This window comes from Saccharomonospora sp. NPDC046836, from assembly GCF_040645195.1.
Lineage (GTDB): Bacteria > Actinomycetota > Actinomycetes > Mycobacteriales > Pseudonocardiaceae > Prauserella_A.
Genome location: NZ_JBEYXW010000017.1, coordinates 1 through 113729 on the forward strand (window position 1 = coordinate 1; position 113729 = coordinate 113729).

The 113729-nt window shown below is 70.1% G+C and carries 113 protein-coding genes (1 of these 113 running past the window's edge); 32 read left to right on the forward strand and 81 right to left on the reverse strand.

The annotated features are described in order from the left end of the window. Nucleotides 1-79 precede the first annotated feature (79 nt). Nucleotides 80-1204, reverse strand: a complete 1125-nt coding sequence (locus tag ABZ863_RS19710) for a substrate-binding domain-containing protein (RefSeq protein ID WP_358537536.1) — start codon at nt 1202-1204, stop codon at nt 80-82. Nucleotides 1205-1906: 702 nt separating this feature from the next. After that, entirely contained in the window at nt 1907-3661 is a 1755-nt protein-coding gene (locus ABZ863_RS19715; RefSeq protein WP_358537539.1) for a DEAD/DEAH box helicase, read from the reverse strand. Nucleotides 3662-3906: 245 nt separating this feature from the next. On the opposite strand from ABZ863_RS19715, the gene ABZ863_RS19720 reads away from it, so the two are divergent. Beyond that, nucleotides 3907-5064: a YihY/virulence factor BrkB family protein gene (locus tag ABZ863_RS19720; RefSeq protein WP_358537542.1), complete on the forward strand. Its 1158-nt coding sequence runs from the start codon at nt 3907-3909 to the stop codon at nt 5062-5064. On the opposite strand, the gene ABZ863_RS19725 is transcribed toward ABZ863_RS19720, so the two are convergent. Beyond that, the gene (locus tag ABZ863_RS19725) at nt 5031-5279 is read right to left on the reverse strand and encodes a DUF3039 domain-containing protein (protein ID WP_358537544.1); all 249 of its coding nucleotides are present in this window, start codon (nt 5277-5279) and stop codon (nt 5031-5033) included. The genes ABZ863_RS19720 and ABZ863_RS19725 overlap by 34 nt on opposite strands. Before the next feature lie 108 nt (nt 5280-5387). Here ABZ863_RS19725 and ABZ863_RS19730 point away from each other — a divergent pair, with 108 nt between their 5' ends. Both ABZ863_RS19730 and ABZ863_RS19735 read left to right on the forward strand, forming a co-directional pair. Next, nucleotides 5388-6287 carry a pseudouridine-5'-phosphate glycosidase gene (locus tag ABZ863_RS19730; RefSeq protein WP_358537869.1) on the forward strand — a complete coding sequence of 300 codons (900 nt, stop codon included), beginning with the start codon at nt 5388-5390 and terminating at the stop codon, nt 6285-6287. Further along, a complete protein-coding gene (locus ABZ863_RS19735) occupies nt 6284-7156 on the forward strand; it encodes a sugar kinase (RefSeq protein ID WP_358537546.1) in 873 nt (290 codons plus the stop codon). The genes ABZ863_RS19730 and ABZ863_RS19735 overlap by 4 nt, the downstream gene beginning before the upstream one ends. Nucleotides 7157-7158: 2 nt before the next feature. Here ABZ863_RS19735 and ABZ863_RS19740 read toward each other — a convergent pair whose 3' ends face one another. Both ABZ863_RS19740 and ABZ863_RS19745 read right to left on the reverse strand, forming a co-directional pair. Continuing rightward, on the reverse strand, nt 7159-7473 hold the full coding sequence (locus ABZ863_RS19740) for a DUF3099 domain-containing protein (RefSeq protein WP_358537548.1): 315 nt from the start codon (nt 7471-7473) through the stop codon (nt 7159-7161). Between the two features lie 39 nt (nt 7474-7512). Beyond that, nucleotides 7513-8787 (reverse strand): amidohydrolase, encoded by a 1275-nt coding sequence (locus ABZ863_RS19745; protein ID WP_358537551.1) that lies wholly within the window; start codon nt 8785-8787, stop codon nt 7513-7515. An 80-nt stretch (nt 8788-8867) separates the two neighbouring features. Here ABZ863_RS19745 and ABZ863_RS19750 point away from each other — a divergent pair, with 80 nt between their 5' ends. From ABZ863_RS19750 to ABZ863_RS19765, 4 genes are all read left to right on the forward strand, one after another. Further along, nucleotides 8868-10367 carry a methyltransferase gene (locus ABZ863_RS19750; RefSeq protein WP_358537553.1) on the forward strand — a complete coding sequence of 500 codons (1500 nt, stop codon included), beginning with the start codon at nt 8868-8870 and terminating at the stop codon, nt 10365-10367. Further along, on the forward strand, nt 10364-10789 hold the full coding sequence (dtd, locus tag ABZ863_RS19755) for a D-aminoacyl-tRNA deacylase (RefSeq protein ID WP_358537555.1): 426 nt from the start codon (nt 10364-10366) through the stop codon (nt 10787-10789). Before ABZ863_RS19750 ends, dtd begins: the two co-directional genes overlap by 4 nt. A 248-nt stretch (nt 10790-11037) precedes the next feature. Continuing rightward, nucleotides 11038-12069 carry a sigma-70 family RNA polymerase sigma factor gene (locus ABZ863_RS19760; RefSeq protein WP_358537558.1) on the forward strand — a complete coding sequence of 344 codons (1032 nt, stop codon included), beginning with the start codon at nt 11038-11040 and terminating at the stop codon, nt 12067-12069. A gap of 213 nt (nt 12070-12282) precedes the next feature. Continuing rightward, nucleotides 12283-13950, forward strand: a complete 1668-nt coding sequence (locus ABZ863_RS19765) for a fumarate hydratase (protein ID WP_358537560.1) — start codon at nt 12283-12285, stop codon at nt 13948-13950. 4 nt (nt 13951-13954) lie between these two features. Here the strand turns inward: ABZ863_RS19765 and ABZ863_RS19770 are convergent, their stop codons facing one another. Beyond that, nucleotides 13955-14398: an SRPBCC family protein gene (locus ABZ863_RS19770; RefSeq protein WP_358537563.1), complete on the reverse strand. Its 444-nt coding sequence runs from the start codon at nt 14396-14398 to the stop codon at nt 13955-13957. 23 nt (nt 14399-14421) lie between these two features. Then, nucleotides 14422-14862, reverse strand: coding sequence for a hypothetical protein (locus ABZ863_RS19775; RefSeq protein ID WP_358537565.1), 441 nt, complete (start codon nt 14860-14862; stop codon nt 14422-14424). Nucleotides 14863-14902: 40 nt separating this feature from the next. Between ABZ863_RS19775 and ABZ863_RS19780 the strand changes: the two genes are divergently transcribed. Beyond that, entirely contained in the window at nt 14903-16147 is a 1245-nt protein-coding gene (locus tag ABZ863_RS19780) for an APC family permease (RefSeq protein WP_358537568.1), read from the forward strand. 6 nt (nt 16148-16153) lie between these two features. Here ABZ863_RS19780 and ABZ863_RS19785 read toward each other — a convergent pair whose 3' ends face one another. Both ABZ863_RS19785 and ABZ863_RS19790 read right to left on the reverse strand, forming a co-directional pair. Next, the gene (locus ABZ863_RS19785) at nt 16154-16450 is read right to left on the reverse strand and encodes a hypothetical protein (protein ID WP_358537569.1); all 297 of its coding nucleotides are present in this window, start codon (nt 16448-16450) and stop codon (nt 16154-16156) included. An 83-nt stretch (nt 16451-16533) separates the two neighbouring features. Continuing rightward, a complete protein-coding gene (locus ABZ863_RS19790; protein ID WP_358537571.1) occupies nt 16534-17277 on the reverse strand; it encodes an SDR family oxidoreductase in 744 nt (247 codons plus the stop codon). A 126-nt stretch (nt 17278-17403) separates the two neighbouring features. On the opposite strand from ABZ863_RS19790, the gene ABZ863_RS19795 reads away from it, so the two are divergent. After that, nucleotides 17404-18675, forward strand: a complete 1272-nt coding sequence (locus ABZ863_RS19795; RefSeq protein ID WP_358537572.1) for a DUF222 domain-containing protein — start codon at nt 17404-17406, stop codon at nt 18673-18675. Between the two features lie 60 nt (nt 18676-18735). On the opposite strand, the gene ABZ863_RS19800 is transcribed toward ABZ863_RS19795, so the two are convergent. Continuing rightward, a complete protein-coding gene (locus ABZ863_RS19800; RefSeq protein ID WP_358537574.1) occupies nt 18736-19320 on the reverse strand; it encodes a DUF5134 domain-containing protein in 585 nt (194 codons plus the stop codon). A 146-nt stretch (nt 19321-19466) separates the two neighbouring features. Here ABZ863_RS19800 and ABZ863_RS19805 point away from each other — a divergent pair, with 146 nt between their 5' ends. Further along, entirely contained in the window at nt 19467-20693 is a 1227-nt protein-coding gene (locus ABZ863_RS19805; RefSeq protein WP_358537575.1) for an alpha/beta hydrolase, read from the forward strand. Nucleotides 20694-20696: 3 nt separating this feature from the next. On the opposite strand, the gene ABZ863_RS19810 is transcribed toward ABZ863_RS19805, so the two are convergent. The 16 genes from ABZ863_RS19810 to ABZ863_RS19885 all read right to left on the reverse strand — a co-directional run bounded on the left by ABZ863_RS19810 (nt 20697) and on the right by ABZ863_RS19885 (nt 39894). After that, nucleotides 20697-21686 carry a TIGR03557 family F420-dependent LLM class oxidoreductase gene (locus ABZ863_RS19810; protein WP_358537577.1) on the reverse strand — a complete coding sequence of 330 codons (990 nt, stop codon included), beginning with the start codon at nt 21684-21686 and terminating at the stop codon, nt 20697-20699. A 96-nt stretch (nt 21687-21782) separates the two neighbouring features. After that, entirely contained in the window at nt 21783-25019 is a 3237-nt protein-coding gene (icmF, locus tag ABZ863_RS19815; RefSeq protein WP_358537579.1) for a fused isobutyryl-CoA mutase/GTPase IcmF, read from the reverse strand. 78 nt (nt 25020-25097) lie between these two features. Next, complete coding sequence (locus ABZ863_RS19820) at nt 25098-25664, reverse strand: ATP/GTP-binding protein (RefSeq protein ID WP_358537872.1); 567 nt, start codon at nt 25662-25664, stop codon at nt 25098-25100. A 28-nt stretch (nt 25665-25692) separates the two neighbouring features. After that, complete coding sequence (locus tag ABZ863_RS19825) at nt 25693-26283, reverse strand: DUF742 domain-containing protein (RefSeq protein WP_358537582.1); 591 nt, start codon at nt 26281-26283, stop codon at nt 25693-25695. Between the two features lie 7 nt (nt 26284-26290). Continuing rightward, nucleotides 26291-26743 carry a roadblock/LC7 domain-containing protein gene (locus ABZ863_RS19830; RefSeq protein WP_358537585.1) on the reverse strand — a complete coding sequence of 151 codons (453 nt, stop codon included), beginning with the start codon at nt 26741-26743 and terminating at the stop codon, nt 26291-26293. After that, nucleotides 26740-30165, reverse strand: coding sequence for a nitrate- and nitrite sensing domain-containing protein (locus tag ABZ863_RS19835; protein WP_358537587.1), 3426 nt, complete (start codon nt 30163-30165; stop codon nt 26740-26742). The genes ABZ863_RS19830 and ABZ863_RS19835 overlap by 4 nt, the downstream gene beginning before the upstream one ends. A 962-nt stretch (nt 30166-31127) precedes the next feature. Next, nucleotides 31128-31478 carry a DUF3817 domain-containing protein gene (locus tag ABZ863_RS19840; protein ID WP_358537589.1) on the reverse strand — a complete coding sequence of 117 codons (351 nt, stop codon included), beginning with the start codon at nt 31476-31478 and terminating at the stop codon, nt 31128-31130. A 1-nt stretch (nt 31479) separates the two neighbouring features. Beyond that, on the reverse strand, nt 31480-31884 hold the full coding sequence (locus tag ABZ863_RS19845; RefSeq protein WP_358537591.1) for a hypothetical protein: 405 nt from the start codon (nt 31882-31884) through the stop codon (nt 31480-31482). Nucleotides 31885-31905: 21 nt separating this feature from the next. After that, nucleotides 31906-32742, reverse strand: coding sequence for a lytic murein transglycosylase (locus tag ABZ863_RS19850; protein ID WP_358537593.1), 837 nt, complete (start codon nt 32740-32742; stop codon nt 31906-31908). Between the two features lie 108 nt (nt 32743-32850). Next, the gene (locus ABZ863_RS19855) at nt 32851-33336 is read right to left on the reverse strand and encodes a helix-turn-helix transcriptional regulator (RefSeq protein ID WP_358537596.1); all 486 of its coding nucleotides are present in this window, start codon (nt 33334-33336) and stop codon (nt 32851-32853) included. 314 nt (nt 33337-33650) lie between these two features. Further along, nucleotides 33651-33818: a hypothetical protein gene (locus tag ABZ863_RS19860; protein ID WP_358537598.1), complete on the reverse strand. Its 168-nt coding sequence runs from the start codon at nt 33816-33818 to the stop codon at nt 33651-33653. A gap of 338 nt (nt 33819-34156) precedes the next feature. After that, entirely contained in the window at nt 34157-35308 is a 1152-nt protein-coding gene (locus ABZ863_RS19865; protein WP_358537600.1) for an acyl-CoA dehydrogenase family protein, read from the reverse strand. Between the two features lie 76 nt (nt 35309-35384). Beyond that, on the reverse strand, nt 35385-38387 hold the full coding sequence (locus tag ABZ863_RS19870; protein ID WP_358537875.1) for an AAA family ATPase: 3003 nt from the start codon (nt 38385-38387) through the stop codon (nt 35385-35387). Nucleotides 38388-38442: 55 nt separating this feature from the next. Beyond that, nucleotides 38443-38643, reverse strand: coding sequence for a hypothetical protein (locus tag ABZ863_RS19875; RefSeq protein WP_358537602.1), 201 nt, complete (start codon nt 38641-38643; stop codon nt 38443-38445). A 158-nt stretch (nt 38644-38801) separates the two neighbouring features. Then, nucleotides 38802-39011, reverse strand: a complete 210-nt coding sequence (locus ABZ863_RS19880; protein ID WP_358537605.1) for a DUF397 domain-containing protein — start codon at nt 39009-39011, stop codon at nt 38802-38804. A gap of 28 nt (nt 39012-39039) precedes the next feature. Continuing rightward, a complete protein-coding gene (locus ABZ863_RS19885) occupies nt 39040-39894 on the reverse strand; it encodes a helix-turn-helix transcriptional regulator (RefSeq protein ID WP_358537607.1) in 855 nt (284 codons plus the stop codon). A gap of 191 nt (nt 39895-40085) precedes the next feature. On the opposite strand from ABZ863_RS19885, the gene ABZ863_RS19890 reads away from it, so the two are divergent. Further along, nucleotides 40086-40451, forward strand: coding sequence for a hypothetical protein (locus ABZ863_RS19890; RefSeq protein ID WP_358537609.1), 366 nt, complete (start codon nt 40086-40088; stop codon nt 40449-40451). A 4-nt stretch (nt 40452-40455) separates the two neighbouring features. Here the strand turns inward: ABZ863_RS19890 and tesB are convergent, their stop codons facing one another. The 4 genes from tesB to ABZ863_RS19910 all read right to left on the reverse strand — a co-directional run bounded on the left by tesB (nt 40456) and on the right by ABZ863_RS19910 (nt 44669). Next, on the reverse strand, nt 40456-41361 hold the full coding sequence (gene tesB / locus ABZ863_RS19895; protein ID WP_358537612.1) for an acyl-CoA thioesterase II: 906 nt from the start codon (nt 41359-41361) through the stop codon (nt 40456-40458). A 37-nt stretch (nt 41362-41398) separates the two neighbouring features. Then, on the reverse strand, nt 41399-42823 hold the full coding sequence (gene pyk, locus ABZ863_RS19900; protein WP_358537615.1) for a pyruvate kinase: 1425 nt from the start codon (nt 42821-42823) through the stop codon (nt 41399-41401). Nucleotides 42824-42889: 66 nt separating this feature from the next. Then, a complete protein-coding gene (locus ABZ863_RS19905) occupies nt 42890-43555 on the reverse strand; it encodes a DUF2461 domain-containing protein (protein WP_358537618.1) in 666 nt (221 codons plus the stop codon). Between the two features lie 88 nt (nt 43556-43643). Next, nucleotides 43644-44669: a 6-phosphofructokinase gene (locus tag ABZ863_RS19910; protein WP_358537621.1), complete on the reverse strand. Its 1026-nt coding sequence runs from the start codon at nt 44667-44669 to the stop codon at nt 43644-43646. A gap of 249 nt (nt 44670-44918) precedes the next feature. Between ABZ863_RS19910 and ABZ863_RS19915 the strand changes: the two genes are divergently transcribed. Further along, nucleotides 44919-46010, forward strand: coding sequence for a 3-deoxy-7-phosphoheptulonate synthase (locus ABZ863_RS19915; RefSeq protein ID WP_358537623.1), 1092 nt, complete (start codon nt 44919-44921; stop codon nt 46008-46010). 98 nt (nt 46011-46108) lie between these two features. Here ABZ863_RS19915 and ABZ863_RS19920 read toward each other — a convergent pair whose 3' ends face one another. Next, nucleotides 46109-46612, reverse strand: a complete 504-nt coding sequence (locus ABZ863_RS19920; protein WP_358537626.1) for a polyadenylate-specific 3'-exoribonuclease AS — start codon at nt 46610-46612, stop codon at nt 46109-46111. Between the two features lie 21 nt (nt 46613-46633). Then, nucleotides 46634-47395, reverse strand: a complete 762-nt coding sequence (locus ABZ863_RS19925; protein WP_358537628.1) for a lysophospholipid acyltransferase family protein — start codon at nt 47393-47395, stop codon at nt 46634-46636. A 196-nt stretch (nt 47396-47591) separates the two neighbouring features. On the opposite strand from ABZ863_RS19925, the gene ABZ863_RS19930 reads away from it, so the two are divergent. Both ABZ863_RS19930 and ABZ863_RS19935 read left to right on the forward strand, forming a co-directional pair. Beyond that, entirely contained in the window at nt 47592-48350 is a 759-nt protein-coding gene (locus ABZ863_RS19930) for an alpha/beta fold hydrolase (RefSeq protein ID WP_358537630.1), read from the forward strand. Then, nucleotides 48347-48838 (forward strand): hypothetical protein, encoded by a 492-nt coding sequence (locus ABZ863_RS19935; protein ID WP_358537632.1) that lies wholly within the window; start codon nt 48347-48349, stop codon nt 48836-48838. Before ABZ863_RS19930 ends, ABZ863_RS19935 begins: the two co-directional genes overlap by 4 nt. 6 nt (nt 48839-48844) lie before the next feature. Here the strand turns inward: ABZ863_RS19935 and ABZ863_RS19940 are convergent, their stop codons facing one another. From ABZ863_RS19940 to ABZ863_RS19970, 7 genes are read right to left on the reverse strand one after another with little or no spacing between them, the layout of a single operon-like run. Then, nucleotides 48845-49723: an NYN domain-containing protein gene (locus tag ABZ863_RS19940; protein ID WP_358537634.1), complete on the reverse strand. Its 879-nt coding sequence runs from the start codon at nt 49721-49723 to the stop codon at nt 48845-48847. A gap of 9 nt (nt 49724-49732) precedes the next feature. Further along, nucleotides 49733-50689: an ROK family protein gene (locus ABZ863_RS19945; protein ID WP_358537637.1), complete on the reverse strand. Its 957-nt coding sequence runs from the start codon at nt 50687-50689 to the stop codon at nt 49733-49735. After that, nucleotides 50690-51106 (reverse strand): hypothetical protein, encoded by a 417-nt coding sequence (locus tag ABZ863_RS19950; protein ID WP_358537639.1) that lies wholly within the window; start codon nt 51104-51106, stop codon nt 50690-50692. Next, nucleotides 51107-52246: a TRC40/GET3/ArsA family transport-energizing ATPase gene (locus ABZ863_RS19955; RefSeq protein ID WP_358537641.1), complete on the reverse strand. Its 1140-nt coding sequence runs from the start codon at nt 52244-52246 to the stop codon at nt 51107-51109. It lies immediately after the preceding gene. 2 nt (nt 52247-52248) lie between these two features. Continuing rightward, nucleotides 52249-52689 carry an SRPBCC family protein gene (locus tag ABZ863_RS19960; RefSeq protein ID WP_358537644.1) on the reverse strand — a complete coding sequence of 147 codons (441 nt, stop codon included), beginning with the start codon at nt 52687-52689 and terminating at the stop codon, nt 52249-52251. A 26-nt stretch (nt 52690-52715) separates the two neighbouring features. After that, a complete protein-coding gene (locus ABZ863_RS19965) occupies nt 52716-53504 on the reverse strand; it encodes a metallophosphoesterase (RefSeq protein WP_358537646.1) in 789 nt (262 codons plus the stop codon). A gap of 16 nt (nt 53505-53520) precedes the next feature. Then, a complete protein-coding gene (locus ABZ863_RS19970; RefSeq protein ID WP_358537648.1) occupies nt 53521-53925 on the reverse strand; it encodes a polyketide cyclase / dehydrase and lipid transport in 405 nt (134 codons plus the stop codon). A gap of 107 nt (nt 53926-54032) precedes the next feature. On the opposite strand from ABZ863_RS19970, the gene ABZ863_RS19975 reads away from it, so the two are divergent. Next, nucleotides 54033-55829, forward strand: coding sequence for an AMP-dependent synthetase/ligase (locus ABZ863_RS19975; RefSeq protein ID WP_358537651.1), 1797 nt, complete (start codon nt 54033-54035; stop codon nt 55827-55829). On the opposite strand, the gene ABZ863_RS19980 is transcribed toward ABZ863_RS19975, so the two are convergent. Further along, a complete protein-coding gene (locus ABZ863_RS19980) occupies nt 55817-56560 on the reverse strand; it encodes a TetR/AcrR family transcriptional regulator (protein WP_358537653.1) in 744 nt (247 codons plus the stop codon). The genes ABZ863_RS19975 and ABZ863_RS19980 overlap by 13 nt on opposite strands. Before the next feature lie 95 nt (nt 56561-56655). On the opposite strand from ABZ863_RS19980, the gene ABZ863_RS19985 reads away from it, so the two are divergent. Next, complete coding sequence (locus ABZ863_RS19985; RefSeq protein WP_358537656.1) at nt 56656-57633, forward strand: ATP-binding cassette domain-containing protein; 978 nt, start codon at nt 56656-56658, stop codon at nt 57631-57633. After that, the gene (locus ABZ863_RS19990) at nt 57630-58439 is read left to right on the forward strand and encodes an ABC transporter permease (RefSeq protein WP_358537658.1); all 810 of its coding nucleotides are present in this window, start codon (nt 57630-57632) and stop codon (nt 58437-58439) included. Before ABZ863_RS19985 ends, ABZ863_RS19990 begins: the two co-directional genes overlap by 4 nt. A gap of 52 nt (nt 58440-58491) precedes the next feature. Here ABZ863_RS19990 and ABZ863_RS19995 read toward each other — a convergent pair whose 3' ends face one another. From ABZ863_RS19995 to ABZ863_RS20030, 8 genes are all read right to left on the reverse strand, one after another. Beyond that, on the reverse strand, nt 58492-60417 hold the full coding sequence (locus tag ABZ863_RS19995; protein ID WP_358537660.1) for a penicillin-binding protein 2: 1926 nt from the start codon (nt 60415-60417) through the stop codon (nt 58492-58494). Further along, nucleotides 60417-61145 (reverse strand): septum formation initiator, encoded by a 729-nt coding sequence (locus ABZ863_RS20000; RefSeq protein WP_358537662.1) that lies wholly within the window; start codon nt 61143-61145, stop codon nt 60417-60419. Before ABZ863_RS20000 ends, ABZ863_RS19995 begins: the two co-directional genes overlap by 1 nt. Further along, nucleotides 61145-62101, reverse strand: a complete 957-nt coding sequence (gene rsmH / locus ABZ863_RS20005) for a 16S rRNA (cytosine(1402)-N(4))-methyltransferase RsmH (protein WP_358537664.1) — start codon at nt 62099-62101, stop codon at nt 61145-61147. Before rsmH ends, ABZ863_RS20000 begins: the two co-directional genes overlap by 1 nt. A gap of 195 nt (nt 62102-62296) precedes the next feature. After that, a complete protein-coding gene (mraZ, locus tag ABZ863_RS20010; RefSeq protein ID WP_358537666.1) occupies nt 62297-62728 on the reverse strand; it encodes a division/cell wall cluster transcriptional repressor MraZ in 432 nt (143 codons plus the stop codon). A 321-nt stretch (nt 62729-63049) separates the two neighbouring features. Continuing rightward, nucleotides 63050-63802 carry an ESX secretion-associated protein EspG gene (locus tag ABZ863_RS20015; protein WP_358537668.1) on the reverse strand — a complete coding sequence of 251 codons (753 nt, stop codon included), beginning with the start codon at nt 63800-63802 and terminating at the stop codon, nt 63050-63052. After that, nucleotides 63799-64407 (reverse strand): PE-PGRS family protein, encoded by a 609-nt coding sequence (locus ABZ863_RS20020; RefSeq protein WP_358537670.1) that lies wholly within the window; start codon nt 64405-64407, stop codon nt 63799-63801. The genes ABZ863_RS20015 and ABZ863_RS20020 overlap by 4 nt, the downstream gene beginning before the upstream one ends. Continuing rightward, the gene (locus tag ABZ863_RS20025) at nt 64400-64948 is read right to left on the reverse strand and encodes a DUF3558 family protein (protein WP_358537672.1); all 549 of its coding nucleotides are present in this window, start codon (nt 64946-64948) and stop codon (nt 64400-64402) included. Before ABZ863_RS20025 ends, ABZ863_RS20020 begins: the two co-directional genes overlap by 8 nt. 3 nt (nt 64949-64951) lie before the next feature. Continuing rightward, a complete protein-coding gene (locus tag ABZ863_RS20030) occupies nt 64952-65308 on the reverse strand; it encodes a hypothetical protein (protein ID WP_358537674.1) in 357 nt (118 codons plus the stop codon). A gap of 269 nt (nt 65309-65577) precedes the next feature. Here ABZ863_RS20030 and ABZ863_RS20035 point away from each other — a divergent pair, with 269 nt between their 5' ends. The 3 genes from ABZ863_RS20035 to ABZ863_RS20045 all read left to right on the forward strand — a co-directional run bounded on the left by ABZ863_RS20035 (nt 65578) and on the right by ABZ863_RS20045 (nt 70591). Next, nucleotides 65578-66660 (forward strand): MoxR family ATPase, encoded by a 1083-nt coding sequence (locus ABZ863_RS20035; protein WP_358537676.1) that lies wholly within the window; start codon nt 65578-65580, stop codon nt 66658-66660. 90 nt (nt 66661-66750) lie between these two features. Next, nucleotides 66751-68007 carry a DUF58 domain-containing protein gene (locus ABZ863_RS20040; protein WP_358537877.1) on the forward strand — a complete coding sequence of 419 codons (1257 nt, stop codon included), beginning with the start codon at nt 66751-66753 and terminating at the stop codon, nt 68005-68007. Between the two features lie 109 nt (nt 68008-68116). Next, nucleotides 68117-70591: a DUF3488 and transglutaminase-like domain-containing protein gene (locus ABZ863_RS20045; protein ID WP_358537677.1), complete on the forward strand. Its 2475-nt coding sequence runs from the start codon at nt 68117-68119 to the stop codon at nt 70589-70591. A gap of 63 nt (nt 70592-70654) precedes the next feature. Here the strand turns inward: ABZ863_RS20045 and ABZ863_RS20050 are convergent, their stop codons facing one another. The 3 genes from ABZ863_RS20050 to ABZ863_RS20060 all read right to left on the reverse strand — a co-directional run bounded on the left by ABZ863_RS20050 (nt 70655) and on the right by ABZ863_RS20060 (nt 73311). Next, nucleotides 70655-71053, reverse strand: a complete 399-nt coding sequence (locus ABZ863_RS20050; protein WP_358537680.1) for a DUF3040 domain-containing protein — start codon at nt 71051-71053, stop codon at nt 70655-70657. A gap of 207 nt (nt 71054-71260) precedes the next feature. After that, a complete protein-coding gene (locus ABZ863_RS20055) occupies nt 71261-72502 on the reverse strand; it encodes a DNA polymerase IV (protein ID WP_358537682.1) in 1242 nt (413 codons plus the stop codon). Between the two features lie 47 nt (nt 72503-72549). Continuing rightward, nucleotides 72550-73311 (reverse strand): methyltransferase domain-containing protein, encoded by a 762-nt coding sequence (locus tag ABZ863_RS20060; RefSeq protein WP_358537684.1) that lies wholly within the window; start codon nt 73309-73311, stop codon nt 72550-72552. An 83-nt stretch (nt 73312-73394) separates the two neighbouring features. Here ABZ863_RS20060 and ABZ863_RS20065 point away from each other — a divergent pair, with 83 nt between their 5' ends. The 3 genes from ABZ863_RS20065 (at nt 73395) to ABZ863_RS20075 (ending at nt 76494) form a co-directional block, all read left to right on the forward strand. Then, entirely contained in the window at nt 73395-74291 is an 897-nt protein-coding gene (locus tag ABZ863_RS20065; protein WP_358537687.1) for a ParA family protein, read from the forward strand. A gap of 3 nt (nt 74292-74294) precedes the next feature. Continuing rightward, nucleotides 74295-75098: a DNA-formamidopyrimidine glycosylase family protein gene (locus ABZ863_RS20070; protein WP_358537689.1), complete on the forward strand. Its 804-nt coding sequence runs from the start codon at nt 74295-74297 to the stop codon at nt 75096-75098. A gap of 337 nt (nt 75099-75435) precedes the next feature. Continuing rightward, on the forward strand, nt 75436-76494 hold the full coding sequence (locus ABZ863_RS20075; RefSeq protein ID WP_358537880.1) for a quinone-dependent dihydroorotate dehydrogenase: 1059 nt from the start codon (nt 75436-75438) through the stop codon (nt 76492-76494). On the opposite strand, the gene ABZ863_RS20080 is transcribed toward ABZ863_RS20075, so the two are convergent. From ABZ863_RS20080 to rimO, 7 genes are all read right to left on the reverse strand, one after another. Continuing rightward, nucleotides 76460-77788, reverse strand: a complete 1329-nt coding sequence (locus tag ABZ863_RS20080) for an amidase (protein WP_358537691.1) — start codon at nt 77786-77788, stop codon at nt 76460-76462. The genes ABZ863_RS20075 and ABZ863_RS20080 overlap by 35 nt on opposite strands. Nucleotides 77789-77944: 156 nt before the next feature. After that, nucleotides 77945-78880 carry a hypothetical protein gene (locus tag ABZ863_RS20085; protein WP_358537694.1) on the reverse strand — a complete coding sequence of 312 codons (936 nt, stop codon included), beginning with the start codon at nt 78878-78880 and terminating at the stop codon, nt 77945-77947. A gap of 19 nt (nt 78881-78899) precedes the next feature. After that, the gene (locus ABZ863_RS20090) at nt 78900-79748 is read right to left on the reverse strand and encodes a PspA/IM30 family protein (RefSeq protein WP_358537696.1); all 849 of its coding nucleotides are present in this window, start codon (nt 79746-79748) and stop codon (nt 78900-78902) included. A gap of 238 nt (nt 79749-79986) precedes the next feature. Further along, nucleotides 79987-80439, reverse strand: coding sequence for a helix-turn-helix transcriptional regulator (locus ABZ863_RS20095; RefSeq protein WP_358537699.1), 453 nt, complete (start codon nt 80437-80439; stop codon nt 79987-79989). 95 nt (nt 80440-80534) lie between these two features. Beyond that, nucleotides 80535-81002: a nicotinamide-nucleotide amidohydrolase family protein gene (locus ABZ863_RS20100; RefSeq protein WP_358537701.1), complete on the reverse strand. Its 468-nt coding sequence runs from the start codon at nt 81000-81002 to the stop codon at nt 80535-80537. Next, nucleotides 80999-81610, reverse strand: a complete 612-nt coding sequence (pgsA, locus tag ABZ863_RS20105; RefSeq protein ID WP_358537703.1) for a CDP-diacylglycerol--glycerol-3-phosphate 3-phosphatidyltransferase — start codon at nt 81608-81610, stop codon at nt 80999-81001. The genes ABZ863_RS20100 and pgsA overlap by 4 nt, the downstream gene beginning before the upstream one ends. After that, nucleotides 81607-83040, reverse strand: a complete 1434-nt coding sequence (gene rimO / locus ABZ863_RS20110; protein WP_358537705.1) for a 30S ribosomal protein S12 methylthiotransferase RimO — start codon at nt 83038-83040, stop codon at nt 81607-81609. Before rimO ends, pgsA begins: the two co-directional genes overlap by 4 nt. 63 nt (nt 83041-83103) lie before the next feature. Here rimO and ABZ863_RS20115 point away from each other — a divergent pair, with 63 nt between their 5' ends. Together ABZ863_RS20115 and ABZ863_RS20120 are read left to right on the forward strand one after the other, a co-directional pair. Further along, nucleotides 83104-83601, forward strand: a complete 498-nt coding sequence (locus ABZ863_RS20115) for an amino-acid N-acetyltransferase (protein ID WP_358537707.1) — start codon at nt 83104-83106, stop codon at nt 83599-83601. Nucleotides 83602-83917: 316 nt separating this feature from the next. Further along, nucleotides 83918-84358 (forward strand): phospholipase, encoded by a 441-nt coding sequence (locus ABZ863_RS20120; protein ID WP_358537710.1) that lies wholly within the window; start codon nt 83918-83920, stop codon nt 84356-84358. A 90-nt stretch (nt 84359-84448) separates the two neighbouring features. Here ABZ863_RS20120 and ABZ863_RS20125 read toward each other — a convergent pair whose 3' ends face one another. Beyond that, on the reverse strand, nt 84449-86917 hold the full coding sequence (locus ABZ863_RS20125) for a DNA translocase FtsK (RefSeq protein ID WP_358537712.1): 2469 nt from the start codon (nt 86915-86917) through the stop codon (nt 84449-84451). Nucleotides 86918-87033: 116 nt separating this feature from the next. Here ABZ863_RS20125 and ABZ863_RS20130 point away from each other — a divergent pair, with 116 nt between their 5' ends. Together ABZ863_RS20130 and ABZ863_RS20135 are read left to right on the forward strand one after the other, a co-directional pair. Then, on the forward strand, nt 87034-87864 hold the full coding sequence (locus tag ABZ863_RS20130) for a lysophospholipid acyltransferase family protein (protein ID WP_358537714.1): 831 nt from the start codon (nt 87034-87036) through the stop codon (nt 87862-87864). A gap of 41 nt (nt 87865-87905) precedes the next feature. After that, nucleotides 87906-88886 carry an EamA family transporter gene (locus ABZ863_RS20135; protein WP_358537716.1) on the forward strand — a complete coding sequence of 327 codons (981 nt, stop codon included), beginning with the start codon at nt 87906-87908 and terminating at the stop codon, nt 88884-88886. Nucleotides 88887-89086: 200 nt separating this feature from the next. On the opposite strand, the gene ABZ863_RS20140 is transcribed toward ABZ863_RS20135, so the two are convergent. The 5 genes from ABZ863_RS20140 to thyX all read right to left on the reverse strand — a co-directional run bounded on the left by ABZ863_RS20140 (nt 89087) and on the right by thyX (nt 94690). Continuing rightward, a complete protein-coding gene (locus ABZ863_RS20140) occupies nt 89087-90784 on the reverse strand; it encodes a ribonuclease J (protein WP_358537719.1) in 1698 nt (565 codons plus the stop codon). Further along, nucleotides 90781-91806 carry a 4-hydroxy-tetrahydrodipicolinate synthase gene (dapA, locus tag ABZ863_RS20145; RefSeq protein WP_358537721.1) on the reverse strand — a complete coding sequence of 342 codons (1026 nt, stop codon included), beginning with the start codon at nt 91804-91806 and terminating at the stop codon, nt 90781-90783. Before dapA ends, ABZ863_RS20140 begins: the two co-directional genes overlap by 4 nt. A 148-nt stretch (nt 91807-91954) precedes the next feature. Beyond that, nucleotides 91955-93484, reverse strand: coding sequence for a serine/threonine-protein kinase (locus ABZ863_RS20150; protein ID WP_358537724.1), 1530 nt, complete (start codon nt 93482-93484; stop codon nt 91955-91957). Between the two features lie 55 nt (nt 93485-93539). Next, nucleotides 93540-93935: an ACT domain-containing protein gene (locus tag ABZ863_RS20155; RefSeq protein ID WP_358537726.1), complete on the reverse strand. Its 396-nt coding sequence runs from the start codon at nt 93933-93935 to the stop codon at nt 93540-93542. A 2-nt stretch (nt 93936-93937) separates the two neighbouring features. After that, a complete protein-coding gene (gene thyX / locus ABZ863_RS20160; RefSeq protein WP_358537729.1) occupies nt 93938-94690 on the reverse strand; it encodes an FAD-dependent thymidylate synthase in 753 nt (250 codons plus the stop codon). A 124-nt stretch (nt 94691-94814) separates the two neighbouring features. Between thyX and ABZ863_RS20165 the strand changes: the two genes are divergently transcribed. Together ABZ863_RS20165 and ABZ863_RS20170 are read left to right on the forward strand one after the other, a co-directional pair. Further along, nucleotides 94815-95351, forward strand: coding sequence for a toxin-antitoxin system HicB family antitoxin (locus ABZ863_RS20165; RefSeq protein ID WP_358537731.1), 537 nt, complete (start codon nt 94815-94817; stop codon nt 95349-95351). A gap of 2 nt (nt 95352-95353) precedes the next feature. After that, a complete protein-coding gene (locus tag ABZ863_RS20170) occupies nt 95354-96262 on the forward strand; it encodes a DUF4097 family beta strand repeat-containing protein (protein ID WP_358537733.1) in 909 nt (302 codons plus the stop codon). 53 nt (nt 96263-96315) lie between these two features. On the opposite strand, the gene ABZ863_RS20175 is transcribed toward ABZ863_RS20170, so the two are convergent. After that, the gene (locus ABZ863_RS20175) at nt 96316-97527 is read right to left on the reverse strand and encodes a crosslink repair DNA glycosylase YcaQ family protein (protein WP_358537735.1); all 1212 of its coding nucleotides are present in this window, start codon (nt 97525-97527) and stop codon (nt 96316-96318) included. A 50-nt stretch (nt 97528-97577) separates the two neighbouring features. Between ABZ863_RS20175 and ABZ863_RS20180 the strand changes: the two genes are divergently transcribed. Further along, on the forward strand, nt 97578-98138 hold the full coding sequence (locus ABZ863_RS20180; RefSeq protein ID WP_358537737.1) for a GNAT family N-acetyltransferase: 561 nt from the start codon (nt 97578-97580) through the stop codon (nt 98136-98138). A 123-nt stretch (nt 98139-98261) separates the two neighbouring features. Further along, nucleotides 98262-98780 carry a hypothetical protein gene (locus ABZ863_RS20185; protein ID WP_358537739.1) on the forward strand — a complete coding sequence of 173 codons (519 nt, stop codon included), beginning with the start codon at nt 98262-98264 and terminating at the stop codon, nt 98778-98780. 112 nt (nt 98781-98892) lie between these two features. On the opposite strand, the gene ABZ863_RS20190 is transcribed toward ABZ863_RS20185, so the two are convergent. From ABZ863_RS20190 to ABZ863_RS20240, 11 genes are all read right to left on the reverse strand, one after another. Next, nucleotides 98893-99339, reverse strand: a complete 447-nt coding sequence (locus tag ABZ863_RS20190; RefSeq protein WP_358537741.1) for a tetratricopeptide repeat protein — start codon at nt 99337-99339, stop codon at nt 98893-98895. Beyond that, complete coding sequence (gene dapB / locus ABZ863_RS20195; protein ID WP_358537744.1) at nt 99336-100097, reverse strand: 4-hydroxy-tetrahydrodipicolinate reductase; 762 nt, start codon at nt 100095-100097, stop codon at nt 99336-99338. Before dapB ends, ABZ863_RS20190 begins: the two co-directional genes overlap by 4 nt. Further along, on the reverse strand, nt 100094-101455 hold the full coding sequence (locus ABZ863_RS20200; protein WP_358537747.1) for a pitrilysin family protein: 1362 nt from the start codon (nt 101453-101455) through the stop codon (nt 100094-100096). The genes dapB and ABZ863_RS20200 overlap by 4 nt, the downstream gene beginning before the upstream one ends. 88 nt (nt 101456-101543) lie before the next feature. Continuing rightward, nucleotides 101544-103829: a polyribonucleotide nucleotidyltransferase gene (locus tag ABZ863_RS20205; RefSeq protein WP_358537750.1), complete on the reverse strand. Its 2286-nt coding sequence runs from the start codon at nt 103827-103829 to the stop codon at nt 101544-101546. A gap of 223 nt (nt 103830-104052) precedes the next feature. After that, nucleotides 104053-104322 (reverse strand): 30S ribosomal protein S15, encoded by a 270-nt coding sequence (gene rpsO / locus ABZ863_RS20210; RefSeq protein WP_358537752.1) that lies wholly within the window; start codon nt 104320-104322, stop codon nt 104053-104055. Between the two features lie 108 nt (nt 104323-104430). Next, nucleotides 104431-104952 (reverse strand): RNA 2',3'-cyclic phosphodiesterase, encoded by a 522-nt coding sequence (gene thpR, locus ABZ863_RS20215; RefSeq protein ID WP_358537755.1) that lies wholly within the window; start codon nt 104950-104952, stop codon nt 104431-104433. Next, entirely contained in the window at nt 104952-105431 is a 480-nt protein-coding gene (locus ABZ863_RS20220) for a helix-turn-helix transcriptional regulator (RefSeq protein WP_358537757.1), read from the reverse strand. Before ABZ863_RS20220 ends, thpR begins: the two co-directional genes overlap by 1 nt. A gap of 135 nt (nt 105432-105566) precedes the next feature. Further along, nucleotides 105567-106526 (reverse strand): bifunctional riboflavin kinase/FAD synthetase, encoded by a 960-nt coding sequence (locus ABZ863_RS20225; protein ID WP_358537760.1) that lies wholly within the window; start codon nt 106524-106526, stop codon nt 105567-105569. Nucleotides 106527-106564: 38 nt separating this feature from the next. Then, entirely contained in the window at nt 106565-107455 is an 891-nt protein-coding gene (gene truB / locus ABZ863_RS20230) for a tRNA pseudouridine(55) synthase TruB (RefSeq protein ID WP_358537762.1), read from the reverse strand. 26 nt (nt 107456-107481) lie between these two features. Further along, the gene (locus tag ABZ863_RS20235) at nt 107482-108819 is read right to left on the reverse strand and encodes an MFS transporter (RefSeq protein ID WP_358537764.1); all 1338 of its coding nucleotides are present in this window, start codon (nt 108817-108819) and stop codon (nt 107482-107484) included. Nucleotides 108820-108958: 139 nt separating this feature from the next. Next, nucleotides 108959-110275: an MATE family efflux transporter gene (locus ABZ863_RS20240; RefSeq protein WP_358537766.1), complete on the reverse strand. Its 1317-nt coding sequence runs from the start codon at nt 110273-110275 to the stop codon at nt 108959-108961. 50 nt (nt 110276-110325) lie between these two features. On the opposite strand from ABZ863_RS20240, the gene ABZ863_RS20245 reads away from it, so the two are divergent. Next, a complete protein-coding gene (locus ABZ863_RS20245; RefSeq protein ID WP_358537769.1) occupies nt 110326-111366 on the forward strand; it encodes an SAM-dependent methyltransferase in 1041 nt (346 codons plus the stop codon). A 7-nt stretch (nt 111367-111373) separates the two neighbouring features. Here the strand turns inward: ABZ863_RS20245 and ABZ863_RS20250 are convergent, their stop codons facing one another. The 5 genes from ABZ863_RS20250 to infB all read right to left on the reverse strand — a co-directional run. After that, a complete protein-coding gene (locus ABZ863_RS20250) occupies nt 111374-111775 on the reverse strand; it encodes a type II toxin-antitoxin system VapC family toxin (RefSeq protein WP_358537771.1) in 402 nt (133 codons plus the stop codon). After that, nucleotides 111772-112023 carry a hypothetical protein gene (locus tag ABZ863_RS20255; RefSeq protein ID WP_358537773.1) on the reverse strand — a complete coding sequence of 84 codons (252 nt, stop codon included), beginning with the start codon at nt 112021-112023 and terminating at the stop codon, nt 111772-111774. Before ABZ863_RS20255 ends, ABZ863_RS20250 begins: the two co-directional genes overlap by 4 nt. A gap of 45 nt (nt 112024-112068) precedes the next feature. Continuing rightward, nucleotides 112069-112515, reverse strand: a complete 447-nt coding sequence (gene rbfA, locus ABZ863_RS20260) for a 30S ribosome-binding factor RbfA (protein WP_358537775.1) — start codon at nt 112513-112515, stop codon at nt 112069-112071. A gap of 32 nt (nt 112516-112547) precedes the next feature. After that, nucleotides 112548-112841, reverse strand: a complete 294-nt coding sequence (locus tag ABZ863_RS20265) for a DUF503 domain-containing protein (protein ID WP_358537777.1) — start codon at nt 112839-112841, stop codon at nt 112548-112550. A gap of 65 nt (nt 112842-112906) precedes the next feature. After that, nucleotides 112907-113729: the final stretch of a translation initiation factor IF-2 gene (gene infB / locus ABZ863_RS20270; RefSeq protein WP_358537780.1), read on the reverse strand. It continues 2075 nt past the right edge of the window; 823 of the gene's 2898 nt are visible here — the last part of the coding sequence; the start codon falls outside the window, past its right edge — the gene reads right to left on this strand; the stop codon is at nt 112907-112909.

Genomic DNA, 113729 nt, shown 5'->3' on the forward strand with positions numbered 1-113729 from the left:
CCCCATTTTTTTGTTCCGCCCCCGCCCGCGGGGGCGGGGCGGTCCGCCCGCGCCCCCCGCCCCGGTGATCGGCTCCCGGTCAGGAAATCCCCAGTTCGGCGCAGGCCGCCTGCAGATCGCCGGTGCAGACCTCGCTCGACTTCACGTAACCCTCGTCGATAACGCGCTTCACGTCGTCCTTCGTGATCAAGTACGGCTCGAGCAGCACCGACTTGACGTTGCGGCTGCCCTTCGGGTCGTGCGTGGAGCCGGTGGCCAGCGCGTCGGCCGCCGCCCCGTCGTTGTTGGCAAGCGCGGCGGCAAGCTTCGCCGTGGCCTCCGCCTCCTCCTTGATCGGCTTGAAGACGGTCATGTACTGGTCGCCGCGCAGGATCGCCTTGAGCCCGTCCGGGGTCGCGTCCTGCCCGGTCACCGGCACCGTGCCGTTGAGCCCGTTCTTCTTCAGCACGGTGATGATCGCGCCCGCGAGCCCGTCGTTGGCCGCCACGACACCGTCGACCTGGCCGCCGTTGCCGGTGAGGATCTGCTCGAAGGTGGTGCCACCCCGCTGGTTGTTCCAGTCGTCGATGGGCTGGCTCTGCACCAGCCGGAGCTGGCCGGAGTCGTAGAGCGGCTGCAGCACGTTGCGCTGGCCCTCGTGGAACAGCGTCGCGTTGTTGTCGGTCGGGGCGCCCTCGATCTCGATGACCTGCGCGCCACGCTTGTCCTTGAGCGCGTCGGCGAGGCCCTGGCCCTGCAGCTCGCCGACCTTGACGTTGTCGAAGGACACGTAGTAGTCGGAGCCGCCGCCGAGGTTGAGCCGGTCGTAGTCGATGGTCGGGATGTTCGCGTTCTTGGCCTTGGCCGCGACGGCGCTGCCCACCTCGCTGTTGATCGAGGCGATGACCAGCACCTTCACGCCCTGCGAGATCATGCCGTCGGCCAGAGTGGTGAACTTCTGGACGTCGCCCTGAGCGTTCTGCACGTCGGCGTCGAAGCCCTCGGCGCGCAACGCGGCCTCCAGCATGGGCTTGTCGAAACCTTCCCAGCGCGCCGACGAGGCGGTCTCGGGCAGGATCACGCCGACCTTGCCGTTCGTTGCGGCCTGTTCCTGGCCGCTGGTCTGGTCACCGCTGTCGCCCGCGGTGTTGGCTCCGCACGCTGCCAGCGTCAGGGTGGTGCCGAGAACGGCGGCAGCGAAGGCAAGGGGTCTCTTGGTCCGCATCCGTGCACCTTTCCGGAGTCCCAGCCGACGAGCGGCGCCCCCGGAAGGGATCGGCGCTACGTCGCGCAAAATGTTGTGGGCGACAACATATGCCCGCCAAACCAGAGAGCGGAAGGTGATCTGTACCGATCAAGCGCCTCGAATACGGACACGGTTTGGTAACCCGCGAATCCCCCGCTCCGGCTCGCGAGTCCCCCGCCCAGGTCGGCGAGTTGCCCGCCCAGGTCGGCGAGTTGCCCGCCCAGGTCGGCGAGTTGCCCGCTTGCGCACGCGAGTTGCACCCTCGGACAGGCGAGTTGCCCGCTCGGCAGCGTGAAGCTCCCCGTCCGGCACCCAGCGGGCCGCACGAGGGCGCCGGTTCCGCTTTCGGTGTGCCACGTGCCACCGGCCTGGGCAGCTCAGTCGCCGGACCGGGCAACTCGCGCGCCGGACCGGGAGACTCGCGCGCCCGGGCCGGAGCGCGCAACTCGCGAGCCGGAGCGGGGGACTCGGGCGCCGCCGGGGGACTCACGGGCCCGAGCGGGCAACTCGCACGCTCGAGCGGGGGACTCACGGGCCCGAGCGGGCAACTCGCACGCCCGGCCGGGGGACTCGCCCACCCGAGCGGGGGACTCGCCCACCCGAGCGGGAGACTCGCGGGCCCGAGCGGGAGACTCGCGGGCCCGAGCGGGAGACTCGCGGGCCCGAGCGGGGGACTCGCGGTTACCAGGAGCGGAGGGTGGCGATCCGTTCCTCTAGCTGCTCGACGGTGGCCACCGCGGTGGGTGGGCCGCCGCAGATGCGGCGCAGCTCGCTGTGGATGGCGCCGTGCGGCTTGCGGGTGCGGTGGTGGTACACGCCCACCAGCGTGTTGAGCTCCTTGCGCAGCGACTGGAGCCGCTCGCCGACCGATCGCGGCCGCGGCGGCGGCTCGCCCTGCTGCTCCAGCTGCGGTTTGCGCCGTTTGGCGTCGGCGAGCTGCTCCTCCTGCCGCTTACGCAGCAGCGCCCGTACCTGGTCGGGCTCCAGCAACCCCGGTAGGCCGAGGTACTCCTGCTCCTCGTCGCTGCCGGAGAACGCGGCCGTACCGAAGGAGTTGCCGTCGTAGATCACCTGGTCCAGCTCGGCCGAGGCACCCAGCGACGTGAACGCCTTCTCCTCCTCGCCCGGCTCGTCCTGGGTGCGGTTGGCCGCGACGAGCAGCTCGTCGTCCCAGCCGTCCTTCTCCCGGTGCGGCTTGCCGAGCACGTGATCGCGCTCGGCCTCCAGCTCGCTCGCCAGCTCCAGCAGCACCGGCACGCTGGGCAGGAACACGCTGGCGGTCTCCCCCGGCTGCCGCGAACGCACGAACCGGCCGATGGCCTGCGCGAAGAACAGCGGGGTCGACGCACTGGTCGCGTACACGCCGACGGCCAGCCGCGGCACGTCGACGCCCTCCGAGACCATGCGCACCGCCACGAGCCAGCGGTCCGTCGACTCGGAGAACTCGCCAATGCGGCTGGTCGCCTTGGGGTCGTCGGACAGCACCACGACCGGCGCCTCGCCGGTGAGCCTCGTCAGGATTTTGGCGTAGGCACGTGCGGAGTCCTGATCGGTCGCGATCACCAGCCCGCCGGCATCCGCAACGCCACTGGACCGCAGCTGCGTGAGCCGGGTGTCGGCGGCCTGCAGCACGGAGGGCACCCACTCCCCGCTCGGGTCCAGTGCCGTCCGCCACGCCCGCGCCGTCTGCTCGGCCGTCAGCGGCTCACCGAGTCGTGCGGTGAACTCGTCGCCGGCGCTGGTGCGCCACGACGCCTCCCCCGAGTAGGCCAGGAACACCACCGGCCGGACGACACCATCAGCAAGCGCGTCGCTGTAGCCGTACGAGTGGTCGGCCTTGCTGCGCAGCGCACCATCGCCATCGGGTTCGTAGCTGATGAACGGGATCGGCGAGTCGTCGCTGCGGAACGGGGTCCCGGTGAGCGCGAGCCTGCGCACGGCCGGTGTGAACGCCTCGAGCGCCGCGTCACCCCACGACTTGGCGTCGCCTGCGTGGTGGATCTCGTCGAGGATCACCAGCGTCTTGCGGTTCTCCGTGCGCACCCGGTGCAGGTTGGGATGTGCGGCCACCTGCGCGTACGTCACCGCCACACCCTGGTAGTCCGATGACGTGACGCCGGTGGTGTTGCGGAAGTTCGAGTCGATGGCGATCCCGGCGGCAGCCGCCGCGGTGGCCCACTGGTGCTTGAGGTGCTCTGTCGGGGTCACGATCGTGACCGCCTCGATCGTGCGGTCGGACAACAGTTCGGCGGCGATCCGCAGCCCGAACACGGTCTTGCCGGCGCCGGGCGTCGCGACCGCGAGGAAGTCCTTGGGCTTCTGCGTCAGGTATTTGGTGAGCGCCCTGCGCTGCCAGGCACGCAGCGGGCGGGCCGTGGCGTCGTGCTGAGGTTCGGGTGCGGCGAAACCGTGCTGGGCCTGGGCCGTATCCGACACCGACGCTGCCACTCCCCTCCACCCGCGAACCGCTCACGACACATACGAAGGCCCCCACATGGACGGACCCGGCAGCCGTGCCGGGTACGCGGTGAGGGCGCCCGGAGAGCGTACCCGGCCGCACCGACAGGGGCCGTCCACGGCACGCCGAGCCTCCCGCCCACCACCGCCCAGACGGCCGGCCGGCTTCATTCAGCGGGACCCAACGCGCCGAATGCCAGCCCATGGACCATGCTTGAACCGCAATGGAGACGCGAGGACCCAGGACACAGGACGGCGAGGGCGGGCGCGCGCCTGAGCCACGGGCCAGGCGCAACGGTCCCCTGCGCCTGATCGGCCGCACCTTCAGCAAAGCGTGGGAAGGCAACATCTTCTCGGAGTCGGCCGAGGCCGCGTTCTGGCAGACACTGTCGCTGCCACCGCTGCTGCTCGGCCTGCTCGGCAGTCTCGGGTTCCTCGGCGACTGGTTCGGCGGCGCCGTCGTGCGCGCCGTGCACGACAAGATCATCGCCTTCTCCGCGACGATCTTCAGCGGCAGTGTGGTGAACCAGATCATCCAGCCGACGGTCAACGACATCCTGACCACCGGCAAGGGCGAGATCGTCTCGGTCGGCTTTCTGATCTCGCTGTGGGCGGGTTCCTCCGCGATGTCCTCGTTCGTCGACGCGATCACGGTCGCCCACGGCCAGTACGGTGTGCGCAACGAGGTGTGGCAGCGGATCTTCGCGCTGCTGCTCTACCTGGTGAGCCTGGTGCTGCTGGTCGTGGGTCTGCCGATCATCGCGATCGGGCCTGACCTGCTGCCCCAGTTCTTCCCGGTCGACTGGCGGCACACCATCTCAGGGTGGGTGGGCACGCTGTACTACCCGACCGTGGGCGCGCTGCTCGTGGTCGCGCTCGCGACGCTGTACAAGCTGGCGCTACCACGCAAGCTGCCCTGGCACCGCGGGCTGCCGGGAGCCGTACTCGCGATGGTGATCTTCCTGCTGTCCAGCATCGGGCTGCGGATCTACATCGCCTGGATCACCACGACCGGCTACACCTACGGCGCGCTCGCGACCCCGATCGCCTTCCTGCTGTTCACCTTCTTCATCGGGCTCGCGATCGTGGGCGGCGCCTACTTCAACAGCGCCATCCAGGAGCTGTGGCCTGCGAAGATGACCCGCAGGCAGCGCCGCAAGTGGCGGCGGCTGGAGATGGAACGCGCGAACGAACGGCTCCAGGAGCAAGAAGGCAGGAGCCTGTGGCAGCGCACCACGACTCCGCTGCGCAAGCCGCGCAAACCAGAACCGGAATCCGGGGACGGACCGCCCGCCGGGGGGAGTCCCCCGGCGGGCCCGCGCGGCCCTGCGGGGACCGAGAACGCGGACTACTCGCCGCCGCCGGGTGGCAGGTTCTCGTAGATTCGCTTGCACTCGGGGCACACCGGCGAGCCCGGCTTCGGCGACTTCGTCACCGGGAACACCTCGCCGCACAGCGCCACCACGTGCGTGCCCATGACCGCGCTTTCGGCGATCCTGTTCTTCCGCACGTAGTGGAACATCTTCGGCGAGTCGTCATCAGTGGCGTCGGTACCCTCTGGGCGGGTGTCGACATCAGGCAAGGTCTGCGTACTCACGCGTCCATGATGCCGCATCGCGCCTGCCCGGCCGACCCACCGGGAGCCGGCGACCGGCCGGTGGGTCAAGATGCTGAGGTGATCAGCACCTCCCCGCAGCGCCTCGCCATGTCGGCCGAGGTGGCCGACGCCCTTTCCGACGGCACTGCCGTCGTCGCGCTGGAAAGCACCCTGCTCTCCCACGGCCTGCCGCCCGGCCGCAACCTCGACGTGGCGCGCCGGCTCGAGCAGGTCGTGCGGGACGCCGGTGCGGTCCCGGCCACGATCGCGGTACTGGACGGCACGGCGCTGGTCGGCCTCTCCCCCGCCCAGCTGGAGCGGATCTGCGCCCCCGGTGCGGACTTGGCGAAGCTGTCCGTGCGCGACCTGGGGCCCACGATCGCGCGCGGCCGATCCGGCGCGACGACCGTGGCGAGTACGTCGGTGCTCGCGCACGCCGCCGGCATCGGCGTGTTCGCCACGGGCGGCCTCGGCGGGGTGCACCTTCCGGTGCCGGGATCGACGGTGACCTGGGACGTCTCCGCCGACCTCGGTGCACTCGAACGCACTCCCGTCCTGGTCGTGTGCTCGGGCATGAAGTCGATCCTCGACATCGCGGCGACGCTGGAGGTGCTGGAGACCAACTCGGTGCCGGTGCTCGGCTACGGCGTCGACGAGTTCCCCGCGTTCTACCTGCGCTCCTCCGGCCTGCCCGTGCCGCACCGGGTCGACGACCCCCGGCAGGTGGCGGCCGCGGTATCCGCGCACCGCCATTTCGCCGACTCCGGGGTGCTGCTGGCGAACCCGATCCCCGCCGAGGCCGAGATGGACGCCGGACTGCACGACCGGCTGCTGGCCGAGGGCCTCGACCTGGTCAAGGCCCGCAACGTGCACGGCTCGGACGTCACACCGGTGCTGCTGGAGCACTTCCACACCGCCAGCGGCGGGGTGAGTCTCGACGCCAACGAGGCGCTGGTGCTGGCGAACGCGGCGCTGGCCGCTCAGGTGGCGGTGGAGCTGGCGTCGTGAAGGTGGTCGTCGTCGGCGACGCCGGCCTCGACGTCGTCGCCCGGCACGACGGACCGGTCGCGCATGGCGGGGACACCCGCGCCAGCGTCCGCCTCACCGGCGGCGGAGCGGGCGCGAACACCGCGCTGTGGCTACGCGCGGCTGGCACTGCGCCGACGCTCGTGGCCAGGGTGGGCGACGATCCGGGAGGCAGGCTGGTTCGTACCGAACTGGAGGCCGCCGGCGTCGAATGCGCGTTCGCCATCGACCCGGACACCGCCACCTGCTGCGTGGTCGTCCTGGTCGACGGTGACGGTCAGCGCAGCATGCTGCCCGACCGCGGCGCCAACAAACGTTTCTCCCCTGCCGACGTCGGCCGCGCGGCACTGGCTGGCGCGCGGCACCTGCACCTGTCCGGCTACGTGCTGCTCGATCCGTCGTCGCGGCCCGCGGGGCTGGCGGCGCTCACCGCCGCGCGCGAGGCCGGGCTGAGCACCTCGGTGGACCCGCAGTCCGCGGCGCTGCTCACCGATCCGGCCGGCTTCCTCGATGACGTCCGTGGGGTGGATCTGCTGCTGCCCAACGCGGTCGAACTGCAGGCGCTCACCGGCCGCCCCGGCGTCGCGGCGGCACAGGACCTTCTCGGCACCGTCGGCGCGGTCGTGGTCACCACGGGCCTCGACGGCGCGGCCTGGGTCAACGGCGACGGCGTGCTGACGATGCCGGCCGAGCCCGCGCCGTGTATCGACAGCACCGGGGCCGGGGATGCGTTCAACGCCGGGCTGCTGGCCGCTTGGCTCCGCGGGGAACCCACGATCGACGCCCTACGTGCGGGCGTCACTCTCGGCACACTAGCTGTCCGCCAAGTGGGCGCGCAGCCCACCGGCTGAGCTCAGCCGTCGATCACCTTGTGCGAGCGGCCCTCGATCTGTGCCTTGTGGCGCTGGTAGCGGCTGACCTTCTCGGCCTTGCGGGGCGGCCGGTCGTTGGCGATCAGCACCGCGATCCACGGCAGCGGCACCGACAGCACCAGGAACGCGAGCGCGAGCCACCAGGTGTGGTAGAAGACACCGGCCAGCACGAGGCACGGGATGCGCATCCCCATGGTCAGCACGTACTTGCGTTTGCGTGCGGCCAGCTCGTCGTCGTAGGAAGGCGCTGCTTCGGTGATCAGCACCGGGTTGATCTGCCTGTCGTGCTCGCTCACCGGAACCACCTCCACCCTCAATGGTCCCACCGCCCCGACTCAGCCGACACCCCGGGCTGGCAGCCAGCTGAGTGCGCCCACGACAAGGGTTTCAACGCCGGTGCGCAGCGTCGGGTGACGCACCGGCGCGAACAGCGACGAGTGGTTCGAGGGGATGTCACGCTCGAAGCGGCCGGCGGCCAGCGCGTCGAGCACGGTCCGCTCGTCCGCCCCGCCGACCAGCCAGAACACCGAGGGCACACCGGCCGCGCTGCCGAACTCGCCGAAGTCCTCGCTGCCGGTCACCTGCGGCGCCTCCTGTACCCGGCCGTCCGGGAAGTACGCGCGAAACGCGTCGGTCAGCCGGCTGGTGGCGGCCTCGTCGTTGGCGGTGACCGGGAACGTCGCCAGCTCGACGATGTCCGGCGGGCGCGGCGCGTCCGCCGCCTGCGCCTCGGCGCGCACGATCCGGTCGATCGCGGCCAGCACCCGGCTGCGGACCTGCGAGTCGAAGGTGCGCACGTTCACCTCGAGCGTCGCCTCGTCGGCGATGACGTTGTGCGTCGTGCCGGCGTGCAGTGAACCGACCGTGACCACCGCGGACTCGGTGGCCGCGAGCTCCCGCGACACGATCGTCTGCAGCCGCAGCACCACCGAGGCCGCCAGCACCACCGGATCGACCGTGGTCTCAGGACGGGAGCCGTGACCGCCCCGCCCGTGCAGCGTGATGCGGATGGCGTCGGTGGCGGCCATCAGGACCCCGGGCCGGGTGAGCACCCAGCCCGCCGGAGCGGGGGCGACGTGCTGGCCGAGTACGACATCGGGCACGCCCGCGCGCTCGAAGAGCCCATCGGCGACCATCGCCCGCGCCCCACCACCGGACTCCTCCCCCGGCTGGAAGACGACCAGCACGGTGCCGGACCAGGCCTGCCGGGCCGCCGCGAGCCTACTGGCGGCTCCGGACAGCCAGGTGGCGTGCATGTCGTGCCCGCACGCGTGCATGACCGGCACGTCCCGGCCCTCCGCATCGGTCGCGCGGACTGTGCTGGCGTAGTCGAGCCCCGTCCGTTCCTGCACCGGCAGCGCGTCGATGTCGGCCCGCAGCAGCGCCACAGGGCCCGCGCCGTTGCGCAGCACCCCGACCACGCCGGTGCCGCCGATGCCCGTGTGCACCTGGTAACCGTCGGCGCGTAACCGGTCCGCGAGCACGGCGGCCGTGCGTGTCTCCTGGAACGACAGCTCCGGATGGCGGTGCAGGTCGACATAGAGCTCATCGAGCTCGGGCAGCTCGGCGGCAAGGCCGGACAGCACGGTGCTGGCAGCACGACTGCGCATCGCGCCATCTGACCACGCTGGGGTGGGCGATGCCAGCCGGTGCACGGGCGGACCCGTTCGCCGTGGGACGATGACACACCGTGAACGGTGATCTTCCCGAGCTGACCGAGGAGTTCTGCGCCCGGCTGCGCGAGTCCTTCCGCACGGCGGGCTACGACGCGGACGGGGTGGTCGGCGTGCTGGGTGCCGAGGCGCACGCCGCGCTCGGCCGAGGTGAGCCGGTGCCCGCGCTTCGGGCGAGCCTGGACGCCGGGACCCTCGGCACCTTCATCCGGCTTTTTCTGCTGGGCACGGCCGAGCCCGCCGCCGAGGTACGGCGTGCGCTCGCGCCGCTGCCGCTCGAGGACGCGCTGGCCGCCGGACTGCTGCGGGCCGACGGCGACCTGTTGCGCGCCGGGCTCGACGTGCGACCGCACGCCGATGACGAGGGCTCGTGGTGGGTGGTGGCCGACCTCGACTCCGAGCAGCTGGGCCGCCCGGTCACGGAGGACCATGTGCTTGGTGTCGGGCACGCCTCGCTGAGCCTGGTCCGCGCCACCAGCCGGCGCCCTGTCGGCTCGCTGCTGGACCTCGGCACCGGGAACGGGGTGCAGGCACTGCACGCGAGCAGGCATGCACAGCGGATCACCGCAACGGACGTCTCGGCCAGGGCCCTGCGCCTGGCACAGGGCACCTTCCGGCTCAACGAGCTGGACGTCGAGCTGGTGCGGGGCGGGTGGTTCACGCCCGTCGCCCGCAGGCGGTTCGACCAGATCGTGTGCAATCCGCCGTTCGTCGTCGGCCCTGCTCGCGTCGACTACGTCTACCGGGACTCGGGGCTGGCCGGTGACGATGCCAGCGCGCTCGTGGTGCGCCAGCTCCCCGGTTTCCTCACCGAGGGCGGGGTCGGTCACCTGCTCGCCTCGTGGTTACACATCGAGGGCGAGGACTGGGCTGACCGGGTGACGCGCTGGCTGCCGCACGGCACCGATGCGTGGTTCGTCCAGCGCGATGTCGCCGACCCGGCGCTCTACGTGGGCACGTGGCTGCGGGACGCGGGGATCGACCCGCGCTCACCCGAGGGCATGGCCAAAGCCGGTACGTGGCTGGACTGGTTCGCTGCAGCGGGCGTGGCCGGCGTCGGCTTCGGCTTCGTCACGCTGCGCCGAACGGACAGCCAGCCCACGATCGTGTGCGAGGACCTGCGGCAGGCGTTCGACGACCCGCTCGGCACCGAGGCCGCGGCCTGGCTCGACCGGGTGGAGTGGCTACGCCGGCACGATGCCGCGTTGCTGGACACCGTGTTCCTCGTGCCGGAAACGGTGGTGCTCGAACGAATCGCCGAGCCCGGGGACGACGGCTGGCAGACCGTGGTGCGCCGCCTGCACCGCACCGACGGACCGGGCTGGCAGCACGAACTCGACGAACTGGCGATGGCGTTGCTCGCGGGCTGCCGGGGTGTGCTGCCGCTGTCCGGTCTTCTCGAACTGCTGGCCGCCGCACACGGCCTCGACAGTGCGGCGCTGGCAACGGCGGCACTGCCGGTGGTCCGTGAGCTCGTCCGGCACGGGATGCTGACGGTGGCCGAGGGCGCGCGGTGAGGGCAGTCGCAGCGCGGGTGACCGAAGCGCGGGTCACCGTCGACGGCGAGGTCGTCGGCGCAATCGACGAACCAGGTCTGTTGGTATTACTGGGAATTCACACCGACGACACAGCCGAGCAGGCCGCGACGATGGCCCGCAAACTGCACGAGCTGCGCATTCTGCGCGACGAGGAATCATGCGCGAGTGCGCATGCGCCACTACTTGTGGTCAGCCAGTTCACCCTCTACGGCGACACCCGCAAAGGCCGCCGTCCATCGTGGACAGCCGCTGCCCGGCCGGAGACGGCGGAAGAGCTCGTCAACACGGTGGTGCAGCAACTGCGGGAGCGGGGCGCGACGGTCGAAACGGGGCGGTTCGGCGCGATGATGGCCGTGCACAGCGTAAACGACGGACCATTCACCGTACTGGTCGAGGTTTAGACCAGGTAAAGGAAAACGCCGCTGATCGCTTGCCCGGAGTCGTCTCAGGAAAAGCTCAGCTTTGCTCGAACGTGAGCCGCTCAACATGCCGCTCGAGTCCGGGAACGATTTCGCGCACACCGACGTTGACCCGAATGTCCAGCCAGCAAGCTGGGCTCGCGTAGGCGAGTTCCACAGGCTCGTAGCGCGATGCGCAACGCAGGCGTGAGCACCGCACAACACGTCAGCCCGTTGACCGGGGAGGCAGAATGTCCGTCCAGACTCTCGAACGTGAGGCCCGCGGGATCCGCGAGCGGGACATCCCGATGCCCGCTTTCGAGGACGACGCGGTCCCCACTCCTACCGAGGAACCCGACCTCGACGCACAGGGTCCCGCTGCGGACCTCGTGCGGGTGTACCTCAACGGCATCGGCAAGACCGCACTGCTGACGGCGGCACAGGAGGTCGACCTCGCCAAGCGGATCGAAGCCGGAGTGTTCGCCGAGCACATGCGGGAGAGCACCCCCGGGCTCTCCGCCGAGCGCAGGTTCGAGCTGTCGGCGCTCGTCCGTGACGGCCGGGTCGCCAAGAACCATCTGCTGCAGGCGAACCTGCGTCTCGTGGTGTCGCTGGCGAAGCGTTACACCGGCCGGGGCATGCCGTTGCTCGACCTGATCCAGGAAGGCAACCTCGGCCTCATCCGTGCCGTGGAGAAGTTCGACTACTCCAAGGGGTTCAAGTTCTCGACCTACGCCACCTGGTGGATCCGGCAGGCGATCACGCGCGGCATGGCCGACCAGGGGCGCACGATCCGGCTGCCGGTGCACCTGGTGGAGCAGGTGAACAAGCTCGCCAGGATCAAGCGCGACCTGCACCAGCAGCTCGGCCGCGAGGCCACCAACGAGGAGCTGGCCGCCGAGTCCGGTATCGCCGAGGACAAGGTGGCGAGCCTGCTCGACCACGCTCGTGACCCGGTGAGCCTCGACATGCCGGTCGGCGCCGAGGAGGACGCGCCGCTGGGTGACTTCATCGAGGACTCCGAGGCGACCGACGCGGAGAGCGCCGTCATCTCCGGCCTGCTGCAGGACGACCTGCGGCGGGTGCTGGGGACGCTGGACGACCGCGAGCAGCACGTCATCCGGCTGCGCTACGGCCTCGACGACGGGCAGCCCCGCACCCTCGACCAGATCGGCAAGTACTTCGGCCTGTCCCGCGAGCGGGTGCGCCAGATCGAGCGCGAGGTCATGTCCAAGCTACGCCAGGGCGAGCGTGCCGACCGGCTGCGCGCCTACGCGAGCTGATATCGGGCTTCGCGGCGGGTTCCACGCGTACTTGCCGCCGTCCAGGGAAGGTCGGGTCCTTCGGGGTTGGGCCCGGCCTTCCGCATATCCGTGTCCGCTCCCTCGGATCGCGGGTGATCTGCGTCGCGCCGCGGGCCGGGCTCACCACGCGCCGTCACGACGCGCGGTACGGTCGGAATCCCCTTTCGGCCGACGTGCGACGGAGCGCAAGCAGTGACTGTCTCTTCCACCACACAGTTCCAGCACACCGACGTCCTCCCGCTGGGTAAGGACACCCGCACCGAGTACCGGCTGGTCACGGCCGACGGTGTGCGCGTCGTCAAGGCCGGCGGCAGGCGCTTTCTCGAGATCGAACCGCAGGCGCTGACCACGCTGGCCCGCACGGCGATCACCGACATCCAGCACCTGCTGCGCTCCTCGCACCTGGAGCAGCTGCGCGCGATCGTCGACGACCCCGAGGCCAGCGGCAACGACCGCTTCGTCGCGATGGACCTGCTGCGCAACGCCGCGATCTCGGCGGGGGGTGTGCTGCCGATGTGCCAGGACACCGGCACGGCGATCGTCATCGGCAAGCGCAGCGAGGGCGTGCTGACCGGCGGCGGCGACGAGGAGGCCCTGTCGAAGGGTGTCTTCGAGGCCTACCAGGAGCTGAACCTGCGTTACTCGCAGCTGGCGCCGCTGAACTTCTGGGAGGAGCGCAACACCGGCACCAACCTCCCCGCGCAGGTCGAGCTGTACCACAGAGATGGTGCTGCCGAACCCGGCTACGAGTTCCTGTTCATGGCCAAGGGCGGCGGCAGCGCCAACAAGACGTTCCTCTACCAGGAGACCAAGGCGGTGCTGAACCCGAAACGGCTCGCCCGCTTCCTCGACGAGAAGCTACGCAGCCTCGGCACGGCCGCCTGCCCGCCGTACCACCTGGCCATTGTTGTCGGGGGGATGTCCGCCGAGTTCAACCTCAAGGTCGCCAAGCTGGCCTCCGCGCGGTACCTCGACGACCTGCCGCGGGAGGGCTCACCGCTCGGCCACGGCTTCCGTGACACCGACCTCGAACAGCAGGTGCTCGAGATGACCAGGCAGTTCGGCATCGGCGCACAGTTCGGCGGCAAGTACTTCTGCCACGACGTGCGGGTGATCCGGCTCCCCCGGCACGGTGCGTCCTGCCCGGTCGGCATCGCCGTGTCCTGCTCGGCCGACCGCCAGGCCAAGGCGAAGATCACCGCTGAGGGCGTGTTCATCGAGCAGCTGGAACGCGACCCGGCCCGCTTCCTGCCCGAGGTCACCGAGGACGACCTCTCCGAGGAGGTCGTGGCGGTCGACCTGAACCGTCCGATGGCCGAGCTCAGGGCGCAGCTGTCGCAGCTGCCGGTGAAGACCCGGCTGAGCCTCACCGGTCCGCTGGTGGTGGCGCGGGACATCGCGCACGCCAAGATCGCCGAGCGGCTGGAGGCGGGCGAGGAGATGCCGCAGTACCTGCGCGACCACCCTGTGTACTACGCGGGCCCGGCGAAGACGCCGGACGGCTACGCCTCCGGCTCGTTCGGGCCGACGACCGCGGGCCGGATGGACTCCTACGTCCAGCAGTTCCAGGCCGCGGGCGGATCACTGGTGATGCTGGCCAAGGGCAACCGGTCGAAGCAGGTCACCACGTCCTGCCAGCAGCACGGCGGCTTCTACCTCGGCTCCATCGGTGGCCCGGCAGCCCGGCTCGCCCAGGACTGCATCAAGAAGGTGGAGGTGCTGGAGTACCCGGAGCTCGGCATGGAAGCCGTCTGGAAGATCGAGGTCGAGGACTTCCCCGCCTTCATCGTCATCGACGACAAGGGCAACGACTTCTTCGCCGAGACCGCCGAGCCGGTGCTGCAGATCTCGTTCCGCTGACCGGTCAGCCCTGCTCCGGGAACATCCCCGCCAGGCGGTCGAGCGTCGCGACGATGCCGGCCTTGTTCCTGGCGGGGTACCCGGCGAGCTCGATCAGGAACGGCACGCGCGCGGTCGACCAGTCGAAGGTCTCGGTGACCGTGGTCCGGCCGTCCGCTGCCGGTTCGAGCCGCCAGCGCCAGCGGTGACCACCGAAGTGCCGCCAGGCGATGAGGTGGTTCTTCTCGTACTCCACAACCGTGTTGGTGATCCGGTAGCGCGCGCCCATCTTCATGTTCATCCCGAACGTCGAACCGAGTTCGAGCCGTTCCGGGTTGTCCTCACGAGCCGCGGTGACGGTCCCCGATCCGTCCAGCAGCGGATGCCGGGTGGGATCGGCCAGCAGCTCGAAGATCTGCTCGGGAGTGGCGGCGATCGTCCTGGTGACGGAGACCTGACGGCGTGTCATGGCGCCACACTAGACCGGTCTGGTCAGGTTTTCCGCTCCATGTAGCGGAGCACGACGAGCCGGCCGTCGAGCGGGGCGTCGAGCCGCACAGTGATGGGCGGGTAGCGCATGTCCATCGTGCAGGCGAGGTCCTTACTCACGGGTTTGGTCTCGATCATGGTGATCGTGACGCGGTCGGCACGCTGCTCGGCCACCTCGGCCCCGGCACTGCTGCAGCCACCCTCCTGCCCGACCACGGTCAGTGTGCGGCCATCGCCTGCCACCGAGACGTCGACCGGGTAGCCCTCGGGCAGCGCGGCGCCGTCGACCCGCGCGGGTTCACCGGCCGCTTCCCTGACCGGCTCGCTGGTTGTTGCGGCCGGCAGGCTCCCTGGCACGCTCCCGGGCGGGGCCTGCTCGGCACCGCAGCCGGTGAGCAGGAGCAGCCCGGCGCCGACTCCGATGATCGTCGCTGTACACCTCATAGACCGGGGACGGCAATGGGGCACCGGTAGGTTGCATCCCATGAGCGCGCAACCACACCAACTCGCTCGCAGGCTCGGCACCGCGGACGCGGTCGTCGTCGGGCTGGGTTCGATGATCGGTGCGGGCGTGTTCGTCGCGTTCGCGCCGGCGGCACGTGTGGCCGGCTCCGGGCTGCTGCTCGGTCTCGCCGTGGCGGCTGTGGTGGCGTACTGCAACGCGACGTCCTCGGCACGGCTGGCTGCGCGTTACCCGGCCTCCGGTGGTACCTACGTCTACGGCAGGGAGCGCCTCGGCCCCTTCTGGGGCTACCTCGCCGGCTGGGGTTTCGTCGTGGGGAAGACGGCGAGCTGCGCCGCGATGGCGCTGACGGTGGTGGTGTATGCGGCACCCGGGCTCGGCCAGCCCTGGCGGAGCCTGCTGGCGGTGCTGGTCGTCGCCGCGCTGACGGGCCTCAACTACCGCGGGGTGCAGCGGTCGGCACGCGCGACGGCGGTGCTGGTGACGGTCAGTCTGCTCGTGCTCGCGGCCGCCGTGACGGCGATGGTCGTGGCCGGTGACCTCAGCACGCAGCGCCTCGCTCCCTTCCCCAAGACGAGCCCGCTCGGCGTGCTGGAAGCGGCGGGTCTGCTGTTCTTCGCCTTCGCCGGCTACGCGCGCATCGCGACACTCGGGGAGGAGGTCCGCGATCCGGCACGGACGATCCCGCGCGCGATCCCCATCGCGCTCGGCATCGTGCTCGCCGTCTACGCCGTCCTGGCGGTGGTGTTGCTGCTGCAGCTGGGACCTGCCGCGCTCGCCACCACGGCCGATCCGGTCGCGCAGGCCGTGGCGGGCACGGGATGGTCGGGTCTCGTCCCTGCGGTGCGGGCCGGGGCGGCACTTGCCGCGCTCGGCGCGCTGCTGGCGCTGGTGCTCGGTGTGTCACGGACCGTCTTCGCGATGGCGAGGGACGGCCACCTGCCCCGGCCGCTCGCCGCCGTGCACCCGCGGTTCGCGGTGCCGCACCGGGCGGAGCTGGCGGTCGGCGTGGCCGTGGCGATCCTGGTGTCGTTCGCCGACCTGCGTGGCACGATCGGCTTCTCCGCGTTCGCCGTGCTCACCTACTACGCGATCGCCAATGCCAGCGCGTGGACACTGGGTGGCAACCGCATCGTGCCTGCGATCGGCCTGGCGGGCTGCACGCTGCTGGCGTTCAGCCTTCCACTGTCCTCTGTGGTCACAGGAGCTGGTGTACTCGTGGCCGGCGCGGCTGCCTACGCCCTGCGCCGGAGGACGCATTCGTAGGCCGCGCTACAACGACTCGTCGCGCATGACGTCGAGGTTGTGGAAGACCGGCGGCTCGTCGCACAGCTCGTTCATCCGTGCCGCGAACTTGCCGGTCTCGGGCAGGTTCGAGTTCGCCATGGCCGCATCGTAGGACGGGAACTCGACGATCTCCAGGTAGCTTCCGGGACGGTCACGGTCACTGGTCATAACCGCGTGGGTTGCGGTCCGCTTGCCCTCTGTCTCCCGCATCCAGCCGTTGACCAGCTCGTTCACGTCGTTGTAGCGCGAGGTCTTGAACTCGATGACTTGCATGAATGTCATGGCCCGGCCCTTCCACGCACGGTCCCCTGTGTCCCGCAGCGTGCGCGTGAACGCGGTGCAGGGTCAATGCACGGTTTTTCAGCTCAGCCGCGGCCGATGAACGGCATCGCGGTCGCGGTGACGGTAAGGAACTGGACGTTGGCCGACAGCGGCAGTTCCGCCATGAACAGCACCGTCTCGGCGACGTGCTGGACGTCGAACGTGGGTTCCGGCCGCGTACTCCCGTCGGCTTGCCTGGCGCCCACCGCGATGCCCGCGGTGAGCTCGGTCGCGGCGTTGCCGATGTCGATCTGCCCGCAGGCGATGTCGAACGCCCTGCCGTCCAGCGAGATCGACTTCGTCAGGCCGGTGATCGCATGCTTGGTGGCGGTGTAGCCCACGCTGTCCGGTCGTGGCGCGTGTGCCGAGATCGAGCCGTTGTTGATGATGCGCCCGCCACGTGGCCGCTGCACCTTCATCAGGCGCACGGCATGCTGGGCGCACAGGAACATACCGGTGACGTTGACGTCGACGATCCGCCGCCAGTCGTCCACCGGCAAGGTGTCGACCGAGCCCGGCACGCCGAAGGTGCCGGCGTTGTTGAACAGCACGTCCACCCGGCCCCACCGGTCACGCACCGCCGCGAACAGCGCCGCCACCGCGTCGGGATCCGTGACATCGGTGGGGACCACGAGCGCGGCGGACGATCCGGCCGCCGACTCGACGAGGGGCTGCTCACGACGCCCCGCCAGCGCGACCCCATAGTGCGCACCGAGCAACGCCTGCGCCACCTGCCTGCCGATGCCCGACCCGGCACCTGTCACCACTGCCACCCGCTCACTCGCCATGAGGTGATGATAGGAGCGGTTCTGTTTCCGGCGCACCAGAATGTCCAATCAGGACGGAAGGCCACCTCCCCTCCGCCCTCCCAAAAAACTCGAACACATGTTCGAGCGTTGTGGTAGGCTGTGTTTGTGTGTGAGAACGTGATCTCCCCGATGTCGTTGGGGGATAAGGAACTTCTGGACGCCCTGCGAGAGAAGGAGCAGCGGCGGCGGAAGTCGTATGCCGACGAGTTGGCGTTGATCGCGGAGATCGACGCGCGAGGTCTGCCTGCCACACAGGGCTGTTCCGGTGTCGGCGCGTTGGTCCGGGAGATGTTCAACCTCAATCCAGCTGATGCGCGGCGCATGGTTGCCCACGCCCGCGCGTTGCTGCCTTCGGTCACCACGTCGGGTGCGCCGGTGGCGGCGGACCTGCCGGCGACCGCGGACACCCTGCGGGGCGGCGCGATCGGGCCCGAGCACGTGGAGGCGATCCGCCAGCTACCGCTTGACGCTACCGACGAAGACCGGGCCGCAGCCGAGAAAATCTTGTGCGAAGCCGCAACGATGAGTGAACCCCGCATCACCGCCAGGCTGGGTTGGGAGATCCGGGAACGCCTGGACCCTGATGGCGCCGAACCCAAAGATGACACCCTGATACAGCCGAAACGGTGGCTGGACTTCCGCGAAACCGCCAACGGCGTCACCGGAACATTCGGGCTGGACAAAGAAACCGGCGCGCTGCTGGCCAACCTGCTGTCACCGTTAACCGCTCCCCGGTCCAGCGATGATGGCCCGGACCTCCGCTCCCGGGACGAACGCTACGGCGACGCCTTCGCCGACATCCTCGCCCTGGCCGCCCGCTGCCCGGACACCCCCACCGAGGCGGGAGAACCGGTCACGCTGCTGGTGTCGGCCACCCTCGACCAGCTCACCACCGGGATCGGACAGGGCCTCGTGGACGGTCACCTCTCGATGTCGGCGGGGCAGATCCGACGGATGGCCTGCGACGCGAAAGCGGCCCCCATGGTCTTCGGTACCGCCAGCGAGGTCCTCGACGTCGGGCGGACGACCCGCACGGTACCCCGAAGCCTCCGGCGGGCACTGATCCACCGAGACAAGGGCTGCACCTTCGCGGGCTGCGACCGCAAGGCCAAGTGGTGCCAAGCGCACCACATCGTGGAGTGGAGCAACGGCGGACCGACCACTTTGGACAAACTCACCCTCATTTGCCCACATCACCACCGGGTGGTGCACCACAGCAACTGGACCATCCGCATGACCAACGGAATCCCCTGGTACATCCCACCACCCCACAGCGACCCCGAACAACAACCCCGCCGCAACACCCTCCACACCATCCCCGCGAGACTGAAACCCGATCGCGCCACCACACGGAGCCCAATGGCGCTGGCATCATGACCCGACCTGCGAAGTGGGCTGAGCGGGTGCGGCGCGGCGGTCATCCGTACCGCACTCGGCTCACAGCGTTGCGACGAAGAGGTACGACATGCCGAGCCCCATCACGACCCGGCACACGGCCCGCGAAGCGAACCCTGCGGGCAGCCCGTCCGGGCCACGGTTGCGCAGCGAACGCACCGCACGCGCCCCGGCCTGCACACCGTCGAAGCCAAAGTACGCGGCCGCAAGTACGGCGATCACCGGCAGCGCGAGCGAGCCCGGCGCGTCCGCCATGGTGGGCCACGTGGCGTGCCCGGCATGCGGCATCGCCGCAAGCATGTACAGCATCGCCAGCGCCGACAAGCCGTGGTGGAGATCGCAGCGACGGCACACCCCCGCCGCCATCCGGTCGCGCAGTGACGCGAACAGGAACCAGCCGGCCACCACCAGGAAGACCGCCTGCCAGCCCGCGACCGGGATCGGGCCGCCCACCGGGGACACCATCGCGACCATGGCGAGCGTCATCAGCAGGCCCGCGAGATCGATGTGCCGCACCCCACTACCGAGTCGCACATAGTCGAGCCTGGTCAGGCGCGCCAGGCACGGGTACGTCAGAGCGAGGAACGTGCCGGTGAGTATCCACGCCACGATCGCCGGAATCTGCATGCCCCACCTCGCTCGACATCACCTACGGCGTGCCACTCACCGTCGCAGACACGGGCGGCTGCGCGCCAGAGGGCAGCCAGGTGACCCGCGTGGCGGGCGGCGTGATGTTCCATCGCCGTCACCGGGACCCGGTACGCTCGCGGAGCATGCAACCCACGTTCAGGACCCGTCGCGCGTTGCAACTGGGGCTCACCGCCAACGCCCTGCGCCCGCTGTCCGGTCCGCGTACCTCGATCAGTGCGTTCTTCGCCGGCTGGCTCACCGCGGAACTGGCGCCGCAACTGCTCGCCCTGACCGCTACCGACACCGCGGCCCACCTCGCCCGTCGCGGCTGGCGCGGCGCCGACAGGGTCGGGTTGGCGATGTCGGCACTGTCCGCGGCGGGGCTGGCCGGGCTCATCGCCTCAGCGCAGCGGGCTCGTGGCGCCGTCGAGGACGCACTGGTCGAGGCACTCGGCCCGGACTACCGCCAGGGCCTGCGCCGACCACCGAACGCCAAGGACCTGGCCACACCGTGGGGCCAGCTGGTGCTGCCGTTCCGGTTGGACGGCAAGGAGGTTCGCCGCGACCACGACATCGCCTACGCGCCAGGCGGCAGGCGGTTCCTGCTCGACATCTACCGCCCGCGCGCCGCCGTGTCCGGCCGGCCGGTACTGCTGCAGGTGCACGGCGGCGCTTGGATCGTCGGCAACAAGGACCAGCAGGGCATCCCGCTCATGCTGCACATGGCACAGCGCGGCTGGGTGTGCGTCGCCATCAACTACCCGCTCTCCCCCGCGGCGCAGTGGCCGGAGCACATCGTCGCCGCGAAACGGGCGCTCGCGTGGATCAGGGCACACATCGCGGACTACGGAGGGGATCCCGGTTACGTCGTGACGACGGGCGGCTCGGCGGGTGGCCACCTGGCGTCACTACTGGCGCTGACGGCCAACGACCCGCGCCTGCAACCTGGCTTCACCGACGTCGACACCAGCATCCAGGCGTGCATTCCGCACTACGGCGTCTACGACTTCGCCGGGACGAGCGGATCCAGGGCGAGTGAGACACGGCTGCGCCACCTGCTGGCCCGGTACGTCGTCGGCAAGGATCCGGTGCGCGACCACGACGACTACGTGGCCGCCTCACCACTGGACCGCATTACCGCCAAGGCGCCGCCGTTCTTCGTGATCCACGGCGAACGGGACACCATGGTTCCGGTGCAGGAAGCCAGGGACTTCGTCGGCAGGTTGCGCGCGGTATCGCCGCACCCGGTGGCCTACGCGGAGATCCCCGGTGCCCAGCACGCGTTCGACCTGTTCCCGTCGATCCGCAGCGCCCACGTCGTCCGCGGCGTGGAGCGCTTCCTGGAGTGGACCTACCAGCGTTACCGGTAGGCGCTACGCGGTGAGCTTGGGCAGCACCTCGCGGCCGAAGACCTCGATCCACTCCTGCTGGTTGCGGCCCACGTTGTGGATGTAGATGCGGTTGAAGCCGGCGTCGATGAACTTCTGCAGCGCGGCCCGGTGCACATCCGGGTCGGCGGAGACCACCATGCGGCCCGCGAAGTCCTCCGGCCGGACCAGCTTGGCCATCTGCTCGAAGTCGAACGGCGAGCGGATGTCGGCCTTCGGGAACTTCATCCCGCCGTTGGGCCACTGCTCGAGCGCGTTCTTCCAGGCCTCGTCGTCGGTCGCCGCCCAGGACAGGTGAACCTGCAGCAGCTTGGGCATGCTGTCGGGGTCCTTGCCAGCCGTGCGCGCGCCCTTGCCGAAGTTGTCCAGGATCCCGGCGAGCTTCTCCAACGACGCACCCGGGGTGATCAGGCCGTCGGCGAGCTCACCGGTCTTACGCGAGGTGTACGGGCCTGCCGAGGCGATGTAGATGGGCGGCGGAACGTCCGGCATCGTCCACAGCCGCGTGGTGTGCAGTGTGAAGAACTCACCCTTGTGCTTGACGTCCTTGCCCGTGAACAACTTCCGGATGATCTCGAGCGCCTCGAACATCCGGCGTACCCGTTCCGGGGCCTCCGGCCAGTACCCGCCGACGATGTGCTCGTTCAGCGCCTCCCCCGAGCCGATGCCCAGCCAGGTGCGGCCTGGGTAGGTCGCCTCGAGCGTCGCCGCCGCCTGCGCCACCATCGCGGGGTGCTGCCGGAAGGTCGGGCAGGTCACCCCGGGGCCGAGGTCGCCGGTGGTGTTCTCGGCGAGCGAGGCCAGCACGCTCCACACGAACGAAGCCTCGCCCTGGGCGGGTACCCACGGCTGGAAGTGGTCTGCCGCCATCTGACCGGAGAACCCGTGCTGCTCGGCCAGCGCCGCCAACTCGATGGACTCCCGCGGCGAGAACTGCTCGAGTGCCGCCGCGATGCCGATCTGAACTCCACTCACGACCCCAACCGCCCTTCTGCGTGCCCGGTACGTGTGGCTTCCCGCCAACCTACCCCTGCCACCGCACGATGATCACGGCCAGGCGCCGCGGCGGCGTCAGACGTTGCGCCGGTACTGGCCACCGACCTCGAAGAACGCTTCGGTGATCTGCCCGAGCGAGCACACCCGCGCGGCGTCCATCAGCACCCCGAACACGTTGTCCCCGCGGGTAGCGGCCTCGCGCAGCTCCTTGAGTGCCTGCTGCGCTTCGTCGTGGTGCCTGCGCTGGAAGTCGGCCAGCCGCTCCAGCTGCGACTGCTTCTCCGCTTCGGTCGCCCGCGCCAGCTCCACCTCCACCTCGTCCTCGGCAGCATGGGGGTTACGGAACGTGTTCACACCAACGATGGGCAACGAGCCGTCGTGCTTGAGCCGCTCGTAGTGGATCGACTCGTCCTGGATCCTGCCGCGCTGGTAGCCGGTCTCCATGGCACCCAGCACGCCACCGCGCTCGGAGATCCGGTCGAACTCGGTGAGCACCGCTTCCTCGACGAGGTCGGTCAGCTCGTCGATGATGAACGATCCCTGCAGCGGGTTCTCGTTCTTCGCCAGGCCCCATTCCTTGTTGATGACCATCTGGATGGCCATCGCCCGGCGCACCGAGCTCTCGCTGGGCGTGGTGATGGCCTCGTCGTAGGCATTGGTGTGCAACGAGTTGGCGTTGTCGTAGAGCGCGCACAGGGCCTGCAGTGTCGTGCGGATGTCGTTGAAGCTCATCTCCTGCGCGTGCAGCGACCGCCCCGAGGTCTGGACGTGGTACTTCAGCTTCTGCGACCGCTCGTTGGCACCGTAGCGCTCGCGCATGGCCACCGCCCAGATCCGCCGCGCGACTCGGCCGAGCACCGAGTACTCGGCGTCCATACCGTTGGAGAAGAAGAACGACAGGTTCGGCGCGAAGTCGTCGATGTCCATGCCCCGCGCCAGGTACGACTCGACGTAGGTGAGGCCGTTGGCGAGCGTGAACGCCAGCTGCGAGATGGGGTTCGCACCGGCTTCGGCGATGTGGTAGCCGGAGATCGACACGGAGTAGAAGTTGCGCACTTCCCGTTGGATGAACCATTCCTGGATGTCGGCCATCATCCGCAGCGAGAACTCAGTGGAGAAGATGCAGGTGTTCTGCCCCTGGTCCTCCTTGAGGATGTCGGCCTGCACCGTGCCACGAACCTGGCGCAGCGTCCAGTCACGGATCCCGGCGGCCTCCTCGGCCGTCGGCTCGCGGCCGTGCTCGGCGCGGAACGCGTCCGTGCGCTGGTCGATCGCGGCGTTGAGGAAGAAGGCCAGGATCGTCGGCGCGGGCCCGTTGATCGTCATCGACACGGACGTGCTCGGCGCGGTGAGGTCGAAGCCGTCGTAGAGCGCCTTCATGTCCTCCAGCGTCGCGATGGACACGCCCGATGTGCCGACCTTGCCGTAGATGTCAGGGCGAGTGGCGGGATCGAAGCCGTACAGCGTCACCGAGTCGAACGCCGTCGACAGCCGCTTGGCCTCCGATTCGGCCGACAGGTACTTGAACCGGCGGTTGGTACGGAACGCATCGCCCTCACCCGCGAACATCCGGGCCGGGTCCTCACCCTCCCGCTTGAACGGGAAAACGCCTGCCGTGTAAGGGAAGTACCCCGGCAGATGTTCACGGCGCAGGAACGACACGAGCTCACCCGGCTCGCTGTAGCGCGGCAGGGCGACCCGGGGCACCCGGTTGCCCGACAAAGTCTCGCGCCACAGCTGCGTGCGCAGCTCCCGGTCGCGCACCTGCACGACGAGCTCCTCACCGCGATAGGACTCGGCCAGCTCGGTGTACTGCTCCAGTAATGCGGTGGTCGCCGTGTCCACATCGGACTCTGCCTGCGCGAGCAACCGGTCCAGCGCCGCGGTGTCAGCGCCCTCCGCGGCCAGCGCATCCTGCGCAGCGGCGAGGTGCTCACGCCTGCGCACCGCGTCGACCTGCTGGCGGGTCCGTTCGTGGTAGCCGCGAACCACCCCGGCGATCTCGGCCAGGTAGCGGATGCGCTGCGGCGGGATGATCGTGCTGAGGTCGGTCGACACCTTGCCCTCGACCCGCGGCAGCACACCCGCCGACACCGACAGGCCGTCAGTGGCGAGCAGATCCCGCAGGAACTGGTACAGCGCGGTGACTCCGTCGTCGTTGAACGTAGCGGCACTCGTACCGAAGACGGGCATGTCCTCGGGCGCAGCACCGAACTCCTCGCGGTTGCGCACCAACTGGCGGGCGACGTCACGGCGGGCGTCCTCGGCCCCGCGGCGCTCGAACTTGTTGATGGCGACGGCGACGGCGAAGTCGAGCATGTCGATCTTCTCCAGCTGCGAGGCGGCGCCGAACTCGGGTGTCATGACGTAGAGCGCGTGGTCGACGTGGTCGACGATGCCTGCGTCGCCCTGGCCGATGCCCGGCGTCTCCACGATCACGAGGTCGTAGCCAGCCGCCTTGCAGGCCAGGATCGTGTCGTCGAGCCCTGCCGGGATCTCGCCGCCCGCGGTGCGGGTCGCCAGTGAGCGGAAGAACACGCGGTCGCCGCCGAGACAGTTCATCCGGATACGGTCGCCGAGCAGCGCGCCACCGCCCCGCCTGCGGGTCGGGTCGATCGCGAGCACGGCGATGCGGAGCTTGTCCTCCTGGTCGAGCCGGAAGCGCCGGATCAGCTCGTCGGTGAGAGAGGACTTTCCCGACCCACCGGTGCCCGTGATCCCCAGAACAGGCACGGTGCGCGCGCCGGCCGCCTCCCGGAGCTGGGTCAGCCACTCCGCCGGCAGAACCTGCTGCTGCAGCCGGGTGATCGTCCGCGCGAGTGTGAGCACATCCCCGGCGAGCAGCTGCTCGACCGCGCCGGACTCCTGCGCGGCGAGGTCGACGTCGCAGGCCTCGATCATCGAGTTGATCATGCCGGGAAGGCCCATTCGGAGCCCGTCGTCCGGCGAGAAGATCCGCGCGACCCCCCGCGAGTGCAGCAGCTCGATCTCCTCGCGCACGATGACACCGCCGCCACCGCCGAACACCTTGATATGCCCGGCGCCACGCTCACGGAGCAGGTCGACCAGGTAGGTGAAGTACTCGACGTGCCCACCCTGGTAGGCGCTGATGGCAACGCCTTGCACGTCCTCGGAGATCGCCGCGGTGACGACCTCGTCCACGGAGCGGTTGTGCCCGAGGTGGACGACTTCGGCACCCTGCGACTGGAGGATCCGCCGCATGATGTTGATGGACGCGTCGTGACCGTCGAAGAGGCTCGCGGCGGTCACGAACCGGACGGGGTGCGCAGGCCGGTGCAGTTCGGAGGTCATGCCTCCAAAATACTTGGGCTTCCTACTATTTTAAACCCAAGCACTATCGTGACGGGTGTCTCACCGAAGCTGATCGATTCAGCCCACCGGGTTCGCCGGACGCATCGCGATCCACTGCCGCATGGCGTACTCCACCAGCGTGATCAGCGTCTGCTTGGTGGACTCGCGGTCACGCGCGTCGCACCGCACGATCGGGATACTGGGGTCGATCGACAGGGCCTCACGCACGTCTGCCAGGTCGTGCTGCAGCACGCCGTCGAAGGTGTTGACACCCACGATGTAGGGCAGGCCGCGGTCCTCGAAGAAGTCGACGGGAGCGAACGAGTCGGCGAGCCGCCGGGTGTCGGCGAGCACCACCGCACCGATCGCCCCGCGCACCAGGTCGTCCCACATGAACCAGAAGCGCTGCTGGCCTGGTGTCCCGAAGAGGTACAGGATCAGATCCTCGTCGAGGGAGACCCGGCCGAAGTCCATGGCCACCGTCGTCGTGGCCTTGTTGGGTGTCGCTTCGAGGTCGTCGATGCCGGTGCTGGCGTCGGTCATCATCGCCTCGGTCGTCAGCGGCACGATCTCCGACACCGACCCGACGAAGGTCGTCTTTCCCGCCCCGAAACCTCCGGCCACGACGATCTTGGCCGACGTCATCGTCTTCGGCGCGGCATCGCGCGGTGCCTTAAAGCCGACGGAGTCCACTCAAAACCCTTTCCATCAACATCAAATGCGCTTCGGCACCCTCGTCACCGGAGATGGTCTTGTGCACGGTGACCAACCCCGTGTCCGCCGCGTCACTGATCAGGACCCGCGCCACGCCGAGCGGGACACGGAGCACCGCAGCGATCTCGGCGACCGAACGTGGAGTCCGACATTCTTCCATGATCAGCTGGTGCTCGATCTGGTCGGGCACCACCAGCAAAGCGGCCTCTCGGGTGGAGACCAAAGTCTCGAGCTCCAACGGGTAGTTCGCCTTCGTCCGTCCGCCGGTGATGGCGTACGGGCGCACGAACCCGGTCTCCTCCGCTGGATGCAATGGGATGGCTTCGGCTGACACAGACTGCTCCTCTCCGGTCGTGTACCGGGTGTCGGCGCGCTCGTCCGCTGGCGGCGGCTGCGCCTGTGGTACTGCCCGGCCGTTGTGTTCACCGGGGTCGTCCCTGGGCTTCTCACGCTCATGACGGCCGTGACCGGAACTCAACGCGAAGCCGTTGAGCACGTCGGCGAACGTACTCCCCTCCTCTTCGCCGGAGAATTCAGGCCCCGTGCTCATCGAAAGATCATCCGACCGGTTCGCCGATCAGCGGACCGGCCGCGCCCTGCAGCTGAGCACGCAGCTCGGGCGTGAGGATCTGCCCGACCCGGTCGACGAGAAGTGTCATCTCATAGGCCACCTGGCCGATGTCGCAGTTCGGCGCGGCGAGGACGGCGAGGCACGAACCATCGCTGATGGACATCAGCACCATGATGCCGAGTTCCATCTCCACGACCGTCTCGTTGACCGCACCGGCTTCGAAGCAGCGCGCGGCGCCCTGCGTGAGGCTGACCAGTCCGGAAGCCACCGCGGCGAGCTGGTCGGCCCGGTCGAGCGGGAGGCGGTTCGATGCGGTGAGCAGGAGCCCGTCCGCCGACACCACCACCGCGTGTGCCACCCCGGGCACTCGCTCGGCGAAGTCGTTCACCAGCCACCCGAACTGATTCTGCTGGGGCTGAGCCCGTTCCGGCGCGGTCATTCACCCTCCACTTTCTCTTCACTGCTCTCGGTCGCCGGAGCGGTCCGATGCCGGCCTCGGCGAATTCCCTGCTGGAAGCTGCTGAGCCTGCCTCGCACGTCCGCGGGATCGCGTTCGGTCCGCGGACGGCTCTCCGTCGAGCGCTGCGACGACACACTGCCCGGCAGCAGCTGCTCACCACGGCGACGCCTCGGCAACCCGGCCGCCGTGTAACTCGACGGCGCCGATCCCGACGCCGCCTGTACCGTGCGCCACCCCTCGTCGGCGGCGAACGCCCATTCCGCGGCCGGTGCCACGCTGCCTGCGTTCGCCTGCCCCCCGGTCACTGCCGGCTCGGTGGGCTGAGAGGTGTCCGGCGACTGTGCCGACTGTGCCGGAGCGCCCGTCTTCTTCTTCGGCCGCCGCTGCGGCAGACCTGAGCCCTGTACCGGGGTTTCTTTGGCCTCCGGCTCCGGCTTGCGGTGCCTGCGGCCGCGACTCACCCCCTGCTGGAAGCTGCTCAGCCTGCTCCGGACATCCACGGCGTCCCTGGCCTGCACCAGTGGCTTGTCCTCGGTTTCCTTCGCAGGCACGTCCTTGGCAGTGGGGGCCGCGCTGCCCGGCAGCAGCTGTTCACCACGGCGGCGGCGCGGCAGGCCCGCGTTGGTGAAGTCCGCCGGAGCGGACTGCGACACCGCCCGGACCGCACGCCACCGCTCGTCGGCGGCGAAGTCCCAGCCGCCCTCCGGCAGCTTGTCGACGTTCGCACCCGGCTCAGTGACACTGCGGAACCATGCGGACAGGGTCTCGTCGAAGATCGGCGTCGTCTCCGACATGTCCGCGTTCTGCCGGACCTTGCGTTCGGCGTCGCTCGCCGTGGTCGCCGCGCTCCACCAGTCGCTCACCGCGGTGCTGTTGGCCTCGAACAGCTCCTTGCCGCTGACCGGTTCGGTCTGCTGGCCGGCGGCTGCGGTCTGCTCTGCCGCATTCGACGGGGCCGGCTCCGGGGCCGCCTGCCGGTTCTGCCGTGGCTCGCGCCGCGGTAGCTCACCGCCGCGTGACCCGGCAGCGCTGTCCGGCTGGGCCGACTGTTGTGATGGCTGTTGTGGTGGCTGGGCCTGCTGTGGTGCCTGGGCAGGGTGCTGAACGGGCTGCGTACGGGACTGGTCGGCCAGCGGCTCGTCGCGGCCGATCGGGGTGAACAGCGCGGTTCCGGACACCTCGCTGTCCGACGGCGGCGGCAGCTGAGCAGTACCACCCTGCGCGAAGCTCTGCAGCACACCAGGACGGCTGGTGCCGTTCGGTTGCCTGCGCGGCAGTCCGTTCGGTGCTGCGGGCGCCTGAACGGTCTGCTGACCGGGCACCGCAGGCGTCTGGGCGGTCTGCTGACCGGGCACCGCAGGCGTCTGGGCGGTCTGCTGACCGGGCACCGCAGGCGTCTGGGCGGTCTGCTGCGGCGCGGGCGGCTGCTGGCCCTGCGGGTCCATCACCAGCTCAGCCGGCACCGAGACGGTCGCCCGTACGCCGACGATGTCCCTGCCACCGTGGAGTGCGACGCCGAAACCGTGCCTGCTGGCAAGCCGGCCGACCACGAACAGGCCCATCCGGCGCGAGGTGGCCAGATCCACCGAACCGGCCTCGGTCAACCGGGCGTTCGCCTCGGTGACCTCGGCCTCGTTCATGCCGATGCCGCGGTCCATGATGTCGATCGACAGCGAACGGTCCTCCAGGACCCGGGTCGCCACCGTCACCTGCGTCTCCGGGGCGGAGAACGCGGTCGCGTTGTCGAGCAGCTCCGCGACGAGGCGAATCAGGTCGCCCGCGGCGTAGCCCACGACGCGGACCTGCGGCGGGGTACGCACGACAACGCGCTGGTACTGCTCGATCTCCGACACCGCGGCCCGCAGCACGTCGGTGGCGCTGACCGGCTGTCCCGACCGGCGGCCCGGCTCGGCGCCGGAGAGCACCATGAGGTTCTCGTTGTTCCGCCGCATCCGGGTGGCCAGGTGGTCGAGCTGGAAGAGAGTCGCCAGCTGGTCGGCGTCCTCCTCGTCCCGCTCGAGCCGCTCGATGAGTTGCAGCTGGCGCTGGACCAGGCTCTGGCTGCGGCGGGAGAGGTTGACGAACACGCTCGCGTAGCCGGTCCGCATGCTCGCCTGCTCGGCGGCCAGCCGCAGCGCCTGGCTGTGCACCGCGTCGAACGCACGGGCAACCTGGCCGATCTCGTCGTTGGTCGCCACCGGGACCGGCCGGATCTCGGTGCTCTGCGAACGGCCTTCCTGGATGGTCTGCACCGCGGCCGGCAAGTCCTTGTCGGCGACCTCCAGCGCGCTCGTGCGCAGGACCTTCAGCGAGCGCAACAGCTGCCGCGAAATGAAGAACACGACTAATGCCGCCAGCACCAGCGCGGCGATCAACCCGATCGCGAGCACGAGGACCCGAGTGCCGGCGCTGTCGGCCAACTCGCCCGCGGTACCACTCAGCTGGCTGCCGAGCCGATTGCCCACCTCACCCAGGCCCGAGTACACCGCACCCGAGGTGTCCGCCCACTGCTGCGCCGAGACGGAGCCGAGACTGGTGCCGTTGCCCGAGTCCTGCTCGGCGAGCACGGTCCGGACCACTCGATCGCGGTTGTCGAACGCCTCACCGCGCACCAGTGAGTCGTACTCCTGCCGCTGCGCAGGCGTGGCCGCCGTGCGGAACTCCGCGAGCCGGTCGGTGAGCCGGACATCGGAGGTCCGCAGCTGGTTGAACTCGCTTGGTGCCAGACCGCCGCGGCCGATGCCGTACGCGATCAGCCCCTGCTGGACCGACACCTCTTCCTTGGCGACGAGCAGGTCGTGCAGCGCGCTGGGCGTACCGCCGATCCCGTCGTCACCCATACCGGAGACCAACGCGATGTCGAGGTTGAGCAGTGCCGTCGTGATCGCCGTGTACTCGGTGATCGCCTGCACCGGCCCGACCTGACCGGCGTTGATCTGGTCCCGCAGGCTCCCCAGCCTGCCGAGCTGGTCGCTGACGGCCTGCCGCGGCTCGGCGATACCGCCCTCGAGCTCGGCCGCGGCCGTCATCGGCTCCACGGCACCATCGACCTCACCACGCGTGGCGCGCAGCTCCGGTGAGTCGACACCCGAGCCCGCCGTGAGCAGCGTGGCGGTCTGCGTGCGCTCCCGTTGCAGGCTGTCGAGCAACGTCCGGGCGGTCGCGTTCAGCTCGGCGAGCCGCGCGACGCGGTCGTACCTGTCAGCGCGTTCGAGCTGGTTGGTCAACGTAATGCCGCCGAGTACCAGCGCGATGACAATGGGGACGAGCGTGACGGCGCCCAGCTTGACGGGCAGGCTCCAGTCACGCCATCGCACGAGAGTCCGCCACGTCGACGGTTTCGGGGCCGGCGTACCGAGGAGCTTGCCCACGGGCACCTGGCCTTCTCCTGCAACGGTCACGAAGGTGACTCCTCCTCCGGCTCGCTCACTGTTTGACCAGCATGTGGCCCGTCGTCTACGTCTGCGCGACCGTGTCAAGCCCGGAGGGCGCCGCGCATCGCATCATGCGAACTGCGCAGCTTCCAGGCGTAGTGATGCCGGATTGACATCGGTCGAGGTGACGAAAGCGTACACCAATCGGGTACTTGGCGAATTCTGTCGATCTTCGGACCGTGACCAGCAGAAATACCGATTTCGGCAGCCCAGCGGGCCGCTCATTCGCTCATCCGCGTTGAGTCCGGCGCAATTCGGTTACGGTATTCATCGACATGGAGCCATCAAGCGTCACCCACATAGAGCAACGGACACCCGAACGGACCCCCGAACGGCGTAGCAGACACGCTGCCACGGTGGAGTGAATACCCCAAAGTGTCCCCGATCATGTGGCGTCGCCGAACGGCGAGGCGCCGGCCTTCCTGACAGGATTCCAGCTCTGGCCAGCGGATCGTCACCTTTGCGTGACCTAGGGAAAGACAGCGCGTAGCCGACGTCCTCTCCGGGCCTTCCGCATCCCGCGCTACTCACAGTAAGTGTGCGCAAGAATTTACGTCGAAGTGTTTCACTCCTTAGCCTGGAAAGGGCTCTGACACAGTGTCCAAAAGCCACCTCGACGAGCATCAGGACGGGTGACCCTGCGCTGACGGTTTCCTGGGCACGACCGGGCAATCGCCGTCTGCTGCCCGGTCCGCGAACTGCCCGCCCGCAGCAACTCACAGCGGGCGGGACCGCCGGGAGCCGTCGCGCCACCGGGCAGGAAGGGACCCAGCCGCACGCTGGCACGAATTCACTTTCCGCGTTCACATTGTCTTAGCGGTGGGAATACACATTCGACACCGGCCGACTTCTTTTCAGGCCGGCGTCCCGTTCGAATTCGGCACACCGCGGTGACAATTCCGACGCGGGCCGTTCACCTGCGTTTTCTGTCAGAGTTTGCGGCCGGCAGTGACGCGCTGGTTCACCATGTGCTCGACGTAGAAAGAGAGGAACGGGACGCAGCCGGCGAGCAGAACACCGACGGTCCCCTTCACCGACCAGCGCGCCTTCAGCGCGAGGTCCACCGCGAGCACCAGGTAGGCCATGTAGATGACGCCGTGGATCGGCGACCACACCGCGGAGGGGCCCGGGTTGCCGAAGCCGTAACGCAGCACCATCACGAAGCACAGGCCGAGCAGACCAATACCAGTGGCGAAGGCCGCGATCCGGAAGCGCTGCAGCGGACCCCGAAGGGGGGTCTTGGCGGGCGCGGTCGTGTTGTCGCGGTCGGTCGTCACCATCTCATTTCACCTCTTGATCACGGGCGTGCAGCTCCGCCAGATACCTGTTGTAGGCGGCCAGTTCCGCGTCTTCGTCGCCGCCGCCGGCCACCGCGGGCGCGGCGGGGCGGGGCGCCGGGACCTCGGCAGGCCGGTGTCCCCATTCGACATCGCCACTCTGCTCCGCCGCGGGCGTCTCGGCCTTCGCGTTGGCCTGCTGGTGCAGCCGGCGCAGGCGCCAGAACATGAACGCGGGGAAGAGACCGAAGAGGGGCCACTGCAGGACGTAACCGAGGTTCTGGAAGGTTCCGCCCGCGGAGGTGTACCGCCCCCACTGCCACCACGCGAGACCGCAGCAAATGGCGAGGCTCAGGACACACACGCCGACAATCGCGAGCCGGCGGGCGGTCGAGGAGCTCGTGGACACGCTCTCGACGCTAGCACCAGCCTAGGAACTGGCACCCTGGGCCTGCCTGGCGTAGGCGTCGGCGAGCCCGAAGACCTTCTGTGCGTACTCGACGGAGTTGTTGTAGGAGATCACCCCGGCCCACCAGCCCTCGGCGCCGGCCATGTCCCGCCCGTTCGCGCACAGGTACCTGGCCGCGGAGAGGGCGGCGTCGTCCAGCTGCTGTGGCTCGGCGACGCCGTCACCGTTGCCGTCACTGCCCCACCGCTCCCAGGTGCTGGGGATGAACTGCATCGGGCCCACCGCCCGGTCGTAGACGGCATCGCCGTCCAGCCGTCCTCCGTCGGTGTCCGGGATGGCCCGCACGCCAGGGGAACCGTCGAGCGGGACGCCGATGATCGGTGCCGACGGCCTGCCGTCGGCACCGAGGACCGCGCCACCGTAGCGGCCGTGATCGGACTCGATCCGGCCGATGCCGGCGAGTGTCGCCCACGACAGCCGGCACCCGGGTTGATACTCCCGCATTGCCAGCTCGGCGTTGCCGTACGCAGTGAGCGCCCGAGCCGGAACGCCGGTCATCGTGGCGGTGCGTTCGGCCCAGTCGGCGAGCGGATTCCCATTGCCCGCCTGGTCTTGCCGGCTGGGCTGGGTCCCGGTGAGCGTGTCGTTCGACGGGGCGGCCGAGCCCGGTTCCACCGTCACCGCTTCCACGTCGAGTGCGGGGATCTCGGTGGTGGTCGGGCTCGCCTCCGGCTCGACGGCCCTGGCGACGAGCCAGACACCACCCGCGGCCATCGCGAGCACGGACACGATGACGAGCAGTCGCACCAGGGCCGCTCGGCCTGGACGCTCCGCAATACGCGTCCCCGGATCCCGCACCGCTGGGCCTCCATACAGCCGATCTCGTGTCGCACTGACAACGAGCTAGCGGAGGCTAGCGTGATGGCGTGCCGCGATCGGCGAACGGCACGCCATGCTCAGGTCCGATCAGCTCACAGCGTCGCGACGCTGCCGGGCCAGCCGCGCAACGCACCACGCCGGGGCGCTACCGCGGCGCAGGTGTTCCAGCACGGTGAGCGGTCCGAGCCGCTTGCTCAGGTCGGCGGGGGTGAGCCCGGCGGCCCGGTAGTCGAGTGCCCGTTGGTCGAGGGGGCTGATGCCCGCGTTCCACCAGGCCTCCGCCTCACTGACGTCGCCGATCATCTGCCACCAGCCGGCGGCCGCATTGAGCAGCTCCTCAGGGGCATCGGGCACGCGCATCCGCATCGCGGCGAGGTAACCGGGATCGGCGACGTCCACCGGAGCCCAGCTCGCCGAGCCGCTGCTCTTGCGCTGCCCCGGGATGCCCGGGGTGGGTCGCGGCGCCTCAGCCAGCCACGCCGACGCGATCCGGTTGATCTCGCGGTCCTCCGCGCTCTGCTCACGCTCGGATGTCCACTGCTGGATCATCGCGTCAACTCCGGGATCTCGCATCCCTGCCTCCTCTGCAACGCAACTGCTGTCGTTATCGCAAAAGACTGGTCGAGCAACGTTGTTCGAGATGTCGAGCGTGCTGCCTGGGAACCGGCTGATCACGCAATGTGAGCACCGTATGAGAGCGAACGTCCACTGCGCCAGACCCTCGGGGCGAGGAATTCGTTGACCAGGGTCTTAACCCCCTGAATCCACCCGGATGGTCGAGTAACAGTGCCTTCGGCGGCGTTTTGTTACTTTGCGTAGTTGCCCTGTCAGAGCGCAGCAAAACAGCCGGCATCGCGTTTCGCGATGCCGGCCGGCGCGCTCTGGGGTCAGGAGAAGAGGCTCTGCACGAACGTCACGATGGCTTCGGCGCCATCCCGCAGCCAGCCCAGCGCCGTCTGCACGGCGTCAGCCGAGTCGGTGGGCCGGGTGATCAAGAAGAACAGGACGAGGGCGACGACGCCGAAGATGAGGACTTTCTTGAGACCCGGCGTCATAGCTCCATCCGATTCCTCTCGGCGGTACCGCACTGATGACGGCGACCGCTGTCCTTCCCCGCCAATACACCGCCATGATGCCCTACCACCGGACATCCTGACGGGTAATCACGCGAACGGGCGGCTGCGGTGACTGCCCGTAGGTCGTGAATCAGGTTTCACTCTAGGCCGCAGCAAGCAACGGCAGGCGTTCCGACACGCCCACCCGTCACCCAACCACCGCCCCCCAACGAAACGCTCCGCGCTGCTGTGCCCACCCGTCACCCAACCACCGCCCCCCAACGAAACGCTCCGCGCTGCTGTGCCCACCCGTCACCCAACCACCACCCCCCCAACGCTCAGAGCGTCCGCGAGATGATGTCCTTCATGATCTCGCTGGTACCGCCGAAGATCCGCGAGATGCGAGCGTCGGCCCATGCCCTGGCGATCGGGTACTCCATCATGTAGCCGTATCCGCCGAACAGCTGCACGCAGTCGTCGATGACCTTGTTCACCCGCTCCGTCGTCCACAGCTTCGCCATGGCGGCGCCCTGCACGTCCAGCTCACCCCGCAGGTGCCGCTCGATGCACTGGTCGACGAACGCGCGCGCCACGGCCGCCTCGGTGGCGGCCTCGGCGAGAGTGAACTTCGTGTTCTGGAAGGCGAAGACGGGCCTGTCGAAGGCGGTCCGCTCCTTGGTGTAGGCGATCGTCTGCTCCACCGCGGCCTCCATGCCCGCCACCGCGGTGACCGCGATGATGAGCCGTTCCTGCGGCAGCTGCTGCATGAGCTGGATGAAGCCCAGCCCTTCCTGCCCGCCGAGCAGGTTCGCCGTCGGCACCCGCACGTCGTCGAAGAACAGCTCCGCGGTGTCCTGGCCGCGCAGGCCCACCTTGTCCAGCACGCGGCCCCGGCGGAACCCCGGTGTGGAGGTCTCCACCGCGAGCAGTGACACGCCCTTGGCGCCGGCATCGGGATCGGTCTTCACGGCTACCACGACGAGGTCCGCGTGGTAGCCGTTGGTGATGAACGTCTTCGCGCCATTGATGACGTAGTCATCGCCGTCGCGTACGGCACGGGTCCTGATGTTCTGCAGGTCCGATCCGGTGCCTGGCTCGGTCATCGCGATGGCACCCACGAACTCCCCGCTGGCGAACTTCGGCAGCCATCGCTTCTTCCGTTCCTCGGAGGCGTAGGCGAGCAGATAGTGCGCCACGATTCCATTGTGGACGGATACACCCCAGGCTCCGTCACCACTTCGCGCCTGCTCCTCGTAGAGCACGGCCTCGTGCGCGAAGGTGCCACCGCCACCGCCGTATTCCTCCGGAATGGACAGTGCGAGCAGCCCGACCTCACCGGCCTTCGTCCACACCTCACGATCGATCCGCTTGTTCGCGATCCAGCGCTCCTGGTGGGGCGTGAGTTCCTTGTGGCAGAAGGTTCTCGCGAGATCCCGGAACTGCTCCAGGTCCTCGTCCAGCCACGAGCTCCTCCGCGACGGCAACGGCACAGCAGCCCTCCCTGTAAGTCCGGGTTTCGACCGGAATGTACCTCCGCGAGGCGAGGTCGACCAGGGCCCGTGCCGATCAGTCCGCTCTGGTGAGCAGGCCCCGCTCGAAGGCGATAGCGACGGCGTCGGTGCGGCGGTTCGCGCCGAGCTTCGCCATCGCACGGGACAGGTGCACGCTGACCGTCTTCTCGCTGATGTAGAGCTCCTCACCGACCTGCCGGTTGGTACGGCCGAGCGCGACCCGTTCGAGCACGGCCCGTTCCCGGTCGGTCAGCGGGTCGAGCGCGTCCCGGGCAGGCGCGATCCCGGGCAGGCCGATCCGCGCCCGCCGCGCGAGCTCGCGCACGGCCGCGCGCAGTGGCGCCGCTGCCAGTCGCTGCGCCACCTCGTGGGCGGCCACCAGCTCCTCCGTGGCCAGCGCAGTCTCCCCCGCGGCGAGCAGGGCCTCCGCGTGCTGCACCCGGCAGACGGCCTCCTCGTACACGGCGCCGTAACCGAACTCCTGCACGGCCTTGGCCCACAACGCCGGGTCGGCAGGTCCGTCCAGTCCGCTCGCAGCCGCTTCCGCACGGGCCAGCCACGCCTGCCCTTCCGGGCCGAGGATGCCGGTCCGCGGCTGACCGGTCTCGGCGCTGTGGCGCACCATGGCAAGGAGTTCGTTACCCGCCGCTGCAGCCTCGGCCGCACGCCCGGCGTCGTCGCGCAGTCGTGCCTGTGCCGCAGCCGCGGCAGTGGCCGCGATGCCCAGCGCACCGATCCGGATCGCGCCCAGCATGCGTGGCTCCAGCTCGTCGAGCCAGCCGATGCCCTCCCTCGCCCGGCGTATCGCCGCGGCATGGTCGCCTTGCCAGTGGGCCAGCTCGACACCGGCGGAGCTGGCGGCCAGCGCAACCCAGACATCGGAGCGCCACTGTGAACGGAGATCGGCGAGCAGGCGTTCGGCCTCGGCGAACTGACCACGCGCGACAACGAAATGCACCCACGCGGCCTGCATCATCACGGTCACCGTGCTCGACACCGTCGACCTCGGCTGCTCCATGCTTTCGGCGGGCCAGTCGCCGCTGCTGTAGCGCAGCGACACGTACCGGTACCGCGCGCCCAGTCCGACGGAGCTCCACGTCAGGCCGGTCTCCTCCGCGCGTTCCACGGCCCGCCGGTACAGCTCGATGGCTGGAGCGTTCTCGGCCTGGTCGTCGTAGCTGAGCGCATGGAAGTACAGCGCCCGCAGCTCCACGTCGGGTGCGCCGGCCGTGGCGGCCTTGCGCTCGGCCTCGCGCAGCCGCTGCCTTGCCTCTGCCGGGTTGCCGGCGGTGTCGGCGAGCGCGCCCAACGTGATCAGGGCGGCGGCCTCGGCTCCACCGGCCTGCGCCACACGGGCATCGGCGACGGCGGTCTCGGCACTCCAGCGCGCATCCTCGAACCGCTGGTCGTTGCGCAGCACCTGCGCCCGGGTGGCCAGCACCCACGCACGTCTTCGGCTCGGCTCGGCCTCGGCGACCAGGTCCCACGCCCGTCCGATCGCGTCGACCGAGTCGGGGAACATGCTGTCGAGCGCCATCAGTGTCTCGGCGAGCCTGCGCCACGCCATGGCCGCGGCATCAGGCGGCACACCCGGCGTGAGTGCCTCGACGGCGGAGCGGGCGAACGCGATCGCGCGCTCCGGCTCACCCGACGTGCCGGCGAAGTAGGACGCCTCCAGCAGCAACCGCAGCTCGGTGTAGTCGGCGGGCCGATCCGCCGCGGGGACCGCGTCCCAGATCTCCAGTGCCTGCTCGACGTGTCGCAGCGCTCCGCCGGGGGCCCCGATGCGCTCGGCCTCGTCGGCCGCGCGGACCAGCGCCGCCAGCGCGGTCGTGAGGTCCTTGCTCTGCATGCTGTGATAAGCGAGCCGCGCGTCGTGCCCGCGGCCCTGCGGTTTCGCCCGGATCCGGGCGGCGTAGGCGGCGTGCATCCGGGTGCGCTCGCCAGGCAGGAGGTCACCGTAGACGGCTTCCTGCAGCAGCGCGTGGCGGAACTGGTAGAAGCCGTTCTCGATCACCAGCACGTGGTGATGAACGGCCTCCCGCAGCGCCTCGTCCAGCTCCAGCTCGCCGAGCCCGCACACCTCGGCCAGCGCGGCATGCGCGACACCGTCGCTCGCGACCGCGATGGCACGCAGCACCCGGCGGGTGTCCGGCGACAACCGTTCCAGCCGGGCGAGCAGCAGGTCGGCGAGCCCGTCGGGAAGGTCGGCGCACGCGGGCCCCGAAGCGAGCAGCTCCTCGGCGAAGAAGGCGTTGCCTTCGGAACGGACGACCAGCTCGGTCACCACTTCCTGCGAGAGTGGTTCCTCCACCAGCGCCTGCACGAAGGCCCTGGCCTCGGGCTCGCCGAAGGGAGGCAGCTCGATCCGCTCCACGGTGGGCAGGCGCACCAGCTCGGCCAGCAGAGCGCGCAGCGGGTGCCGCCGGTGCACGTCCTCCTCGCGGTAGCTGCCGATGACCAGCAGCCGCTGTGCCCGCAGCCGGGACAGCAGGAACGACAGGAGGTTGCGGGTCGAACCGTCGGCCCAGTGCAGATCTTCGAGCAGCAGCACCACCGGCCGGTGCTCGCCGATCTCGCTGAGCACGCCGAGCACCGCGTCGAAGAGCTGCAGCTGCCCGAGATCCTGCTCCGTGCGGATCCGGGGACGCGCGTCGTCACCTGCCGCGGGCGCGTGCTCGTACTGCTGGCTCGCCACGGGGATCCCTGGCACCTGCGGCAGGAGCCTGCTCAGCGCCGGCCGCGCCCGCACCGCCTGCTCGATCACCTGGTCGGCCGCGCCGGCCAGCTTCGCGAGCGCCTCGGCGAACGGGAGGTACGGCAAGCCGCCCTCCCGCAGGTCCAGACACCGTCCGGTGAGCACGAGCGCGCCCGCACCGCAGGCTTGGTCGACCAGCTCGGTCAGCAGCCGCGTCTTGCCGACCCCGGCATCACCGGCCAGTAGCACCGCCGCGGCCTCACCGGACTCGGCGCGAGCGAGCGCAGCACGTAGCCGCGCCAGCTCATCGACGCGGCCGACCAGGGGTATTCCGGAACCAAGACGGGGCACGAGAGCGATTCTCTCGTACCCCACCGACATTCCCGCCATGGTTTCGCCCTGGGCAGACGCGGTGTCAGCGCGTCCTGCGCAGGGAGCGCACCGGATCGCTGTCGTGGGCGCCGGTGCGCTGGTGCGGCACCGTGACCTGTCGGCGCAGGCCGCGGCTCCACCGCCGTTCCCGGCCAGGCCGGTTGCCCCTCCCTGCCTTGCGCAACTCCTCGACCCGGTACGACACCTCGGCGTGCAGGGCGTCCCAGGCCCAGTCCCTTGCCATTGAAGTCATCCCTCTCAGTTCTCAACCGCTGTGCTGGTGGCCAGCGTCGTACTGAGAGGGGTTGCCAGGCATTGGGCGTTTACGCCGTGCTGGTACGCAGAAGGCCCCTTACCCGCACCGCGCAGGCGCGGCGAAGCGGTAAGGGGCCGCCGGTGACCTCAGCGCAGGTCGAGTTCGCCGGTACGCGCCGCGGCCAGCAGGGCCTCCCAGTGCGCTGCCGGCAACCGCAGCGCACCTGCGGCCGGATGCTTGGAGTCACGTACGACCGCACCGTCGGAGGTGAACGCGACCTCGACGCAGTCGTTGCCGCCGCCGCTGTAGGTGCTCTTGCGCCAGTCGAGCCCGGAAAGGCCGGCCTCGTTCACCATGTCCCCAACTCCTCTACTCGGGTGTGTCCTACTCGGTCTGGAACCCTCGCGCTGCCTCCGCGATCACGCGGAGGGAATCCTCCGGCGGCAGCGCGGCGGCGCGCAAATGGTCGAACATGAGGGCGTACCTGCGTACGTCGGATTCGACCTCGAGGTACAACCCGCTCATCGTGCTGTCGACGTAGACGACGTCAGAGTCGGCCTGCTCCGGGAACCCGAGGATGAGGAAGGGGCCCTCCATCCCCGGGTGGGCCCCGGCGCCGAACGGCACGACCTGGATCGTGACATGCCGCAGCTGCGCGATGCGGACCAGGTGTGCCAGCTGGTCCGCCATGACGCCGGCACCGCCGACCGCACGGTGCAGAACGGCTTCGTCGATGACGGCCCAGTACTCCGGTGGGTGCGGGTCGCGCAGCAGCTGCTGGCGTTCCATCCTCGCCTCGACCCTGCGGTCCAGCTCGGTGTCCGAGGCATCCGGCCGCATGGCCCTGATCACCGCGTGGGCGTAGTGCCGCGTCTGCAGCAGCCCCGGCACGAGCAGCGCCTGGAACGCACGCAGTGAGCTGGCGTCGGCCTCGAGGCCGACGAACGTGCCGGTGAACACCTCGTTGTAGGCGTGCCACCAGCCGCGCTTGCGCGCCTCCCTGGCGAGCTGGACGAGAGCGTCCTGCTCATCGCCTCGTACCCCATAGAGTTCGAGCATGTCGCGCGCGTCCCGGGGGGTGACGCCGACGTGACCGGTCTCGATACGGCTGATCTTCGACGCCGAGCACTCCAGCTTCTCGGAGACCTCGTCGATCGTCAGCTCGGCCGCCTCCCGGAGCCGCCGCAGCTCGCTGGCCAGCCGGCGACGGCGGACGGTCGGGCCGTGCCCTCGAGTCATGGGTTCTCACCTCCGGTTGACGTGGACCATGCGCCACATCTAACCAGCAGGTTCGGGCACGCCGACCGCATTGCCGACGGGGCGGTCACCGAGAAATGCCCGATCGGTGGACTGCAATTTGCACGACGGCGTTCTAGGCTCGTCACCGTTCGTGGTTGCACAGTTCCATTGCATGAAACCCGGGAGACCACGTGAACCGGCGTGACCCCATCGTCAACCCCCTCCAGGCAAGCGTTCACCGCAAACTGGACGACATCACCCGTTCCCTGCTCGACGCCGGCGCCGGAGCCGCCCAGCACCAGGGCACGCTCGTGGTCGCCGCACTGCGCGCCGTCCTCGCCGAGCACCGGCTCGACGCCGGTGGCCACTGCACCGTCTGTCACGGCCGCCGCCTCCGGCTGTTCACCCGCAGGCGTCGCCGCGTGCCGTGCCGGGCGTACCTGGCCGCCCAGCTCGCGCTCGGGCCGGACATCGACGAGGCCACCCGCATCGAGCCGAACACGGTGGGTCACCATCACCAACGGCGGACCAAGCCGGATCTGAACTTCGTCGCCTGACCGTTCAGAGGACGCGGATGAGTCCCTCCTGGACCACCGTCGCGATGTGCCGGCCGTCGCGGCTGAAGAACCGGCCGGTCGCGAGCCCGCGGGCGCCCGACGCCGTCGGCGAGGCGCTGTCGTAGAGGAACCACTCGTCGGCGCGGAACGGCCGATGGAACCACAGCGCGTGGTCCAGGCTGGCGCCGAGCACCTTGTCGACGTCCCAGTACACCCCGTGCCTCGCGAGCAGCGAGTCCAGCAGGGTCATGTCGGAGGCGTAGGTCAGCACGCAGACGTGCAGCAGCTGCGTATCCGGCAGCGATCCGTCGGCACGCATCCACACCTGGTTGCGCGCGGGCTGCTGCCCGGTCGCCCTGGTCGCCCACGGTGGATCGTTGACGTAGCGGATGTCGATGGGGCGCGGGAACACCCGCGGGCCGAGCAGATCGGCGAAGTCCCTCGTCCGCTCCGCCAGCGTCGGCAGCGATTCCGGATCGGGCACGTCGGGCATCTGCTCGGCATGTTCCACCCCGTCCTCGTCGAGCTGGAACGACGCGGACAGCGCGAAGATCGCCTTGCCGTGCTGCACGGCCACGACCCGGCGGGTGGTGAACGAACGCCCGTCGCGGATGCGGTCGACCTCGTAGACGATGGGCACCTTCGGGTCGCCGGCACGGATGAAGTACGCGTGCAGCGAGTGCACCTTGCGCTCGACGGGAACGGTACGGCCTGCCGCGACGAGAGCCTGCCCGGCGACCTGCCCGCCGAACACCCGCGTCGGCGAGTGCGGCGGGCTGACGCCGCGGAAGATGTTCTCCTCGATCTTCTCCAGGTCCAGCAGGGCCACCAGGCGGTCGAGCACCTGCTGGCCACCCAGCCCGGCATTGGTGTCCAGGCCGGATGCCGCGGCTTTCGCCAGCTCAGTCATGCCCGGAATTCAACACGGTGCGCGCACGCCACGCCCCTCAGGCGTGGTCGTCCTCACCGAGACGATGAACACGGATCAGGTTGGTGGAGCCGACGGTGCCCGGCGGGGAGCCGGCGACGATGACCACGAGGTCACCCGGCTGGTAGCGACCCGTCTCCAGCATGGCGTGGTCTACCTGCTGGATCATGCGGTCGGTCGAGTCGGCGTGCGGTACGAGCCGCGCCGTGGTGCCCCAGGTCATGGTCAGCTGGGAGCGCACGCTCTCCATGGGGGTGAACGCCAGCAGCGGCAGCCGGGTGTGCAGCCGCGCGAGCCTGCGCACGGTGTCGCCGGACTGCGTGAACGCGACGAGCGCCTTGGCGTTGAGCCGCTCACCGATGTCACGGGCGGCGTAGGAGATGACGCCGCGCTTGGTCCGCGGGACGTGGCTCAGCGGCGGCACCGTCGGCAGGTCGGCCTCGACGGCCTCGACGATCCGGCTCATCGTCTCGACCGTCTCGACCGGGTACCGGCCGACGCTGGTCTCACCGGACAGCATCACCGCGTCGGCTCCGTCGAGGACCGCGTTGGCGACGTCGGAGGCCTCCGCGCGGGTCGGCCGGGAGTTGTTGATCATGGAGTCGAGCATCTGCGTCGCCACGATCACCGGCTTGGCGTTCTCCCTGGCGATCTGGATGGCCCGCTTCTGCACCAGCGGCACCTGCTCCAGCGGCAGCTCCACGCCGAGGTCGCCGCGGGCGACCATGAGCCCGTCGAAAGCCAGCACGATCGCCTCGAGGTTGTACACCGCCTCGGGCTTCTCCAGCTTGGCGATCACCGGCACCCGGCCCTTGCCGACCCGGTCCATCACCTGGTGGACGAGATCGATGTCGGCGGGCGAGCGCACGAAGGACAGGGCGATGAAGTCGGCGCCGAGCTCGAGCGCGAACTCGAGGTCCTCAATGTCCTTGTCGGACAGCGCGGGAACGGACACGTCCATACCGGGCAGGGACACGCCCTTGTTGTTGCTGACGGTGCCGCCCTCAGTGACCTCGCAGATCACGTCGGGACCTTCGACGCCCTCCACCACGAGGCCGACCTTGCCGTCGTCCACCAACAGCCGGTCACCGGGCTTGGCGTCCCTGGCCAGGCCCTTGTAGGTGGTGGAGACGCGGTCGTGGGTGCCGGCCACATCCTCGACGGTGATGCGGACCCGGTCCCCGGTTCGCCATTCCACGGGGCCGCCGGCGAAGGTGCCGAGCCGGATCTTCGGGCCCTGCAGGTCGGCGAGAATGCCCACGGCGCGGCCGGTCGTGGCCGCGGCATCGCGGATCAGGTTGTACACCTGCTTGTGGTCGCCATGGCTGCCATGGCTGAAGTTCATGCGTGCGACATCCATGCCCGCCTCGACGAGCGCACGGACCTTCTCCGCCGTCGCCGTCGCAGGGCCGAGGGTACATACGATCTTCGCTCGTCGGCTCACACTCAAACAGGGTAGTACCTCGCCGCGCGAGCGTCTGTACCGATCCCGAGATCGTTAAGGAAAGTTTCAGCGGCGCGGCAGTTCGCTGGTGCCCACATGGTCGCGTGCCCACTCGTTGAATGCACGCACGTCACGCCACGCGGCCCGCACCCGGTCCAGGCAGGCCGGCTCGTGCAGTAGGTCGGCGGGCTCCCAGACCCGCACCGCGTAGAGCGAGCGATGCCGCAGCAGGTCGACCCGCGGATGGTCGGCGGCGACCCCGCGTGGCCGGGTCTTGAGGACTTCGCCTGCGATCTCCCAGCCCGACCGGCGCAGCGCCGCCAGGATGGTCTCCAGTGCCTTGCCGTGCAGATCGACGTCGACGGCCTGCCGGAACCGCGCGAGCTGATCGGCCGCGAGGTGGAAGCACCCGCCACCCACGCGCAACCCGTCCGGGCCGATCTCCACGTAGTAGGCCCCGCCCCCGCGGCCCTGCTCGATGACCGCGCCACAGTGCGTCTTGTACGGACTCTTGTCCCTGGCGAAGCGGACATCGCGGTAGGGCCGAAACACCTTGCCCGTGCCGAAGCCGCCTCCGAACTCGGGTTCCAGTTCCGTCAGCAGCGCCTCCATCGGCGCGCGCACGTCGGACTGGTAGGTCTCGCGGTGCGCGTCCCAGTAGGTCTTGGAGTTGTCGGCGACGAGACCGTCGAAGAAGTCGATCGCGTACTCGCCGAAACCGGTGAACGCCACCGTCTCACGCTACCCCGGCGCCACCGATGGCCGGATCAGGCCATCCGTGCGCGGGCGGCCCGGAACCCGGACCGCCCGCGGCGGACACTCAGCCGAAGAAGACCTCGGCCTCGGCGTAGCGCTCCGCCGGCACGGTCTTCAGCTCCGCGGTCGCCTCCGAGAGCTTGACCCGCACGATGTCGGTACCACGCAGGGCGACCATCACGCCGAAGTCGCCGTCGGCGACGGCATCCACGGCATGCAGGCCGAACCGGGTCGCGAGCACGCGGTCGTAGGCGGTCGGCGTACCGCCGCGCTGGACGTGCCCGAGCACGACGGCGCGCGACTCCTTGCCGGTGCGCTGCGAGATCTCCTCGGCCAGCCACGTCCCGACACCACCGAGGCGCACGTGACCGAAGGCGTCCTTCTCCCCGCTCTGCAGCACCTCGGCGCCGCCCTCGGGCAGCGCGCCCTCGGCCACCACGATGATCGGCGCGTACTCGCGCTCGAACCGGCGCTCGACCCACTGCACGACCTGCTCCACGGAGAACGGGCGCTCCGGCACCAGGATGACGCTCGCGCCACCTGCCAGCCCCGAGTGCAGCGCAATCCAGCCGGCGTGCCGACCCATCACCTCGACCACGAGCGCGCGGTGGTGCGACTCGGCGGTGGTGTGCAGCCTGTCGATCGCCTCGGTCGCGATGTGCACTGCCGTATCGAAACCGAAGGTGTAGTCGGTCGCGGCGAGGTCGTTGTCGATGGTCTTGGGCACACCGACGACGTGCACGCCCTCATCGGTGAGCCTCTTGGCGACGCCGAGCGTGTCCTCCCCGCCGATGGCGATCAGCGCGTCGATGCCCTGCTCGCGGAGCACCGCCTTGATCCGGTCGGGGCCGCCCTCTTCTTTGTACGGGTTGGTCCGGGAGGAGCCGAGGATCGTGCCGCCGCGGGTGAGGATGCCCTCGACGTCGTCGCGTCCGAGCGGCCGGCTCTCGCCGGTGAGGGGACCACGCCACCCGTTGCGGAAGCCCACGAACTCCCAGCCGTGCACATCCATGCCCTTCAGCACGACCGCGCGGATCACGGCGTTCAGCCCAGGACAGTCGCCACCGCCGGTCAGCACACCGACTCGCATGAAGATCAAACCTCCGCGTTTGTTCTACGTCACAGTTGCGCCGCCAGCCTAGCGGTTCCGAACTTGATCGGTGCAGCAGCATCGTGTCTGCTACTGTCTCCGGCGTGCAGCGCTCCTATTTCTGGTTTAGCAGGCCGGCCCGCGGTGGGTCGGTCGGCGAGCCCTTGCGCTGACCACCAACCACCTCGAGCCGGACGCCAAGCCGGCTCGCAGGTGACGCGGGGCGGCTTGCGGAAAGGAAGCCACCCGATGTCGTTCACCGCAGCTCCCGCGGATTCCGCCGATTCACTCCAGCTGCTGGACAACCAACGGACCACGCACGTCAGCCCACTGCTGTCACCCGCATTGCTGCGCGAGGAACACCCGATGGACGCCGCGGTCGCCAAGACCGTCGCCCAGGGCCGCGCCGACACCGTCGATATCCTCAACGGGAAGGACGGTCGGCTGCTCGTCGTGGCGGGACCGTGTTCGGTACACGACCCCGAGGCCGCCCTCGACTACGCGCGCCGGCTCGCCGAGCACGCCGGGGAGCTGCGCGACCAGCTGCACATCGTGATGCGGGTGTACTTCGAGAAGCCGCGCACCACGCTGGGCTGGAAGGGACTCATCAACGATCCGGACCTCGACGGCAGCTTCGCGGTCAACAAGGGCCTTCGCCTGGCCCGGCGGCTGCTGCTCGAGGTCTCGGCGCTCGGCCTTCCCGTCGGCTGCGAGTTCCTCGACCCGATCACGCCGCAGTACATTTCGGACACTGTGAGCTGGGGCTCCATCGGCGCGCGCACCGCGGCGAGCCAGGTGCACCGGCAACTGTGCAGCGCGTTGTCGATGCCGGTGGGGATCAAGAACTCCACCGAGGGCGATGTCCAGGTCGCCGTGGACGCCACGCGCGCGGCGGCGGCGAGCCACGTGTTCCCCGGCATCAACGCCGACGGTCTCGCGGCGCTGTTCACCACCGCGGGCAACCCCGACTGCCATGTCATCCTGCGCGGCAGCGCCACGGGACCGAACTACGACGCGGCCACGGTGGCCGACACGCTCGGCAGGTTGCGCAAGGCCGGGCTACCGGAGCGCGTCATCATCGACGCCAGCCACGGCAACAGCGGCAAGGACCACCACCGGCAAGCGGCCGTCGTCGGTGAGCTGGCCACACGCATCGGTGCGGGTGAGCGCGGGATCACCGGGCTGATGCTGGAGAGCTTCCTCGCCGGCGGACGCCAGGATCTCACCCTCGGCAAGGCCGGCGAGCTGACCTACGGGCAGAGCATCACCGACGCCTGCGTCGACTGGTCCACCACGGCTGCCCTCCTCGACGACCTCGCCGCCGCCGTCCGCTCCCGCTGAAAACCTCCCCCAAGGCCACCTTGGTCGCGTTGAACGGAGACGCTGCGCGTCGCAGTATCTGACCTAGGTGGCCTTGGGGACCACTGGGACCACTCAACTCAGGTGGCGGGGAAACCTCGGCGCTTACGGGCTTCCTCGATGACCTTCCACCGCTCCAGGTTGTGGCGGGCGTCGGCGAGCGCGTCGTGCGCATCGGCCGGGGGCGCGGGCAGCCTCGGCTTGCCGACGTCCTCCCAGCGCTGCCGCAGATCGCGGGTGAAGCGCGGCAGCTGGCGCGGCAGGTCGGGCATCGGCCCCCACAGCTGGGCGAGCGCGACGTGGTCGTAAGCGGCGAACCACGCCCACAGCTCGATCCCGCCGGCCGGACTGCCGAAGAAGTCGAGCAGATCGTGGCGGATCCGCTCCCGGCTGCGCCACGCGCGATCGCCCGGCGAGGGCAGCTTGTCCAGTACGTTCTCCCGCACCCACGGGCCTGCCTTGCCGGGATCGAACTCCGTCGACACGGCATAGAACTCGCGGCCACGCGCGTCTACGACACCGATCGACACCAGGTCGATCGTCACGCCGTCCTCAATGAACTCGGTGTCGTAGAAGAATCGCACCGCCGCACGGTACTCGACCGCTTAGCCGGCCTTGCTCTCCGGGAGCCGCGCCGCGTCCCGAGCACTGGGCTGCGCCGGCACGGCCGGGCGCAGGCCCGCGGCCTCGGCGGCGAGCAGCTCCTTGGCCTTCGCCGCGTAGATGTCGACGTACTCCTGACCGGACAGCTCCATCAGGGCGTACATGATCTCGTCGGTGATCGACCGCTCGACGAACCGGTCACCCGACAGGCCCTCGTACCTGGAGAAGTCCAGCGGCTTGCCGAACCGCACCTCGAGCCGCCGCGGGCGCCACATCTTGGAGCCGATCGGGTTCACCTTGTCGGTGCCGACCATCGCGACCGGGATCACCGGCACCGCGGCCTCCAGCGCGATCCGGGCGACACCGGTCTTGCCCTTGTAGAGCCTGCCATCGGGCGAGCGGGTGCCCTCGGGGTAGATGCCCAGCAGCCGTCCCTCGCCTACCAGCCGGGTGGCGGTGTCGAGCGCGGCCTGCGCCGCCGAGCCACCGGACCGGTCGATCGGGAACTGCCCGACACCGGTGAAGAACCACTTCTTCAGCCGGCCTTTGACGCCTGGCTCGGTGAAGTACTCCTGCTTCGCGGGGAAGGTCACCCGGCGCTGAACGTAGAGCGGCATGAAGAACGAGTCGGCGACGGCGAGGTGGTTGCTGGCGAGAATGGCACCACCGGTGGCCGGGATGTTCTCCTGACCGCTGACCTTGGTGGGCCAGAAGAGACGCAACAATGGACCGAGCAGTACGTACTTCATGAGGCGATACAGCACCGCGTCACGTCCTCCTCCGACCGAACCGGCACAACCACGGCAGATCAAAGCGTACGAACCCGCACTGGCGAGGCACAACTCGCTGCGGCCACTGGCGTGGGCCCCGCGATCGATCTCACAGCGAAACCACTCGCCCACGGCCACCCTCGCCCATGGGAACATGGGACGACGAAGCTCGACGGGAGGGCGATCGAGCATGCCTGTGCTCGCCGGCGCGGAGCCGTTCTCGCACACCGCCTCGACTGAGGTCGGTGTGCTCCTGTGCCACGGGTTCACCGGATCACCGGCGAGCATGCGTCCCTGGGGGCGCTACCTCGCCGACCTCGGCCACACGGTTCGCTGCCCGCGGCTGCCCGGCCACGGCACGACGTGGCAGGAGTGCAACCGGACCCGCTGGACCAACTGGTACGACTGCGTGCACACCGAGTTCGAGACGCTGGCGCGCAGCTGCGAATCGGTGTTCGTGTTCGGGCTGTCCATGGGTGGCACGCTCAGCCTGCGGCTGGCTCAGCAGCTCGGCGACGCCGTCGCCGGGCTCGCGCTGGTCAACCCCTCGGTGCTGACGTTGCGCAAGGACGCCCGCCTGCTTCCCGTGCTGGGCAGGGTGCTGCCGTCGGTGAAGGGAGTGGGTGGCGACATCGCCAAGCCGGGCGTCATCGAGCCGGCCTACGCACGGACACCGGTGCGGGCCGCGGCGAGCCTGAGCCGGCTGTGGAAGCTGGTCCGCGAGGACCTGTACAAGGTGACGCAGCCGATGTTGCTGATGCACTCGGTGGTCGATCACGTTGTGGAGCCGGTGAACTCACGCGTCATCGCCGAGGGGGTCCGGAGCACGCAGCTCACCGAGGTGCTGCTGTACGACAGCTACCACGTGGCGACACTGGACAACGACGCGCCGCTCATCTTCGAACGCAGTGCCGAGTTCGTGCGATCGGTCAGGCAGGTGGCGGCGTGACCAGGCCGACGGGCTCCGACGGACCGGAGGACGTGGACGCGACGTTCGAGGAGATCGTCGCGGATCTGCGTGCGGAGGGCTTCGGCGAGCCGGCGGAAACCGAACCGGAGCCGGAGCCACAGCCGAAGCGGGAGCCGCGCCGCGCCGCCGCGACGGACGAGAGCGCACCCGCCGAGCCCGGCTGGCGCGAGGGCGGCGCCGGCTGGGACGACACGATGTTCGCTCCCGATCCGGCAGGCGACGACGAGCACTACGTCCCGCCCGAGCCGCCACCGCTGCCCCGTCCTCGCAAAGGCGCCTTCGTGGTGCTGCTGTTCTTCGTTGTCGGGCTCCTGCTGCTCATCGCGCCACGGCTGATCGGGCTGTCCAGCACGATCGCCACCCCGCTTGGCATGCTCGCGCTCGCCACCGGAATCGGACTGCTCCTGCTCCGGGTCAAGCAAGGACCACCCGACGGCGCCGATCCGACCAACGGCGCCCAGGTCTGAACGGCGTCAGTCGCAGGCGTCCAGTAGCTGCCACAGTGCCGCAGGCCCGAGGAGACCGGCACCCTCGGCGCGGACCCGCTCGCGCAGCACCCGGTCGGCGGTGACCACGACGACATGGTCGCGGGGACGGCGCTCGCGCAGCTGCCGCACGGTCGTGACGATCGCGCTGTCGCCGTCCTGTTGCGCGGTCACCACCTCCACCTGGTCGGCCCCGTCCGTTCCGCGGGCCTGCCCTTCGACCACGAGCACGACACGGGGCCACCACAGCCACCGGCCGTCCTGGGGCAGGCCGACATCGGCGCCGGGAACCCCGGCCCCGGCGAGGGTGGCGAGGCGATCACGCAACCGCACGGCCGCGGCGGCCCGGTCACGCCACCAGCCGTCGGGACGTGCGCCCATGACGTTCGCCGCGTCCACCACCAGCACGAGCTGGCGATCGAGCTGCGCACGCAGGGCAGGCCAGGCGGCCGCGAAGTCCCGGTGCAGCGGATAGTTCTCGACCTCGTCGGGGGTGACCCAGTCCAGTGCGGTGCTCTCCGCGTTGGCAACCCTGGGCCGCACCGTGCCCAGCACGGTCGCCAGCACCGTTGTGTAGCTCCACGCACCGTGGTCCTCCGCGCGGGCCGCCAGTGCCCGGATCGCCCCCGCGGGCACCGCCGTCTCCTCCTCGGTCTCCCGGGCGGCCGCCTGGGCAGGGGTCTCGCCGGTGCGCACCGCACCGCCGGGCAACGCCCAGGTCTCGCCGTGGTGGGTCCAGCCCGCCCTGTGCTGTAGCAGCACGCCCCGACCCGGGTCGGTCAGCAGCAGCCCGGCGGCGCCGTGCAGCCCCCAGTGCTGCTCGCCGCAGATGCAACTGATGAACCCGTCGCCGTCACCGAGAAGCATCCGGCCAGCTTAATCAACTGGTGTGGTGGATTTCTCCCTCGCGAGCGTCGCCGCTCCCACGAACGCCGCCTCGTCACCGAGCTGTGCGGTCCTGATCCGCGCGAGCGGGCGGTGACCGGCACCGGTGACGGCGTGCGCGTAGTGCTCGCGGGCCTCGTCGAGGAACAACGGCGCCGATTCCGACACCCCACCGCCGATCACGATCACCTCGGGGTCGTAGACGTCGGCGACCAGCGCCAGCCCCTCACCGAGCCACCGGGCCAGCTCCGCCATGGCCAGCTGCGCCACGGGGTCGCCATCGCGCGCGGCACCTGCCACCCGCCTGCCGGTGACCGAGCCGGGATCGTCTGCGATCTCCCTGGTGAGCACCGTGGAGCGACCGGGGTGCCGGGCCAGCAGCTCGATCGCGGTCGCCGCGAGAGCGGTGCCGCTGCAGTAACGTTCCCAGCACCCGTACTTGCCGCACGGGCAGGCGCGGCCGCCCGGCACAACGCACAGGTGCCCCAGCTCAGGGGCGACTCCGTGGGCCCCGCGGAAGATGCGGCCGTCCAGCAGCAGCCCGGCGCCGATCCCCGTGCCGATGGCCACCAGCGTGACGACCTGAGCGCCCCGTGCGGCACCGAACCGGTGCTCGGCGACGGTGGCGGCGTTGGCGTCGTGTTCCAATGTCACCGGTAGGCCCACCCGCTTGGCGATCCGGTCGGCGACCGGTGCCTGCCGCCACGCCAGGTGCGGTGCGAACATCACCGAGCGGCGGTCCGGCCGCACGAAGGCCGCGACAGCGAGCCCGACGGCACTCACCTCGTGCCGGTTGCGCAGTTCCTCCACCACGCCGGCGATCGCGTCCTCGAGTGCGACCTCGTCCTGTGGCGTGCCCACCCGCGCGGTGTCCAGCACGGCGCCCTGCCCGTCCACGACACCGGCTCGCACGCTCGTGCCACCGACGTCGACGCCGATCGCCAGCATCTACTGCTCCCACTGCTCCCACTGCTCCCTGGGGCGCACGGCGACACGCTGCACCCGGGGTTCCGCGCCGTTAGCCGCGGGCTCCTGCCGTCGCACGGGCTGGAAGCCGGGCATGTGCATCCCGTCCTCCGGCTGCCACCTGTCGGCGAGCACCGCACGCAGCAGTGCGATCAGTTGTGCCGCCTGCTCCAGTACCCGGGCCGCCAGTTCCGGGCGCTCGCCGCGCACCACGGCAACGACCGCGCACAGCGGGCACCAGCCGCAGCCGCCCTGCGCCTCGGCGTGCTCGGGCCCCTCGCCGTCGCCGTGGCCCGCAGCCAGCACGGTCTCCAGCCACGGCGCGGCGCGGTCGATGACGAGGTCCACGAGCAGCCGGATCTCCTCGGCGAGCTTTGCGCCGTCGTCGTTGCCGCTCATTCAGGTCCTTTCCAGCTGCACCACGAGGCCCTGTGAGTCGGATTCGGCCCCGGCGATCCGGCACTGCCGCAGCGGTCCGGGCAGCGCGACGAGCCGCCGGAAACCGTCCACTGTGATCGCGAGGTCGTCGTCGACGCGAGCCAGCTCCACCGCGGCGTTTCTGGTCAGTGGCAACGCAACCCGCAGTTGGTAACCATGGTCCACTTCGGACACCTGCAGCAGCGGGACGAGGTTCTGTCCCGCTCCGGCGAGCGGGCCGGTGCTGCCGTAGAGCTCATCAGCGATCTCCAGCAACGCCGGCAGCCCGACGGGTTCGCTGGCGCGGTGCTCGACCGAGCGGAGCATGCCGTCGACGAGGCCGGCGCGGCGCAGTTCGGCCAGTACCTCGTCCTGCTCAGCGCGGCGGGTACGCAACCACGACGCCGCCGCCCCGCGCCACAGCCCCGGCGCGGGCATCAGCCGGTTGGCGATCAGGCCGTCCACCCGGATTCCGCGCAGTGCCAGCGAGGTCAGCATGCGCCGGGTCTCGGCGACGACCACGCGCTCGGGTGTCAGCACGAGCCGCACGCGGGTGGTCTCCGGATCGGTCAGCAGAGCGCGCAGCGACTCGAGATGCCCGGTGAGCCGCGTGATGGACCTCGCCAGCGACGAGAGCCTGCTCGCACGGCCGTACATGCGGGCGAGATAGCCGGACACCGCCTCGGGCAGTGCCAGCAGGCGCAGGGTCTCCGCGGTCGGGCCGCAGTCGACGAGCACGGCCTCCCACGGCCCCGTCTCGGCGAGCCGCCGCACCTCGGTGAGCGCGAGCAGCTCGTCGACACCCGGCAGCACGGTGAGCTCCTCGGCGTCGAGGGCGTCGAGCCCCGCACCGGTGACGAGTGCGGACCGCAACCGGCCGCGTAGCGTGTGCCAGGTGCTGTCGGCGAGCGCGCGCGCGTCGATCTGCACGCCGTGCAGGCAGGTGTCCAGCTCGGTCGGATCAGCGCCGAGCGGCCTGCCGAAGGCGTCGCCGAGCGAGTGCGCGGGATCGGTGGACACCACGAGTGTCTTGCTGCCCCGGCCGGCGAGCGCGGCGGCGCTCGCAGCGGCGAGGGTCGTCTTGCCGACGCCCCCCTTGCCGGTGAACAGCAGTACCCGCAAGCTCAGACCTTGTCCTCGACACGGCGCTTGAGCTCCTTCAGCGCGGTGTCCATGATCATCTTTTCCGCTTTGCGGCGCAGCAGGCCGATCATCGGCAGTACGAGCTCCACCGCCAGCGTGTAGGTGACCTTCGTGTGATCGCCCTCGGGGTGAAGCTGGTACCGGCCGTTCTGCGCCTTCTGCATCTGCCCGCGGACCAGCCGCCAGCTCACCGAGAGGCCGTCGTCGGCCCAGTCGTACTCCAGGGTGTAGATGTCCTTGACCGGCCCCGAGTCGAGGGTGAACTTGACCTGCCGGGCCCGGCCGGAGCCGTCGACACCGAGCACCTCCGTCTCCTGGACCGCCTTGGCCCACTCCGGATAGGCGGGGAGGTCGGCGATGACGGCCATGATCTGCTCCGGCCGGGCCTCGACCTCGATGGATTGCGTGGACTGCTCCGCCATGCCGCTGAGCGTAGCGGTCCGCGTGCTCACCAGCGCAGCACGTACGGGCGTGCCGTCTGTTTGAAATGGCCCACGTTGCGGCATTCGGTCCGGCCGGAGCGCGAGCGGGCCGCCAGTGGCTGGTGGACGTGCCCGAACAGCGACCAGCGCGGCTGCTCGCCGTGGATCAGCTCCAGCAGAGCAGACGACCCGATCTCGGCCCGCCGCGCGACGACGTCGTAGGTCAGCTCCGGCAGCGCAGGCGGCACGTGGCTGCACAGCACGTCGATGCCGCTCAGCGTAGCCACGGCCGCGTCGAACTCCTCCCGCGCACGCAGGTAGGGCCGCCAGATCCCGCCGCGGCGCGGCACCACCCCGTCCGGCAGCAACCCACCGCCGACGAAACCGAAGCGCAGTCCGCCGATCTCCACGACCCGGCCGTCGACGAGCCGGACCCCCGGCCCCACGAACTCCGGCCACAACCCCGGTGCGTCGACATTGCCCGGTAACGCGTACGTCGGTGCTGTCAGTGCGCCGAACAGCGTGGCGTACTGCTCGCGGATGGCCTCGTCGACCGCGGCGGCGGGATTGCTCAGCGTCGCCCACAGTGACCGGGAGAAAGCCACCGTCTCGGCCCGCGAGCCCTCGCGGCGCAACCGCGCGAAGGTGCTCACCTGCTCGGCGCCGAACAACGTGCCCAGAATGCCGTTGCCGTGCTCGTGGTAGTCGACGAAGTCGATCAGGTCACCGAGCACGACCAGCGCATCGGCGCCATCTCCGGCTCTGGCCAGTGCATCGGCGTTGCCGTGCACGTCGGACACGACATGTACCCGCACGCGGCCAGCTTAGAGCTCATCCCGTGTGCGGCGGCACGCCCGGTTCCCGGCCGTCCTCGAGCACCTGCTTGAGCTCCAGCGCGATCGCCTTGGCGGCGCGAGCACGGCGATCGAACTCGCGGCGCAGCTCCCGCGGGCGTAGCGGGTGCGCGGGAGCCGGCGTCGCGCGCAGGAAGTAGTGCAGCAGCGTGCCGTCCAGGACGGGCTCGAGCCAGACCTCCATCGTGCCGACCAGTGCACCGCGCACGGTCCAGCGCAGACCCTGGTCACCGCGGTCGGTATAGACTTCCAGCACCAGGTCCGGCCAGTATTTGGCCCACGAACGAGGGTCCGCGAACGCCGCGGCGACCGTGCTCGGGGGCACCACGAGGAACGTTTCGTCAACGATGTCCAGCGCGGGTGCGTTCTCGGAGGCCAACACTGGTGCAGAATGACATGCTCAGCAGATCGGGCTGCCTCGCCCATGGTCAACCGAGCGACTAGCCGCTAGGTTGACCGGCGAAGAGCGCAGCGGACACGGAGGTTGACGTGCGCGAGTACAGCGCCCCCGCTCAGCGTGCGGTCGCCGACGACGAGAACATGTCGGACGTCGTGTGGGCCAACGCCGAGCGGTTCGGGGACACGGTGAGTTTCCGTCGCCAGCTGGACGGCTCCTGGCGGGACGTGACCGCACGCGACTTCGCCGCCGAGGTGCTCGCGGTCACCAAGGGCCTGGTCAAGGCCGGGATCCAGCACGGCGACCGGGTCGGCCTCATGTCGAAGACCCGGTACGAGTGGACACTGATCGACTTCGCGATCTGGGCCGCTGGTGCCGTGACCGTCCCCATCTACGAGACCTCGTCGGCAGAACAGGTCCACTGGATCCTGTCGGACTCCGGCGCCAAGGCCTTGTTCGTCGAGACCGCCGCGCACAGTGCGACCCTCGCCGAGGTCCGCGACCGCCTGCCCGCGCTGGAGCACGCGTGGCAGATCGACGGCGACGAGGCCGCGATCGCCGAGCTCACGACACTCGGCGCGGAGCTGCCCGACGACGAGATACACACCCGCCGCCGGGCGGTGCGGGCGGGTGAGCTCGCCACGATCGTCTACACCTCGGGCACCACCGGCCGCCCGAAGGGGGTCGAGCTGACCCACCGCAACCTACTGGCCGAGGTACGTGCGGACATCGACGCCTTCCCGCAGCTGATGGCCAAGGGCAACTCGCTGCTGGTGTTCCTGCCGCTGGCGCACATCCTGGCGCGCGCGATCGCGCTCACGGCGTTCACGTCACGGGCCACGCTCGGGCACACCGCCGACATCAAGGACCTCGTCGCCGACCTCGGCACGTTCCGGCCGACGTTCGTCGTGGCGGTGCCGCGCGTGTTCGAGAAGGTCTACAACGGTGCGAAGCTCAAGGCCCACTCCACGGGCAAGGGCAAGATCTTCGACGCGGCCGAGGCCACCGCGGTCGCCTACAGCGAGGCCACGGACGCCGGCGGCCCCGGGCTGGGACTGCGGCTCAAGCACGCGGTGTTCGACAGGCTGGTCTACACCAAGCTGCGGGCCGCGCTGGGTGGCCGGTGCATTGCCGCCGTGTCCGGTGGCGCGCCGCTGGGCACCAGGCTCGCACACTTCTTCCGCGGCATCGGCGTGCCGGTGTTCGAGGGCTACGGACTCACCGAGACCTCGGCGGCGGCGAACGTCAACACCGAGACCGCGTTCAAGGTCGGCACGGTGGGCAAGCCGGTGGCCGGGACGTCGGTGCGCATTGCCGATGACGGCGAGGTGCTGCTCAAGGGCGACGTGGTGTTCGGCGCCTACTGGAACAACGAGCAGGCCACCGCGGAGTCGCTCGAGGACGGCTGGTTCCGCACCGGCGACCTCGGCGAGCTCGACGACCAGGGCTTCCTCAAGATCACCGGCCGGAAGAAGGAGATCATCGTCACGGCGGGCGGCAAGAACGTGGCGCCGTCCCTGCTGGAAGACGCGCTCAAGGCCAGCCCGTTGATCAGTCAGGCCATGGTGGTCGGCGATCAGCGGCCGTTCATCGGTGTGCTGGTGACGATCGATGAGGAGTTCTTCCCGACCTGGAAGTCGCAGCAGGGCAAACCGGCGAACGCGACGGTGTCCGAGCTGGCGAACGACCCCGACCTGCGGGCCGCGGTCCAGGAGGCGATCGACGCGGCCAACAAGCACGTGTCCCATGCGGAGTCGATCAGGAAGTTCACCATCCTGCCGAGTGACTTCACCGAGGCGGGCGGCGAGATCACCCCAAGCCTGAAGCTCAAGCGCAACGTGGTGAGCAAGACCTACGCCGGCGCGATCGACTCCCTTTACGCGGGGTGAGGCGGCTGCGGCAGCGTGGCCTCGATGCCCGCGATGACGCGGTCGAGTGACCGTTCGAAGCGAATATCGGGATCGACGTGCGGCGTCTTCGCCTCGATGACGACGCGGGAGAAGTAGGGGTAGTCCCCGCTGCGGATCACGGACTCGACGTACGGCCCCATCGAGCGCTGCACCTCGGCCTCGTCGACGCTGCCGAAGTACTCGCAGACGGCGAGCTCGTTGCGCACGAAACCGTCGACCCAGGTGTTGACCATCCCGATGGTCTCGAACATCTCGTCGATGCTGAGGCCCAGACCGTCCATGATGGACATCGCGCGTTCGAAACCGCGCAGCATGTTCGGCCCGAACGCGGGCCGCCCGGCCCAGACGGTGGACAGCCACGGGTGGGCCAGCACCGCGACCCGGTGTCCCCGGATGATCGTGCGCAGATCCTCCCGCCAGTCACCGGACAGCTCCGGCCAGTTCGCGCGCCCGAGCATCCGGTCGGCCATCAGCTCGACGAGACCCTCCTTGCTGTCGACGTAGCGGTACAGGCTCATCGCGCCCGTGCCGAGCCTGGCGGCGACCTTGCGCATCGACACGGCGTCGATGCCCTGCTCGTCGGCGATGTCGATGCCCGCATCGGCGATCTGGTCGCGACTGTAGGCCGGCGCCGGTCCACGCGAGCGGACCGGCTCGGGGTCCCACACCCGCATCCGCGCCCTCAGTGGCGACTCGCGACGCTGTGCCACGCGTTCTCCTTCCGCGTAATCTCGTTGCGTACGATGTACTCGGTTGTGTACGGTCGCTGCTGCGTACATCGTACTCACTTACTTAAGGGGATTCCATGGGACAACATGCGGGCGACGCTGTCGTCGTCGCCGAAGGTCTGCGCAAAAGATTCGGGGAGACGCAGGCACTCGACGGGCTCGACCTCACCGTGCCGACGGGCACGGTCTACGGCCTGCTGGGCCCGAACGGCGCGGGCAAGAGCACATCGGTCCGCGTCTTCGCCACACTCACCAAACCCGATGAGGGCCGGGCCACGGTCGCCGGGCACGACGTCGTGCGCGAGGCACCCGCCGTGCGCCGCCGGATCGGCCTCGCGGGGCAGCATGCGGCACTCGACGAGGACCTCACCGGCAGGGAGAACCTGCGCATCTTCGGCAGGCTCTTCCACCTCAGCCCAGCGCGTGCTCGCGCCAGGGCCGACGAGCTGCTCGAAAGGTTCAGCCTCGCCCACGCGGCGGACCGGCTGGTGAAGACCTACTCCGGCGGGATGCGCCGCAGGCTCGACCTGATCTCGAGTCTCATCGTCTCCCCCACCGTGCTGTTCCTCGACGAACCGACGACGGGGCTGGATCCGCGCAGCCGCAACGAGATCTGGGACACCGTGCGCGAACTGGTGGCGCAGGGCACGACGGTGCTGCTCACCACGCAGTACCTCGACGAGGCCGACCAGCTCGCCCAGCACATCGCGGTGATCGACACCGGAAAGGTGATCGCGTCGGGCACACCGGACGAGCTGAAGGCGAAGATCGGCGGCCGCATCGACGTCGTGGTCAGCGACGCCACCGAGCTGCCCGATGCCGCGCGGGCCCTCGGCGCACTCGCCGGAAGCGGCGCCGCACCGGACATCGACGAGGACACCAAGCTGCTGAGCGTCCCGGTCGGCCTGGACTCCCTTGCCCTGCCCGAGATCGTGCGCCAGCTCGACCAGGCCGGGGTGAAGGCGTTGGACGTCGGGATCCGGCGGCCGACCCTCGACGAGGTGTTCCTGACGCTGACCGGCAAGCCCACCACCACCGAGGAGACCGCCCGATGACCGCCACCGCCGTGCCGCTGCGCACCGGCCTCGCCGACGGGCTCACCATCATGAGCAGGAACCTGCTCAAACTCAAGCACCACCCGGGCCAGATCGCCGCGACGTTCGCCTTCCCGCTGGTCTCGGTCGTGCTGTTCGGCTACGTGTTCGGCAGCGCCATCCCCATTCCCGGCGGCGGAAACTACCGCGAGTACCTCATGCCGGGGTTGTTCGTCATGGGCACCGTGTTCGGCCTCATGGGGTCGATGACGGTGATCGCCAAGGACAACGGCCTCGGTGTGATGGACCGGTACCGGTCGATGCCGATGGCCCGCTCAGCCGTCCCGTTCGGACAGACGGCGGCCGACCTCATCGTCGCGACCGGCAGCCTGGTCATCATGGCGGCCTGCGGGCTCCTGTTCGGCTGGCGGGCACACAACGGCATTGGTGCGACCGTCGGCGCGTTCGGCTTGTTGTTGCTGCTGCAGTACGCCATCTCCTGGATCGGCGTCTTCCTCGGTGCGCTGGCCAAGAACGAGGAGACCGCCGCCCGCATCGGCCCGCTGATCTTCCCGATCACGATGATCTCCAACGTCTTCGTTCCGACCGAGGGCATGCCCGCGGTGCTGCAGACGATCGCGGATTGGAACCCGGTCAGCGCGGCCACGATGGCGTGCCGGGAACTGTTCGGCAACCCGGGCATCCCGACGGGCGACCTGGCCTGGCCGCTGGCCAACCCGGTGCTGGCCACCGCCGGGTGGTGCGTCGTGCTGCTGGCGATCTTCGTGCCGCTGTCCGTGCGGCGGTTCAAGACCGCCGGTCTGTGAGTGCGGGCTTGCCCTTCCCAGCGTCGTCGACGGGGAAGGGCAAGCCCCGCGCTCAGCCCGCTTGGATCAACGGCACGACCGGAGACTGCGTCTCCGACAGCGGCAGCTGGTACCGCTGCGTCAGATAGGACGCGATCTCGTGGAACAGCGGAGCCGCCGAACTGCCCGCAGGCAGCGTGGTTTCCGGAGCGTCCAGCCGGATGCCCACCACGAAACGCGGATTGTCCGCGGGCAGGATGCCGGCGAAGGTGATGTTGTACAGGTGGTTGCTGTACGCCCCGGTCGCCGGGTCGACCTGCTGGCCGGTGCCCGTCTTGCCGGAGATCTGGTAGCCCTCCAGCGCGGCGGCGGGCGCGGTGCCCCTGTAGTTGCTGTTCCCGTCCTGGGTGACCGCGCGGAGCATGTCCTTGACCGTGTTCGCGGTCTTGGCGTCGGTGACGCGCGTCGACTTCGACGCGGGCTCGGTAACCCGGGTGCCGTCCGGCGTGATCTTCCCGCTCACGATCCGCGGTTCCACCCGCACACCGCCGTTGGCGATGGCCTGGTACATGCTCGCCATCTGCACGACCGTCATCGACAGGCCCTGCCCGATCGGCAGGTTGCCGAACGTGGTGCCGGACCACTGGCTGCGCGGTGGCACGTAGCCGGGGCTTTCACCAGGCAGGCCGAGTCCGGTTCGCTTGCCGAGCCCGAACCTCTGCAGCATGTCCAGGTAGCGGTCGGGACCCAGTTCCTCCGCGAGCATCAGCGTGCCCACATTGGACGATTTGGCGAAGATGCCGGTGACGGTGAACGGCTGTGTCCCGTGTTGCCACGCATCGTGCACGACGTGGTCGGCCACCTCGATCCTGCCGGGCACCTGCAACACCGTGTCGGGCTCGGCGATGCCGGCCTCGATCGCCGCCGTCGCGGTCACGATCTTGTTGACCGACCCCGGCTCGTACGGTGTGCTCACCGCGGTGTTGTTCATCAGCTCCGGATCGAGGTTGCCGGAGTTCGGGTCGAAGGTCTTGTCGTTGGCCAGGGCGTAGATCTCGCCGGTCTTGGCATCCATGATCACGGCGCTGCCGCCCTTGGCGCGTGACTCGGCGACGTAGTCCGCCAGCTGCTCCTGCAGGAAGTACTGCACGTCCGAGTCGATGGTCAGCTCCAGGTCCGATCCTGGCGTGGCCGGCTGCAGATCGCGCTCGGTACCGGGGATCACGACGTTGTCGTTGCCCTGCGCGGTATCCACGATCTGGCGGCCGGGTGTGCCTGCCAGATCGTTGTCCCGCATGCTTTCCAGCCCGGCAAGACCGTGGATGTTGTGGTTGGAGACGTCCGGATCGTCGGTACGCCAGTTCGCGTAACCCACGATGTTCGACGCGAGCTCGCCGCCCGGGTACTCCCGCTTGGCGCGCTTCTCATAGCCGACCTCGGGATACCTGGCCTTGATCTCATCGGCGACGGACGGCTCGACCCCATCGACCAGATACGTGAAACTGCCCTTCTTGTTGAAGTCGGCCAACAGTTCCGCTTCGGTGACCTTGCCGGGCAACTTGCCCGCGATGTACTTCGCGATCTCCGCGGAACGGGTAGCGTAGTTCTGCCCCGATTCCGGGTTCTCGCGCGCGAAGTCGTTCCACGTCTTCCGCATCAGCCGCAGGTTCACCCACAGCATCCGCGTCTCGACACTGAACGCCAGCTCCGCGCCGTTGCGGTCCACAATGGACCCACGCTGCGCGGGGATGTCGATGGTCGTGGTGCGCTGCCGCTCGGCCTTGGCGGACAGTGCTTCCGCCTGGAAACCCTGAACCTGCACCAGCTTCAGTCCTGCCGCCACCAAAAGCACGACGAGGAAGATCCGGCCGACCGCGAAGCGGCCCCGGTTGCCGCTGTCGATCGAGGCCGCGCCCCCTCGGCGCGCCCGGGCCGAGTAGGTACGGCGAGTGCCGCCGCCTGCTCTGCCGCCGCGTCGCGATCGTGCCTGACCTGGCATCAGTCCCCTCCGGTCGTCCCCTGCTCCTGCCCCTGCGCACCGGCGTCGTCCCCGTGCCGCTGCTGCTCGTCCTGCCCCTGCGCGTCAGCGCCGTCCCCGGGCTGCCGCTGCTGTTGTTCTCGTTGCTGTTGCTGTTGGTCCCGGTCACCCGGCTGCGGATCCGGCTTGGGTGGCGGTGCCGCGGCGGCGGCCCGGGTGGGCTCGCCGACCACGGTGACCGAACCTTCGCCGTCCACCACGAGACGTGCCGGGTTCCCGCCGGGCACCATGCCGAGTGCCTTGGCCCGCTCTGCCAGCTCCGACGGCGACTCCGCCGTCGCGACCTCACGCTGCAGGTGCTCGGCACGCTCGGCGAGGTTCGCGTTGTTCTGCCGGAGCTCCTCCAGCCGGTAGGAGTCGGCGATCGCCTGCGTGGACAGCCACAGGGTGGTGGCAACACCGGCGGCCAGGAGCGACATCAGCAACAGCACGAACGAGGTGCGGGAACGCGGCCAGCGCAACCATACCTTGACGGGCGCAGGACGCGGCTCGGCACTCGGGCCGAGCGTGCCTACGCGCTGGGCCCGGCGCGCGTAGGCACGCTCGGCCGCGGAGCTACGCCGCCGCGGCGCGCCGGTGATCTCGGGCGCCTGCGGCGCCGCCGTGCCGGCTGCCCGAGCCCGCTGCCGGGTACGGGGAGCCCTCGGCCGGGGCTCGGACTGGGTGCGTGTGCGTGCGGGCGCAGTCATCAGGCAGCCGCTCCAATCCGTTCGGCAGCGCGAAGCCGTACCGAGCTCGCGCGTGGGTTGTCCTCGATCTCCTGCTCGTTTGCCTTCTCGGCGCCCCGGACCAGCAGGCGTAGCTCAGGGCCGTGACCTGGCAGTTCCACCGGCAGGCCTTCCGGGGTGCGCGAGGTCGCCCGCTCGGCGAACGCGCGCTTGACGATGCGGTCCTCGAGCGAGTGGTAGGACTCGACGACGATCCGGCCACCGACGGCGAGCAGATCGATCGCGGCGGGCACGGCGGCCCGCAGTGTCTCCAGCTCGCCGTTGACCTCGATGCGCAATGCCTGGAACGTGCGCTTCGCCGGGTGTCCCCCGGTGCGCCTGCTCGGTGCGGGCACCGTCGCGTACAGCAGGCGGACCAGCCGCTCGCTGCGGTCGAACGGCTGCTTCTCCCGCTCGGCGGCCACCGCCTTGGCGATGCGCTGGGCGAACCGCTCCTCGCCGTAGTCCCGGAGGATGCGGCTGAGGTCGGTCACCGAGTAGGTGTTGAGCACGTCGGCCGCGGTGATCCCGGCAGTGGGGTCCATACGCATGTCGAGTGGGGCGTCCCGGGAGTACGCGAAGCCCCGCTCGGCGAGGTCCAGCTGCATCGACGAGACACCGAGGTCCATCAGCACACCGTCCACAGCGGACAACCCGAGACCGGCCACCACCTCCGGCATGCGGTCGTACACCGCATGCACGAGCTGGACGCGGTCACCATGGCGGGCGAGTCGCTCGCGGGAACGCTCGAGCGCGTTCGGGTCGCGGTCGAGTCCGATGAGACGCAGTGCGGGGTGCGCGCTGAGCAGCGCATCGGCATGCCCACCCAGGCCGAGTGTGGCGTCCACCAGTACCGCCTCCCGGCCGGAGAGCGCCGGTGCGAACAGTTCGAGCACCCGGTCGAGCAGGACAGGCAGGTGCGCGCTGCCGTCGTTCATGGCCGCGACCCCTTTCGCCCTCACCTACCCTGTTCACCGTCGGTTGTGGATGCCCTCAGGTTGCGGACCTGATACCGGGGAAGGTGCATCAGGGCCGCAGCCTGAACACATCCACAGTGGAACCTCGTCGTTCCTCCGTACAGCCCGATCACACGGCCCGTGCCACGACGGCGCGAGCGTCCTGCGATCTGACCGCTAGAAAACACCGGGCAAGATCTCCTCTTGCGCCTTCGCGTAGCTGTCCTCGTGCTCCTCCAGGTAGCCCTGCCACGCCTGGGCGTCCCAGATCTCCAGCCTGGTGATCGCGCCGATCACCACACACTCCTTGTTGAGCCCTGCATAGCGCCGCAGCTCCGCCGCGATCGCGATGCGTCCCTGCCCGTCAGGCCGTTGCTCGTCGGTGCCGGCGAACAAGTACCGCTGGTAGGCACGCACCGATTCGTTCGTGAACGGCGCCTCGGCGACCTTGCGGGCCATCTGCTCGAACTCCGCACGCGGGAAGACGTAAAGGCAGTGATCCTGCCCCTTGGTGATCATCAGCCCACCCGCCAGCGCGTCCCGGAACTTCGCGGGCAGCGTGAGCCGCCCCTTGTCGTCCAGCTTCGGGGTGTGGGTGCCGAGAAACATCGGCTACCACCTCCCCTACCGACCAGCGCCGGGATCCTGTCACCCGGATCCCCCGCCGTGATCGGCTACGGAGCTCCCTTCCGCCCCACTGGCCACCACCGTACCCCACTTTTCACCACAGTCAACGCCATAACAGCCCGATCGGGCGGCCGCGTTTAGCATTTACGCAGGTCAGAAGGGCGGGGTCGGAGTGGGGCGCGGTGGGGAGAGATCGCCGCCGCGGGTGATGCCGATCCGGCGGGTGCGCCAGGAAACGACTCCGGCAGGGCACGTGCGCCCGCAGCGGGCCGCCGGGGTGGGGAAAGGTGGGGCGGCGCGGAGTCAGTCCCCGGCGAGGTCGGCCAAGCGCGCGGCGAGCCGGTGCCGGTCGACGGGAGCCACACTCATCCAGCGCTCACCGCCCCGGCCGGGTGCCACCGCGCCGAGGTAGGCGCCGACGTCGGTGACGAACCAGCTGAGGCCACCGAGCCTGCGCAGCCGCATCCCGTCACGCACGCGCACCGAGAACTGCCCGGCACCGAGAACGGGGCGGGCCGCGATCGCGAGCGCCTCACGGACCTGCTGCTCGTAGGACCGCGATCCCCGCGTCGTCGCGTCGCCGTACACCGGGTCCTCCGGCCCGCCGCCTGCCAGCAGCGACGCAGGCAGGCTCATGCCGTAGCCGGGACCCGGCTCGAGTTCCGGCAGCACACCCACGGCCGCGTCGAACACCTCGCCCGCGGAGACGGCCGCCAGGCCGATCGTCTGCCGTGGTTGCACCGCCAGCACGGCCTCCCGGCCGAGGACGGCGACGACAGCCCGCACCGGCTCCGCATCGCTCAGGTCCACCATGGCCTCGCACTCGACGTACAGCGACGCACCGGCCAGCAGGTCCAGCCGGGCCCGCAGGTCGGCATCCACCACACCGCCGGCGAACAGTCCTCGCTCGGCGAGGTTGTCGTAGACGGCGTGCCGGATCGAGCTGCGGTCGGCGCCGGTCTCCCCCACGCTGGGAACGTGCAGCGGTGCGGGTGGACGGCCGTGGCCGAGATCGGACCACAGGATGTCGAAGCCCGATGCCGACACCCGGATCACATCGGGACCGGCCTTCCGCGGTGGCCAGGGGACGGTTGCGGGCTCGCCGCGGTCAGCGGTGGTGGCGTGGCGAACGTAGCCGCGGGCACAGCCGCCCGCAGCGCCGCGTCGCGGCCGTACATGACGTCGATGGCCTGCTGCCGGGCGGCTTCGGCCTCCTCCCGCCGCACGGCAAGCGCATCGGACAACCTGGCCAGCAACCCGATGTCCCCACTACTCGCGGCGTCCCTGATGATCCCGGCGGGATCGAACGGCACCGGCTCGGGCATCTCGGCACGCGCCCTGGCAGCCGCCTCGGCCTGGTGGGCGACAGCGTCGCCGAGCCCGGCCGAGACCTCGGCGACCTCGTGTGCCCAGCGCACCGCCTCGCCCAGCACACCACGCAGCGCGTCACCGGCCGGACCACGCCACACGTCCGCACTGTCGCCGGCCACGCCGGCCAGCGCCTCGCCTGCCTGCCGCAGCTTCGTGGCGAGATCTGTCCATTCCCGACTGATCTCCCCCGCGGCGGCTGGTTCGTTTCCGGACGCGACATCGGCCCGCATCGCCTCGTGGCTGTACCACTCGTAGCGACGGTCATTGGTCGGGATTGGACGATCACTCATCGGACACTCCCGGGAGGTCGGGTTCGATCAGTTCGGCCACAGTGGCTGCCCGGCTGCAGGCCGCCTCGGTGCCGGTGAAGTCTGCATTGACGACGTCGACGTGCACACTCGCGCCCGCGCCGATGCCGAGCAGTACGGCGCAGCTGCCGTCGTCGGCCGCGGGATCCGCGACCCGCAGCGCCTCGTGCTCGCCAATGCGAGCCGGCTCGGCCGCGTCCTGTTCGACCCGCAGGTCGGCGAGCCCGGAGCTCTCGTCGATCGTGATCGTGATCCCGAACGAGCCCGGCTCCGTGTAGTCGCAGGCCGAAGCCCCACCGATCGACGTCGGCTCCCCCGGCGTGGTCAGGCCGGCGGCCGACCGCTCGGCAGGCGACAACAGTCCACATGGGTCGAGCCCGGCGGATTCGCTCGGCGACACATCAGGTGTCGTGATGGCCGGTGCCGGGAGCAGCGCGTCGGAGCGCGCGGGCTCACCCTGGGACCGGCCACATGCGGTGGCCGCCAGCAGCAGCACCGGCACGAGAAGTCCCAACCAGCGCATCGGCTAGCCGCCGCCAACGCAGTCGACGCCGTCGGCCGCGGCCTCGTCCGCGGACCGGTAACGATCGAGTGCGGCAGTAATCTGGACCTTCAGCTCTTCCAGCTCCTGCCCGAAGCGCGTCAGTGACTCGGCTGCCGAACCCTGCTCACCGAGTCCGTATGCCGCCATGAAATCGCCGACCTCGCCGGCGTACCCGGCACCGAGCGGAACCGACCGGCCGAGCACCTTGGCCTGCCGCACCAGCTCCCCCACGACGTCCTGCAGCTCGCTCAACCGCCGGAAGGCGTCCGCGGCCAGCTCCGGCGAGACGGCGAACGCCTCGGCCGGGACGGCCGCAACGGCCGTGTCCGCGTCGGTCATCGCGTTGCGCCTCTCCGTAACTCCGTAGCCACCCGGTTCCGCTTCGGAGCATAGGTGAGAACCGAGGGTCATCGGGAGGCCCCGGCGCAGGTCACCTGATCGGCGCAGAAAGCCAGCTGACGCAATGTGAGCGCGGGGCTGTATTTCCGGGTTCGCCCGGGTTTGACACACTTCGTGGCAGGGTGGTGAGGGGGCGAGGACAACCATCCCGCGAACGATCACCACACGTTCGTGGCATGCGTTATCGCCATTTGGCACTGGGAGGTCGTGTGACGTCGAACGGACAGTCTGCTGCTACCGCCGAGATGAACGGCGAGCAGGCAATTGAGCAGTTGCCCTACCCACCCAGTGGTCCATACCCGGCCGGCACCGCCAACGGGCACGCTCCCGCCGGGCTCGCCGAGCTGCACGACACCGTGCGCCGGATCGCAGGCAACGTCGAGCGGGTGCTCGTCGGCAAGCCCGACGTGGTGCGGATCGCGCTCGTGACCCTGCTGGCAGAGGGCCACCTGCTGGTGGAGGACGTGCCCGGCGTCGGCAAGACATCGCTGGCGAAAGCGCTCGCACGCTCGATCGACTGCACGGTCAGCCGCATTCAGTTCACCCCCGACCTGCTGCCCAGCGACATCACCGGCGTCTCGATCTACAACCGGCAGCGGGCCGACTTCGAGTTCCGGCCCGGCCCGGTGTTCGCCAACATCGTCGTGGGCGACGAGATCAACCGCGCCTCGCCGAAGACGCAGTCCGCGCTGCTGGAGTGCATGGAGGAGCGCCAGGTCACCGTCGACACCACGACCTACCACCTCGACGATCCGTTCATGGTGATCGCCACCCAGAACCCGATCGAGATGGAGGGGACTTACGCACTGCCCGAGGCGCAGCGTGACCGGTTCACCGCGCGGGTCTCCATCGGCTACCCCGATCCCCAGGCCGAGCTGGCGATGGTCGACGAGCATTCCGGCACCAACCCGCTGGACCAGCTGCAGCCGGTGTCCGACGGTGCCACCGTGCACCGCCTCATCCAGACCGTGCGGGGCATGCACATCGCCCAGGACGTCCGGCAGTACGCGGTCGAGCTCGTCGGCGCCACCCGGCAGGTCCCCGAGGTGCGGCTCGGCGCCTCGCCCCGGGCCACCCTGCAGCTGGTCCGTGCCGCCAGGGCGCAGGCAGCGCTTTCCGGCCGCGAGTACGTCGTGCCGGACGACCTGCACGCCATCGCGATCCCCGTGCTGGCGCACCGGCTGGTACTGACCACCGAGGCGCATGCGGCACGCCGCTCGGCCACGGACGTGATCCGCGCCGTGCTGCACCGCGTGCCCATCCCGCACGGCGACCGCATGGGCCGCCGGTAGCTCCCGGAAAGCCCGACAACTGTGACCAGTCCCAGCCCAGCCGGCGAGGAGCCTTCGCGCAGGGCACGCCGGCCGGCCCCGTGGCGCGCGCTGTCCGGCCTGACCACGCGGGGCCGGTGCCTGCTCGCGGCAGGGGTCGCCGCCGCCGTCTGCGCCGCCGTGCTCAACGAGCGGGACCTGCTGCGGGTGGCGGTGTTCGTGATCGCTCTTCCGTTGTTCGTGGCGCTGCTGGCCTCGGCGTCGAAGGTACGGATCGGGGCGTCGCGCACGCTGCTCCCGGAACGGGTCGAGGTCGGCGGGCACGGCGAGGTCCAGCTCGACATCTGGCGTGGCGGGCGGCTTCCCGGCGGCGACATCCTGCTGGAGGACGGCATCCCGTACGCGCTGGGGGCGCGCCCGCGCTTCGTCATCGAACGGCTGCCCCAGCACCGGCCGGTGTCCCTGCGCTATCCGGTGCAGCCGACACTGCGCGGCGTCCAGCAGGTCGGCCCGCTGCGTGCCACGGTCACCGATCCGTTCGGCCTGTGCGAGTTCGAACGGGAACTGATCGGCCATTCCCGGCTGGTGGTGGTACCGAAGACCGCTCGCCTGTGGGGACTGCCGATCGGCGCGGGTATCGGTGCGGGCGACGACGGCAGCATCCGCCTGCATGCCGGACAGGGCGAGACCGACATCATGGTGCGGCACTACCGCCAGGGTGACGATCTGCGCAAGGTGCACTGGCGCTCCACGGCCCGCCGCGGCGAGATCATGGTGCGGGTGGAGGAGCGCCCGTGGCGTGGCGGCACGACGGTGCTGCTCGACCACCGCGCTGCCGCGCACCAGGGTGCCGGCTCCGCCGCGAGCCTCGAATGGGCGGTGGAGTTCGCGGCGAGCATTTGTCTGCACCTCGGCCGCGCCGGCCACCGGGTGCGCCTGGTGAGCGAGCACGGCAAGGTGCTCGCCGACACGCCGGGTGACGGTGGGCAGCATTACGACAACGTCCTGCTCGATGCACTGGCCGCGCTGCAGCCGGGCCACGAGCGCGATCTCACCATGGGCTTCGACCCGGCACACGGACAGGAGCTCATCGCGGTGCTGGGCACGATCAGCACGGAGTCGGTACACCAGTTGACGAAGTACCGTCCCCGCGGCAGCCGAAGCCTCGCCGTCCTGCTCGACATTCCCACGTGGACGGGTGCGGCAGCCGCGCCCGAGAACCGCCCCGTCGAGGACACGGCCGCGCTGCTGCGTGCCGCCGGCTGGGGCGTCGTCATCGCCACCACCGGCACCCCGATGCCTCAAGTGTGGTCCGAACTCTGCCGGACGGTGGCTCCTGGCGCCGCGCTGATCGGCGGTCAGGCATGAGGAGTCCTGTGTCGAACCGCGGCAGTCGAGGCGACCACAAGGCGCGCGCCATGTGGCCAAGCCCTGTCGACACGATCGCGTTCGCGCGCAAAGTTGCGGAGAAGACGGCATGAGCACGGCCGCTCCCCCACGACCTCAGGCCTCGACGCCGCCTCCGGCTCCACAGGCCCAGCTCACCCCGCACTCGGTGCTGACACCCACGCTCGCCGGGCTCGCCACCGTGTGCGCGGCGAGCGCGCTGACCGGCGTCATCCAGGGGCTGGCCTGGTTCGGTTACGTCATCGTGGCGACGGTGCTGGTGGCCTGCACCGGCCTGGCGCTGCGTGCGGTGCGGGCACCCGCGCTGGTGGTGAGCGCCGCACAGATGCTGGTGCTGACGTTCCTGGTGATCGGAGCGTTCACGCGCAGCGGGTTCCTGGCGATCCTGCCCGGCCCCGCGGCGCTGACGGAACTGAACGGCGTGCTGGTGGCCGCCTTCGAGCAGATCCGCACCGGCCTGGCACCGGTCGAGGCCACGACGCCGATCCTGTGCCTGGTGACCATCGCGATCGGGCTCGTAGCGATCACGGTCGACACGCTCGCCGTTGCAGCCGCCGCGCCCGCCGCGACCGGGCTGCTCCTGCTCTGCGTGTACGCGGTGCCCTCCGCCCTGGCCGAGGACCTGCTGCCGTGGTGGACCTTCGCGCTCGGCGCTGCCTCGTTCGCGGCGCTGCTCGCGGCCGACGGTAGTCACCGGCACCGCACCTGGCGCAACCGGTCGGCTCCCGGCCTCGGTGCCTCCCCCGGTTCGGCCTCGGGCCCGGTCGGCGTGGTCGCCGCGGCACTGGTCGTCGGACTCGTCGCCGGCTCCACCGTCACCGCGATCGGCACGGAGGGAAGCCTGCCCGGCTCCTCCGGCAACGGCCAGAACGTACCCGGCGGGCTGGGCGTCAACCCGTTCACGTCCCTGCGCGGAATGCTGGACCAGGGCAGCAACGTCGAACTGTTCCGGGTGCGCGGGCTCGAGAACGACCGCAGGCTGCTGCGCGCGTTCACACTCGACACCTACCGGCCGAACCAGGGCTGGGGGCTGCCGGAGGGCCCGATGCCGGCGGGTGTCCCGGCGAGCGGGCCGCTGCCGATGGCTCCCGGTGACGACGGGACCGGTGACACCAGGGAGATCCGGATCGAGCCGGTCAACTGGTTCGACCTGTGGCTGCCGATGTACGGCGCCCCCCGAAGCCTGCGCAACGTCGCCGAGGGCTGGTACTACGACCGCACCAGCGGCATTGTGTTCCGCGAGCGCAGGATCCGTCCCGCGGCCTACGTCGAGTCCGCCTCGCTGCGCGAACCCAGCAAGGCCCAGCTGCGGGAGACCGATCCGCGGCCGGCGCAGGTACCACCGATCTACACCACCGCCGAGCGGGTCGACCCGCGGGTGAGCGCGCTGGCCCGCCAGCTCACGGCGTCGGCAACCAACGACTTCGACAGGGCCGAGGCGATCTGGCGATATTTCAGCCCGGCCAACGGCTTCGTCTACGACCTCCAGACCGCTCCCGCCAACGACTCCGACGCGCTCGCGGACTTCCTGCTCAACGGCAAGCGCGGGTTCTGCGAGCAGTACGCCTCGTCGATGGCGGTGATGCTCAGGGCGGTCGGGATCCCGTCCAGGGTGGCGGTCGGTTTCACCTCGGGTGTCCCGACCGGCGACTACCGCAGCATCACCTCGCAGGATGCACACGCGTGGGTCGAGGTCTACTTCGGCGACCAGGGCTGGGTCAGCTTCGACCCGACCCCGCTGTCGGACGGGCGCGGCTACATACCGTCGTACCTGCGCCCCGACGAGGTGCCCAACGATCCGGTGCCGTCGGCGGAGAGCGCGGTGCCGAGCGCGTCGGCGAGCGAACAGCCTTCGCAGACTCAGCAGCCGGATCTGCAGGCAGGCTCCGGTTCCGAACAGGACAGCAGGCCGTTCTACGTGGCACCGTCCTGGTCGGGCTGGGGTGCGCTGGTCGCGGGCCTGCTGGCGACCGTGCTCACGGCGGCGATCATGCTGCTGGGCAGGCGGATCACCGGCGGCAGGCACAGCGCCGCGGCGGCACCGATGCCGCGCTGGCTCCCACCAGTGGCGGGTGCGCTCTGGGGGGCATCTCTGTTGTTGCTCGCCTGGCAGCTGCACTGGGCTGCGGCAGTCGGCCTGCTCGTCGTGGCGGCTGCGGTGGTGACGCCGTCGGTGGTACGTGACGCGGTACGTAGGCGACGGCTGGACGCGATCGCCGCCGGGAAGGCAGGCGCCGCGGACGCGGCTTGGAACGAGCTGCTCGACGAGTGCGCCGACCGCGGCATCGAGATCGCGAGGACGGACACGGTGCGGCTGGCGGCGCAGAAGGTCGCGCAGCGGCACCACCTCGACGACCGCGGCAAGAACGATCTCCGCGCGGTCGTCAGCGTTGTGGAGCGCTCGTGGTACAGCCGCCACGACGCGGCCGATCCGGAGCTCGGCCGGGCGTTCCAGGGACTGCGCGAGAGCCTGCAGCGCAACGCGCCGATGTCCTGGCGCGGGCGGCTGCTCCCCCGCTCACTGTTCCGTCGCCGCAACGACTAGAGAGTAACAACGAAGAACAGGGCGCCGTGGCGCCCTGTTCTTCGTATGAAGCCCGAAACGGTACTAGCGGTCTTCGAAGCGCTGCCGGAAACGCTCTTCCATGCGCTGTGTGAAGGAGCTGCGGCGCGGCTGCCTGCCGCCCGCGCCCGCCCGCTGACCGTTCTTCCCGTCCGGCTCCCCCCGGGCTCGCATAGCAGTGACAGCGAGCAGAACCCCAAAGAACATCACGAGGAAACCGAGCACGCTGATCAACGGAATCTCGGCGACCCGGAACGGCACCACAACGCCGAGCACCAGCAGCGCAACACCGACGACGAACAGGGCGACCCCCTGTACGCGGCGACGGCGCGATGGGCGACGCATCTTGGCGCCACGTACCGTGGATGCGAACTTGGGGTCCTCGGCATAGAGCTCGCGCTCGATCTGGTCGAGCAGCCGCTGCTCATGCTCGGAGAGTGGCATCTTTCCTCCTCCGGCACAGCGTTGTCTCCGGCCCCTTGGGCGGGCGCCGGACCGCGCTTCGTCGTGGACCCAACGACCCCCCGATCGGGGTGTCCCCACCAGGATACGAGGCCCGCGCGCCGACGACTACCCGATCTCGCATGAACCACACAGAGATTTGCACGAAACCCGCGGACGCCGACCTCAGCCCCGCGAACGCGACCAATCTCACCCCTCATCGGGTGAGAGAAGCGAGGCCGGGCGAACGGCCGCGGCACCGAACTTGGACCTGGCGACGTCCGCGGCGAGTTCCGCCTCCCGCCAGCGCGGCGCCGGCGAATCGAAGCTCAGCTGCTCGGCCGACTCCGCGCCGTCGAGCCCTTCCAGGCGCACGCCGATGAGCCGCACCGGGGCGCCGGTCGCGGCCTCGTCGAGCAGCGCGACGGCGGTCGTGTGGATCAACCGGCCGACGTCGGTCGGCGCGAAGAGGGTCCGCGCCCTGGTGATCGTCCGGAAGTCGGCGAACCGCAGCTTGATCGACACGGTACGACCACGTATGCCCTTGCCCCGCAGGGTCGCCGCGACGCGTTCGGACAGCCGGAGCAGCTCCCGGTCGAGCACCGCGCGGTCGTACTGGTCCACATCGAACGTGTGCTCGGCCCCGATCGACTTCTCCTCGGCATCGGGCACGATGGCCCTGTCGTCCCGGCCATGGGCGAGGGCGTGCAGGTGCTCGCCGGTCGCGACGCCGAGACTGCGCCGCAGGCGGTCCAGCGGTGTCCTGGCGACATCGGCGATGGTCTCCAGCCCGTGCCGCCGCAGGTTCTCCTCCGTCTTCCTGCCAACGCCCCACAGCGCCGACACCGGCAGCGGATGCAGGAAGTCCAGGGTCTGGGCCACCGGGACGACGAGCATGCCGTCCGGCTTGGCCATGCCGGAGGCCAGCTTGGCGACGAACTTGACACCCGCAACGCCGACAGAGCAGGTGATCCCGTGCTCGGCGGCCACCCGGTTTCGGATGAGCGCACCGATGCCTGCCGGTGTCGTGCCCAGCCTGCGCAGGGCGCCCCGTACGTCGAGGAAGGCCTCGTCGAGGCTCAGCGGCTCCACGAGCGGCGTCAGCTCACGGAAGATCGCCAGCACACCCCGGGAGACCTCGCTGTAGACGCCGCGGCTCGGCGGGATCCACACCGCCTGCGGGCACAGCCGCCGGGCCGCGCCGACGGGCATCGCCGAGCGCACGCCGTAGCGCCGTGCCGGGTAGTTCGCCGAGAGCACCACCGACCGCGGGCCCGCACCGGCCACGATCACCGGCCGATCGACGAGCTCAGGGCGTTCCCGCAGTTCGACGGCCGCGAAGAAGGCGTCCATGTCGACATGCAGCACGCCACAACCCGTATCGTCCGGGGTGGCGTGCGCGCCGGCCCGGAACCGCTCGAATCCGGCAGGCAGCTCCGCGTTTCGTCCCATCGCGGCCAGGTTATCCCGGCCGTCCGACAAATCCGGCCGCGCGTGTGTCAGCCGGTGCGGCGCGCCAGGGCGTGCAACCGGCTGGCGACGTCGCGCAACGGCGGCGCACCCGAGGCGAGTGCCTCGAACTCGGCGAGGTCCTGCTCCCACGACCCGGCGGCGCTCGCCGGCTCGGCGACGAGGCTGGGCACGATGTCGGACACCACACCGTCGCCCTGGATCCGTTCCACCTGCAGACCGGCTCCGCTGAGCAGGTCCCGCAGCCCCGCCGTGTCGAACCGGCGCAGGAGCGTCTCCCCGTCGTCGGTCAGCACACCGGCTGGATCGGCGAGCAGCTTGCTCGCCTCGGCGAGCCGTCCGGCCAGCGCCCTGTGCAGTGCGGCGGCGTGCCGGTTGGCGGCCAGCACCGAGACGGCGCCCCCGGGTGCGACGGCAGCCGCGAGTGCGGCGGCCACCGCTGCCGGGTCGTCGACGATCTCGAGCAGGCCGTGGGCGAGCACGAGATCGGCCGCGCCGCCGGGAACCTGGTTGCCGAGTGCGTCGGTGTCGTCGGCCACGACCGTGATCCGGTCGGACACTCCCACCTCCGCCGCGCGGCGCCGCAGGGTGGCCAGCGCATTGGGATTGGGCTCGACCACCGTCACCAGGCAGCCCGCCGACGCCAGCGGTACGGCCCAGCCCCCGCTGCCGCCGCCCACGTCGACCACGCGCGGATCGCGCCGGCCGCGGTCACGCGCTTCACGCAGCTCGGCCTCCAGGACCTTCCGCACCGCAGCTGACCCGTGCCCGGCCGACGTCTCCGTTCGCATGGACGGCAGCGTAGTTGGGCCGGTTGTCCGTTCTCACCTCGACCATGCACGGTTGCGCTCCGGATACGGCTACGCTCGCAGGCGTGCACACGGTGGCCGTACTGAGCCTCAAGGGAGGCGTCGGGAAGACGACGGTTGCGCTGGGTATCGCCTCGGCTGCGCTACGCAGGGGCGCCCGCGCCCTCGTCGCGGATCTCGATCCGCAGGGCAACGCCACCGCGACGCTGGATCCGCCGATGACAGAGGCGACGCTCACCGACGTGCTGGAGACCCCGCGCCGTGCCGTGATCGAGCAGGCGCTGGCGCCCAGCGGCTGGAGCGACGAGCTGGACGTGCTGGTCAGCTCCGAGGATCTGGAGCAGCTCAACGAGCCCGCACCCGACAACCGCAGGATGAACAACCTCGCCAGGGCGCTGGACGAACTGCGCGCCAAGCCCCGGGACAGACCGTACGAGCTGGCGATCCTGGACTGCCCGCCCTCGCTCGGCAGGCTCACGCGCTCGGCGCTGCTCGCCGCCGACAGCGCACTGCTGGTCACCGAGCCGACGATGTACGCGGTCTCCGGCGCCGAGCGCGCGCTCGAGGCGATCGAGGCGATCCGCACGGAGCACAACCCGCGGTTGCGTGCGGCCGGGGTGCTGGTGAACCGTATGCGCACGCGGTCCTACGAGCACCAGTACCGCATCCAGGAGCTGCGCGAGACGTTCGGCAGGCTCGTGATGCCCACCGCGATCCCGGACCGGCTGGCCATCCAGCAGGCCCAGGGCGCGTGCACGCCGATCCACGAGTGGAAGTCGCCTGGTGCGCAGGAGATCGCGCTGACGTTCAACATGGTGCTCGCGAAGATCCTGCGCTCCAACCGCGCGGGGCGGCACCGTCTCGACGGGACGGAACAGGCGGCGCCGCCTGCTCCCACCGAAGTCGAGACCACCTCGCAGTTTCCGGCGCTGCGCGAGCTCGCCGAGCGGGAGATCGGCTGACCGATGCCCGAGGGCGACACCGTCTTCCGCACCGGCAAGATCGTCGAGAAGGCCCTCGCCGGCCAGACCCTCGTCCGCACCGACTTCCGCCATCCGGCACTGGCCACCGCCGACCTCACTGGGCACGAGGTGCTCGGCGTGCGCACGGTCGGCAAGCACCTGTTCACCCGTTTCTCCGGCGAGCTCAGCCTGCACAGCCACCTCAAGATGGACGGCTCCTGGCGGGTTTTCCGCCCTGGCGCCCGCTGGAGCATGCCGGCACACCATGCCAGGGTCGTGCTCGCCTGCCGCGAGGCCGAGGCCGTCGGGTTCCGGGTGCACGACCTGGCGCTGCTGCCCACCACAGAAGAATCCCGCATCGTGGGGCACCTCGGACCCGACCTGCTGGATCCACAGTGGACTGACGAACACGCGGCGACCGCGGCGCACGCACTGGCCGCGAGCCCCGACCGCGAGCTGGGGCTGGCACTGCTCGACCAGCGGGTCATGGCCGGCATCGGGAATCTGTACAAAGTGGAGATCTGTTTCCTGCTCGGTGTCTCACCGTGGACCCCGGTCGCCGAGGTGAGCGCCGAACGCGCCGTGACGCTGGCCCGGAAACTGTTGCTGGCCAACGCATGGCGGCCCGAGCAGAGCACGACGGGCGAGCTGGCCCGCGGTCGCCGCAACTGGGTCTACGAGCGCACGCGGCAGGGCTGTTTCCGTTGCGGAGGCCGGGTCCGGATCGGCGCGCAGGGCGCAGGCACGCAGGCCAGGCCGACCTGGTACTGCCCACGTTGCCAGCCGGGACCGGCCCCCGTTTCCTAGCCGGTTAAAAGATGTTGCCGCGCAATGGTTGCTTCGCATAGCGTTGCGGTACACGAGAGAGGAGGTGGTCCGACGTTGAACAGCTATAGGACTCGTGAGGTGGCTGTCCGCTAACGGGCAGCGCACGGACCACCCGAGTACGCCGTCCGCGGCGTGCTCGCGAGACTGTGAACTGTGCCGCCTGGCAGTGAATACCAGGCAGCCACCGCCCCTGACGCTCCGGAGTGCCGGTCCTACTCGGGCCCGAACGGCTGACGACGTTCGGGAGTCGCGTCGGGGGCTTTCTCGTTTCCGGGTACCTGCGGGCCGGCAGGCACCGATGGGGCAGCATGGGCAGGTGCTGTTCGACAAGATCGCCCGCCCCGTGCTCTACCGGCTCGCCGGTGACGACGCCGAGGTCGTGCACGAGCGCACCGTGCGCGCTCTCGGCCGGTTGAGCACGGTGCCCCCCGCCTTGGCCGCGCTACGCCGTCTCTACGCCGTCGACGATCCGGTCACGGTGTTCGGCATCCGCTTCCCCAACCGGGTCGGCCTGGCCGCCGGTATGGACAAGGACGGCCGCGCGCTGGCGGCCTGGCCGGCACTCGGCTTCGGTTTCGTCGAGGTCGGTACGGTCACCCGGCTGGCACAGCCAGGCAACCCCAAGCCGCGCTTGTTCACCCTCGCCGGCAGCGAAGCGGTGATCAACCGGATGGGCTTCAACAACGCCGGCGCCGAGGCACTCGCCCGGCGGCTCGCCAGCACGGGCAAGCCGGGCGTCCCGCTGGGCATCAGCATCGGCAAGTCCAAGGTCACCGCGCTCGAGGACGCCGTGGCGGACTATCAGGAGTCGCTGCGCGCGCTACACACCTACGCCGACTACGTCGCGATCAACGTCAGCTCGCCGAACACCCCCGGCCTGCGGTCGCTGCAGGACCGTTCCGCGCTGAGCGAACTGCTCGCCGAACTACGCCGTACCGCGGTCACGCTCGCCGAGGAGGCGGGTGGCGTGCCGGCACCGCTGCTGGTCAAGGTGTCCCCCGACCTGTCCGAGGAGGCGCTGGCCGAGCTGCTGGAGGTCTGCCTCGAACACGGCGTCGCCGGGATCATCGCCACCAACACCACGCTCGGCAGGGAGGGGCTCGCACCGGCCGACGTTCCTCTCGGCGCGGAGCAGGGCGGTCTGTCCGGCCGCCCGCTCGCGGGCCGCGCGCGGGACGTGGTCCGCTTCGTCCGCGCGGAGGCAGGTGACCGGCTGCCCGTGATCGGCGTCGGTGGTATCGCAAGCCCACACGACGCCCAACTGATGCTGGACGCGGGTGCGAGCCTGGTGCAGCTCTACACCGGCTTCGCGTTGCAGGGCCCTGGCCTGGTGCGGCGTATCAACCGGACGCTGGCCGCGGCCCGGGCACGATAGGCCCCCGCGTGCTCAGGTAGCGCAGGTAGGCACGCCAGCAGCCGAACGAGGTCACGTCGGTGCCCTCGGCCGCGGCGACCGCGTCGCAGAGCACACCGGTGGCATTGACGCCGCCGGCGAGTTCGATGGAGCCCAGGCTCAGCGGCGCCGGCAGCTCCGCCAGGAACCGGCCGAGCCCAGCCGGGGAGACCACCCAGCGCTCGGCGAGCAGCGCGCCGCCACCCGCGCCGGCGCGCAGCACTCCGGCCCGGAGCGGCGTGCCGGGCAACGCGACCATGCGGTAGCACGGCGCGGTCTCGACGAAGCCGGTGAAGCGGGCGGCGACGTCGGTGAGCGCGCTGTTGAGCGGCTGCCCGCGCAGGTGGGCGCCGAAGACGATCAGCTCGATCCCGGTGGCCGGGTACGGGGTGTCGGCCTGACAGCTGCTGAGCAGGCCGACGAGGTCGATGGCCACCTGATCGTCGAACGCCCGGGTGACCACAGCGGTACCGTACGGGCCGACCATGGCGGCGCTGTCGAGCGTGCCGAGAATGTCGGCCAGAGCCGGCGCCGTACCGGCTGCTGGCAGCAGCAGTGCGTCGTAGCCGGACAGCATGTGCGCGGGGTTCGCCGCCCACCGCTGCACGGCGGGACCGAGCGGCACCGTCGCCACGACAGCACCCGCAGCGCGCAGGGTGTCGACGGTGGCGGCGAAGACTCGGCGCACCTCCCCGGGTACGCCGTCGAGATCGGCCGTGACGGGCATGACGACGCGGGGGTGCTCACCGGCACTGAACCGGACATCCGCGGGCCACTCCCGGCATGCCGCATCGCTCTCGTCCGGCCCCGTCATCGCGGCAAGCGTGCGCTGCCCGACGTCGAGGTCACGAGCCAGCACGCAGATCCCGGCCAGCGCGGGTACCAGACCGCGGGTCGGCCACAACGCCACCGCACCGGTGTACTCGTCCGGCACCGCCGGGCACACCACGGCGTCCACGAGGTCGAGCGGCGGCGCGCCTGCGACGGCGCCCAGGTCTACCGTCCCGAACACGACGGCACCGTCCCGCACCAGCCGCTGCACGAGCAGTGGCACATCAGGGACCGCTACCAACGCTCCGGCCAGCGGCAGCTGACCGTCCGCCCGCGCCCGCTCGTCTACGGCCTTGGCGTCGACGAGCACGTCCTCGCGGTCGCGGACGGTGAGCCAGGGCCGTGGTCTGGCTTCGCGTGCCAGCGCCTCGAAGGCGGCGGTAGCGCGCTGGCAGGAGCTGACCTGCGGGATCGAGACGGTTTCTTCCAGCAGGAATGCGTTCACGCCGCCGTCCTTTCCGCCGATGACAGCTGGGCGGATGCTGATGTCCGCCGCAGCCGATCCGGGTACCGGGTGGTGACGTGAAGGCTAGGAACCCCGCATTTCCGCTCGGGTCCCCGATGCGTTACCGGCCTATTTCCTCCGGTTACGCCCGAGCGGTCAGGACAGTTCTCGCAGCGCGAGCGCCAGACCGGCGAGCCGGTCGGTCGCGTCGGTCAGCGCTTCCTTCGCTGGCTGGACCCCGCCGCTGCTCTCGGCAACCGCACGACCGGCCGCGGCGACAAGGCTGCCGTAGCCGTTGAGCCCGTCGTCGAGCTGAGCACGCAGGTTCTTGATGGCCGAGCCCAGCGCCGCACGCTCGCTAGCCGGAGCGGCCGCACGGGCACGCTCGATCGACTGGATACGCGTGGCGAGGGCGCGCAGGGCAGCCGCCGCCTCGGCGGCTGTGGCCTTGGCATCCTCGACCGACACGGCAGGAACGGACGCGGCGGCACCGGGCGTGGGGGTACCGAGCTGGCCGAGCAGCTCGGCGAGGGTGGCCTCGCTCTCAGCCAGGCGCTCCATGGGTTTGCGTGCCACGGAGCTCGTCGGCGGCAACCGCGGCGGCTCGGTCCGTGCCGGGACCTCCGTGCGGTTGAGCTGACGCAGGCGCAGCCCCGACCGCACGCCCAGCACACCGAAGATCACCACGGCGGTGAGGCCGCTGAAGGCACCGACGAAGCCCTCCTGCGAGCTCGTGATGCCGTAGAAGCCGCCGACCGCCCACAGCACGCTCAACAGCGTGAGGATCGTCCACAGCGTCACGGCGCGGGAGGTGCGCCGCTTGCGGCGTTCCAGTTTCGCCGCGGGCTCGTTCCACCGCACGAACTTGTCACGCATGTCCGTGACGGCGGTGAGATCGATGGGCCGCACCGGCGGGCGCGGAACCCTGCCGTCGCCAGCCTGCCTGTCCTGCTCGGCAGACTGGCTCGGCGGCGGCATGAACTTCTGTAGCTTCTCCTGCGCCCGCTGGGCGTAGTCGGGCAGGCGTTCGAGGTGCTTTTCCAGCTTCGCGTTGAACTCGCTGAAGTCGCGTTTGCCCTGCCTGCCCGTCATGATCGCCGCCCGGCCCGGCTCAGGCCTGGTTCTTCTGGCGCTCGGCGTCGACGCGCGCCTGGATCTCCCGCTGGACGTCCGCAGCGGACGAGGCGGACGGGGCGGGAGTGGACGCCGCGGAACCGTCGGTCACCTGGGCCACCGGCTCGCCGCGCATCGAGGCGCGGATCTGCTCGAGGCGGCTGTGCCCGGCCAGCTGCGTCGTGGAGTGCTGAACCTCGAGCATGCGGCCCTGCACCGAGTTCTGGGCCAGCTCCGCCGAGCCCAGCGCGGTGGTGTAGCGCTTCTCGATCTTGTCGCGGATCTCGTCGAGGGACGGCGTGTTGCCCGGCGCGGCCAGCTCGGTCATCTGGTTGAGCGAGGCCGACACCTGCTCCTGCATCTTCGCCTGCTCCAGCTGCGAGAGCAGCTTGGTCCGCTCGGCGAGCTTCTGCTGCAGCATGCTCGCGTTGCGCTCGACGGCCTGCTTGGCCTGCGCCGCGGCCTGCAGCGCCTGGTCGTGCAGCGTCTTGAGGTCCTCGATGCTCTGCTCGGCGGTGACGAGCTGGGCGGCGAAGCCTTCGGCCGCGGTCTCGAACTCCTGGGCCTTCTGGTTGTCACCCTTGGAGCGGGCCTCGTCCGCGAGGACCAGCGCCTGACGGGTGGAGGCCTGCAGCTTCTCGACCTCGCCGAGCTGCCGGTTGAGCTTCATCTCCAGCTGCCGCTGGTTGCCGATCACCGACGCCGCCTGCTGGGAGAGCGCCTGGTGGTTACGCTGCGCCTCCTCGATGGCCTGCTGGATCTGCACCTTCGGGTCGGCGTACTCGTCCACCTTCGACGAGAACGCCGCCATGAGGTACTTCCAGAACTTCACGAAAGGGTTGGCCATCTCCTCCGCCTGCCTTCTCACGTCCCACGGGGCTTGTTGTCCGGTGCTGTCACCACTCGCCGTGTCCTGGCAACGTGCGACCCCCGGTGTTGGGTTCCATCGTGTCAGGTGCGCGGCTGCCGTTCCAGGCGACCCCGGGGGAAATCAGGGATGGCCCTGAGCGTCCCTGCCGCCCGAGACGGCATGCGAGTCCCCACCCAGCGCCATCGTGCCTGTACAGGCAGTGTGCCCGCGCGGCTCAGGCCGCGAGGGCGGCCTTCGACTTCGGGGCCGGGATGGTGGTGCGCAGGGTCGGCGAGATCCGCAGGTCGGCCAGGTCGTTGCCGCGCGGCCCGGACACGATACGGCCACCTTCGAAGCCGCTGCCCGCCTTGGCCGTTGCACGCTTGTTCGGCCTGCCGGCCGGGCCTTCCGTGGGATCGGCCATCTCTTCCACGGGTGTGGTCTCTACCTGATCGAGCGCGGACACGTCCGCCGCGACGTTGTGCAGCAGCTCGCCGAGCGGCAGTTCCAGCGCGTCGCAGATCGAGGCGAGTAGCTCGCTGGAGGCCTCCTTCTGGCCCCGCTCGACCTCGGAGAGGTACCCGAGGCTGACCTTGGCGGCGCGGGAGATGTCGCGCAGCGTCCGGCGCTTGGTTGTGCGGGCATGACGGAGCCGATCACCGATCGCCTCACGCAACAGCACGGTCATCACGCGCCTCCCTTCAGCTACTGACCACGTTACCGAGATCAACCGACAGAACGCAGGTTCTGACACCGTACGTCCGCCAAGGGCGAACGCACGACTCAGCCCAGTTGTTCCCCGAGCAGGTCGAACGCGGCGGTCACCGACGCTGCCCGCACGGCGCTACGGTTGCCTGACACCTGCAGCCTACGCGTCACCCGGACGCCCTCGCCCGCCAAACCGACGTACACCGTGCCCGGCGGCACGCCGTCCTGCGGATCCGGCCCGGCGACACCGGTCAGCCCGAGGCCCCAGTCGGCGCCGCACCGGGTGCGTGCCCCCTCGGCAAGCTGGGCCGCGACCTCCGGATGCACGGCGCCGTGCTCGGCGAGCACGGCGCCGTCCACCCCGGCCAGTGCCTGTTTGAGATCGGTCGCGTAGACGATCAGCCCACCGCGGACGACCGCGCTCGCGCCCGGTACCTCGGTGAGCGTCGCGCACACCAGCCCGGCCGTCAGGGACTCCGCGGTCGCGACGGTCTGGCCGAGCCGGGTCAGCTCGGCGACCAGCCGCTCGGCAGCGGTGCTCATCCCCCGGTGGCCGCGCGCCCGGCCGCCCGCAGCCGGATCGCCCGGATCGTGTATTCCAGCCCGGTGACCACGGTCAGCACCAGCGCGACGCCCAGCAGGACCCACAGCACCGGATCAACCGCGGCCGGTAGCGGAAGCAGGAACAACCCGATCGCCACGACCTGCGCGAGTGTCTTGGCCTTACCGCCGCGGCTGGCTGGGATGACGCCGTGCCGGATGACCCAGAAGCGCAGCAGGGTCACGCCCAGCTCGCGCACCGCGATCACGATCGTCACCCACCACGGCAATTCGCCGAGCACGCTCAGCCCCACCAGCGCGGCACCGATCAGCGCCTTGTCCGCGATCGGATCGGCGATCTTGCCGAAGTTGGTGATCAGGCTGTACTTGCGGGCCACCCAGCCGTCCACGCGGTCGGTCAGCGCGGCAACGGCGAAGATCGCGGTCGCGACGTAGCGCCACCACGGATCGGTCCCGTCACCGGCGAACAGCGCCAGCACGAACAGCGGCACGAGCACGAGCCGCGACAGGGTCAGCAGGTTCGCCACGTTCAGCGTCGGCACGGCGGGGAGGTCCGCCTTGCGGTCAGCCCCGTCGGCGCCGGCACTCACGGCGCACTGTCCGTGCCGGGGCCGACGGGCCGCACGATGAGATCGACGCCGGCACTGTCCACCACCTCGCACCGGACCAGCTCGCCGACCGTGCGGGCACCGGCGTCGAGCAGGACGCACTCACCGTCCACCTCGGGTGCCTGGTGTGCGGCGCGGCCGGTGACCTCGTCGCCGACGGTCTCGACCAGCACCTCCACGGTGGTGCCGATCCGCTCCTCCGCGCGCTGCGAGGTCAGCTCCTCGACCAGCACGCCGATGTGGCCGGCACGCTCGGCGATCGTCGCCGCGTCGAGCTTGCCGTCGAACCCCTCGGCCTCGGTGCCGTCCTCGTCGGAGTAACCGAACACCCCGACCGCGTCGAGGCGCGCCGCCGTGAGAAAACGCTCCAGCTCGGCGACGTCGGCGTCGGTCTCGCCGGGGAAGCCGACGATCACGTTGGTGCGGATGCCCGCCTCCGGCGCGTACTCGCGGATCTGGTCGATCAGTGCGAGGAACGAGTCGGTGGAGCCGAACCGGCGCATGCGGCGCAGCACGGCTTCGCTGGAGTGCTGGAACGACAGATCGAAGTACGGCGCGACACCGGGTGTGGTCGCGATGACCTTGACCAGGTCCGGACGGGTCTCCGCCGGTTGTAGGTAGGACACCCGAACCCGGTCGATCCCGTCGAGACCGGCCAGGCGCGGCAGCAGGCTCTCCAGCGCGCGGGTGCCACCGAGGTCACGGCTCAGATCCTTGCCGTAGGAGGTCGAGTTCTCGCTGACCAGGAACAGCTCGCGCACGCCCTGGGTGGCCAGCCAGGCGGCCTCGGCGACGATGTCGTCGGGGTGCCGGGAGACGAACGAGCCACGGAACGACGGGATCGCGCAGAACGAGCATCGCCGGTCGCAGCCGGAGGCGATCTTGAGCGCGGCGACCGGGGCGTCGTCGAGCCGCGACCGCAGCACCCGCGGTCCCCAGCCGGCGTGGCCAGGCACGGCGACCTGCTCCGCCGCGGCGGGGCGCTCCACCGGGCTGATCGGCAGCAACGTCCGCCTGTCGGCGGGGGTGTGCGAGGCGACGTCGCGCCCGGCCGCGATGTCGGCGAGCCGCTCGGCCAGCTGCGGGTAGTGATCGAAGCCGAGCACGGCATCGGCCTCGGGCAGGCTCTCGGCGAGCTCGCGACCGTAACGCTCGGCCATGCAGCCGACCGCGACGACCTTGGCACCGGTGTCGGCGGCCGCAAGCAGCGTGTCCACCGAGTCCTTCTTCGCCGACTCGACGAAGCCACAGGTGTTGACCACGACGACGTCACTGGCTTCCGGATCGGCGGAGATCTCCCAGCCGCCGGCGGCGAGCCTGCCCGCCAGTTCCTCGGAATCGACCTCGTTACGGGCGCACCCCAACGTCAGCAAGGAGACCCGGCGGGCGGGCGAGGAATCAGCAGATGACACCTGACCAGCGTAACGAGCACACCCTGACTGGTACCGCGGAGGCCGCCCGCTAGCGTCTTGCCCGTGGACTCTCCGCTCATCCGGCGCGCTCGCATCGCCGACGTTCGCATGATCAAGGCGCTGGTCGACGCCAACGCGGGCAAGGTACTGCTCGAAAAGGACCTCGTGACGCTGTACGAGGACATGCAGGAGTTCTGGGTCGCCGAGCTGGCAGGGCAGGTCGCCGGCTGCGGCGCGCTGCACGTGCTGTGGGAGGACCTCGCCGAGGTCAGGACGGTGGCGGTCGAGCACACCCTGCGCGGCCACGGTATCGGCCACGCCATCGTCGCGCGGCTCGTCGAGCTGGCGGCCGAGCTTGGCCTGCGACGGATCTTCGTGCTCACGTTCGAGACCGAGTTCTTCACACGGCACGGCTTCGTGGAGATCGAGGGGACGCCGGTGCCGCGTGAGGTCTACGAGGAGATGCGCCGCTCCCCCGACACCGGCGTCGCCGAGTTCCTCGACCTGCCCTTCGTCAAGCCGAACACGCTCGGCAACACGCGGATGCTGCTCGAGCTCTGAGAGCGCGTCTGAGGACTATCGCGTACCGGCTGCGTGGTGCCCAGATGGCGCCTCTCCGCGTTGTCGTCGGTCACCATGACTCCGTCATGGCTCCCTCCTCCGCCTTGCTGATCCCGGGCGCGGGTGTCCCGCAGGACACCTCCATCTGGATCACCGCTCGCACGGAGGACAATCCTCAGACGCGCTCTAAGAGCGCTCCGTAGCAGGAGATTCACTCACTGTTCGCCCTCTTGGCGGTGGTGGTATCAACCACTGCGGCCGAAGCTGAGCACGACTGTCCAGTGTGCTCAGTTTCGTTCCGCGAGGGAGCCCCGCCATGGCCGCGACCACTCTGCGCCGCACGCTGCGCGGCACCGTCGGCAGCACCGCTGTCGCCGCGACGCTGTTCGTCGGTGCCGGGACGGCACCAGCCGTCGACGTCCGAGCCGTCACCGACCAGTACCTGTTCCAGCAGACGCTGTCGCAGTTCAGCTCCACACGCGCCGCGGCGCCCTACGCCAACGTGCTGGACTGGTCATCGGATGCCTGCTCCTGGTCACCAGACAAGCCGCTGGGCTACGACTTCACGGCCGCCTGCCACCGGCACGACTTCGGCTACCGCAACTACAAACGGCAGAGCCGCTTCACCGAGGCCAACCGCAAACGAATCGACGACAGCTTCTACTCGGACATGAAAACGGTCTGCGCGGGCCGCTGGGCCTGCAACTCGGCGGCCTGGACCTATTACCAGGCCGTCAGGACGTTCGGCGCCAACTGAGCGTGCTTCTTTGTTGACACGCGGGGCCGGGGTTCTTCCCTGGCCCCGGCTCACCCGCGAGGCGCACCACCACGGCGAGGCTGCGCTGCGCTAGTCGAGGTCGTCGTCCGCGGACGGGCCGGGATCGCCGCCGCGGATCAGGGCGATTACCCCTGGCAGGTCCTCGGGCTTGACGAGCACGTCGCGGGCCTTCGACCCCTCCGACGGGCCCACCACGCCTCTGGTCTCGAGCAGGTCCATCAGCCGGCCCGCCTTCGCGAAACCCACCCGCAGCTTGCGCTGCAGCATCGAGGTGGACCCGAACTGCGAGGTGACCACCAGCTCGGTCGCCTGCAGGAGCACGTCGAGATCGTCGCCGATGTCGGGATCGATCTCCTTCGCCTCGCCGGCCTTCGCCGCGGTGACGCCGTCGGTGTAGTCGGGTTCGGCCTGGTCCTTGCTGAAGTTGACGATCGCGGCGATTTCCTCGTCGCTGACGTAGGCGCCCTGGATGCGGGTCGGCTTGCCTGCCCCCATCGGCAGGTACAGGCCATCACCCATACCGATCAGCTTCTCGGCGCCTGGCTGGTCGAGGATGACCCGCGAGTCGGTCAGCGACGACGTCGCGAACGCCAGCCGGGACGGCACGTTCGTCTTGATCAGGCCGGTCACAACGTCGACCGACGGCCGCTGCGTGGCGAGCACCAGGTGAATCCCAGCGGCACGCGCCTTCTGCGTGATACGCACGATCGCGTCCTCGACGTCACGCGGCGCCGTCATCATCAGGTCGGCCAGCTCGTCGACGATCGCCATGATGTACGGGTACGGCCGGTACACCCGCTCGCTGCCCGGCGGTGCGGTGATCTCGCCGCTGCGGACCTTCTTGTTGAAGTCGTCGATGTGCCGCACCCGGTTGGCCTGCATGTCCTGGTAGCGCTGCTCCATCTCCTCGACCAGCCAGGCCAGCGCGGCCGCCGCCTTCTTCGGCTGCGTGATGATGGGCGTGATGAGGTGCGGGATGCCCTCGTACGGAGTCAGCTCCACCATCTTCGGGTCGATGAGGATCATCCGGCACTCGTCCGGGGTGGCGCGCGCGAGCAGCGACACCAGCATCGAGTTGACGAAGCTGGACTTACCGGATCCGGTGGAGCCCGCGACGAGCAGGTGCGGCATCTTCGTCAGGTTCGCGGTGACGAAGTCGCCCTCGATGTCCTTGCCCAGCCCGATCACCATCGGATGGTTGTCCTTGGCCGCCTTCGACGAGCGCAGCACATCGCCCAGCCGCACCATCTCACGATCGGAGTTGGGTACCTCGATACCGACCGCGGACTTGCCGGGGATCGGTGCGAGCAACCGCACGTTGTCGGTCGCGACGGCGTAGGCGATGTTCTTGGTGAGCGCGGTGATCTTCTCGACCTTCACACCCGGGCCGAGCTCGACCTCGTAGCGCGTCACCGTGGGGCCACGGGTGAATCCCGTGACCTGTGCGTCCACATTGAACTGTTCGAGCACGCCGGTGATCGCCTCGATCATGGCGTCGTTGGCCTTGCTGCGGGCCTTCGGCGGGTCGCCGAGCGTCAGCAGCTCGGGCGAGGGCAGCCGGTAGTCGCCCTCCACTGCCCTGGTCACCGTGAGGGCCGGCTCGGACTTGCGCTGCTTGCGTTCCGCGGGCGCGGCCTTCGGCTGCGGTGGCGGGGCAGGCACAGGTTCCGGCGTGGCCTCGGCAGCGCTCTCGGCGCTGGCCTGCCTGCGCCGGGACGGCTTGCGCAGCCGTACCGCGGCGGGATCGGTCTGGGTGACCGGGTCGGCCGGCCGCTCCGCGGCCTCGCCTGCCTGCTCGCCGTCCTCGGGCTCCGCACCCCATTCCCGCAGCCGGCGCGGGATGTCGCGTACCGGCGTGGCGGTGAAGACGAGCACGCCGAAGACGAGGCTGAGCACCAGCAGGGGCACCGCGACCCAGACGGTGACGCCCCTGGCGAGCAGGTCACCGGAGAACCAGCCGAGCCAACCGCCTGCGTACATCTGGTCGTCGTGCTGCTGGGGGCGGGCGTTGAGCAGGTGGAGCATACCGAGCAGCGACAGGGTCACCAGCGCCGTGCCGACGGCCATGCGCGGGCGCGTCTCCGGCTGCGGTTCCGAGCGCATCAGCGCGACAGCGGCGACCACGAGCGCCAGTGGGATGGCGACGGCACCGGCTCCGAAGAAGCTGCGCATGCCGATGGTGACCCATTCGCCGACGGGTCCCCCGGCCCGCCACAGCACACCGGCGGCGGTGATGAGGCCGAGCGCGATGAGGCCCAGCGCGAGGCCGTCCCGGCGGTGCTCCGGTTCGAGCTCCCTGGTCCGCCCGACGGCGCGGGCGAGGCTGCCGACGCCCTTGGCCAGCAGGTTCCACCCACCCCGGATCGCCTTCGCGAACGCGCCGCCGCCCGAGCTCCGCGCGGTCCGGCGCGCCGCGGGCCTGCGGGCGGGCGGGCGCGCCGCGGCGCGCCCGCGCCCGGAGCTCTTCGCGGGTGCCTTGCCGCCTCGACTTCCACCGCGTGCCGTATTTCTCCCCTTTGTCGCCGCCCCGCTCGCCATGTGTCTACGGTAACCGCCTCGGCACTCCGATCACTGGAGCCACTCGCGGCGCAGCGGAAACACCTGCCACGAGACCCCCCGACAGGGTGCCGGACATCCGTGACATCCTTCACCCCATGGTGGCGCTGCACCCCGACGAGAACGCGACGACACGCCCGTTCGGCAGGACGCCGACTCCAGTGATCTGGCGGGCCATGCTCGCGATCGACCAGGGTGTGGTGAACCTCGCCGGCCGGCTCCGGGTCACCGGCGGTGTGCCCCGTACCCTGCGCGACCGGCCGCTGCTGATGGCGGCCAACCACATCGGCGTGTTCGATGCGTTCGTGCTCATGGCGGCCTGCCGGCGGATCGGCCTCGCGCCCCGGTTCCTGCTCGCGGGCGGGCTGCTGGACGCTCCGGTGCTCGGCAAGGCGCTGAAAGCCAGCGGCCACCTGCGTGTCGACCGCGGCTCGGCCTCGGCCGTCGAGCAGTTCGCCGACGCCGTCCGCGAGATGCGGACCACCCGCGCGCCGATCATCGTCTACCCCGAGGGCCGCATCAGCCACGATCCTGGCCTGTGGCCGGAACGGGGCAAGACCGGCGCCGCCCGGCTCGCACTGGCGGCGGACGTTCCCGTGGTGCCGATCAGCCAGTGGGGGGCACACGAAGCCGTGTACTGGGGCACCGAGACGGTCAAGGGCCTCGCCGATATCGTGCCGCTCGCCCGCTCCGGCTTCACCTCGCCGCTGCGCAGGCCGACGTTCCGGGTGCACTTCGGCGCCCCGGTCGACCTCGCCGAGTTCTCGGCGAGCCGTCCCGGCGACGGCGTGCGGGCGCACGCCAAGATCATGCGCGCCATCACCGATGGGCTGGTCCCGCTGCGCCGCGGCGAGCCCGACGTGCCGCGGTTCCACGACCCGACGCGGCCGACGGACACCCGCAGCCCGTGGCGGCCGGCGCCGCGGTAATTCGGGGGCGATCTGTCGGGGGTCCCCTCTAGAGTCCCTTCGTGTCCGTCGATGCCCCTGCAACGCAGCGCCCGCCCGTCGCCCGTCGCGGGCGCGGAATCGCGCTGATCCTGCTCGCCTCACTGTTCTTCGGTAGCTCCGGAGCGATCGGTAAGCCGGCCATGGTGGCCGGGCTCGATCCCGACGAGGTGGCGGCGGCACGCATCGGTATCTCCGCGCTGGTGCTCGTCACCGTGATCGCACTCGTGCGGCCCGGGCTGCTGCGGGTGCCCCGCGGCCAATGGAAGCTGCTCATCGGCTACGGCCTGCTCGGGGTGGCGGGCGTGCAGCTGCTGTACTTCGTCGCGGCGTCGCGCATCCCCATCGGGGTGGCCATCCTGCTCGAGTTCACCTCGCCCGTCCTGGTCGCGCTCTGGGTGCGCTTCGTGCGCCGGGTCCGGCTGCCCTGGGCGATGTGGCTCGGCATCGCGCTGGCCCTGGTGGGCCTTGGCATGGTCGCGCGGGTCGGCGAGGGACTGCGGCTGGACACGATCGGTCTGCTGGCCGGTGTCGGGGCGGCACTGTGCTCGGCGGCGTACTTCCTGCTCGGCGAGCACGGGGTGGCCAACCATCACCCGCTGGGCATGGTCACCTGGGGAATGATCGTCGGCGCCGCCGCGCTGTTCGTCGTCGCGCCGCCGTGGACACTGCCCGCGGAGGTCCTGACCAGCCAGGCCGAGTTCGGACCATGGCGGCCGCCGGTGTGGCTGCTGCTGGTGGTCGTCGCCCTGCTGTCGACCGTGCTGGCCTACCTCGCGGGGATCACGGCGCTGCGCCACCTGCCCGCCGCCGCGGCCAGTGTGCTGGCACTGGTGGAACCACTGGTCGCGACAGCCGCCGCCTGGATCCTGCTGGGCGAGGCGCTGACCACGGTCCAGCTGCTCGGCGCAGGCGTCCTGCTCGGCGGGGCGGTCATCGTCCAGCTCACCGCGCCGGGCAAGCAGGCACCGGCAACCGGGGAACCACTCCCTCTGAAGCAGTAGCCGGATCATCCCCACGTAGGACGACCACCACCACGCCGAGCCGCCACACTGGGCACGGCGACACCAACATCCTGGGGAGGTCCCACCATGAGCCGGCCCACCCGTGCCGAGCAGCGCAAAGCACGCCGTGCCCTGCTGGTACAGGCCACGACGGTGCTTCTTGCGCTGCTGCTCGCCGCCGCGCGCCGCCCCCGCGACGCCTAGACGGAAATGACCGTGGGCACGATCATCGGCCGCCGCCGGTAGGTCTCGGCCACCCAGCGGCCGACGACGCGCCGCACCGCCTGCGCGATGCGGTGCGCGTCCGAGATGCCCTCGATCTCGGTGCGCGAGAGCTCCATCTCCACCAGCGCCACAGCGGCGTCCAGCGCCTTCGGATCGTCGGAGAAGCCACGCCCCGACACCGTCGGCGGGCTCACGGCGCGCCCGGTGGCCGAATCCACGGCGACCGTGATCGCAATGAAGCCACCTTCGCCGAGGACCAACCGGTCGGACAGCGTCGACTCGCCGACGTCGCCGACGGAGAGCCCGTCGACATAGACGTAACCGACCTCGACGCGCCCGGTGATCGACGCCTTGCCGTCGATGAGGTCCACGACGACCCCGTCCTCGGCGAGCACCACGTTCTCCGGTGCGACACCGGTCTTGACCGCCAGCGCACCGTTCGCCCGCAGGTGCCGCCACTCCCCGTGCACCGGCATCACGTTGCTCGGCCGGATGGCGTTGTAGAGGAACAGCAGCTCACCGGCGGAGGCGTGGCCCGACACATGCACCTTGGCGTTGCCCTGGTGGACGACGTCCGCGCCGAGCCGGACCAGGCCGTTGATGACGCCGAAGACGGCGTTCTCGTTGCCAGGGATCAGCGAGCTGGCCAGCACGACGGTGTCACCGGCGCGGATGGAGATCTGCCGGTGCTCACCGCGGGCCATGCGCGACAGCGCCGACAGCGGCTCCCCCTGCGATCCGGTGGAGACGAACAGCACCCGCGTCTCGGGCAGGTTCACGGCCTCGTCGAGATCGATCAGCAGGCCCTCGGGGATGCTGAGCAGCCCCAGCTCGGCGGCGATGCCCATGTTGCGGACCATCGAGCGGCCGACGAAGGCCACCCGCCTGCCGTGTCGCACAGCCGCGTCCAGCACCTGCTGCACGCGGTGCACATGGCTGGCGAAGCAGGCGACGATCACGCGCTGGCGGACGCGGGCGATCACGTCGTCGAGCACAGGCCCGATGTCGCGTTCCGGTGTGACGAAGCCGGGGACCTCGGCGTTGGTGGAGTCGATGCACAGCAGGTCCACACCCTCGTCACCGAGCCGGGAGAAACCGGCGAGGTCGGTGAGCCTGCCATCCAGCGGGAGCTGGTCCAGCTTGATGTCACCGGTGTGCAGCACGAGGCCGGCCGGGGTGCGGATCGCGACGGCGAGCGCGTCCGGGATCGAGTGGTTGACCGCGAAGAACTCGAGGTCGAAGGCGCCGACGGTACGCCGCTCCGCCTCGCGCACCTCGATCAGCTCCGGGCGCTGCTTGTGCTCCTTGCACTTGGCCGCGAGCAGCGCCAGCGTGAACCGCGAGCCGTAGACCGGTAGGTCCGGGCGCATCCGCAGCAGGAACGGCGCGGCGCCGATGTGGTCCTCGTGGCCGTGGGTCAGCACCAGCGCGTCGATGTCGTCGAGCCGGTCCTCGATCGCCCGGAAGTCGGGCAGGATGAGGTCGACCCCGGGCTGGGCGTCCTCGGGAAAGAGCACGCCGCAGTCCACGATGAGCAGCCTGCCGCCGTACTCGAAGACGGTCATGTTGCGGCCGACTTCGCCGATGCCGCCCAGCGCGACGACGCGCAGTCCCCCCTCGGGCGGCGATGGTGGTGCGTGGTTAGGGCCGGGTCCTGGTACGAGTTCCGTCACCGATGAATGGTCCCAACGCTGGTGTGTGTGGTGGGTGCGACGTAGGCGGCGGCCGAGTCGGCCTGCGCGACGCGGGAACCGGCCCAGTCGCTCGTCGGGTGTGCCTCGAGCGGCACGCCCGCCTGCGTGAGGTCGGCGGCGATCGCCTCGACCTGCTCCTCGACGGCGGGCACGATCGGCAACCGCGGACCACCGACGTCGTACCCGCGCAACCGCAGCGCGGTCTTGCTGAACACGACACCGCCCACGCGGGAGAACGCCCGGTACACCGGCAGCATGCCGCGGTGGTTCGTGCGCGCCGTGGAGGTGTCGCCGTCCTCGTAGGCCTCGATCATCGCCCGGATCCGGCCGGCCACGACGTGCCCGATCACGCTCACCACACCGGCGGCACCGACCGACAGCCACGGCAGGTTCAGCGCATCGTCACCGGAGTAGTACGCCAGGTGCGTGTTGGCGATGACCTCACTGCCGGCCAGCAGGTCGCCCTTGGCGTCCTTGACCGCGACGATGCGGGGGTGCTCGGCCAGCCGGCGCAGGGTGTCGACCTCGATGGGCACGATCGAGCGTGGCGGGATGTCGTAGAGCATCACGGGCAGCTCGGTGGCGTCGGCGACGGCGGTGAAGTGCGCGTGGATCCCGGCCTGTGTCGGCCGCGAGTAGTACGGGGTCACGATCAGCAGGCCGTGTGCCCCGGCCTTCTCGGCCTGGCGGGCCAGCTCGATGCTGTGCGCGGTGTCGTAGGTACCGGCGCCGGCGACCACCGTCGCGCGGTCGCCGACGGCCTCCACGACGGCGCGGATGAGCGCGGCCTTCTCGGCATCGCTGGTGGTCGGGCCCTCGCCCGTGGTGCCGTTGACGACCAGCCCGTCGTTACCCAGCTCCAGCAGGTGCACGGCGAGCTCCTGCGCCCGCTTCAGATCCAGCGCGCCCGCGGCATCGAACGGGGTGACCATTGCGGTGAGCACGCGGCCGAACGGTCTGCCCGGCGCGGCGGTGGGCGGGGTGGGTGGTGCAATCGACATGTGCTGAAGGTACCTCGTTCGAGCGGTGTTCAACGCGCCGACCACACCGAATGCGAGGCATGACGGCAGATGCCGAGTAGCCGCTGAAGAATCCGCAGGAGGACCGGCCCGGCACGGGAATTTCTGTAGCCGGCGTTCGCGGCTCGCGTTAACGGCGGCTCTTCCGGAGCGCACCGCTGAGCGGCCCCTCATCGGTGGAGGTGACCACGCAGTACACCTGCCGCACCGGGTCGTCGTACTGCTCGGGTTCCTCCTCCCACTGCTGCTGAGCGGGCACGAGGGCGCGGTAACGCAGCCCCGGCCGCTCCTCGTCGGAGATGCTGTTCGAGTGGAACTCCATGGCGCAGTGGGCTTCGGCGAGCCGCTGCAGTGACTCGACCCCGGGGTAGTCCGCGAAGGGGGCGTCCGACGAGCTCGCACCGCCGATGGTGCTGGCGCTGGTGTAGAACTGGGCCAGATGCTGGCCGTCGCAGTCGGTCCAGTTCGTCGACACGATCGGCCGCTGGTCGACGAGCGTGGTGTTGAGGCACCAGTAGGAGCCGTTCTGGTTCAGCGCCGGGATGTTCCCGCCCTCGCCGTAGGTCATCGTCGGCAGCATCGCCTCGTCGACGGACGGCGACCACACTGCCCTGCCGAGGAAGAACCCGCCCACCAGCAGGCCGACCGCGGCGATGACGGCACCGGTGAGCAGGGCGGTGCGCATGCCCCTGCCGCGCCGGGGCGGCTGGCGCACTGGTCCGGACGGCGGCTGGACGCCGAGCATCGTCGGCACCTGACCGTTGTAGACGGCGGTCTGGCCACCCGGTGGGGTCGACGGCGCCGACTGCGGCTGCTGCGCCGCCATCGCCAGCAGACCGCGCGCCTGCTCGGCGGTGATGCGCGCTTCCGGCGCGGAGATCAGCATGCTCATGATCGCCGAGGCGAGTGGCCCCTGCGCATGCGTCAGGTACGGCACGTCGTTCATGATCGCGTGCAGGGTCGCCGCCGTCGTACCACGCTCGAACGGCAGTGCGCCCTCGACGGCGAAGAACAACGTGGCGCCGAGCGACCAGACGTCGGATGCGGGCAGCGCTTCCCGCCCGGCGACCCGCTCCGGCGCCATGAACGCGGGCGAGCCGATGAGCATGCCGCTGGTCGTCAGCCGTGGATCGTCGACGGCCTGCGCGATCCCGAAGTCGGTGAGCTTCACCCTGCCGTTGGGCGCGACCATGATGTTGGCGGGCTTGACGTCCCGGTGCACGATCCCGGCCTGGTGCGCGGCCTGCAGCGCCGACAGGATCTGGGCGCCGATGGCCGCCACCTGGTGCGGTGGCAGCGGCCCGTGCTGGCGGACCACATCGGACAGTGTGGGCGCCTCCACCAGCTCCATGACGATGAACGTCGCGTCGCCCTCTGCGACCACGTCGTAGACGGTCACGACCGCCGGGTCGTTGAGCTTGCCGCCGCTGCGAACCTCGCGCAGCACGCGCTCCTGGAACAGGCCGGCCTCATCGGCGGTCTCCGGGAACCGCAGCTCCTTGATCGCCACCTCGCGGCCGATCACCGTGTCCTCGGCACGCCAGACCACACCCATGCCGCCCCGGCCGAGCTCACGGCGCAGTGAGTACCGGCCGGCGACGACTCGCGGTACCGCGGTCGCCTGAGTGGTCTGCGTCTGCCGGATCTGCTCGTCGGTCACGGTGGCTGTCCCCTCGTCGTTGCGCCAGATGGTAACGAGCGGGCGCAGACGATGATCAGGCTCCGTACACCTCGTGGCCCGCGGTACGTAGTGCTGTGACCGCGCGGTGGAGATCGTCGTTCCGCACGAGCACGTGATCGGTGTCGAAGGTCGACATGGTGAACAGCGCCACCCCCGCGGCGGCGAGCTCGTTGGCGAGCGCGGCGATGATCCCGGTGAGCGTGAACGCCAGCGGACCCCGCACGGTCAGCAACCGCCAGTTCCGCTCCACCTCGGCCCCGGCCGGTGCCAGCCCGGCCGGGCACACGACCGACAGCTCCGCGCCGGTGCGGGTCAGGGACACCAGCGCATCGCCGGCGCCGTCGAGCAGCTGCGCCGGCAGCGGGGCTTTCGCGTCCAGCCGGGCCACGGCGTACTCGCCCGGCTGGACGTCGATCGCGAGGCGGCGCATGGTCAGCCTTCGAGCACCCTGGGGCTCGACGCGACCTCGGTGCCGTCGGGCAACGTCGAGATGGTGAAGTCGGCGAACACGTTCTCCGCCGCCTTCTGCAGCTGGCGCAGGCATTCCACCGCGAGTGCGCGGATCTCCACATCGGCCTGCTCGGTGGCACGCATGGCGATGAAGTGCCGCCAGGCGCGGTAGTTGCCGGTGACGACGATCCGCGTCTCGGTGGCGTTGGGCAGCACCGCGCGCGCCGCCTGCCGCGCCTGCTTGCGACGCAGTGTGGCGCTCGGCGCGTCGGCGAACTTCTCCTCCAGCCCGGCCAGCAGCTCGGTGTAGGCGGCGACGCTCGCCTCGGCGGCGGCGACGAACTTCGCGTGCAGCTCGGGGTCGTCCGCGATCACGTCGGGCTCGACGAAGGCCGCGTCGCGCTCCGGCACGTACCGCTGTGACAGCTGCGAGTACGAGAAGTGCCGGTGCCGGATGAGTTCGTGGGTGAGCGAACGCGAGATCCCCGTGATGTAGAAGGTCACCGAGCCGTGTTCGAGCACCGAGAGGTGCCCGACCTCGATGATGTGATCGATGTAGCCGGCATTGGTCGCCGTCTTCGGATTGGGCTTCTTCCACGACTGGTAGCAGGCCCGGCCGGCGAACTCGGCGAGCGCCTGCCCACCATCGGCATCGGTGGACCAGGGCACGTCCTCCGGTGGGAAGAACTCCGTCTTCGCGATCAACCTGACCCTGGGTGACACCGTCTCGGCCACGTGCGACTCCCTCCGCTCATTGACTCGCGAGGAGCGTATCTCTCGCCGCCGACAGCCCAAGGTGGCATCAAGCGACATCACTGTCCGCCTTGCATGACGTCACATCTGACGTCATAGTGGTGTCATGGACCTGACGCCCTATCTCGAACGGCTGCGGGAGGACCTGAGCACGACGGCCTCCGCGGGCGATGAACAGATGCAGCGCGCCGCCGCGGTTCTCGCGGCAGCGCTGGAGCCGGCCGCCCGGCTCACCCTGATGAACGCGCTGGCCGACCTCGCCGCCGAGGTCACGGCGAACCTGCCCGACCAGGTGGTGGAGGTGCGGCTCGACGGCCGTGATGTCCGCGTCGTCGTCACGGGCGGCTCGGCGACCACGCCGACCGCCGAACGCGGCCCCGTGCCGCCACCCTCACCTCCTCCGCCGCCGCCCCCACCGGTGGACTCCGGTGACATCAGCCGCATCACGTTGCGGCTGTTCGAACAGATCAAGTCGCAGGCCGAGCAGGCAGCCGCCGCGCAGGGCGTGTCACTCAACACGTTCGTCTCGCAGGCGGTGCAGGGCGCACTGCACGGCGCGCACCAGCAGCATCAGCAATGGACCGGACCGCGGCGGTACGGCGGTGGCGGCGGGTCCCACCTGCACGGCTGGGTGGAGGGATGAACATGACCGAGCAACCGCGGGAAGAGCCCGAGGAACTGGTCCGGAGCCAGACCTTCGTGGCAGAGGGCCCACTCGACCTCGACATCGACGTGACCGTCGGGCGCATCGAGGTACAGCTCGGCGAAGGTGAGGTGCTCGCCGAGATCCGGCACGACCCTTCGGCACAGGCGCCGTGGACCGAAGGGGTGTCCAACCTGCTGAGCTGGGTGAGTGAGCGCTTCGGCGGCCAGCTCGGCCCCGACTTCGCCGCCTCGCCGGCCGACGCCGTCGACCGCAGCCGGATCGAGCTGACCGGCAACAGGCTCGTGGTACGCGGTCCCAAGCCGGTGCCATTGCGCAACGTGCCGCTCGCGGTGACGGTGCACGCGCCCGAGGGCTCGCACGTCAACGTGCGCACGGGTGCCGCGAACGTGACGGTCACCGGTACCGCCGGTCGCGTGGACATCGGGGCAGGCTCGGGTGATGTGACCGTGGAGGGCGCCGAAGGCGCCGCGACCGTGCGGACGGGCAGCGGCGCGGTGAAGCTCGGCCCGGCGAACGGGGGCCTGCACCTGCGCACCGCCAGCGGTGACGTCGAGGTGGCCGCCGTGGCCGGATCGGCGACGCTGGCGACGGCGTCGGGTGACCTCTGGCTCGGCGAGGCCAGTGGCGAGGTACTCGTCCGCACCAGCAGCGGCGGGCTGTCGGTGGCCGAGGCGGCATCCGGTTCAGTGGAGGCGATCAGCGGCTCCGGCGACATCCGGATCGGGATCCGCGGCGGCGTGACCACGGAGGTCGACCTGTCATCCGGTGGGGGCGAGGCGTCCAGCGAACTGGATGTCGCCGACACGCCACCCGAGAAGCCGATCGCGCTGACGGTGCGGGCCCGCACCGGTTCCGGCGACGTGGTGCTCACGAAGGCGGCGAGCTGATCAGCTAGCGCTGCCGTGCCGGCCTCGTCGGGGCCGGCACGGCAGTAGGAGTACTACCCCACGACCTTGCGCAGTGGTGTAGCGAGGTCACCCCGCTCCCCCACGGCGACGCCGTCCAAGCCCAGCCATTGCGCCATCAACGCCAGCTCGCCCGCCAGTTCAGCGGTCACCCGGCTACGGTCGGCATCCGCTTCGGCGAACGCACCCGGCACCCGCAACACACCGGCGGCGCGGTCGGCCTTGAGGTCGACACGGGCGACCAGCTCGCCGTCGAGCAGGAACGGGAACACGTAGTAGCCGTGCACCCGCTGCGGCTGCGGAACGTAGATCTCGATGCGGTAGCGGAACCCGAACAGCCGCTCAGTGCGGTCCCGTTCCCAGATCAGTGGATCGAACGGGCACAGCAGCGCGCGCCCGGTGACCGCCCGTGGTGTCTTCGCCGCCACGTGCCGGTACGCGGGCTGCTGCCAGCCCTGCACCCGCACCGGCTCCAGCGTGCCGTCCTCGACGAGCTCGGCAACTGCCTGCCTGCTCTGCTGCGGGCCGAGCCGGTAGTAGTCGCGCAGATCCGGTTCGGTCGCGATGCCGAGTGCGGTCGCCGAGCGTGCGATGAGCTCACGCGCTCCCTGCGCGGCGTCCACGTGGCGGCCCAGCACCTCGGGCGGCACGACACGCTCGGTCAGGTCGTACAGCCGCTCGAACCCGCGCCGCGTACCGGTGGTGAGCTGTCCCATGCCGAACAGCCACTCACAGATCTTCTTGACCTCGGAACGCTCCCACCAGGCACCCGGCATGCGCCGCGAGGCGCCGGCCACCTCCTTCTCGATCGTGCCAGCACCGACCGGACCGAGCTCCTTGACGACGGCGAGCACATCGTCCACCAGTGACGGCGACGCATCGGCGAGGCTGCCGTAGTGGCGCCACCACCCCTGGCGTTTCGCGCCGGAGTGCAGCAGCGGCCAGTCCTCGACCGGCACCAGGCTCGCCTCGTGGGCCCAGTACTCCACCACCAGCCGCGGCCGCTTCGCGCTGTGGGTCCATGCCGCGTCGTCGATCAGCGCGTGGTCGTAGGCACCGAGCCGCGCGAACAGCGGCGCGTAGTGCGCGCGCACGGCGACGTTCACGGAGTCGAGCTGAATGAGCTGCACCCGCGACAGCACACGCTGTAGGTGCCGCCTCGTGGCCGGACCCGTCGGGCGCGGATCGGCGAAACCCTGCGCCGCCAGCGCAGTGCGGCGGGCGACCCCCAAGCTCACTGTTCTCACAACAGGTCATGGTGCCAGGCCACTACGACACTCTCCGCTAGGTTGCCCGTATGAGCATTGCCGCCGTGCGCCTCGCCACCGTCGACGACGCCGCGGACATCGCGCGGATCCAGGCGGATACCTGGCGGACCGCGTACGCCGACATCGTCGGCCCAGCCGCGATCGAGGGTCTGGACCAGGCCGAGCTCGAACGACATTGGGCGGGTGCCATCGAGCATTCCGGCACCGACGTCCATCTCGCGACAGAGGGTGAGTTCGCGGTCGGTTTCTGCGTTGCAGGGCCTGCGCCCGCCGAGGAGGTCGCGGGCGCCGACGGCACGGTGCCGGACGATGCGACGAGTACCGGGCTGATCGCCACGGTGCTCGTGGAACCCCGCTGGGGCCGCAGGGGCCACGGCGGACGCCTCCTCTCCGCCGCGGCGAGCGGGCTGCGTGCACGCGGCTGCGACCGGGGTATCACGTGGGTCGCGCAGGCCGACTCCGCGTCGCTGGCCTTCTACCGTCATGCCGGCTGGCACCCCGACAACACGGTACGGACCCTCGACACCGGCGAGCGGACCGTGCTCGAGCTGCGGCTGCGCGGAGGCTTGGAACTGCGGCTGAGCGACTAACGGGCCCGGGGCGCGTAGTACGGAACCGTCCCGTTGGCGTGAGTTCAGGGAAGTTTCCCCCGGCGCCTGAGGACGGGACGCTACGGTGTACGCGTTCCCGCTCCCGTTCACTGGAGGACCTCGGTGTTCGCATGGCTGTGCGTGACCCTGGGTGTCGCGTTCGGCTCAGCCATCATCCCGATCATCAGCATCGAGGTCTTCGTCATCGGCCTCATGACCAGTGAGTCGGGCATTCCCTGGATTGCCGTCGGAGCCGTCGTCGCCGTCGGGCAGATCGCCGGCAAGCTGCTGTACTACCTCGCCGCGCGGGGCTCCATTCGCCTTCCCGACTTCCTGCACGACCGGCTGCACCGGCAGGGCCCGCCGTCGCCTCGCCGCGAGCGCTGGCACCTGCGCACCAAGCGGCTGCGCGGCTGGCTGGAGGCGCTGCGGGAACGCTGTCACCGGCATCCGCACTGGATGGCCGGCACCTACGGGCTCAGCTCCGTCTTCGGTCTGCCGCCGTTCATGGCGATGACCGTGCTCGCCGGGTTGATGCACATGAAGATGTCGATGTTCGTGACGGCGGGCCTACTCGGCCGTTTCATCCGGTTCAGCGTGCTGGCCGCCGCGCCGGCCGTGTTCGCCGGAGCCGTCCACTGACACTCCCCAAGGCCACCTTGGTTGCGCTCAACGCGCCCACCCGTCTCCCACCACCACCCAGACGGAGACGCTGCGCGCCGCTGTGTTCGCGAAAGGTGGCCTTGGGTGCTTTTCAGCGGTCGGCGGCTTCGAGTTCGATCGCCTTGCGCATGGTGGCCCTGGCTCGGCGGCGGTCACCCGCGATGTCGTAGGCGTACGCCAGCCGGTACCAGCTGCGCCAGTCCCCCGGCTCCGCCTCGACCTCGGCGCGCCGCTGGTCGAACCAGGCGTCGGCCGCCGCCCGGTCGACCCGTCCCGAGGGCCGCCGCGGCAGGTCGGAGACATCCGGCAGCCCGTCCTCGGCATCGAGCCGCCGCGCGAGCCGCTGCACCTGGGTGCCCGAGCGCCACGTCGTAAAGACGATCCAGACACCCAGCAGCGGCAGCAACAACACACCGACGCCGAGCAGTACCGCCACCGGCCCACCCGCGCGGATCAGCGCGACCGCCCGGCCCGCGAGCAGCACCAGGTACACCACCACTGCAGCGGTGAGGACGATGGCGACGTTGCGAGTCTTCACAGGTCGAGCACGTGTTCCAGGCCGACCGTCAAGCCGGGACGGGCAGCCACCGAGCGAATGCCGAGCAGGACACCCGGCATGAAGGACACACGGTCCAGGGAGTCGTGCCGGATCGTGAGGGTCTCCCCCTCACCGCCGAACAGGATCTCCTCGTGCGCGACGAGGCCGGGCAGACGCACCGAGTGCACCCGGACGTCGTCGACGTTGGCACCGCGGGCGCCGGCCAGCTCCGAGGTGGTCGCATCGGTGCCAGGCGCCAGTCCGGCGTCGGCGCGCGCCAGCGAGATCAGCCGCGCCGTGTGCGCGGCCGTGCCGGACGGCGCGTCCGCCTTGCGGTTGTGGTGCAGCTCGATCACCTCGGCGGAGGCGTAGTAGCGGGCCGCCTGCTGCGCGAACCGCATCGCCAGCACGGCGCCGAGCGCGAAGTTCGGCGCGATGAGCACGCCGAGGTTCGGCTTCGCACCGAGCCAGCCGGTGAGTGTGCCGAGCCGGTCCTCGGTGAACCCGCTCGTGCCGACCACGGCGTGAACACCCGCGTCGATCGCGAACCGCAGGTTGTCCATCACCACATCGGGATGGGTGAAGTCGACCAGCACGTCCGCGTCGGCGTCCGTGACCGCGGCGAGGTCCTCGCCGGTACCGACGGCCGCCACCAGCTCCAGGTCGGGGGCCGCCTCGACCGCCTTGACGGTCTGGGCGCCCATGCGCCCGCGCGGGCCGAGAACGGCGACGCGGATGGGCGCCGAGTTCTCCGTCATGCCATCACCTCATGCAGCTCATCGGGCAGGTCGCGGTCGTGAGCGTACGGCCCGACCACGACGGCGGTCGTGGGGCCACCAGGCTCGCGCAGCAGCGTGCGGGCGAGCAGGCAGACCTCCTCGGTGGTGACCGCCTCGATGCGCGCGATCGTGTCGTCCACGCCGAAGTGGTGGCCATAGTTGAGCTCGTTCTTGCCGAGCCGGGTCATCCGGGACGCGGTGTCCTCCAGGCCGAGCACCAGGCCGCCGCGCAGTTGGCCCTGCGCGCGCGCCACCTCCGCGTCAGTCAGGCCGTCCTCGGCGACCTGCCCGAGTACCTCGCGCACGACGCTCGCGACCTCGCCGAGACGATCCGGCTGGCACCCGGCGTACACCGAGAGGTGCCCGGTCTCGGCGTAGCTGGCGACCGACGAGTACACCTGGTAGGCCAGGCCACGGCGTTCCCTGATCTCCTGGAACAGCCGGGAGCTCAACCCTCCACCGAGTGCGGCGTTGAACACCGACAGAGCGAACCTGCGCTCGTCGTGCCTGCTCAGCGCGGGCATGCCGAGCATGACATGCGCCTGCTCGGTGTCGTCGGTGCACAGCACGAGCCCGCTGCCGTGGCGCACGGCGTCGCCTGCCTGGCGCGGTGGCAATGGGGCGGCCGTACCGGAGAGCCGGTCGCGTAGTGCCGTGCTCACGAGCCGCAGCACGGCGTCGTGCTCGATGTTGCCCGCGACGGCCAGCACCATCTTCGGCAACTGGTAGCGGTTCTTGTAGAAACCACGCAGCGCGACCGGTGACATGCCGGTGATCGAGGCTTCCGTACCCAGCACGGACCGGCCAAGCGGGTGACCGGCCAGTATGGTGCCGACGAACGTGTCGTGCACCAGGTCCTCGGGATCGTCGTCGCGCATGGCGATTTCCTCGAGCACCACGTTGCGCTCGGTCTCGACGTCGGCGTCGGCGCAGCTCGCGTCGAACACCACGTCGGTCACCAGGTCCACAGCCAGCGGCAGGTCCTGGTCGAGGACCTGCGCGTAGTAGCAGGTGTGCTCCTTGGCGGTGAACGCGTTCAGCTCGCCGCCGACCGCGTCGATCTCCTCCGCGATCTGCGTGGCGTCGCGACTGCCGGTGCCCTTGAACAGCAGGTGCTCGAGATAGTGGGCGGCACCGGCAACGCCGGGCTCCTCATCGCGTGAACCGATCGAGACCCAGAGGCCGACGGTCGCCGACCGCATCCCCGGCACGCTTTCGGTGATGACCCGCAAGCCGCCCGGCAACACCGTGCGTTTCACCAGCGATCCGTCGGCGCCGGATTCCAGCGTGCGGGTGGTGCCGGCGGGCTGCTCGTGCCCAGAAGTTCTTAGCGCCATGAATCCTTGACTCAGGTCTGCCATGAACGACCCGTCACCGACGAACGGACGTCGGTGACGGGTCGTTCACGACCTCTCGACGGGGGTGTTACTGGCCGGCGTCGGCCTTGTTCTCCGGCTTCGCCTCGGACTTGTCCGGCTTCTCCGCCTTCTCGCCCTCGGCGGCCTGCTCCTCGTCGTCCTTGACGACGATCAGGCTGATCTTGCCGCGGTTGTCGATGTCGGCGATCTCGACGCGGAGCTTGTCGCCGACGTTGACCACGTCCTCGACCTTGGCGATGCGCTTACCGTTGCCCAGCTTCGAGATGTGCACCAGGCCGTCCTTGCCCGGCAGCAGGGAGACGAACGCACCGAACGCGGCCGTCTTCACCACGGTGCCGAGGAAACGCTCGCCGACCTTCGGCAGCTGCGGGTTCGCGATCGCGTTGATCTTGTCGATGGCGGCGGAGGCCGAAGGGCCGTCCGCGGCACCGACGTAGATCGTGCCGTCGTCCTCGATGGAGATGTCGGCGCCGGTCTCCTCGGTGATCGAGTTGATCATCTTGCCCTTCGGGCCGATGACCTCGCCGATCTTGTCGACCGGGATCTTCACGCTGGTGACCCGCGGTGCGTACGGGCTCATCTCGTCGGGCTCGCTGATCGCCTCGGCCATGACCTCGAGGATCGTCAGCCGGGCGTCCTTGGCCTGGTTGAGCGCACCCGCGAGCACGTCGGAGGGGATACCGTCCAGCTTGGTGTCCAGCTGCAGCGCGGTGATGAAGTCCTTGGTGCCGGCGACCTTGAAGTCCATGTCACCGAAGGCGTCCTCGGCGCCGAGGATGTCGGTCAGCGCGACGTAGCGGGTCTCGCCGTCGACCTCGTCGGACACCAAGCCCATCGCGATACCCGCGACCGGCGCCTTGAGCGGCACGCCCGCGTTGTAGAGGCTCATCGTGGACGCGCAGACCGAGCCCATCGACGTGGAGCCGTTGGAGCCCAGCGCCTCCGACACCTGCCGGATCGCGTACGGGAACTCCTCGCGCTTGGGCAACACCGGCACGAGCGCGCGCTCGGCCAGCATGCCGTGGCCGATCTCGCGCCGCTTCGGCGAACCGACGCGGCCGGTCTCACCCGTGGAGAACGGCGGGAAGTTGTAGTGGTGCAGGTAGCGCTTGGTGGTCTCCGGCGCCAGCGTGTCGAGCTGCTGCTCCATCCGCAGCATGTTCAGCGTCGTCACGCCGAGGATCTGGGTCTCACCGCGCTCGAACAGCGCCGAACCGTGTGCCCGCGGGATCACGGCGACCTCGGCGGCCAGCTGGCGGATGTCGGTGATGCCCCGGCCGTCGATACGGACCTTGTCCCGCAGGATGCGCTGGCGAACGAGCTTCTTGGTCAGCGCGCGGAACGCGGCGCCGATCTCCTTCTCCCGGCCCGCGAAGGTCTCGCCCTCGCCGATGCCGACCTTCTCCAGGACGGCGGCCTTGACCTCGTCGGTGGCGTTGTCGCGGTCCTGCTTGCCGGCGATGGCCAGTGCCTTGGTGAGGTCCTCGGAGGCCACCGCGGCAACGGCGTCGAAGGCGTCCTGCTGGTAGGCCGGGAACAGCGGGAAGTCGCCGGTCGGCTTGGCGGCCGCCTCGGCAAGCCGCTGCTGGGCCTCGCACAGCACCCGGATGAACGGCTTGGCCGCGGCCAGGCCGTCCGCCACAACCTGCTCCGTCGGCGCGGTGGCGCCGTCGGCGATCAACTCGATCGTCTTGTCGGTGCCCTCCGCCTCGACCATCATGATCGCGACGTCAGAGGCACTGTCACCGACAATGCGGCCGGCCACGACCATGTTGAAGGTCGCCTTCTCCAGCTGCGACCAGGTCGGGAACGCCACCCACTGGCCCTCGATCAGCGCGACCCGCACGCCGCCGATCGGGCCGGAGAACGGCAGCCCGCCGATCTGGGTGGAGGCCGACGCGGCGTTGATCGCCAGCACGTCGTAGGGGTCGTCGGGGTGCAGGCTCTGCACGGTGATGACGACCTGGATCTCGTTGCGCAGCCCGTCGGCGAACGACGGCCGCAGCGGCCGGTCGATCAGCCGGCAGGTCAGGATCGCGTCGGTGGAGGGCCGTCCCTCCCGGCGGAAGAACGCGCCGGGGATGCGCCCCGCCGCGTACATGCGCTCTTCCACGTCCACGGTCAGCGGGAAGAAGTCGAAGTGCTCCTTCGGCTGCTTGGAGGCCGTGGTGGCCGACAGCAACATGGTCTCGTCGTCCAGGTAGGCGACGACCGCGCCGGCCGCCTGGCGGGCCAGCCGGCCCGTCTCGAAGCGGACCGTGCGCTTGCCGAACCGGCCGTTGTCGAGCACGGCTTCTGATTCGTGCACGGTGGTGCCGCTTGCATCTGTCATTGGTGAGTTACTCCTCGTACGTCTGGGCAGCGCACACCCCCACCCATTGGGGCACGCTCGAGGTACGAGGCCGGTCATCGATCGAAGCCCCCGGGAATGCTCCCGGAAGCCACTACCGAGGACCGGCTGGGGCGTCCTCGTGCGCGGTGCGCTGGCCCTGTTCTTTTCTTGCTTGTTGTACCGAGGGGGAGCGACCCAGCGGGTCACTCCCCCTCGGAGTTGGTCATCGGCGGAGGCCGAGGCGCTGAATCAGCGCGCGGTACCGCTCGACGTCCACCTTCATCACGTAGTTGAGCAGCCGGCGACGACGGCCGACCAGCAGCAACAGGCCGCGACGGGAGTGGTGGTCGTGCTTGTGCACCTTGAGGTGCTCGGTGAGACCGACGATCCGCTTGGTGAGCAGGGCCACCTGGGCCTCAGGCGATCCGGTGTCCGAGTCGTGGAGACCGTACTCGGAGAGGATTGTCTTCTTCTGGTCGGTGGACAGCGCCACTCGCATACTCCTTGGATCTGTGCCGTGATGTGCAAGACGGTCTCGGCCGCCACGGACCGCAGCCGGACTCAACTGTCGAGGGTATCAGGGCGCCTTCGGCCACACCGGCTACCCGAGCCGGAACCGCTCGACCGTGGTGTACACGGGCCCGGTCGGCTTCGGGTCGCTGCGCATCAATACGGCGTCGGCGGCCAGCCACTCCGGGCTGCGGTACTCGGCCAGCAGCCGGGCCCACGCCGCGAGCGCCTGTGGCCGATCACCCCTGGCGAGGGTCACATGGCCCTGGAACTCGCGATCGTCCTGCTCCGGCCATACCGCACCGGCCAGTTCCGTCAGCCCGCTCCCGAGAACCCCGGTCCAGAGTACCCCGGGGAAGGTGCCACCGCCCGCCAGTGTGAGCGTCGGCGCTGGGAGACCGGTCACCCGCTGCTCGAGCCAGCCTGCCCGCGACTGCGGATCGTCCAGGCCGTAGAAGCCGAGCGTGACGTGCCACTGCGCCGCCTCGATCCAGCGCAGTCGCCGCGCGCCGGCACCCCGCGGATGCCGGTCGAGCTCAGATTGCAGTGAGGCGACCACCTCGTCCGGCAGGAGCACGGCGCTGAACAGCCGAGCCTGCCCGGCCGGCACCATCAGGCTCCCTTACCCGCCCGGCGCAGAAGGTCGGCGATCGCCGGGAAGTCGGTATCCAGCCGCTCGGCGGCGTCGACGAGGCTCTCGTCCTCCGCGACCTCCCGCAGCGCCGCCAGCACGGCCTGGTCGTCCGGACCCGCGCCCACCGGGAAGGCGTCCCTGCTCACGGTGGGCCTGGCGTTCTTGACGTCCTCGAGCGCCGCCCGGATCGCTGCCTTGCTGCCCGCGGCGACCTCGGGCGTCAGCACCTTGCGCTCGAGCATGATCAGCCGCGCGAGCACCACCGGGTTGCCGATCTTGGCCCGCCTGCCGCTCATCACCTGGCTGAGCATGGGCGCGCTGATACCGAGCACCTCGGCCAGGTAGGCCTGCGAGACATCGAAGGCGACCACGAGCCTGCGCACCCGGTCACCGAGCGGTTCCCCGTACCACTCCCGTTGTAACGCGATGTTGCGCTGGACGATCTTGTGGTCCTCCACGTTCAGACCTGCTCCCCTTGACAACTCGGTTCGGAGCCGGCCGGCGGCTCCGCACCAGCATTTTGCCAGGCTCGCGCCGCTACGCGGGGGCGAATGGACCAGGCGTTCGCATTTGCACCCGCCCGGGTACGCCGATCAGCCGCTGCCCAGCACGTCACGCGTCCGGGTGACGTCGTCGCCGATCCGGTCGACCAGTGCGTCGACGCTGTCGAACCGGACCTGCCCACGCAACCGGGCGACGAAGTCGAGCGCCACGTGCTGGCCGTAGAAGTCCTCGTCGACGTCGAGCACGAACGCCTCGACGGTGCGCTCCCGCCCGGAGAACGTCGGGTTGGTGCCCACCGAGACCGCAGCGGGCAACCGCTCGTCCGGCTTGGCCGAACGGACGAACCAGCAGGCGTACACGCCGTCCGCCGGGATCGCCGCGTAGCGCGGGGTGGACAGGTTCGCCGTCGGGTAACCGAGGTCGTGCCCGCGGCCGTCACCACGCACCACGATGCCGTCCAGCCGGTGCGGCCTGCCGAGCGCTTCCCCGGCAGCGGCCACGTCCCCGGCGTCGATGCAGGACCGGATGTAGGTGGAGGAGAACGTGATCTCGCCGTCGTCCTGCTCCGGCAGTGTGCGGCCCTGCAGCTTGGCGCCGTGTGCCACGAAGCCGAACCGCTTGCCCAGCGCCCGCAACGTCGCCACATCGCCAGCGGCCTTGTGCCCGAACGTGAAGTTCTCCCCCACGATCACCGCGGCCGCGTGCAGCTGGTCGACAAGGACCTCGTGCACGAACTCGTCCGGCGTCAGCCGGGACAGTTCGAGCGTGAACGGCAGCACCGCGAAGACGTCGACGCCGAGCTCCTCGACCAGGTCGGCCTTGCGGCGCAACGTGGTCAGCTGCGCCGGGTGGCTACCCGGCCGGAGCACCTCGGCGGGATGCGGGTCGAAGGTGAGCACCACGCTCGGCAGGCCGCGCTGCCGCGCCGCCTCCACCGTCCTGCTGATCAACGCCTGGTGCCCACGGTGCACCCCGTCGAAGACTCCTATCGTGACGACGCACCGCCCCCAGCCACCGGGCAGGTCCGTCAAACCGCGCCAACGCTGCACGAGCTGCAGCGTAGCCGCCGGGGCCTGGCCGCCTCGCATTAGGCGGGAGCCAGCACGACGACGGGCCGCGCGACCTCGCGCTCCTCGGCGGCGAGCGCGAGCACCCGGCCCTCCGGGTCGAAGATCCCGTAGACGCCCTGGACACCGGCCGCGGGGATGGCCTGCCCGTTCCGCACGGCCCGCGCCGTGGCGGCATCGACGTCACGCCGCGGGAACGCCGTCGCCACGGCCTCGTCCAGGGTCAGCGAGAGCGCGGGCTGCTGCTCGATCGCCTCGAGCGTGCGGGCGGCGGCGAGCGTGAACGGGCCCACCGTGGTACGCCGCAACGCGGCGAGGTGGCCACCGACACCGAGAGCGCCGCCGAGGTCCCTGGCCAGCGCCCGCACGTAGGTGCCGGAGGAGCAGTCGATCATCGCGTCCAGCTCGATGCGGCCCGGCTCACGCCGGGTCGCCAGCACGTCGAAGCGGTAGACCGTGACCGGCCGCGCCGCGAGCTGCACGTCCTCACCGGCGCGCACCCGCGCGTAGGCCCGCTTGCCCTCGACCTTCACCGCGCTCACCGCGCTGGGCACCTGCTGGATGTCACCGGTGAGCGCGGCAACCCCGCCCCGGATCTGCTCGCCGGTCACCGCGGCGGGGTCCGCCTCGGACAGCACTTCGCCCTCCACGTCATCGGTGGTGGTGGCCGCGCCGAGCGCGATCGTGGCGAGGTAGGTCTTGCGGTCGAGCCCGAGGTGCCAGAGCAGCTTCGTGGCGCGCTCGATGCCGAGCACCAGCACACCGGTCGCCATCGGGTCGAGCGTGCCGGCGTGACCGACCTTGCGGGTGCCCATGATGCGGCGGGCCCGCGCGACGACATCGTGGGACGTCATACCGCCCGGTTTGTCGACGATCAGCAGGCCGGGAGGCGGAGGAGGCTGTCTAGGCACGGCCGCACACTGTACGAAACCCCGGTTCACGCCACGGCGGGTACCCGGTCCCAGTCCGGCAGGGAGGTGTCCCACGGCCTGCGGCGCAGCTGCACCGGCACGGCCTCCCCGCGTGCCTGCGCCGCGAAGACCGCCGCACGGGCCCGCAGGTACCACACAGCCATCCGCCAGGAGCCGAACACGAGCACGACGAGTACCGACAGCAGCGCGATCCGGAAGTTGCCGCCGGTGGCCTCCAGCAGCACGCCGATGGCCAGTGCGGTCACGGTGGTCGCGGCGAACCCGCCGACGTTGACCACCCCGGTCGCGGTACCGACGCGCGGTAGCGGGTTGTAGTCCCTGGCCAGCGCGAAGCCGACCGTGGACAGCGGGCCGCCGAGGGAGAGTAGGGCGAACGCCGGCACGAGCACGACCAGCGGGATCCGCCCTGGCCAGCTGAGCAACACCGTCCAGACCACCGCGCTGCCCGCCAGGAACGTGATCGCCAACGGCATCCGCGCCTCGGGCCTGCGCCCGATGAAACCGCCCAGCACCGGGCCGCCGAGCATGGCACCGACCACGAACACCACCAGCAGCGAGCTCGCCGTCGTGACCGAGTACCCCTGGCCCTGCACCAGGAACGGCACTCCCCACAACATGACCAGCACGTTCGAGCCGAACATGGTGGAGAAGTGCGTCCAGAAGCCCAGCCGGGTGCCCGGAACCCGCACGGCCGTGAGGACCTGCCTGCCGACGGCGCGCGCGGGAACGGGCAGCGATTCGGTCGTCCTGGCGGTGGGCGTGTCGTGCACGCGCCATTGGACGACGGCGACGAACACCACGGTCACGAGACCGGCGACGAGGAACGTGGGCAGCCAGCCAGGACCGGAGAGCAGCAGGCTCAGCGGCACGGTCGCCGCGAGGTTGCCTGCGAAGCCGAGTGCCCCGGTGAGCGCGGTGACCAGCATGTACTGCCTGGCCGGGAAGTGGTTGGCGGCGAGTCGCAGGACGGAGACGAACGTCATCGCGTCCCCGACACCCAGTACAGCACGGGCGATCAGGCCGAGTGCGTAGGTGTCGGCGACGGCGAGCAGGACCTGTCCGGAGCCGAGGAACACCAGCGCGGCGGTGAGCACCGCACGCGGACCGAACCGGTCGACGATGACCCCCGTGGGGATCTGCATGGCGGCGTAGACGCCGAGCTGCAGCACCGTGAAAGTGCTGAGCGCGGTGGCACCGACCTGGAAGCGGTCGGCGGCTTCGAGTCCCGCGACCCCGAACGAGGTGCGGTGAAAGACGGCGAGGACGTAGACGAATGCGGCGGTCAACCAGATCAGCCACGACCGCGCGCTGGCTCGCGCGGCCGCCGGGCTCCGGGACGGCAAGAAAACCCCTTCCCCTAGCAGGACATTTCGGACCACAGGGGACGCCTGCGCCGCCGTCCCGATACTTGTATCGACTAAGCAACACAGAAACATACCTGTTACAGACGTGCGTTTCGCCACACGTCGCACTGCGCCGGGTTCACGGGCGCACCGCGCCCACCACCGCCCAGTTCCCACCGCGCCAGCGCGCCACCACGAACACCAGGCGCAGCAGCATGAACAGGCTCAGTCCGGACCAGATCCCGACCAGTCCCCAGCCGAAGCCGAGCGACGCCCAGATCAGCGGCAGGAAGCCGAGGATCGCGCTGGCCAGCGTCGCGTTGCGCAGGAAAGCGGCATCGCCCGCGCCGAGCAGCACGCCGTCGAGGGCGAACACCACACCGGCAATGGGCTGCAGGGCCACGAAGAACCACCAGGCGTTGGGGATCTCGGCCAGCACCCCGGCGTCGGAGGTGAAGGCCTGCGGCAGGAGCTGGGACAGCGCCGCGAACACCACACACAGGACGCAGCCGAAGATCAGCCCGTAGCGAGCGAGCTGCGCGGCCACCCCGCGCGCGCTGCGCTCCGAACCGGCGCCGAGCGCGGCACCGATGAGCGACTGGGCGGCGATGGCGACCGAGTCGAGCACCAGCGACAGGAACGTCCACAGCTGCAGCACGACCTGGTGGGCGCCGACCGCCTCGGTCGAGGTGCGTGCCGCCACCGTCGCCGCGGACAGGAAGCAGGCCTGGAAACCCAGGCTGCGCAACACCAGATCACGCCCGAGCCGCAGCTGTGCCCACATGACCGACGGCCGCGGGCGCAGCCGCGCACGTTCCTTGCCGAGCGCGGCGAGGAACAGACCACCGGAGATGGTCTGCGCCACCACATTGGCCACCGCCGAACCCTCCAGCCCCAGGCCGGCCGGGTAGACCAGCACCGGGCACAGCACCGCCGAGATCGCGTTGCCCGTCAGGACGTAGCGCAGTGGCCGCACCGTGTCCTGTACGCCGCGCATCCAGCCGTTGCCGGCCATGGTCACCAGGATCATCGGTGTCCCGAGGAGCGCGATGCGCAGCCACGACACGGCCTCGGCGGTGATCGCATCGTCGCCGGACATCGCCCGCGCGACCGGTTCGGCCAGTAGCTGCCCTGCGGCGACGATGACGAGACCGACCGCGAGGGCGAGCCACGTTGCCTGGACACCCTCCTCGACGGCATCGGCGCGGCGACCGGCACCGTGCAGCCGGGCCGTGCGCGCGGTCGTGCCGTAGGAGAGGAAGGTCAGCTGCGTCGACACCAGCGACAGCAGCACGCCGCCGAGCGCGAGACCGGCGAGTGGCAGTGCGCCGAGATGCCCGACGACAGCGGTGTCCACCAGGACGTAGAGGGGTTCGGCCGCGAGCACGCCCAGTGCCGGGGCAGCGAGCCCGAGAACCCTACGCGGGGGAACACGTTCGTTGATCACGTCGGCCACCTGGCGAGCGTAACCGGGGTGTCCGACACCCTCCGTTACGCTGATGTCCGATGCCCGAGTACGCGATCCTCATTCTCCCGTCGGCCAACCGCGTCTACACCGAGACGTCGAGCCGCCTGCTCCGTGCGGAGCTCGCGGTGTTCGGCGCGACCGTGCTGTCGGCACCGGTGACCGATGCCGACCTCCGCACGATCGGCGGCGCCGAGTACGTCACCTTCACCACACAGACACCGCTGGCCGAGACGGACGTGGCCTACCTGTCGAACCTGTCGTCGGCATACGTGCTGTTCGAGGTCGCCGGTGAGCTCCTACGGCCGCTTCCCCTGCACCGGCTCGACAAGTTCGACTCGGACCTGCTGACGATCCAGAAGTACAGCGGCAAGACCAACGAGCTGTTCACCAAGCTGCTGCTGAACCTCACCGTGCTCTCCACCACTCGCCCCGCCGGGTTGCTGGAGCGGCCACTGCACGTGCTGGATCCGTTGTGCGGCAGGGGAACCACGCTCAACCAGGCGATGATGTACGGCTACGACGCCACCGGGCTGGACGTGGACAGCCGGGATTTCGAGGCGTACCAGCAGTTCATCAAGACCTGGTTGCGCAGCAAGCGGATCAAGCACACCGCGGAGGCGACGTCGTTGCGGCGCAACAAGGTTCGCCTTGGCCGCAGGCTGGACATCGAGTACGGCAGCACCAAGGAGCAGTACAAGGCAGGCCACACCCGCCGGATCAGCTACCTCAACTGCGACACGCTCCACACCGACGAGCTGCTGCGCAACAACTCGGTGGACGTCATCGTCACCGACGCGCCGTACGGCGTGCAGCACGGCAGCCGCACGCCCGACGCGGCGCTGGCGCGGAGCCCACGGGATCTGCTCGCCGCGGCCGTCCCGGTGTGGAGCCGGGTGCTGCGCACCGGCGGCGCGCTCGGCATCTCGTGGAACACCTACGTGGTCAAGCGGGACGAGCTGGCCGAGATCGTCACCAACGCCGGCCTTTCGGTGTGCGAGGGTGGCCCCTACGACCAGCTCGCCCACCGCGTGGACCAGGCGATCCTGCGTGACGTGCTGGTGGCGCGGAAGGACTCGTGAGCCGCGGTCAGCCCGCGGGCACCAGTTCAACCCGGCAGCACCCCATCGCGGCACGAGCCAGCCTGGAATCGGACGTCACCAGCGTGAGACCTCGAGCCTCGGCAAGCGCGACGTAGGGCGCGTCGTATGCGCTGATGTTCGCGCGCAGTTGCCACATCCGGGCGAGGAGGCCACTGAGCGAAACCGTCTCGATGCCGAGTCGCGGCAACAGCCCGACAGCCCGCACGGCATGCTTCTCCTCGATCTTGCCACCCAGAGCGAGTCCCCTGATGACAGAGAAGACCTCGGCCGTCCAGTGCTCCGGCGCGGCCCACTCGAGGTCCCGGCCCAACACTTCGCGAGCACGCCGCCCTCGCACATCGGCATACAGCAGCATGCTCGCCAGGACCGAGGCATCGACAACGATCACTCCAGGCCACGCTCCGGCCGCGCCTGTGTCAGCAGAGCCGCTGCGTCGGGCGCGTCCTCCGCAGCGCCCCCGCCCTCGGTCAGATCCTGTTCGATCTCCGCAAGGAGTTCCCGGTTACGGCCGAACGCAGCCTGCCTGCGCAGGACATCCAGCAGGAAAGCCTGGAGCGACTGCCCACGCTCTCGCGCGTCACGCACCAAGGCGTTCTTCACGTCGTCGGACACTTCCCTGATTGTCAGCACGCTCATGTCAGCATTATGCAGTCATTGGTACTGCGAAATCAATGCGGCAGGCTACTCGGCGTCGGGTTCACGCGGCACGCGGTAGGGGTCGGCGTCGCCTGCGGGCTGGGCGCCCGTGGCCTGCCGCGCGACCTCGGCGTCGGCCTCGCGGGCCTGCGCCAGCAGCTCGTCGATGTGCCGGGCGTCGGTAGGCACCGTGTCCGCCACGAACGTCAGAGTCGGTGTGTACCGCACCCCGGTGCCCTGGCCGACCTTGGTGCGCAGCACGCCGCGCGCCGACTCCAGCGCCGCGGCGGCACCCGCGAAGTCCGGGGCCGTGTCGAGCTTCTCCCCGAGCACCGTGTAGTACACCGTGGCATCGCGGAGGTCGCCGGTGATCTTCGCGTCGGTGATCGTCACGTTACCCAGGCGCGGGTCCTTGATCTCGTGCTCGATCGCGGACGCGACGATCTGCCTGATCCGCTTGGCCAGCCTCCGTGCGCGAGCCTGATCGGCCACGACGCACCCCCTTACTTGTTCTCAACCAGCCATCAGTCTTCGGGGTCGAGCAGCCGGCGGCGTACCGACAGCAACTCGACCTCGGGCCGTGCCGCGACGAACCGTTCACAGGCGTCCAGCACGTCCCGCACATGCTCGCCGTCCGCCGCCACGACGGCTATGCCGACCAGCGTGCGCCGGTGCAGGTCCAGGTGACCGGCCTCGGCGGCAGCCACATCGAACCGCTTGCGCACGTCGGCCAGCAGCGGACGCACGAGTGAACGCTTCTGCTTCAGCGACCGGACGTCACCGAGCAGCAGATCCAGCTCAAGGGAACCAACGAACATGATGATGCACCCAGGCGGCACCGGCTGGGCGGAGGCGCATGCCCCCGCCCAGCCGGATGGTCGCCTTACTCGCGCGGCTTCTCGCGCTGCTCGTAGGTCTCGATCACGTCGTCGACCTTGATGTCGCTGAACTTGCCCAGCGTCAGACCGCATTCGAAGCCCTCGCGGACCTCGGTCGCGTCGTCCTTGAACCGCCGCAGCGAGTTCACCGGCAGGTCCTGCGCCACCACCACGTTGTCGCGGAGCAGGCGTGCCTTGGCATTACGCCTGATCTGCCCGGAGACGACCAGGCAACCGGCGATCGTGCCGTGCTTGGAGGACTTGAAGACCTCGCGGACCTCGGCCCGGCCGAGCTCGACCTCCTCGTACTCCGGCTTGAGCATGCCCTTGAGCGCCTGCTCGATCTCCTCGATCGCCTGGTAGATCACCGTGTAGTACCGGACGTCGACACCCTCGCGGTTGGCCCGCTCGGTCGCCTTGCCCTGGGCCCGCACGTTGAACCCGAGCACGATCGCGTCAGATGCCGTCGCCAGGTCGATGTCGCTCTCGGTCACGCCGCCGACACCGCGGTGCACGACGTTGAGCTCGACCTCGTCACCCACGTCGATCTGCAGCAGCGACGCCTCGAGTGCCTCGACGGTACCCGAGTTGTCACCCTTGATGATCAGGTTGAGGGTGTTGGTCTCCTTGAGCGCGGAGTCCAGGTCCTCCAGGCTGACGCGCTTGCGCTTGGCCGCGTTCTCCGCGTTGCGGATGCGGGCCTGGCGGCGCTCGGCGATCTGCCTGGCCACCCGGTCCTCCTCCACCACGAGGAACGTGTCACCTGCGCGAGGCACCGACGTGAAGCCGATGACCTGCACCGGCCGCGACGGCAGCGCCTCGGTGACG

Bases quoted from the DNA above. Each gene is read 5' to 3' on its own strand.
- ABZ863_RS19710 (WP_358537536.1), bottom strand. From the start codon at position 1,204: ATGCGGACCAAGAGACCCCTTGCCTTCGCTGCCGCCGTTCTCGGCACC.
- ABZ863_RS19720 (WP_358537542.1), top strand. From the start codon at position 3,907: ATGGAGACGCGAGGACCCAGGACACAGGACGGCGAGGGCGGGCGCGCG.
- ABZ863_RS19730 (WP_358537869.1), top strand. From the start codon at position 5,388: ATGTCGGCCGAGGTGGCCGACGCCCTTTCCGACGGCACTGCCGTCGTC.
- ABZ863_RS19745 (WP_358537551.1), bottom strand. From the start codon at position 8,787: ATGCGCAGTCGTGCTGCCAGCACCGTGCTGTCCGGCCTTGCCGCCGAG.
- ABZ863_RS19760 (WP_358537558.1), top strand. From the start codon at position 11,038: ATGTCCGTCCAGACTCTCGAACGTGAGGCCCGCGGGATCCGCGAGCGG.
- ABZ863_RS19770 (WP_358537563.1), bottom strand. From the start codon at position 14,398: ATGACACGCCGTCAGGTCTCCGTCACCAGGACGATCGCCGCCACTCCC.
- ABZ863_RS19775 (WP_358537565.1), bottom strand. From the start codon at position 14,862: ATGAGGTGTACAGCGACGATCATCGGAGTCGGCGCCGGGCTGCTCCTG.
- ABZ863_RS19780 (WP_358537568.1), top strand. From the start codon at position 14,903: ATGAGCGCGCAACCACACCAACTCGCTCGCAGGCTCGGCACCGCGGAC.
- ABZ863_RS19785 (WP_358537569.1), bottom strand. From the start codon at position 16,450: ATGACATTCATGCAAGTCATCGAGTTCAAGACCTCGCGCTACAACGAC.
- ABZ863_RS19790 (WP_358537571.1), bottom strand. From the start codon at position 17,277: ATGGCGAGTGAGCGGGTGGCAGTGGTGACAGGTGCCGGGTCGGGCATC.
- ABZ863_RS19800 (WP_358537574.1), bottom strand. From the start codon at position 19,320: ATGCAGATTCCGGCGATCGTGGCGTGGATACTCACCGGCACGTTCCTC.
- ABZ863_RS19805 (WP_358537575.1), top strand. From the start codon at position 19,467: ATGCAACCCACGTTCAGGACCCGTCGCGCGTTGCAACTGGGGCTCACC.
- icmF (WP_358537579.1), bottom strand. From the start codon at position 25,019: ATGACCTCCGAACTGCACCGGCCTGCGCACCCCGTCCGGTTCGTGACC.
- ABZ863_RS19820 (WP_358537872.1), bottom strand. From the start codon at position 25,664: ATGACGTCGGCCAAGATCGTCGTGGCCGGAGGTTTCGGGGCGGGAAAG.
- ABZ863_RS19825 (WP_358537582.1), bottom strand. From the start codon at position 26,283: ATGAGCACGGGGCCTGAATTCTCCGGCGAAGAGGAGGGGAGTACGTTC.
- ABZ863_RS19830 (WP_358537585.1), bottom strand. From the start codon at position 26,743: ATGACCGCGCCGGAACGGGCTCAGCCCCAGCAGAATCAGTTCGGGTGG.
- ABZ863_RS19840 (WP_358537589.1), bottom strand. From the start codon at position 31,478: ATGGTGACGACCGACCGCGACAACACGACCGCGCCCGCCAAGACCCCC.
- ABZ863_RS19855 (WP_358537596.1), bottom strand. From the start codon at position 33,336: ATGCGAGATCCCGGAGTTGACGCGATGATCCAGCAGTGGACATCCGAG.
- ABZ863_RS19860 (WP_358537598.1), bottom strand. From the start codon at position 33,818: ATGACGCCGGGTCTCAAGAAAGTCCTCATCTTCGGCGTCGTCGCCCTC.
- ABZ863_RS19875 (WP_358537602.1), bottom strand. From the start codon at position 38,643: ATGGCAAGGGACTGGGCCTGGGACGCCCTGCACGCCGAGGTGTCGTAC.
- ABZ863_RS19880 (WP_358537605.1), bottom strand. From the start codon at position 39,011: ATGGTGAACGAGGCCGGCCTTTCCGGGCTCGACTGGCGCAAGAGCACC.
- ABZ863_RS19885 (WP_358537607.1), bottom strand. From the start codon at position 39,894: ATGACTCGAGGGCACGGCCCGACCGTCCGCCGTCGCCGGCTGGCCAGC.
- tesB (WP_358537612.1), bottom strand. From the start codon at position 41,361: ATGACTGAGCTGGCGAAAGCCGCGGCATCCGGCCTGGACACCAATGCC.
- ABZ863_RS19910 (WP_358537621.1), bottom strand. From the start codon at position 44,669: ATGCGAGTCGGTGTGCTGACCGGCGGTGGCGACTGTCCTGGGCTGAAC.
- ABZ863_RS19915 (WP_358537623.1), top strand. From the start codon at position 44,919: ATGTCGTTCACCGCAGCTCCCGCGGATTCCGCCGATTCACTCCAGCTG.
- ABZ863_RS19930 (WP_358537630.1), top strand. From the start codon at position 47,592: ATGCCTGTGCTCGCCGGCGCGGAGCCGTTCTCGCACACCGCCTCGACT.
- ABZ863_RS19940 (WP_358537634.1), bottom strand. From the start codon at position 49,723: ATGCTTCTCGGTGACGGCGACGGGTTCATCAGTTGCATCTGCGGCGAG.
- ABZ863_RS19945 (WP_358537637.1), bottom strand. From the start codon at position 50,689: ATGCTGGCGATCGGCGTCGACGTCGGTGGCACGAGCGTGCGAGCCGGT.
- ABZ863_RS19950 (WP_358537639.1), bottom strand. From the start codon at position 51,106: ATGAGCGGCAACGACGACGGCGCAAAGCTCGCCGAGGAGATCCGGCTG.
- ABZ863_RS19960 (WP_358537644.1), bottom strand. From the start codon at position 52,689: ATGGCGGAGCAGTCCACGCAATCCATCGAGGTCGAGGCCCGGCCGGAG.
- ABZ863_RS19985 (WP_358537656.1), top strand. From the start codon at position 56,656: ATGGGACAACATGCGGGCGACGCTGTCGTCGTCGCCGAAGGTCTGCGC.
- ABZ863_RS19990 (WP_358537658.1), top strand. From the start codon at position 57,630: ATGACCGCCACCGCCGTGCCGCTGCGCACCGGCCTCGCCGACGGGCTC.
- ABZ863_RS19995 (WP_358537660.1), bottom strand. From the start codon at position 60,417: ATGCCAGGTCAGGCACGATCGCGACGCGGCGGCAGAGCAGGCGGCGGC.
- ABZ863_RS20000 (WP_358537662.1), bottom strand. From the start codon at position 61,145: ATGACTGCGCCCGCACGCACACGCACCCAGTCCGAGCCCCGGCCGAGG.
- rsmH (WP_358537664.1), bottom strand. From the start codon at position 62,101: ATGAACGACGGCAGCGCGCACCTGCCTGTCCTGCTCGACCGGGTGCTC.
- mraZ (WP_358537666.1), bottom strand. From the start codon at position 62,728: ATGTTTCTCGGCACCCACACCCCGAAGCTGGACGACAAGGGGCGGCTC.
- ABZ863_RS20020 (WP_358537670.1), bottom strand. From the start codon at position 64,407: ATGAGTGATCGTCCAATCCCGACCAATGACCGTCGCTACGAGTGGTAC.
- ABZ863_RS20025 (WP_358537672.1), bottom strand. From the start codon at position 64,948: ATGCGCTGGTTGGGACTTCTCGTGCCGGTGCTGCTGCTGGCGGCCACC.
- ABZ863_RS20030 (WP_358537674.1), bottom strand. From the start codon at position 65,308: ATGACCGACGCGGACACGGCCGTTGCGGCCGTCCCGGCCGAGGCGTTC.
- ABZ863_RS20045 (WP_358537677.1), top strand. From the start codon at position 68,117: ATGAGCACGGCCGCTCCCCCACGACCTCAGGCCTCGACGCCGCCTCCG.
- ABZ863_RS20050 (WP_358537680.1), bottom strand. From the start codon at position 71,053: ATGCCACTCTCCGAGCATGAGCAGCGGCTGCTCGACCAGATCGAGCGC.
- ABZ863_RS20055 (WP_358537682.1), bottom strand. From the start codon at position 72,502: ATGGGACGAAACGCGGAGCTGCCTGCCGGATTCGAGCGGTTCCGGGCC.
- ABZ863_RS20060 (WP_358537684.1), bottom strand. From the start codon at position 73,311: ATGCGAACGGAGACGTCGGCCGGGCACGGGTCAGCTGCGGTGCGGAAG.
- ABZ863_RS20070 (WP_358537689.1), top strand. From the start codon at position 74,295: ATGCCCGAGGGCGACACCGTCTTCCGCACCGGCAAGATCGTCGAGAAG.
- ABZ863_RS20085 (WP_358537694.1), bottom strand. From the start codon at position 78,880: ATGACGGGCAGGCAGGGCAAACGCGACTTCAGCGAGTTCAACGCGAAG.
- ABZ863_RS20090 (WP_358537696.1), bottom strand. From the start codon at position 79,748: ATGGCCAACCCTTTCGTGAAGTTCTGGAAGTACCTCATGGCGGCGTTC.
- ABZ863_RS20095 (WP_358537699.1), bottom strand. From the start codon at position 80,439: ATGACCGTGCTGTTGCGTGAGGCGATCGGTGATCGGCTCCGTCATGCC.
- ABZ863_RS20100 (WP_358537701.1), bottom strand. From the start codon at position 81,002: ATGAGCACCGCTGCCGAGCGGCTGGTCGCCGAGCTGACCCGGCTCGGC.
- ABZ863_RS20120 (WP_358537710.1), top strand. From the start codon at position 83,918: ATGGCCGCGACCACTCTGCGCCGCACGCTGCGCGGCACCGTCGGCAGC.
- ABZ863_RS20125 (WP_358537712.1), bottom strand. From the start codon at position 86,917: ATGGCGAGCGGGGCGGCGACAAAGGGGAGAAATACGGCACGCGGTGGA.
- ABZ863_RS20130 (WP_358537714.1), top strand. From the start codon at position 87,034: ATGGTGGCGCTGCACCCCGACGAGAACGCGACGACACGCCCGTTCGGC.
- dapA (WP_358537721.1), bottom strand. From the start codon at position 91,806: ATGTCGATTGCACCACCCACCCCGCCCACCGCCGCGCCGGGCAGACCG.
- ABZ863_RS20155 (WP_358537726.1), bottom strand. From the start codon at position 93,935: ATGCGCCGCCTCGCGATCGACGTCCAGCCGGGCGAGTACGCCGTGGCC.
- ABZ863_RS20165 (WP_358537731.1), top strand. From the start codon at position 94,815: ATGGACCTGACGCCCTATCTCGAACGGCTGCGGGAGGACCTGAGCACG.
- ABZ863_RS20170 (WP_358537733.1), top strand. From the start codon at position 95,354: ATGACCGAGCAACCGCGGGAAGAGCCCGAGGAACTGGTCCGGAGCCAG.
- ABZ863_RS20180 (WP_358537737.1), top strand. From the start codon at position 97,578: ATGAGCATTGCCGCCGTGCGCCTCGCCACCGTCGACGACGCCGCGGAC.
- dapB (WP_358537744.1), bottom strand. From the start codon at position 100,097: ATGACGGAGAACTCGGCGCCCATCCGCGTCGCCGTTCTCGGCCCGCGC.
- ABZ863_RS20200 (WP_358537747.1), bottom strand. From the start codon at position 101,455: ATGGCGCTAAGAACTTCTGGGCACGAGCAGCCCGCCGGCACCACCCGC.
- ABZ863_RS20205 (WP_358537750.1), bottom strand. From the start codon at position 103,829: ATGACAGATGCAAGCGGCACCACCGTGCACGAATCAGAAGCCGTGCTC.
- thpR (WP_358537755.1), bottom strand. From the start codon at position 104,952: ATGGTGCCGGCCGGGCAGGCTCGGCTGTTCAGCGCCGTGCTCCTGCCG.
- ABZ863_RS20245 (WP_358537769.1), top strand. From the start codon at position 110,326: ATGCCCGAGTACGCGATCCTCATTCTCCCGTCGGCCAACCGCGTCTAC.
- ABZ863_RS20255 (WP_358537773.1), bottom strand. From the start codon at position 112,023: ATGAGCGTGCTGACAATCAGGGAAGTGTCCGACGACGTGAAGAACGCC.
- ABZ863_RS20265 (WP_358537777.1), bottom strand. From the start codon at position 112,841: ATGTTCGTTGGTTCCCTTGAGCTGGATCTGCTGCTCGGTGACGTCCGG.